Raw genomic sequence first — 115,343 nt, 5'->3', positions numbered from 1 at the left:
CGGTCGGTGAGGAAGGTGACCGGGGTGTCGGTGAGTCCCGCCTGCTGGAGGACGCCGTTGACGAGGCCGCGGTCGTCCAGCACCCATCCCCAGATCAGGGCGACGACGACGGCGGAGGCGATGACGGGGGTGTAGAAGGCGGTGCGGAAGAAGGTGATGCCGGGAACCTTGCGCTGGACGAGGAGGGCGAGCAGCAGCGGCAGGACCGTCAGGAGGGGGAGGCAGACCAGCATGAAGACGATGCTGTTGAGCAGGGCGTCGGCGAGCTGTTCGTCGTCGAGCAGGCGGCCGTAGTTCTCCAGGCCGGTGAACGTGCCGCCGCCCAGGGGCTTGGCGTTGGTGAAGGACAGGATCACCGTGTTGACGGCCGGCCACAGGTTGAAGACGGCCAGCCAGAGTATCGCGGGCCCGGCGAGCAGCCAGGGGGTGAACCAGCGCCGGTGGGTCATGCGGATGCCTTCCTGGGCCTGGGGTCGTGCGGCCGTTCCCGGGGGCGGCGGGGTGGGGGCACCCGCCGCCCGGCCGGTGCGGTCCCGGGATCAGCCCTTGAGCAGCTTGTCGCACTGCTGGACCGCGGAGTCGAGCGCCTGCTTGGAGCTCGCCTGGCCGCTGATCGCCAGGGCGATCTGCTGGTTGATGATCGTGCTCATCGCGTCGTCGATCACGACGGGCTGGATGAGCTTGGCCTTGGCGAGCGAGGTGAAGGCGATCACCTTGGCGTCGCCCGCGTTGGTGCCGTCGCCCTTGCTGAAGAACGGGTCGTCGGCGGAGGCCTTGGTGGACGGGAAGACGCTGGTCAGGTGCGCGAGGCCGGCCTGGTTCCCGGGGCTGGTGAGCCAGCGGGCCAGGGCGACCGCGGCGGCCGGGTTCCTGGTGCTCCTCGGGATGGACACGCCCTGGACGTACAGCGGCGGCGTGTCGAACGCGGCGGACGGGACGACCTTCGGCGCGAGCGTCGGGTTGTCGGTGGCGAGCGAGGTGATGTAGTTGGCGCCGGCGGTGGTCCAGGCCGCGGTGCCGGCGTTGAAGAGCTTGCTGTTGCCCGCGTAGGTGTTGGTGAGGACGTCGTTGGGCAGCAGGCCCTCCTTGAAGGCGTCGCGGTACTTGTCGAGCAGCGCGGCGGCCTCGGGGGTGTTGAAGGTGAAGGACTTGCCGTCGTCGGCCATGATCTTCACGCCGGCGTTGTAGAGGTCGCCGATGCCCGGCTTGCGGCTCATCAGGTAGGCCTTGCCGCCGGACTTGTCCTTCATGACGCGGGCCTGGGCGATGAGTTCGTCCAGGTTCGCAGGGAGCTTCTTCGGGTCCAGGCCGTACTGCGTGAGGAGGTCGGAACTCCAGTAGTTCACATCGGTGTTGAGGTACCACGGGTAGCCGTAGACGCCGTCCTGGCCGGCGAAGCGGTAGGCGTCGACGCCGCCGCTGACGTACTCGTCGGCGAGCTTCGGGTCGGCCTTGGAGACGTCGAGGAGGAGCCCCTTCTTCGCCAGGGGGAGGGCGAAGTCCGGGGGCAGGTTGACGACGTCGGGCAGGTCGCCGGCGGCGGCCTGGCTGAGCACCTTGTTGGAGTAGCCGTCGCCGGGCTGGTCGAGCCAGTCGACCTCGACGCCCGGGTACTTCTTCTTGAAGCCGTCGATCACGCCCTGCACGTAGTCGGTGAACTTCGGCTTGAGCGCCCAGGTCTGGAGCGAGACCTTGCCCTTGACCTCGCCGGTCGCGGCCGCGCTCGCCACGCTGTCGCCGTTCTTGCCGTCGCCGGAGCCGAGTCCGCAGCCGGTGAGCGCGGCGGCGGTGACCACCGTCGTCGTCAGTGCCGCCCGGATTCTTCGCATGGAGGGTCTCCCGGTCCAGGGGGTGGGTGGGATGGAGCTCAGGGATTGCGCGGGACTTCAGAACCTGACGTACTAAACCGGTCTAGCTATGGCAGGGACTATGCTCCCGCCTAAACGTGGATGTCAAGAGAAGGAGTCGGGTCCCGTGGGCAGACCGACGATCGCCGACATCGCCCGGCAGGCCGGTGTCTCCAAGGGCGCGGTGTCCTTCGCGCTCAACGGGCGACCCGGGGTGAGCGAGGCGACCAGGGCCCGGATCCTGCGGGTCGCCGAGGAGATGAACTGGCGCCCGCACAGCGCCGCCCGCGCCCTCGGCGGTGCCCGGGCCGACGCCGTCGGCCTCGTGATCGCCCGGCCCGCCCGCACCATCGGGGTCGAGCCGTTCTTCAGCCAGCTGCTCTCCGGCCTCCAGGCGGTGCTCTCGGCCAGCTCGGTCGCGCTGCACCTGATGGTCGTCGAGGACACCGCCGCCGAGATCGGCGTCTACCGGCGCTGGGCCTCCGAGCACCGCGTCGACGGCTTCATCGTCGTCGACCTGCAGACCCGCGACCCGCGGCTGCCCGTGCTGGACGAACTCGGGCTGCCCGCCGTCGTCCTGGGCGGGCCCGGCAAGGGTGGCGGTCAGGTGCGGATCTGGGCCGACGACCGGGAGGCGATGCTCTCCATCGTCGACTACCTGGCCGCCATCGGGCACCGCCGGATCGCCCACCTCGCCGGGCTGCCGCACTTCCAGCACACCCAGCGGCGGATCCGTGCGCTGCGCGACGCCTCGCGCCGGCTCGGCCTGGAGGAGGCGGTCTCGGTGCCGACCGACTTCAGCGACGCCGAGGGCGCCGCGGCCACCCGCACGCTGCTCTCGCGCGCCCGGCGGCCCACCGCGATCGTCTACGACAGCGACGTGATGGCGGTGGCCGGGCTGGGCGTCGCGGGGGAGATGGGGGTCGCCGTGCCCGGCGAGCTGTCGATCGTCTCCTTCGACGACTCGGTGCTCGCCCGGATCGTCCACCCGCCGCTCACCGCGCTCAGCCGCGACACCTTCGCGCTCGGGGAGCAGGTGGCGCGCAGCCTGCTGGAGACCCTGGAGGAGGCCGGGCCCGGGCGGGACCTGCAGATGCCGACGCCGCGGCTGACCGTCCGGGAGTCGACGGCGCCGCCTTCACCGGTTGGCGTGATTCCTGCGCGAGTCGTTGACAGCGGTTCTGAACCGGTTTAGCCTCGCTGCGCCGAGGGGGCCCGGCGCTGCCCGTTGATCGCGCACCGTCAGTGGATTGCCGGCACCTCCTCCGCTGCGCATCGTCACGCCCGCATGCACCCGGGCCCGCCGCGCCCGTGGGCCCGCCCCCACCCTTCTCCGCTCGATCGGAGTCAGCGCATGTCCAGACGTCTCCCCTTGCTGCTCAGCGCCGCGCTCGCCACCGCCGCGCTGGGCGGCGTCCCCGCCGCGCACGCCTCGCCCGCCGCACCCCCGCCCGTGCAGGCCGCCGCGACGGGCAACCAGCCCTACGCGTCGTCCTGGTACCCCAGCACCATGAGGAACTGGGACCCGGCCACCGACCCCGACGCCCGCTTCAACCGCTCCCGCGTGCCCCTCCAGCCGCGCACCAGCGATCCGTCCCTCGCGGCGAACCCCAACGCCCGTGCGGGCGAGGGGAAGATAGCCTCCCTGGTCTCCTTCGCGCCCACCTCGAACAACCCCTCCCAGGGCTCCTCCGACCCCAACTACTACGCCTTCGGCTACTGGCAGTACGTCGACACGCTCGTCTTCTGGGGCGGCTCGGCGAGCGAGGGCCTCATCCTCGCCCCCAACCCGACCGTCATCGACGCGGCCCACCGCAACGGCGTCAAGGTCTACGGCACCGTCTTCTTCCCGCCCGCGGCCTACGGCGGCCAGCTCCAGTGGGTGCGCGACTTCGTCCAGAAGTCCGGCGACCGCTACCCCGTCGCCGACAAGCTCGTCCAGGCCGCGCAGTACTACGGCTTCGACGGCTGGTTCATCAACCAGGAGACGGGCGGCGGGGATCCGGCCCTCGCCGGACAGGTGCGCGACCTCATGCAGTACACCAAGGCGCGGAGCAGCGGCACCGACTTCATGTGGTACGACGCCATGACCACCTCCGGCGCCGTCGACTGGCAGAACGCCCTCACCTCCGCGAACTCGCCCTTCCTGCAAGACGGTTCGAAGCGCACCTCGGACTCGATGTTCCTCAACTTCGGCTGGACCCCCTCGGGTCTGGACTCCTCCCGCACGCTGGCCCGGCAGCTCGGCCGCAGCGAGTACGAGCTCTACTCCGGCATCGACACCGAGGCCAACGGCTACAACACGGGCGTCGACTGGAACACGCTCTTCCCCTCCGGCCGGCCGCACACCACCTCGCTCGGCCTCTACCGGCCCGAGTGGACCTGGAAGTCCGCCACCGACCGCAACGACTTCTACGCCAAGGACTCCCGCTACTGGGTCGGTGCCGACGCCGACCCCTCCAACACCAACCTCTCCGACGGCTGGCCCGGCCTCGCCAGTTACGTCGCCGAGTCCTCGCCCGTCACGGCCAAGCCGTTCGTCACCAATTTCGACGCCGGGCAAGGGGACTTCTACAACGCCGGCGGCACCCGCGTGGCCACCGGAGGCTGGAACAACCTCTCGCTCCAGGACGTCCCGCCCACGTATCGCTGGGTCGTCGACTCCGACGGCAGCAAGCTCACCCCGTCCGTCGACTTCACCGACGCCTACCAGGGCGGCTCCTCGCTGCGCCTCACCGGCACGCTCGACTCCACTGACACCGTCCGGCTGTACCAGACGAGCCTGCCCGTCGCGGCGAACACACGGCTGTCGATGGTGGTCAAGACCCCGGCCGCCGGACCGACCAAGCTCAAGGCCGCAGTCTCCTTCACCGACGCGCCGGACAGCTTCACCACGCTCGACCTCGGCGACGACACCGGCACCGGCTGGGAGCGGCACACCCTCGACCTCTCGCCGTACGCGGGCCGCACGATCGCCCAGATCGGGCTGAGGGCCGAAGGATCGGACCCCTCGTACGACGTCCGGATCGGGCAACTCGCGGTGTTCGACGGTTCGGTGGAGTCGCCGGCCGCGCCCTCCGGGCTCACCGTCCTCGGCGCGAGCGACGTCGTGGCCGGCGCCAGCCAGTCCCTGCGGCTCTCCTGGACGGCGGCGCCCGGCGGTGACGTCCACCACTACGAGGTGTACCGGCGCAACGCGGACGGCACCCGGACGTTCCTCGGCGCCACGCCCAACGACGCTTATTTCGTCGGCAAGCTGGACCGGGCCGGCAGGGAGGACAGCACGGTCCTCGACGTCGAGGCCGTGTCGACGACGTACGGGCGCTCGTCGGCCGCGTCCACCACGGTGTCGTGGACGGCAGCGCCCGCCGGCGGGAACCTCGCGCTCAACCGGCCCGCCACGGCGTCCGGCCAGTGCAACGCCGACGAGGGCCCGGCGAAGGCCGTCAACGGCAGCGTGACCGGCGGCACGGGCGACAAGTGGTGCACCCTGACCTCCGCCAAGTGGCTCCAGGTGGACCTCGGTTCGGCGAAGCGGCTGTCGAGGTTCGTGGTCAAGCACGCGTCGGCGGGCGGCGAGAGCGCGACCTACAACACCCGGGACTTCTCGATCCAGGTGCGCTCCAGCGCCACCGACCCGTGGACGACGGTCGCGAACGTCACCGGCAACACGGCCGGCACGACCACCCACCCGGTGAGCACCACGGCCCGGTACGTCCGGCTGGTCGTGACGAAGCCGACCCAGAACTCCGATCCGGCCGCCCGCATCTACGAGTTCGAGGCCTGGGGCACGTAGCCCTCCCCCGCCCGCTGTCGAAAGGACCCTCCCCGTGCCGGTCACCATCACCGCCGTCGAGAACACCGACCTGTTCGTGGGCCCCGAGGACGCCCCGCGACAGTTGCTGCGCGTCACCGTCGACGGCCCCGCCGCCCGGATCGCCGTCAGCGGCCCCGGCGTGCGCGGCGAGGCGGCCGGCACGGGGACGGTCGACGTCCCGCTGGAGATCGCCGGCGCCGCCGTCGGGGCCCGGCTGCCGGTCAGCGTGACGGCGGGGGGCGCCGAGGCCGAGGCCGTCGTCGAGGTCGCCGAGCCCGGCTGGACGATGTTCCTCGTCCCGCACTTCCACTACGACCCGGTCTGGTGGAACACCCAGGCCGCCTACACCTCCCCCTGGGAACTGCTCTCGGCCGACGCCACCACCCGCCCGCTGTGGGAGCGCAACGGCTTCGCACTCGTCGACGCGCACCTGGACCTCGCCCTGCGCGACCCGGTCTACACGTTCGTCCTCGCCGAAGTCGACTACCTGAAGCCGTACTTCGACCAGCACCCCGAGCGGCGGGAGCAGCTTCGGACGCTGATGGCGCGCGGGCAGGTCGAGCTGGTCGGCGGCACCTACAACGAGCCGAACACCAACCTCACCGGCGCCGAGACGACCATCCGCAACATCGTGTACGGCATCGGCTATCAGCGCGACATCCTGGGCGGCGACCCCCGGACCGCCTGGCAGCTGGACGTGTTCGGGCACGACCCGCAGTTCCCCGGGCACCTCGCCGCGGCCGGCCTCACCGGCAGTGCCTGGGCGCGCGGGCCGTTCCACCAGTGGGGCCCGATCCAGAAGAACTTCCGCGAGGGCAAGGACGACGCCCGGGTCATGCAGTTCCCGAGCGAGTTCGAGTGGATCGCCCCGAGCGGGGACGGCGTCCTCACCCACTACATGCCCCACCACTATTCGGCCGGCTGGTGGATGGACTCCTCCCCGGACCTCGCCACCGCCGAACGCGCCGTCTACGACCTGTACCGCAAGCTCAAGCCCGTCGGCGCGACGCGGAACCTGCTGCTGCCCGTCGGGACGGACTACACCCCGCCCAACAAGTGGGTCACCGCGATCCACCGCTCCTGGGCCGCCAAGTACGTGTGGCCGCGCTTCGTGTGCGGCACGCCGCGCGACTTCCTCGACGCCGTCCGGGCCGAACTTGCCTCCACCGGGCGGCGATTGAGCCCGCAGACGCGCGACATGAACCCGGTGTACACCGGCAAGGACGTGTCGTACATCGACACCAAGCAGGCCCAGCGGGCGGGCGAGGTCGCCGCCGTGGACGCGGAGAAGCTCGCCGCGCTGGCGTCCGTCCACGGGCTCGGCCGCTACCCGTCGGCGGCGATGGACAAGGTGTGGCGCCACCTCGCGTACGGCGCCCACCACGACGCGATCACCGGCTCCGAGTCCGACCAGGTGTACCTCGACCTGCTCGGCGGGTGGCGGGAGGCGCACGACCTCGCGGCCGAGGTGCGGGACGCGTCGCTCGACGCGCTGGCCGCCCGGATCTCGGTGACGGGTGCGGGCTTGGGTGTCGTCGTGACGAACACGCTGTCCTTCGACCGCACGGATCTGCTCGCCGTGCGGCTGCCTCCGGAGGCTCGCTCGGTACGGGTGCTGGACTCCCTCGGTGCGGAGGTGCCGAGCGTCGTCGACCGCGGGACACTGCGGTTCCTGGCGGAGGACGTTCCCGCGCTGGGGTGGCGCACGTGGCGGCTGGTGCCGTCGGGCGAGTCGGCCGCCGCCTGGACGGCCGAGGACGGGTGGACGATCGCCAACGGGCGCTACCGGGTTCGGGCCGATCCCGACCGGGGCGGGGGGCTTTTCTCGGTCTACGACCTCGTGCACGAAAGGGAGTTGATCCGCGACGGTGCGATCGGGAACGAACTGCGCGTCTACGAGGAGTACCCGCAGCACCCGGACTTCGGCGAGGGCCCCTGGCACCTGCTGCCCAAGGGGCCGGTGGTCGGGTCGGGTGCGGGGGCGGCTGTCGTCCGGCGGGAGGTCGGGCCGCTCGGGGAGCGGCTGGTGATCGCGGGTGCCGTGGACGCCGTCCGCTACGAGCAGACGGTCACGCTGTGGCACGGGCTCGACCGGGTCGACTGCCGGACCCGCGTGGTCGACCACTCCGGCGCCGACCGCCTGCTGCGGCTGCGCTTCCCCGTCGACCTCCCCGGCGCGCTGCCGGTCAGCGAGGTCGCGGGGGCGGTCGTCGGGCGCGGCTTCGCGATGCCCGACGTCGATTCGGCGGAGGCGCCGTGGACGCTCGACAACCCGGCCAACACCTGGTTCGGCCTCGGCGCGACGGCCCGTGCGGTGCTCCGCGACCCGGCGGGGTCGGTCCTGGGCGAGCGGGCGTTGGGCGTGGCGGAGGTCGTCGTGCCATCGCTGGACGACGCGGCCGCCGCGCGCGAGTTGGTGGTCGCGCTGGCCCGGGTCGGCGTCACGGCGACGACCTCGGGCGCCGACTGGGCCCGGTACGGGTGGCTGGACGTGGACTCGAATCTGCCGGACTTCCGGGTCGTCGTGGGCGGGCCGGACGTCAACGCGGTGGCCCGGGAGTTGATTTCGCGGGCGGGGGAGTCGTTCGCGGCGGTGCTCAAGGAGTGCGGCGCGGTGTGGGTGCCGGCGCTCTCCCCGCTGGCGGAGGTGTGGCAGCCCGGCGCGGACCTGCGGGACGTGCGGGCGCTTCCCGCGCTCGTCGTCACGGACCCGGCGGTCCTTGTGGCCGACCTGGCGGACGCACGGATCGAGGCCGTGTGCCCGATCCGCGAGCCTGACGCCCAACTGGTCGACCACACCGTGGCGTTGCTGAGCCATGGTCTGCCCGGCTTCGCGGTGGACTCGACTGGCGCGCTGCACCTGTCCCTGATGCGCTCGTGCACCGGCTGGCCGTCCGGTGTCTGGATCGACCCGCCCCGGCGAACGGTGCCCGATGGCTCCTCGTTCCAACTCCAGCACTGGACGCACGAGTTCAGCTATGCGCTGGTCGGGGGAGCGGGCGACTGGCGGGCGCAGACCTTGCCGGCGCAGGGCCAGGAGTTCAACCATCCGCTGTACGGTCGCGTGATCCCGGCACAGGACGGGCCGCTGCCTTCTGTCCTGTCCTGGCTGAGGGTCGAGCCGCAGCGGGAGGTGCTGCTGAGCGCACTGAAGCCGGCCGGCAACCCGATCGCGCACGGCTCGACGGGGGAGGCGGGGCGTGAACTGACCGTCCGCCTGGTCGAGTCGACGGGCTTCGGACGGACGGTGACGCTCGGCGGGGCGCTGGGATTGGGCGAGCTGCGGCAGGCGGACCTGCTGGAACGGCCGCTCGGGCCGGCCGACCTCTGCCTCGCCGGTTCGCAGATCGTCACACTGCTCGCGGCCCCTGCCCTGTCCTCTCCTCCGGACGGCCCCGCCCTCGGCCCGGAGGCGGAGCCCGCCCAGCCCGTCCACGCCCGCTACTGGCTGCACAACCGGGGCCCGGCCCCGCTCGGCTACCTGCCTGTGTCGGTCGGCGTCTCGCCCGGCCTGCTGCGGACGGCGGGGGAGCCGGTGGCGGTCTCTGCGGTCCTCTCCTCGCACCTCCGCGACGCTGCGGTCGAGAGCACGGCCGTCGTGCTGCCGCCCGAGGGCTGGCGGACGAGCCTCGGCAGCCGCCCGTACCGCCTGGAGGCGGGCGGCCACGTGCGCTTCCCGGTGACGCTCACCCCGCCTGCGGACGTCTCACCGGGCCTGTACTTCGCCGCCGTGCGGTTGGAGCACGACGGCCAGCAGATCGAGGACGTGGTGACGATCGCCGTCGGCGACCTGCCCGACCTGCTGCCCGTGCCGGGAGAGGCCCCCGAGGAGTGGGTGGCAACCCAGGGCACGAAGGCGACGAGCGGGCGGCCCACGGGCCTGGACGTGGCGGTCTCCTCCGCAGCCCTCGCTGTCGCCCCCGGCGCCCGGACGAACCTCACCCTGACCCTCACGAACCGGACGCGGAGCGAGATCCGGGGCGAGCTGCAAGTGGTCTCGCCCTGGGGCACCTGGGAGGCGATCCCGGCGCCCGTCCGAGGCTTCAGCGTCCCGGCGGGGCAATCCTCCACCGTCACGTTCGACATCACCGCCCCCGAGGACGCCGACCCCGGCGCGTACTGGGCGCTGGCCAAGGTGATGTGGTTCGGCCGCTGCCAGTACAGCCCGACCGTAGCCCTGGAGGTCCGCCGGTGACTCTCGGCTTGCTCGACGGCCGCCCGATCCCGCGCACGGACCTCGACCGCCGCCTCGCCGCCCTGCGGGGTGGCCCGCGCTCCACGGCCCTCCCGCAGCCCGGAAGCCCGGAGGACCGCCAACTCACGCGGTGGGTCGCGCAGGTCCTCCTGACCGAGGCCCTGTGCGAGGCGGTCGCGGCGGAACGGAACCTCCCCGTGGACGCCGAGGCCCCTGTCCGACTCGACCAGCAGGTAGCCGTGGAACTCGGCTCGATCACGGCGGCGGCCTACGAGGGCAGCGCCGCCGTGCGTGCGGTCTACGAGTGGGTCACCGCCGACGTAGAGCCCTCGAAAGCCGAACGGGCCCACAACCGAACGATGACCGCCCGCCCGCCATCCGTGGTGTGGCACCTGGCTTTCCCCGACGGCAAGTGCGAGGCCGCCCCGGAGTCGCTCCCCCTGACCCTCGCCGAAGCCCTACGGAAGGCCCCGAGGGGCGAGGAAGTCACCGTCGGCCTCTGGACAGCCACCCTGCTGTTCGAGCGCACGACCACGCATGAGGGCACCACCATCGACGAGGCCTCCCGCCGGGTCGCCTTCACCCGCTGGCTCGACGCCGAACGCGCCGCCCGCCTCACCCTCGTGGAGGGCCTGGAACACCCCGGCGACCCCGCCCAGCCCGACAACCACCACCGCCACTGACCCGATGCCTGGGGGCTACCGGCGGTGGTCGGCCGGATGCCGGGCTGACCACCGCCGGATCAGCCGGCAGGCCAGTTGTGGTGGGTGACGCCCCCGGGCTGGTGGAGGACGCCGTGGAGGCCGGCGGCCGGGTAGGGGATCAGGTCGTCGGGCAGGTCGTCGGCGGCGAACCAGCGCAGGTCGAGGCACTTGTCGGGTTCGCGGTTCTCGGGCTCGCCCTTCCAGGTGGTGGTCTCGTAGAAGAAGCCGATGCGGTCCGGGGCGCCGCCGCCCTGGTGGTGGACGACAGTGTGTCGGTGGGCGAGCGCGGCAGGGTCGACCCGCAGGCCCGTCTCTTCTTCGAGCTCGCGGGCGGCGGCCGTGGTGAGGGTCTCGCCGGGTCGAGCTTGCCGCTGGGGGCGTGCCACTGGCCGTAGCCGTAGGGCCCACCGCGCTGGGAGAGAAGGATCTTGCCCTCGGGCGTGCGCACGATCACGTGCACGTCGATCACCGGCGCCTGCGGGGTATCTGTCGGGGGCGTACACCTTCCTCGGCGACACTGCAGATGCTCAACGTGCCCGGACGAGGCTCTCCTGCTGTACCCCGATCACACCGGTATCGACCTGGCTCTCCTGCATCTGGAGCAGGCCATGTGCCTGGTTCACGAGCACAGTGTGACCGAAGCCTGCCAGCTCGTCAGCCACACCTATCGCATGGTGCCAGAGGCGCACCGCACCGAGATTCTCGGCGTCCGCGCCCTTGAGATCATCAAGATAATGCCGGAACGCGTTCGTTCCTCCCGAGCCGTGCGATCTCGTCACCGTGGAGATCCATTGCAGGCGGTTCGGGTACGGGCTGGCCCACTACCGGGAGTTCGCCGATCGGTACGGGTTCGACGTCACCTCGCGGAGTGGCTATCCCTGGCTCCGAGACCTCCGCGAGCTTCGGATGATCACCACGAACGCCAAGCGCGCCGAGCCCGGAAGCGCAACGCTCCATGAAGTGCGTCGCCGCATCGAAGGACTTCGCAGGGGTCAGGAGCAGCTTCGGTGGAGCATTCTCTGAGCGTGACCGGCTTGTCGCTCGGCACGGCTCCGTCGGGGCGGGGTCGGAGAGTGGCCTGCCGCGTCGGGGGCCGGGGTGAAGAGGTCGGGGCGGTGTTCGACGTGCAGGGCGTGGACGTGGTCGTTGAGCTGCGCGAGGAGTGGGGCGTCGTCGGGGGTGGCGGTGCGGATCGTGGTCATGCGGTCATCGTGGTTGGCGCGGCTCGGCGTCGCCAGGGGATTGCGGGGTGGTCAGCCAGGCCTCGTACCAGTCGTGGAAGTCCGGGCCCGGCGTGAGGCCGCCCCAGTCGGGGTCGTCGTGCCACACCTGGCCCGCGTTCGGGCCCGTGACGACCAACCGCGAGAACATGCCGCAGCCGCCCTCGGCGATGACCAGGCTGCCGGCGACCGCGTGCTGGCCCTGCCCGGTGAACGGAGTGGCCAGGACGCCGTGGCGCAGGTCGCCCTCGCGGACGTCGTGCAGGGCCTCTTCCTCGTCGAGGACTTCCGTGAGGCCCACGATGCCGTAGTCCGGGCCGGCTCCGCCGTCGGCGACGTCCAGAAGAAACCGGCGATAGGAGGCGGGGAGCTGGACGCCGTGCCGGTGCTCGAAGGCCCGGATGACGTCCTCGGCGAGCGGCGGGCGGAGCCGGTAGCGGTGGTGGTCCGATCCGAAGCGGCGGCGTGCGGGGTCCGCGTCGGCCATGGCGGCGAGGCGGGTGCGCACCCTGGAGACGTCCCAGGTCACGTGCGCAGCACCGCCGGCGTCGGGCCGTCCGGGCGGACGGTGATGCTGTAGGCGGATCGGGCGGGGGTGGAGAGGAAGGACACATCGTAGGTGGGAAGCAGGAGTTCGAGCAGCGCCGTGGTCTCGCGGAGGGCGAACTGGGTGCCCAGGCAGGCGCGGGCGCCGAGGCCGAAGGGGTAGTAGGCGGCGAGGTGGGCGGGGCGGGTGCCGGTGCCGGTGAACCGGGTGGGGTCGAAGCGCTCCGGGTCGGGCCAGAGCGAAGGGTCCCGGTGGGTGAGGTACGGGCAGACGAGGACGTCCGTTCCCGCCGCGATGTGGTGGCCGGCGAGGACGTCGTCCTCGACGGCGTGCCGGGGGAGCATCCACGCGGACGGGTAGAGGCGGAGGGTCTCGCTGACGAGCGCCTGGGGGTCGGCCGTACGGGCCTCGGGGTGGCGGTCGAGGAGCAGGTACAGCCAGGTGAGGGTGGTGGCGGTGGTCTCGTGGCCGGCGACGATGAGGGTGACGAGCTCGTCGCGGATCAACTGGTCCGTGTACTCGGGATGTTGGGACGACGCTTCGAGGAGGTCGCGCAGGACGCCGGGGGAGTCGTGGGTGGTGCGCGCCGCGTTGATGGCGGCTTGCGCGATCGCGTCGATCCGGGCGAGGTCCTCGGCCACTGCGTCGCGGGCGTCGGCCGCGTTGGTGGGCAGGGTCGGCATCGCGGCCACCACCCGTTCCACCGAACGGAGTTCACGGTCGGTCGCGTCGTCCATCTCGTGCCCGGTGAGGGCCCGCCACACCGTGTCGAGGGCGAAGCGCCGCATCTCCTCACCGACGTCGAAGGTCTCCCCGGTGCGGGCGTATCCGGCCCACCGGTCGGCCGTGCGCTGCGCCGCCTCGGCGATCCGCTGCTCGTACCGACGCATGCCCGTCCCGGTGAACTGCGACTGCAGCAGCCGCCGTTGACGCCTCCAGGCGTCTCCGGTGGCGGACAGCACGCCGTCCCCGACGAGCATCCGCGCCCGGTGTGACCGCTTCACGTACCGGTCCGGGTGCCGCCCGAGCACGTGCTGCACGCCCACCGGATCCGTCACGAGTACCGTCGGCCCATCACCCCCGAGCGGGATCGCGGCGATCCCCCCGGCCTCCCGCTGCGCACGCGCCAGCAACTCGACGAGGTCACCCCCGCCGGCCTGCCACTGCCCGACGGCCGAGAGCGGAAGCTCGGGGACGGCACGCACATCCGTGCTCACGGGTGCTTCTCCTCGGTTCGACGTCCGGGCGGCCGGATCCGCCCCGCCCGACTGTACGCCAGACGGGTGCGTCCGGGTCGCGGCGCGGTTACTTCGGGTGAGCGCCGGTCCCTATGGCACCCGGGTGGCGGACAGTCAAGCCGTGTGTGAATGGGTACGGTTCGCCGAGGCCGATCGGCCGCCTTCCGCCGTCCCCGCTCCCGGAGGGGAGAGACTCATGCCCGGTGTTCCGCCTACAGGCCCACGCGCGAAGGCCCGAGCTGCCCGCTGGATCGCGGCGGTGCTGCTCCTGCCGGTTCTCGCGGCCTGCGACGGGCCCGGACCCACGCCCGGACCCAATACGGCTGCGCAGGGTGACGAGACGCGGACGACGGACGACGGTCATGACGGGTTTACGGGTGCCGGAGCGGGCAACACGCCGGGAGCCGCAGGAGAGCCGCCGAGTAACGTGTACGGCACATGGCCGACGTCAATCGAGATCGTCCCACCTCAGCCCGAGGGCGCGACAAAGGTGGTGATCAGTCATGTCATGGACTGCGACACGGGAGTCGTGGCCGTGCCCGAGCAGGTGACCGTCACGTTGACGGAGACTGAGAATCCCGCACCGGCCGAGTTCAGTTTCCCCGGGCAACCGGTCACCGGTAGCCACTACATCTGTATGACTGTCACGCTCGACGGCACGAGTACGCAGGTGAGAGGCGACAGACCGGTGAGCGCGCCGGGCAGCTCCGCCACCGGGAGTACCCCCTGAGCCCTGCCGGGGAGGAGCCCGAGGAGGACACGGCGAAGTCGGGACCATGGACCGATCGGATCATCAGGCTCGCCGCCTGGATCGCTCCGACCACCCTCGTCACCGCGCTGCTGTTCTTCTTCGGCTACTCCTACACCAGCTCCTTCTACCGCTACTTCGGCGTCGACGCCTCGACTATCGGCTTCGCGAACCAGGACCTGATGCTCCGCAGCGACCCCGCGCTCTACATCCCTGCCGGGGTCGTCCTTTTGGGGGCCCTGGTGGCCGCGCTCGTCTACTACCTCGTCGGCAGGGTGGCCAAGGCCGGTCCGGGCGGTGCCCGGTTCGTCCGTCGAGCCTGCCTAGCCGTCTCCGTGCTGGTCGTACCACTTCTGGTGCTCGGCTTCCTGGCCGGCTTCGAGGTGATCGACGGCGGTCCGCTGGGCACCCCGCTTCTGATCGGCGGCGGGCTGTTGCTCGGGGTCCTGGCGCGGCTGCTGTTCGTCCGCATCACCGGTGCCGGCCCTCCGCCGACCGGGGAGCGCGCGGCGCTGGCCATCGGCGTTGCGGTCATCGTGCTCTGCTCGTTCTGGGCGGTAGACGCCTACGCCCGACAGAAGGGCGTCTTCGATGCCGAAGCACTTGCCCGCCACCTCTACCGGCTTCCTGCGGTCACACTCGACACACCGGAACGCCTCCACCTGGACACCTTCGGGTGCGTCAAGCCGGACGACCCCGCATGCCGCCACCCAGCCTGGGCCGGCGTGAGGGAAGCCCCGCTGGCCGACGTCGCGCCCGGGGAGCGCTTCCGCTATCGGTACGTCGGCCTGCGCCTGCTCGCCCAGCCGGGCAAGCGGATGTTCCTCATCCCGCGGTACTGGACGTGGCAGGACGGAAACGTGTTGGTGCTCCCGGTCGACGACAACATTCGTATCGCCTTCCATCCCGGCTGAGCGAACCTGCACGCGCGGCTGCGCCGCGGTCCGTCCCCTTCGACGGGCCGCGGCGCAGCTCTCTTTCCCCTCTACGCGTCGGAGACGTCAGATGCGCTGCCAGAGGGCCGGGACGATGGGCGGTTCCCAGCCGACCTGGGCCGTGTGGCCCTGGATGCAGCGGTAGCTTGCGCCGTTGTACGTGACGACGTCGCCGGCCTGGTAGGTGGTGCCGGGGGTCCAGATGCCGCCGGGGGTGCTGCTTCCGATGGTGAGGGAGTAGGTGGTGGTGTGGGTGGCGGTGCCGGTGCCGGTCACCGTGATGGTGTAGGTGCCGGAGGCGGCCGAGGAGGAGGCCGTGACCGTCATGGTCGACGAGCCGCCGGACTGCACCGAGGCCGGGCTGAAGGTGACCGTCACGCCCGCCGGGGCGCCGGTGGCGGTCAGGTTGACGCTCTGGGCCGATCCCGACACCGTCGACGTGGAGACCGTCGCGGTGGCCGAACCGCCGGGCGTCACCGATCCGTTGGCCGGGGTGACGGACACCGAGAAGTCGTTGGACGGCGCGGTGCCGCCGACCGAGGTCTTCCAGATGGTGTACGCGACCCCGTTGGCGCTGCGCTTGAGGACCGTCGGGTCGATGTTGGAGCTGGTGTCGCACGACTGGTGGTAGCAGGAGTCGTACGAGCGGTTCGCGGTGCCGCCCCACTTGGCGGCCTGGGCCGAGGTCTTGACGGCGTCCGCGCCGGCCGCGTAGCCGGAGGTGGCGATGCCGGCCTGCTGGAAGGAGTAGTCGTCGGAGCGGCCCTGGCCCTCGACGTTCTCCTCGGGCTGGAGGTTGAGCGAGTCCCAGTACGCCTTCATGGGCGCGGCGGGCGCGCTGGTGATGTTGTTGATGAAGTAGCCGGCGTTGGGCGAGCCGACCATGTCGAAGTTGTAGTAGGCCTTGATCGCGGAGCGTTGGCTGGAGCTCAGCCGGCCGACGTAGTACTGGGAGCCCTGGAGGCCCTGCTCCTCGCCGGTCCACCAGGCGAAGCGGACGTGCCGGGTCATGGCCGGGTTCTGCTGGGCGAGGGCGAGCGCGTTCTCCAGCAGGGTGGCGGAGCCGGAGCCGTTGTCGTTGATGCCGGGGCCGGCCTGGACGCTGTCGAGGTGGGCGCCGAGCATGGTGACCTGGTCGGCGGGGCCGCCGGGCCAGTCGGCGATCAGGTTGCCGGACGGGTGGTCGCAGGAGCTGCAGGTCTGTTCGGTGACGGTGTAACCGGCGGCCTGGAGCTTGCCCTTGAGGTAGGCGACGGACTGGCTGTGGCCGGCGCTGCCGGCCCGGCGGTTGCCGCCGTTCTGGTCGGCGATGGCGTTGAGCTGGGCGAGGTCGGCCTGGATCTTCGCGACGTCGATGTCGGGCGCGGGCCCGCCGGGCGTGCCGCCGCCGACCGTCAGGGTGTACTGGGCGGTGTGGGTGGCCGCGCCGGCGGTGCCGGTGACGGTGATGACGTACGTCCCGGCCGGGGCGCCCGAGGAGGCGGACAGGGTCAGGGTCGCGGAGGAGCCGGTCTGCACGGAGGACGGCGAGACGGTGGCGGTGACGCCGGTCGGCGCGCCGGAGGCGGTCAGGCTGACGTTCTGCGCGGTGCCCGAGGTGACGGCGGTGCTGACCGTCGCGGTGGTCGAGGATCCGGGCTGGACGGAGCCGGACGCCGGGCCGAGGGCGAGCGAGAAGTCGTTGGTGCCGGACGGCGTGCAGGTCGGGTCGCCGCTCTGCGCGGGCACGCCGACCGCGTCCCAGGCCGCCTTGGTGCGGGTGTAGAAGCCGCAGGTGGGGTCGAGGTTCTTGGCGGCGGTCAGGGTGGTGGTGCGGTAGCGCTTGTACGTCATGCCGCTGGTCTTGAGCAGCATGCCGCCGTAGAAGACCTGCCCGGCCTGCTTGACGCCGATGCCGGTGACCGAGGAGCCGTTGCAGGTGGGGCTCGTGGGCTTGCCGCCGCCGGGGTCGGAGCCGAGGCTCAGCAGGTAGAACCAGTGGTTGAGCGGGCCGGCCGCCGCGTGTACCTCGGTGCTCGGGATCGAGGACGAGTAGCAGTCGGGGTCGTTGTTGACGAGGGAGGGCTGGTAGAGGCTGCGGATCGGGCCCTGGCCGAGCAGGTTGGCCTCCCGGCCGACCTGGTAGTCGGGGTAGTCGTAGGGCGCGGGCTGGTTGGCGTACTCCTTGGTGAGTGCGCCGAAGATGTCGCCGGTGCCCTCGCCGAGGCCGTTCTCGTTGTTGGCGCCGCCGGGGGTGTACTGGTCGATGCCGTGGCCGAACTCGTGGCCGACGACGTCCTGCGCGGCGATCCACTCGCCGCCCTGGTTGTGGCCGATGGAGACGGAGCTGCCGTCCCAGTAGGCGTTGACGTCGTTCAGGCCCATCTTGATCGGCCAGCTGCGGCCGTTGCCGTCGTGGCCGTTGCGCCCGAGCCAGTCGCGGAGCATGTTCCACTCGGTCTGGGCCGCCCACATGGCGTCGCCGCAGCCGGTCTCCTTGCTGGACGGGTCGCCGGTGCCCCAGGAGTCGGACGACTTGGTGAGCACCTGTCCGGTGTCGTAGTCGGAACAGGTGAGACCGGGCCGGTTGGGGTCGCGCAGGCTGTACGAGCCGCCGGAGTTGGTGGTGTTGATGGTGAGCGGGCCGGGACCGTTCCACTTGCTGGTGACGGTGCCGGCCCGGACGTCGTCGTAGCTGTCGATCACCTCGCCGGTGGCGGCGTCGACGAAGACGTGCAGCCTGCTGGGCGCGCTGTCGGTGCGGCCGGTGAGGACGGTCTCCCAGGCGAGCCGTCCGGCGCCGTCCTTGACCCGGACGACGAGTCGGCGGCTGTCCACCGAGTCGACGGTGGCGAGTGCGGTGCGGGCCGTCTTCTCCGCGTGGGCGGCGCTCACCTGCGGCGTCGTCGATCCGCCGACCGGGCCGGTGGCGGCGGACTGCAGGCCCTGGACGCGGCCCCGGCCGTCGGCCATCACGACCGCGTCGCCGCCGACCACGGGAAGCCCGCGGTAACTGCGCTCGTAGGCGACGGAGTAGAGGCCGTTGAGCCAGGGGGTGACGGCCCGCCGCTCGTACGTCTCGCCGGGGCCCTTGGCGAGGGCGTCCAGGCCGGCCGCCGCGGCGGCGTCGGCCGCGTCGACGGCGGCGGCCAGCGCACCGGGCGGGGCGGCGGAGGGACCCGGGTCCGCGGCGGCGGCTGGCCCGGCGCCGGTGGCGGCGATCAGGCCGGCCAGAACGGTCAGGGTGGTCGCCGTGGTGAGCAACCGGCCCGTGGTCAGTCTGCGTTGCATCGAGGCTCCTCGAACGTGGGGGTCCTCGACCGCGGACGGCGTGGGTGTCGCGTGGTGGTGCGTTCCGCGGGCCGCGTCGGGGGGACGGCCGCTCGCTGCGGGCCGTCCGCGCTCGGGTGCCGGAACCCTCACATGTCGTCATGGCCGGGTCAATGGGCGGTGCGCGGGTGCCCAAGGGTTGGCAAATTCCGTCAAGGTGCGGTGGGCCCGCCGCGTCCGCCCGGAAGCCCCGGATTGGTTGAGACCACGTCATGTACGGATCGCGTGCCATCGAGTACCGTCCTCATCGTCGGACGGTCCGTGAAAGTCCCGGGGGCCGGGGTTGGAGCGCTACCGCGGGAGGCAGTCGTGCACCGGAACCGGGTGGCCGCGCCGGAGCCGTCCGCACCCCGACCGGACTCGCCCTGGCGCGAGTTCGGCGCCCGGCTGCGCCACTGGCGGCGGCGGGCCGGACTCACCCAGGCCCAGCTCGGCGCCGGCATCGGCTACGACCACACCGCCGTCAGCAAGATCGAGCACGGCACCCGCCGGGTCACCCCGCGCGTCGCCGACCGGCTCGACGACCTCCTCGCCGCCGGGGGCGAACTGCGCGGCGCCCTCGCGCGGGCCGAGGAGGCCGAACTCGACGCCGCCATAACGCCGTTGGCCCCCGGCCTCACCCGCCCGCCGCTGCCCGGCGACCCCGACGAGCGCGGCCCGCAGGCCCCGTGGTGCGCGCCGCCGCGCCGCCTGCCCGACTACGGACTGCTCTGCCCCCTCCACGGCGCCGACGGCTGCGCCGTGCCCGCGCCTGCCGAACTCGTCGCCCTGCACGCCGGGTTCTGCGCCGCCGACCCCGCCGCCCCGCCGCCCCTGGACGCCGACACCGCGCACGCCCTCACCGGCCTGCTCGCCGCCCGGCTGCGCTCCGGCGAGGCCGCCGCCCACCCGGGCCTCGCCGCCGCCGTCGAGCGGACCCTGCGCGCCGTCCTCGCCCGCCTCGCCTCGGCGTGCGTCTCCGCCGAGCAGCGGCGCCCGCTGGCCCGCCTCGCCGCCGAGTACGCGCACGCGGCCGGCGCGCTGCGCATGCAGGGCGGGCGCAACGCCACCGCCATGGCCTGCTTCGACCGCGCGCTCACCTGGGCCGAACTCGCCGGTGACCAGGCCACCCAGGTCGCCGCGCTCAGCGACATGAGCACCCTGGCCCGGCTCGACGGCGACCCGGCGGCCGCCCTCGGCTACGCCCGCGAGACCGGCCGGATCGCGCCCGGGCGGCACTGGGCGGCGGCGATGGGCCAGATCGGGCAAGCCAGGGCGCACGCGCTGACGGGCGACGTCCGGGAGACCGCCCGGCACATCGGCCGCGCCCGGCTGCACCTCGACCACATCGGGCCGGGCGACGAGGCCGACGCGCCGTGGCTGTCCATCGCCTCCATGCGGATGCGGGTCGAGTCCGGCGCGGCGGCGGCCCTGCGGGACGTCGCGGCGGCGGTCGGCGACCCGGTGCTCGCCCGGCACGCGCTGGCCGCCGCGGAGAGCGCTTTGCAGCTCCTCGGCCCTGCTCAACTCCCGTCCACGCGGTTGCTGTTCACCGTCCGGGTCGCCGACTGCCACGCGTGTGCGCACGACCCGCAGACCGCCGTCGCGCTGCTCGGTCGCACGCTGGAGGAGGCGCCGGACGCGGCCCTGCCGGCGCTCGTCGGGCACGAGCTGCGGGGCCTGCGGGAGCGTCTGGCGGCGCACCGTCCGGCGCAGGCGCACCGGCTCGCGGAGCTGGCGGGGCCCTGAGCTCGGTCCTGAGCCGGGTCCTGAGCGGGCCCGTCGGGAGCTGGCGGGATCTTGGCGAAGAGGGGCGATCGCGACACTCGTCGGCGGGTCCCGGCGCGGGCCAGGATGGGCACATCACCCCGGATCACCACCCAGGAGCACCCCGATGACCAGCGCCGTCCTCTCCGTCCCCGCCGCCGACCCGGCCGTCGCCGCCGCCCACTTCCTCTCCCGCCTCACCTTCGAGGCCGACGTCTCGGACGTGCGCGCGGACCTCCTGGCCGGCGTCCCGGGCCTGGTCGTCGTCGACTCGCGCAACGAGGCCGCGTGGTCCCAGGGCCGCATCCCGGGCGCCCTGCACCTGCCCACCGCCCGCATCCCGGAGCTGGCCCCGCGGCTGGTCGACCGCGGCGCCACCGTCGTCACCTACTGCTGGGGCCCCGGCTGCAACGGCGCCACCCGGGCCGCCCTCGCCTTCGCCCGCCTCGGCTACCGGGTGAAGGAGATGCTCGGCGGCTTCGAGTACTGGGCCCGCGAGGGCTTCGCGTACGACACCGACAACGGCACCGAGCAGCGCCCGGTCGACGACCTGACGGCGCCGCGCTCGGGCGTCTCGTGCGCCTGCTGAGGCCCGGTCGGCCCGTGGGGATCACCACGTCACCGTGAGGCGACGCGGGCTGCGCGTGGAGAACACGCGGCGCCACTCGAGCGCCTCGAGCGGCTCGGCGAGCCGCAGCCCCGGCAGGCGGGTGGCGAGGCGGTGGAGGGCGAGGCGCATCTCCAGGCGGGCGAGCCAGGGGCCCAGGCAGTAGTGCGGCCCGGCGCCGAAGGCCAGGGTGGCGGCCTCCAAGGGGGCGAAGAGGCCGTCGGCGAGACCCGTGGTGAAGACCTCCGGGTCCCGCGCGGCGCTCGTCCGGTCGACGACCAGGATCGCGCCGGCCGGGATGCTCATTCCGCCGATCACCGTCTGCCGCACCGAGCGCCGCAGGGCGCCCAGCCCCTCGCCGAGCGGGATGGTGTGCAGGAGCCGGTCCGCGGCGGCCTGGGCGGCGGTCTCGTCGGTGAGCCGGGGCCAGGCGTCGGGACGTTCGCCGAGCAGGTAGACGAGGGCGTTGCCGAGCGTGGCGACGGTCGTCTCGTGGCCGCCCGCGATCAGGCCGCAGACGAGCTTGACGAGGCGTTCCTCGGTGACGCCGCCCTGCTGGTCCGCCGCCACCACCACCCGGCTGACCAGGTCGTCCCCCGGCTCGCGCCGCCGCCGGTCGAGGAGGGAGGCGGCGAAGGCGCAGAACTCGGCCAGCACCGCGCGGACTTCGTCGGCCGGTCGGCTGCGATCGGCGAAAAGGTGGTCCGTCCAGTGCCGCAACCGTTGCCGGTCGACGTCCTCGACGCCCATCAGGCGGCTGATCACGTCGACCGGCAGCGGCATAGTCAGCGCGGCGACGAGGTCGGCCGGCGGGCCCCCGGTGACGACGTCGTCGACGAGCCGCTCCACCACGGAGGCGAGCCACGGTGTCCAGGCCTCGACGGCCCGCCGGGTGAAGGCCTGCTGCATGAGGGCGCGCAGTTGCCGGTGCTCCGGGCCGTCGATGTTGGTGACGAATCCGGGGTCGCCCTCCAGGTTGGAGACGGAGCCGAGCGGCGGTGCGTCGGGGGCGAAGAGCGTCGCCCGGCCGAACGCCGGGTCGGTGAGGACGTGCCGGACGTCGTGGTAGCGGGTGACGAGCCAGGCGGGCGTGCCGCTGGGCAGCTCGATGAGCCGGGGAGGGCCGTGGTCGGCGGTCCCTACGCGATGCAGGGGCGGCAGTGCGAGATCCTCGACGGACATGGTTCCTCCAACGGCCCCGGAGCGCGCGGGGTTCGTGGCCAATGGGTCTTCCACAAGCTTTGCCGGGATGTGCACGATCGATCCAGAAGATCGTCAAGGACGCTCGCAATATTCCGCCGTTCGGGTAATCCGCACGTCGAATCAGCTTCGTAGTGGGCGGGTCCGGCTAGCATCACTGGCGTTTCCGTTCGCCCGCCACCGAAAAGCCTGGGAGAGCGTGCTGTTCGCCATCGCCCGTCGGGTCGGATGTCCGCTTCCGCCGCTCCCCGCCGGCTTATTCGAGGTGTCGGCAATCGCGCCGTGCTCGTCGGCGGCAGTGATCAGATCTTCTTAGGAATCGTATTTCCCCAGGACCATGTGTTCGCAGTCGAAACGAGTTTCTCCGTCCAGGTAATTCGTGAACGCGAACAGAGCCACCGGATTGGACCATGACCTCCTCGCCCCTCGACGTGCCCAGCGAACGGATCGCGATCACCGGGATCGGCTGCCGCCTGCCCGGCCACGCCAACGACCACCGGTCGTACTGGCGCAACCTGCTGGCGGGCCGGGACTGTCTCGTCCCGACGCCGGCCGACCGCTACGACGTCGCGTCGCTGGGCAGCCGGGACCGGGCCAAACCGGGGCGGCTGATCGGCGGGCGCGGCGGGTACATCGACGGCTTCGACACCTTCGACCCGGAGTTCTTCGGCATCAGCCCGCGCGAGGCCGCCTACATGGACCCGCAGCAGCGCAAGCTCCTGGAGGTCACCTGGGAGGCACTGGAGGACGCCGGTCAGCGGCCGTCGGAGCTCGCGGGCCGGGACGTCGGGGTGTACGTCGGCGCGTTCACGCTGGACTACAAGATCCTCCAGTTCGCCGACCTCGGCTTCGAGACGCTCGCCGCGCACACCGCCACCGGCACCATGATGACGATGGTGTCGAACCGGATCTCGCACTGCTTCGACTTCCGCGGCCCGAGCGTCTCGATCGACACCGCGTGCAGCTCCTCCCTCGTCGCGGTGCACCTGGCCTGCCAGAGCCTGCTCCGCGGCGAGACCGAACTCGCCCTGGCCGGCGGGACGTTGCTGCACATGGCGCCGCAGTACACGATCGGTGAGACGAAGGGCGGCTTCCTCTCGGCGGACGGCCGCTCGCGGGCCTTCGACGCCGCCGCCGACGGGTACGTCCGGGCCGAGGGTGTCGGGGTCGTGGTGCTCCGGCGACTGTCGGACGCGCTGCGCGACGGCGACCCGGTGCACGCGGTGATCATCGGCAGCGGCGTCAACCAGGACGGCCGCACCAACGGCATCACCGTGCCGCGGGCCGACGCGCAGGTGACGCTGATCGAGCGGGTGTGCGCCGAGGCCGGGGTCCGACCCGGCGGCCTGCAGTACGTCGAGGCGCACGGCACCTCGACCCCGGTCGGCGACCCGATCGAGGCCAACGCGCTCGGCCGGGTGCTCGCGGTAGGGCGGCGGCCGGGGGAGCGCTGCTACGTCGGCTCGGTCAAGACCAACATCGGTCACACCGAGTCGGCGGCCGGGGTGGCCGGGCTGATCAAGACGGCGCTGGCGCTCGAGCACCGCACGATCCCGCCGCACATCAACCTGGAGCGGCCGAACCCCGACATCGACCTCGACGCGCTGCCGTTCGAGATCCCGCGCACCGCCGTCGACTGGCCCGAGCACGAGGGGCCGGCGCGGGCGGGGGTCAACTCCTTCGGCTTCGGCGGCACCAACGCGCACGTCCTGCTGGAGGAGCCGCCGCCGCGCGAGCCCGTCGTCCCCACGGCCGCCCCGCTGCCCGCGCCGCCGTGCACGGTGCTGCCGCTGAGCGCCCGCGACGCGGCCGCGCTGCCCGAGCTGGCCGCCGGCATCCGCCGCGAACTCGCGGGCGGCACGGGCCTCGTGGACCTCGGGCACACCCTCGCGCACCGGCGCGAGCACCTGCCCGAGCGGCTCGCCGTCGCGTACGCGGACCGGGAGTCGCTGGACGAGGCGCTGGCCGCGTGCGAGCGCGGCGAGCCGCACCCCAGGGTGGTCCAGGGGCGCGCCCGCGAGAGCCGGCAGCGGCGGCTGGCCTGGGTGTTCACCGGCATGGGACCGCAGTGGTGGGCGATGGGCCGCGGGCTGTACGCGAGTGAGCCGGTCTACCGCGAGGCCGTCGACGCGTGCGACCGGGAGATCCGCGCGCAGGCCGGGTGGTCGCTGCTGGAGGAACTCGCCCGCGGCGAGGACGAGTCGCGGATGGCCGAGACCTGGCTCGCGCAGACCGCCAACTTCGCGCTCCAACTGGGCCTCGCGGCGCTGTGGCGCAGCCGCGGCGTGCGGCCGGACGCGGTCGTCGGGCACAGCACGGGGGAGGTCGCGGCCTTCCACGAGGCCGGGGTGTACGACCTGGCCGACGCCGTCACCGTGGTGCTGCACCGCAGCCGCCTCCAGCACCGCCTCGCCGGGACGGGCACCATGCTCGCCGTGGGCCTGCCGGAGGCCGACGCGGAGCGCCGGATCCGCCCGCACCGCGAGCGGGTGTCGCTGGCGGCCGTGAACGGGCCGAGCGCGGTGACCCTCGCGGGCGACGCCGACGCGCTCGCCGCCCTCGCCGAGGAACTGCGCCAGGAGCGGGTGTTCGCGAAGTTCCTGGACGTCGAAGTCCCGTACCACAGCGTGCGGATGGACCCGATCCGCGACGAGCTGCTGACGGCGCTCGCGGGCATCAAGCCGCGCGCGGCGCAGGTGCCGCTCTACCTGACCGCCGACGAGGGCCGTGCCCTCGGGCCCGAGCTGGACGCCGCGTACTGGTGGCGCAACGTCCGCCGGCCGGTGCGCTTCAAGGCCGCCGTCGAGCGGATGGCCGAGGACGGGTACGGGCTGTTCCTCGAGGTCGGCCCGCACCCGGTGCTCGGCCACGCGATCCGCGAGTGCCTGGCGGACCGTGACCCGGACGTGCGCGCCCTCCCGTCCGTGCGCCGCCGCGAGGACGAGCCCGAGCGCGTCGCCCGGACCCTCGCCGAACTGCACACCCTCGGCATCGAACCGTCCTGGGCGGCCCTCCACCCCGCCGGCCGCCCGGTGCCGCTGCCCTGCTACCCGTGGCGCCGTGACCGGTACTGGGCCGAGCCGAAGCCGGTCGAGCAGGTCAGGCGCGGCGAGTGCGACCACCCGCTGCTCGGCCGCCGCACCGCCGCCGCCCGGCCGACCTGGGAGAACGCGCTCGACGTCGAGAAGCTGCCGTACCTGTGCGACCACCGCATCGAGGGCAGCGCGGTGTTCCCGGCGGCGGGGTACCTGGAGATGGCCGCGCAGGCCGTCCGGACGCTCACCGGCGGGACGGACGTGCTGCTCGCCGACGTCGACCTCGCGCGGGCGCTGGTGCTGTCCGACACGGAGCCGACCAGGGCGCAGTTCTCGTTCGACCCGGACGACGGCCGGTTCACCGTCGCCTCGCTGCCCGCGAGCGGTGACCCGGTGGTGCACACGAGCGGCCGGATCCGCACCGGCCAGCGCCGCGCCCACGGGCCCGCGCTCGACGCCGACGCCGTCCGCGCGCGCGGCACCCGTCATGAAAAGGGCTACTGCTACCGGGAGTTGGACGCTCGTGGCTACCACTACGGCCCGGCGTTCCAGGCCATTGAGGAGGTGTGGACGGCACCCGGCGAGGCGCTCGCCCGGATCGGCCCCACGGTCGAGGACGCCGCCGGCCACCACATGCACCCGGTGCTGCTCGACGCGTGCTTCCAGACGCTCCTCGCCGCCCGGGTGCTCCAAGGCGACGGCACCGGCGTGCGGCTGCCGGTGGCGATCGGGGAGGTGCGCCTCGGCGCGGTCGGCGACCGGCCGGTGTGGGCCCACGCCACCGTCACCCGCGACACCGGGGACGAACTCCTCGGGGACCTCGCCCTGTACGCCGAGGACGGCGCGCCGCTCGGCCGGATCGCCGGCTTCCGGGTCGCCGACGTCGCCCGCGCCGCCTCCTCCGTCGGCCTCGCCACCATCGACGGCTGGCTGACCGAACTCACCTGGGTGGAGGCGCAGGAGCCCGAGGAGGCCGACGCCGGAGGCCTCGTCCTGCTCGCCGACGCGGGCGGCCTCGCCGAGCGCCTGGCCGCACGGGCGGGGGAGCGCGGCATCCGCAGCCACCTCGTGCGGCCCGGCGACGGCTACCGGCACGCCCCCGACGGCTCCACCGTCCGCCCCGACTCCGCCGAGGACTTCACCCGCCTGCTCGCCGACCTCGACCCCGCCTTCCGCACCGTCGCCCACCTCTGGAACCTCGACCAGCCCCGCCTGGCCGACACCGGCCGCGCCGACCTCGACCGCCTCGCCGGCCTCGGCGCCTACTCGCTCGTCGCCCTCGCCCAGGCCCTGCCCGGCGCGAGAGCGGACGGACGGCTGCACATCGTCACGCGCGGCACCCAGGCCACCGGGCCGGACGACCGCGTCGAACCGCTCGGCGCCCCCGCCTGGGGCCTCGGCCGGGTGCTCTGGCAACAGGAGCTCGTCGCCCAGCGCGGCACGTTGATCGACCTCGACGGCGCCGCCGGGCCAGGGACGCCCGCCGGCCTCGACGCCTCCACGGACCTGCTCGACGAGGTCGACGCGCTGCTGCGCGAGCTGACCGCGCACGGCGAGCAGGAGATCGCCCTGCGCGGCGGGCGCCGCCTCACCAGCCGGCTGCGCCCCGCCGAGGGCCTCACCAAGCCGCTGCCGCTGAGCCTTCGGCCCGACGGCAGCTACCTCGTCACCGGGGCCTTCGGCGCCCTCGGCCGGCTGCTGTGCCGCACCCTCGTGCGGCGCGGAGCCCGGCGGCTGGTCCTGCTCGGCCGCACCGCGCTGCCCGAGCGCGACCGGTGGCGGCACACCGACCCCGACAGCCCGGCCGGTGCGCGGATCGCCTTCCTGCGCGAACTGGAGGCGCTCGGCGCCGACGCCCTCGTGGCACCGGTGGACGTCACCGACGAGGCCGCCCTCGCCGCCTGGCTCGCCGACTACCGCGACCGCCAACTCCCGCCGATCCGAGGTGCGTTCCACCTCGCCGGCCAGGTCCGCGACACCCTGCTCCCGCAGATGGACCGCGCGGCCTTCGACGCCGGGTACACCCCGAAGGTCGTCGGCGGCCACCTGCTGCACCGCCTCCTGCGCGACGAACCGCTCGACCACTTCGTGCTGTTCGCCTCCGTCGCCTCCCTGCTCACCACCGCCGGGCAGGCCAACTACGCGGCGGGCAACGCCTTCCTCGACGCGCTCGCCCACCACCGCCGCGCCGACGGCCTGCCCGCGATCAGCCTCGACTGGGGCCCGTGGGCCACCGGGATGATCGAGGAGCTCGGCCTCGTCGCCCACTACCGGGACGCCCGCGGCATGAGCTCGCTGCCGCCCGAGGCCGGCACCGCCGTCCTGGAACGGGTGATCGGGCAGGACCGGGCCCAGCTGCTCGTCGCGACCGTCGTCGACTGGCCGGTCTTCCTCGCCTGGTACCCCGCGCCGCCGCCGCTCGTCGCCGACCTCGCGGCCGGCGCCGCCGAACCCGCCCAGGCCGAGACCGGCGGGCTCCTGGCCGCCTTCCGCGCCGCCGACCCGGCCGGCCGCCGGGCACTGGTCGCCGAGCGCTTCGCCGCCGCCGTCGCCGCCGTGCTGCGGATCGGCGCCGAGCGGATCGACGAGGACACCCGACTCGGCGCGCACGGCCTGGACTCGCTGCTCGCCATGGAGCTGCGCGCCCGCGTGCTCGGCGAACTCGGCGTCGCGCTGCCGGTGGTGGCCCTGCTGAGCAACGGCCCGGTCGGCGGACTGCTGGACCTCCTGCACGACGGCCTCGACGCCCTGGCCGCCGACGACGGCACGGCCGCGCGCGCCGCCGTCGACCTGCACACCGACGAGCGGTGCTACCCGCTCACCCACAACCAGAAGGCGCTCTGGTTCCTCAAGCAGCTCCATCCCGACGGCTTCGCCTACAACATCGGCGGCGCCGTCGAGGTCCGCACCGCGATCGACCCCGGGCTGTTCGCCGAGGCCTTCCGCGCCGTCGTCGCCCGCCACCCCGCGCTGCGCGCCGCGTTCACGGCGGAGGAGGGCCGCCCGGTGCAGCGGATCCGGGAGGAGGCCGTCGTCGACACGGCGCTGGTCGACGTGGAGGGCCGGCCCTGGGCGGAGGTCCAGGACCTGATCGTCGCGGAGTACCGCAAGCCGTACGACCTGGAGCGCGACCCGCTGGTGCGGCTGCGGATGTTCCGGCGCGGGCCGGAGCACTGGGTGCTGATGAAGGCCGTCCACCACATCGTGTCGGACGCGATCTCGACGTTCACCTTCATCGAGGAGCTGTTCGAGGTCTACGAGGCGCTGACGGCGGGCCGCACGCCCGAGTTGCCGCCGGTGCCCGCCCGCTACCTCGACTTCCTCAATCACCAGAACCGATTCCTGGCCGGCCCCGAGGCCCGCCGGATGCTCGACTACTGGCGCGGCCACCTGCCCGCCGAGGTGCCGATCCTCAGCCTGCCCACCGACCGCCCCCGGCCGGCCGTGCAGACGCACAACGGCGCGTCCGTCTTCTTCCGGCTGGACGCCGAGCTGAGCGCCCGGGTGCACGAGCTGGCCCGCGCGCACAACGCCACGCCGTTCATGGTGCTGCTGAGCGCGTACTACCTGCTGCTGAACCGCTGGTCCGGACAGGAGGACATCATCGTCGGCAGCCCGGTGACCGGGCGCACGCACGAGGAATTCGCCTCCGTCTACGGCTATTTCGTCAACCCGCTGCCGCTGCACGTGAGCCTCGCCGGGGAGCCGACGGTGGCCGAACTGCTCGGGCGGGTCCGGGAGACGGTGCTCGGCGGGCTGGACAACCAGGAGTACCCGTTCGTGCTGCTGGTGGAGCAGCTGGGGCTGCAGCACGACCCGAGCCGCTCGGCGGTGTTCCAGGCGATGTTCATCCTGCTCACCCACAAGGTCGCCGTCGAGCGCGCGGGCTACCGTCTCGACTACATCGAACTCCCGGAGGAGGAGGGTCAGTTCGACCTGACGCTCTCCGCCTACGAGGAGGCCGCGGACGGCTGCTTCCACTGCGTGTTCAAGTACAACTCCGACCTCTTCGACGCTTCGACCGTCGAGCGGATGACCGGGCACTACCGCAACCTCGTGGACGCCATGACGCGCGCCGCGGCCGACCGGCCCACCGGACGGCTGCCGATGCTCGGCTCGGACGAACGGCGGCTCGTTCTCACCGAGTTCAGCGGCGCGGGCCGCGTCCTGGACCACGACGTGCCACTGCCCGAGCTGTTCGCCAAGGCCGCCGCCGAGCACCCCGAGGCCGTCGCCGTGGTGGACCCCGGCCCCGCGGGGCCCGCCGGGGCGCGGCGGATCACCTACGCGGAACTCGACCACCGCTCCCAGCGGGCGGCCCTTCGACTGCGCGAACTCGGCGTGCGGGAGGGCTCGGTGGTGGGAGTCTGCCTGGCCAAGTCGCCCGAGCTGATCACCACGCTGATCGCGGTCTGGCGGGCCGGCGCCGCCTACCTGCCGCTCGACCCCGGGCACCCGGCCGACCGCCTCGCCTACCAGGCCGCCGACGCGGGCGCCGTCCTCGTCGTCGTCGACCAGGGGCTCCCGGCCCCGGCCGGGCTGCCCGCCCCGCTGGTGACCCTGGAGGACCTGGCGGTGCCGGCGGCCGAGGACGCCCCGCTGCCCGCCACCGACCCGGGCCGGCCCGCCTACGTGATCCACACCTCGGGCTCGACCGGCCGCCCGAAGGCCGTCCGGGTGGCCCACCGCAGCCTCGCCGCGGTGGCCGCGGGCTGGCGGTCCGAGTACCGGCTGGACACCGACGTCCGGGTGCACCTGCAGATGGCCGGAGTCTCCTTCGACGTGTTCACCGGCGATCTCGCGCGCGCGCTCGGCTCCGGCGGTGCGCTCGTCCTGGTCGATCGGGAGCTGCTGTTCGACCCCGCCAGGCTGTACCGGACGATGTGCGAAGAGGCCGTCGACGGCGGCGAGTTCGTTCCGGCGGTGGCCCGCGCCCTGCTCGCCCACTGCGAGCACGAGGGCCTGCGGCTGGACTTCCTGCGGCTGCTTGTCGTCGGCTCCGACCTCTGGAAGGCCGGCGAGCACGCCCGGCTGCGCGCCCTGTGCGGCCCGGACACCCGTGTGGTCAACTCCTACGGCCTGACCGAGGCGACCGTCGACAGCACCTACTTCGAGGGGCCGGTGGACGCCCTGGAGCCGGGCCGGATGGTGCCCATCGGGCGGCCGTTCCCCAACAGCGCGCTCTACATCCTCGACCGCCACGGCGAGCCGGTGCCGCCCGGCGTGCCCGGTGAGCTGTGGATCGGCGGCGCGGGCGTGGCCGACGGCTACCCGAACGACCCCGGACAGAGCGCCGAGCGCTTCACGACCCTCGACCTGGACGGCCCCGTCCGGCTCTACCGCACCGGCGACCTCGGCCACTGGGACGCCGGGGGCACCGCGCACCTGCTCGGCCGGATCGACACCCAGGTGAAGGTGCGCGGGCACCGGATCGAACTCGGCGAGGTCGAGGCCCGGTTGTCCGATCGCCCGGAGCTCGCGCAGGTCTGTGTGACGGTTCGTCAGGACATCGGTGGCGAGGCCGTCCTGTGCGCGTACTGCGTCCCGGTGACGGGCGCCCGGCTGGACCGCGGCGAGCTGCGGCGCCACCTGTCCGAGCGGCTGCCCACCTTCATGATCCCGTCCTGGTTCACCGAACTGCCCGCCCTGCCGCTGACGTCGAGCGGCAAGGTCGACCTCGCCGCGCTGCCGGAGCCGCGCGCCGAGGCCGGCGGGGAGCGGCACGAGCCGCCGGTCACGCTCTACGAGACCCGGATGGCCGCCCACTGGCAGGCGCTGCTCGGGGTGGACGGGGTCGGCCTGCAGGACGACTTCTTCGAACTCGGCGGCAGCTCCGTCCGCTTGATCGAGCTCATCCACCACCTGCGGACCGAGTTCAACATCGGCATCCCGGTCGGGCGGCTCTTCGCGGTCACCACGCTGCACGGCATGGCGCGTGCCGTCGAGCAGATCATCACCGGCGAGGTGGCGGGCGCCGAGCCCCACCTGTGGTTCAACCGGGCCGCGCCGCCGGAGCGGACGGTGTTCTGCTTCCCGCCCGCCGGGGGACACGGCCTGGTCTACCGCCAGCTGGCCGCCCACCTGCCCGGCCACCGGATCGCCGCGTTCAACTACCTCTCCGGGGAGGACAAGGCGGCCCGGTACGCGGACCTCGTCGAGGCGCTGCACGGGGACGGCCCGTACGCCCTGCTCGGCTACTCGCTCGGCGGCAACCTCGCCTTCGAGGTGGCCAAGGAGCTGGAGCGGCGCGGACGCGCGGTGGGCGCCGTCGTCGTCCTGGACTCCTACCGGATCACGGAGGCCTACGCACTCGGCGAGGAGCACCTCGCCGCGTTCGAGCGCGAGCTCCGCGAACACCTGCACCGGCACACCGGATCGACGACCGTCGCCCAGGAGACCATCGAACAGGCCCGGGAGTACCTGGAGTTCTGCAGCCGCACGCCCAACACCGGCACCGTCGCCGCGCCGCTCACCGTGATCTGCGACCGAGAGCAGGTCGTGCTCCACACGGGCGGCTCGGGCGGCTCCTGGCAGGGCGCCTCCACCGCGGGCACCGCGGTGTTCGGCGGCCACGGCACCCACGCCGAGATGATGGACGGCGAATTCGCCGCCCGCAACGCCGAGTTGGCCGGCCGGATCCTGGCCGGAGGCGGCCCCGATGGCCACGCCTGACCGCGGCCCGGACTGGACCGCCCGGGAGCGCCCTCCCGGCGGTCCGCCCCGGGTGATCATCATCGGCGCCGGCATCGCGGGCCTCGCCACCGGCTGCTACGCGCAGATGAGCGGCATGGAGACGCGCATCTTCGAGAAGCACGTGCTGCCGGGCGGCTGCTGCACGGCGTGGTCACGCGACGGGTACCTGTTCGACTACTGCATCGACTGGCTGATCGGCACCGCACCGGGCGAAGGCGGCCACCAGGTGTGGCGCGAACTCGGCGCGCTGGACGGCAAGTCCGTCACCGAGTTCGACGTCTTCAACCGCGTCGTCGACGAGCACGGCCGCGCCGTCACCTTCTACACCGACCCCGACCGGCTCGAACGGCACCTGCTGGAGACCTCCCCGGCCGACGCGCCGCTCATCCGATCCTTCTGCAAGGACTTCCGCCGCTTCGCCGCGCTCGACCTGCCGTGGGAGGTCACGCCCCCGCCGCTGCGGACGGCGGCCCAGCGGCTGCGCACCGCGTGCGCCGTCCTGCCCGCCTTCCGGCTGTTCTGGCGCACCGCGACCACCCCGATGCGGGGCTTCGCCGACCGCTTCCAGGACCCGCTGCTCCGGCGGGCCCTGCCCAACATGTTCCTCCAGGAGCCGGCCGGCTTCCCGCTGCTGCCGTACCTGTACACGCTGGCCGCCGCGCACAACGGCAACGCCGGTTTCCCGCAGGGCGGTTCGCTCGGGCTGGCCAGGTCGGTGGAGGAGCGTTACACCTCGCTCGGCGGGGTGGTCGGCTACCGACGCCGGGTCGAGCGGATCCTGGTCGAGGACGGCCGGGCGGTCGGGGTGCGGCTGCGGGACGGCAGCACGCACTACGCCGACCACGTGGTGTCCGCGTGCGACGGCCCGACCACCGTCGACCGCCTGCTGGAGGGCCGCTGGACGAGCCCGACGGCGGACCGGCTCTACCACGAACTCCTGGACAGACCGGGCAACGTGTACCCGGCCGCCGTCTCGGTCTTCGTCGGCGTCGACGGCCCGCTCCCGCCCGGTGAGGCGCACAGCACGACGTACCTGCTCACTCCCGAGGAGGGCGCGCGGCTGCCCGGCGCGCTGCAGGACAGCCTCGTGGTGCAGCTGCGGTCGCGGTACGGCGACGGGTTCGCGCCGGCGGGCAAGTCGATCCTGCACTGCATGTACTTCAGCGACCACGCCTCGTGGAAGGCCCTGCGCGCCGCCGACCGCCGCGCCTACCGCGCCAGGAAGCAGGAAGTGGCGGACTTCGTACGGGAGTTCCTGGAGCGGACGCATCCGGGACTCGCCGGCCGGATCGACCTGCTGACCGTGGCCTCGCCCGTCACCACCGAGCGGTTCACCGGCAACACCTACGGCAGCATCCTCGCCTGGCAGGCGTTCTCCGACGCCGAGGACGCCGCCAACCGGCTGGTCGCCAAGGACCGCATGCGGCTGCCGGGGCTGCGCTGCTTCTCGATGGCGGGCCAGTGGGTCGGCATGGGCGGCCTGATCCGGGCGGCCACCAGCGGGCGGTTCGCCGTCCAGTACCTCTGCCGGGAGCTCGGCCTGGAGTTCCGGGCCTGGCCCAGCGACAACCAGGAGCCCTGGCACCCCGGCAAGTGGGGCCGGGTGCCGCGGCTCGACCGGGTGGACCCCGGGGCCGTGCAGACGACCGTGGGAGCGACGGAGTGACCGATACGACCAGGCCGAACATGGTGATCGTGGGCGGCGGCCTCAGCGGCCTGTCCGCCGGCTGCTACGGCCAGATGAACGGCTACCGCACCAAGGTGCTGGAGATGCACGAGATCCCCGGCGGGTGCTGCACCGGCTGGGAGCGCGGGGACTTCACGTTCGACCCCACCGTGAGCTGGCTGCTCGGCAGCGGTCCGGGCAACGAGATGCACCAGATCTGGCTGGAGCTGGGCGCCCTCCAGGGCAAGCGGATGCGCAATTTCGACGCCTTCAACGTCGTGCGCGGGCGGGACGGCCGGGCGGTCTACTTCTACTCCGACCCGGACCGGCTGGAGGCGCACCTGCTCGGGCTCTCGCCGGCCGACGCCCGTCCGATCCGGCAGTTCTGCGGCGACCTGCGGCGGTTCCGCCGCTGCCTCACGCTCTACCCGTTCCTCAGTCCGGTCGGGCTGATGAGCCGCTGGGCGCGGTACCGGATGCTGGCGTCGTTCATCCCGTACTTCAACCTCATCCGCCGCTCGCTCGGCATCCTGATGACCGACTACTCGCAGCGGTTCCAGGATCCCTTGCTGCGCGAGGCGTTCAACTTCATCCTCTACGAGAAGCACCCCAACTTCCCGGTGCTGCCGTTCTACTTCCAGCTGGCGGCCCACGAGGGCCTGTCGGCCGGGGTGCCGGAGGGCGGCTCGCTCGGTCTGGCCCGCTCGATCGAGGACCGCTACAAGCGGCTCGGCGGCGAACTCCGGTGCAACACCAAGGTGGTGGAGATCCTCGTCGAGGACGACCGCGCGGTGGGGGTGCGGCTGAGCGACGGCACCGAGATCCCGGCGGACGTCGTGGTGTCGGCCTGCGACGGCCGGGCGACGGTGATGGACCTGCTCAAGGGCCGCTACCTGAACGACACGTACCGCCGCCTCTACACCGAGTGCATCGACCAGCGGGACCAGGTGTTCCCCGGCTACGTCGCCGTCTTCCTGGGCCTGCGCGAGCCGTTCCCGGTCGGCGACCCGTGCACGACGTACCTGCTCGACGAGGACCTCGCCGGGCGGCTCACCGGGATCCGGCACCCGAGCATCAACATCCAGTTCCGCAGCCGTCATTACCCCGAACTGTCGCCCCCGGGCACCGGCGTCGTGTTCGCGAGCTACTTCAGCGACATCGCCCCCTGGCGGGCGCTGAGCACCGGCCCCGAGCAGGCCGCCCGGGTGCGCCGGGGCGAGGAGCTGCACACCCTGCCGGTCGGGCGCGGGCGGGAGTACCAGCGGGAGAAGCGGCGGGTGCGCGACGCGGTCATCGAGCTGCTCGAGCGCCACCACCCCGGCATCCGGTCCGCGATCACCGTCAAGGACGTGTCGACCCCGCTGACCCAGCTGCGCTACACCGGCAACCACGATGGTTCGGTGCTGGGTTGGCAACCCTTCGTGGAGAGCGGCGAGACGATGGAGGAGGAGATCAAGCGCAACGGTCCGGTGCTGCCCGGTCTGCGCGACTTCTACCTCTCCGGGGTCTGGGCCACCACCGGCGGCCTGATCCGGGCCGCCGCGTCCGGCCGGCACGTCATGCAGTTCATCTGCCACGACGAGGGCCGCCCGTTCACCGCGACCGTGGATGACATCGCCCCGCCGCCCACCCATCTCGTTGACCGGGTAGGACAGTTCTGAGGAGTACAGCTGTGGTTCGGATCGAGAAGTGGATCGTCCGCGAGCACGTCGAGGGCGTGCCGGACGTCGAGCGGATGTACGAGAAGGTGGTCGAGGACGTCGAGGTCCGGCTCGCCCCGGACGAGATGCTGTTCCGCACCCGGTACGTCTCGGTGGACCCGTACCTCCAGGGGATCACCCTGGACACGCCCATCGGCGACCACGCGGGCGGCGACTCCGTGATGGAGGTGATCGAGGCGGGGCCGCGGGCGCGGTTCGCCGTGGGCGACCTCGTGCACGGCTTCGGCGGCTGGCGCAGCCACGTGATCGGGACGGGTGCCGCGACGCCGTGGCAGACCGGGACGTTCCCGATGGTCTTCCCCGAGTACCGGCTGCTCGACCCGGCGCACTACGACGAGGTGCTGCCGCTGTCGACGGTGCTCGGCGTCCTGGGTGGCTCGGGCATGACGGCGTGGGCGACGGTGACGAAGTTCCTGGACGTCCGGCCCGGGGACACCGTCGTGGTCGGCGGCGCCTCCGGCTCGGTCGGCTCGCTGGTCGGCCAGCTGGCGCGGTTGCGCGGCGCCCGGGTGGTCGGCACGACCGGCTCGCCCGCCAAGGCGGCCCGGCTGACCGAGCTCGGCTTCGACGCGGTCGTGCTGTACCGCGACGGGGACGACCCCGAGCGGCTGCGCGAGGACCTGGGCAAGGCGGCGCCGGCCGGCGTCGACCGGTACTTCGACAACCTCGGCGGGACGCTGACCGACGTCGTGTTCACGATGCTGAACATCGAGAGCCGGGTCGCGGTGTGCTGGCAGTGGGCGAGCCAGGTGGGCGGGGACTGGACCGGGCCCCGGCTGCTGCCGATGATCATGTTCCCGCGCACGACGATCCGCGGGATCTTCGCCCCCGAGTGGTTCACCGACGAGAACTGGGCGGCCCTGCGGGAGGAGGTGGGCGGCCTGGTGCGGCGCGGGGAGATCGCCTACGAGCAGACCGTGCACCGGGGCTTCGACAGCATCCCCGCCGCCTACCGCAGCCTGTACACCGACCGGGCGGCCAGCCGGGGCAAGGTGCTCGTCGAGTTGTAGGGCCCACGGCCTCCAGACGTACGGGCCGGTGGGCAGCAGGGCGTCGAACGAGCGCAGCCGGACCTCGGTCGCCGCTGCGGTGTCGGCACGGCGGATCACGAGCTGGTCGGCCGTCATGGCCGGGATGCTGCCCCCGCTCCGTCGAACGCGAACGGGATTTCCGGGGAAGGCGTTGGCGGATCCGGGGACGTGCGGCTATGCTCCCCGGCGATGACGACTCACTCCTCTCTCAGGATGGAGGTCCCGTCCGCGCAAGGTGAGTGCTGATGGCCACTCACTCCGCGAACCGGGATCCCCGTCTCCTCCGCTGGCTGCGCGTGCGCGAGTTCGCCGTGCCGCCCACCATGATCGAGTCCGCGACCGCCCGCCGCCGCACCGGCGACTGGGCCGGGGCGTGCGCCGCCGCACGGCTCGACGTCGACCTCGACCTCAAGGCCGCCGCCCGGGCCCACGGCCGGGCGCTCGTCGAACAACTCCGCGCCGAACTCCGCAGGTTGGCACCCGACCTGCTGCGCTGGCACCTGCCCAGGACCGCCCCGGACGGGCTGCTGCGGCCCGGCCTGACCGTCCCGCTCGCCCGTTACGACGGCATCGGGCGCGACGTGCGGAGCCCCGTCCACCTGGTGGTCCGCACCCCGCCCGCGTGGGCGGACGGCGGCCAGCGGATCAGCATCGCGCTGTGGTCCGACGGCGCGGACGCGGGCCGGCACCCGCATCCGCGGCCGAGCCGCCGCTACCGGCTGGACCTGCACCGGCACCTCTGGGACGCCGACCGCGCAGGAGAGTTGGGCGCGCGCGGCGGTGAGGGCGCGGCGCATCCGGCGGTGCCGCCGGGTCTGCCGTGCGCCGTCGACCGCTGGGCGGCGGAGGCGCGCGTCCTGCTGGCAGCCGACGGACTGCCCGAGGGGCCCGTCGCCGTCCGGCTCGGGGGCCGCCACCGGCTCGTCCTCGGCGCCGACGGCACGCCCGCGCCCGGGGTGACGGACGGGCTGCCCGTGCTGCCCGACGCGGCGACGTGGATCCCGCCGGACGTGGAACTGCTGCGCGCCGGGCTCATCGAGCCCGACCGGCTCCACCCTCTGGTGGCCGCCGCCCTCGCACCCGGTCGTGTGCCGGCGGCCCGGGTCCGGCCCCCGGACGGCCCCAGGTTCGTCGACTGCCGAGGGTCCCGGCACCGAATCGGCCTGGTGGACGGGGTGTTGGCCGCGCTCGACCACGGCCCCGAGGAGCTGCGCCGCGAGGAACTGCTCGTCGCCCTCGGCGGCCCGCCCCTGCCCTGCCTGCGGGCGATCGACCTCACCCACAAGCGGCCGACCGCGCTCGGCGGCGTCCGCGAACTCCTGGACCACGGCGACACCGCCGGGGCCCTCGCCGTCGTGGAGGAACTGCTCGGCCCGGCCGCCGTGCTGCGCGACGGACCGCTGCGCGACGAACTGGAGGCCGCGGCACAGCGCCGGATCGCGTACGGCCTCTACCGCGCCGGCCTGGTCGGTGCGCACTTCCCGACTCCGTGCTCCCGTGACCGCCGTCCGCGTGCGCGGCGCACCTTCTGACCTTCTTCCCTCCCCCTGCACGAGGTGATCTCCATGTCTCTTTCCGTCCTGCCCGAAAACGCCGAACTCGCCGTCGCGGCCGATCTGTTGGCGCTCCTCGCCGACACCACCACCGAACTCCGCCCGGACGACCGGCTGGAGGCCCTGACCCTCGCCGTGGCCGCCGACCTCCCCGTGCTCCTCTGGGGCGAGCCCGGCATCGGCAAGACCGCCGCCCTCAACCAGCTCGCGGCCTCCCTCGACCTCCCGCTCACCACCGTGATCGCCAGCGTCCACGAGCCCTCCGATTTCTCCGGGTTGCCGATCGTCGGCGACGATCCCGCCGAGCAGGGCGTCCCGCTGGCCCCGCCGGACTGGGCCGTGCGCCTCGTCCGGGCCGGGCGGGGGCTGCTGTTCCTCGACGAGCTGTCCACCGCGCCGCCCGCCGTCCAGGCCGCGCTGCTCCGGCTGGTCCTGGAGCGCCGCATCGGATCCCTCCGGCTGCCGCCCGGCGTCAGGATCGTGGCCGCCGCCAACCCGCGCTCCTCGGCCGCCGACGGCTGGGAGCTGAGCCCGCCGCTCGCCAACCGCTTCGTCCACCTCCAGTGGGTCCACGACCACGAGGTGGTCGTCCGCGGTCTCGGCGGCACCTGGCCGCGCGCCACCCTGCCGAGCCTCGACCCGGCCGCCCTCCCCGAGGCGGTGGCCTTCGCCCGGCGCGCCGTCTGCGGGCTGCTCGCCGCCCGCCCCAAGCTCGTCCACCAGCTGCCGAGCAGCGAGGCCCGCCGCGGTGGCGCCTGGCCTTCGCCGCGCAGCTGGGACATGGCGCTGCGGCTGACCGCCTTCGCCACGGCGGCCGGCTCCTCGCGGGACGTCCTGTCGCTGCTCGTGCGCGGCACCGTCGGGGACGGGCCCGGCCTGGAACTCCTGGCGAGCATCGACCGGATGGACCTGCCGGACCCGGAGGACCTCCTCGCCGACCCGGCCGCCGCCGCCCTGCCGGAGCGCGGCGACCTGCGCCAGGCCGTCCTCGACGGCGTCGTGGCCGCCGTGCGCAACCGGCCGACGCGCGAGCGCTGGGACGCGGCCTGGGCGCTGCTCGTCCGCGCGACGGAGAGCGGCGCCCCGGACGTCGTGGTCGTCCCCGCCACCACGCTCGCCTCGCTGCGCCGCGACGACTGGGACGTGCCGGCCGCGATCGACCGGCTCGCGGGGGCGGTGGCGCTCTCCCGGCGGGCGGACGCGGCGGCGGGCCGGGTGGCGGACCGGGTCGCGGCGCTCGCGGGCAAGGGCGGCCGGTGACCGCGGCCGTTCGCGACCTCGACGTCGACAAGCTCCTCGCCGCCCGCCTGATGGCCGCCCGGGCCCGCCCCTACCTGGCGACGGCGCTGTTCGCGCTGCACGTGGTCGAGTCACGGGACGTGCCGACGATGGCGGTGGACGCCCACTGGCGCTGCTACGTCTCCCCGGGTTTCGTCGTCCGGACGCCGGTCGAGGACCTCGCCGGGGTGTGGGTGCACGAGGTCTCGCACCTCCTGCGCGACCACCACGGGCGCAGCGCGCGCTACGCGAAGCGGCACGGGCTGACCGGCCCGGCCGAACAGCTGCGGATGAACATCGCCGCCGACTGCGAGATCAACGACGACGTCTACGGCGACGGCCTCGTGCGCCCCGAGGGGGCCGTCCTCCCGGCCGACCTGGGGCTGCCGGAGGGCGAGCTGATGGAGGACTACCTCGGGCGGTTCCGGCTCGGGCAGCTCACCGAGCACCTGGCCTGGCTGGACTGCGGCAGCGGCGCCGACGGCCGTGCGCGCCCGTGGGACCTCGGCGCGGACGGCGCCCACGGGCTCAGCCGGCAGGAGCGGGACGCGGTGCGGTTCCGGGTGGCCGAGGGCATCGCGGGCCGGCCGGGGGACGCCCCGGACGGCTGGAAGCGCTGGGCGAAGGAGGCGTTCCACCCGCCGCAGCCGTGGCGGGAGCTGCTCGGTGCGGCGGTCCGCTCGGCGGCCTCGGGCGGCGGCGTGGGCCAGGACTACACGTACGGCCGCCCCGCCCGGCGCTCGGTGAGCCTGCCCGGGATCGTCCTGCCGAGCCTTCGCCGCCGGCCGCCCCGGGTGGCGGTGGTGGTGGACACCTCGGGGTCGGTCAGTGACGCCGAGCTGGGCAGTGCGCTGCTGGAGGTCGCGGCGATCGCCCGCGCGGTGGGCGGGCGGCGGGACCTGGTGACGGTGCTGTCGTGCGACGCGGCGGTGGGCACGGTGCACCCGCTGTGCAAGGCCGAGGGCATCCCGCTGATCGGCGGGGGAGGCACGGACCTGCGGGAGGGCTTCACGGCGGCGCTGCGCACGCGGCCGGACGTCGTCGTGGCGCTGACGGACGGCCAGACGCCGTGGCCGTCGGCCAAGCCGCCGTGCCGCACGGTCGTCGGGCTCTTTCCCCGGGGCACCCCGACGTGGGCCGAGCACGACCCGGGCTACGAGCCCGCGCCGGGGCCTCCGGCCTGGGCGCGGGTGGTCACGATCGGGTGAGCGTCCTCCGAGGGGCCCGCAGGGGTGTCACTCCGTCTCCGGTCACTCCGTCTCGGCCAGGTGCGCCGCCGGCCCGCAGCCGACGGCGAGCAGGAGCACCCACCGGCCGGCCACCCGTCGCCCCCGGTTCGTGATCCGCATCCGGACGGACAACCGCGCCGGCCGCCCCGCCGCACGGCGACGCGCCGATGGCCGCGATGCGCTCGCGCTCCGCCTCAGGACACCAGCGGCTCCTCCTCCACCTCCGTCAGGCGGACGGTGCACAGACCGCCGCGCTCGGCCTTCACCTCCGTCACCTTCAGCTGCGTGCCCGGCAGGAGGATGAACTCCTCCTCTCCGGTGAAGGACGAGAAGTCGCGGATGCCCACCGCCCGGGACGGAACCACCTCGAAGAGCGTCCGCTTGCCGCGGCTGCCGAGGAACGACCGTGCCACGCCGAGCTCGGAGGTGCACGAGGAGACGCCCCACCAGGTCACCGTCCGTCCGAGCGGGTACTGCGCCCGGAGGTCCAGCGGCACCCCGCGCCACAGCGGCGCGGTGCGCGCCGGCAGGCCGGAGACCGCCGCGAACAGCAGGCGCAGGTAGGGGAGGTAGGGCACGACCTTCGTCCGGTCGGGGGAGCGCAGGACGGCGTTGATCTCGCGGTAGAACGCCGACTCGCACGTGTAGAGGTACAGCGCGGCGATCGCGTCGGCGGACAGCCCGCGGCCCGCGTCGGCGTCCGCCCGTCGCTTGCCGAACTCGTGCGAGCGCTCGACGTGCCCGCCCAGGCCGCGCAGCAGCTCGGCGACCGGGCCGACGGCGTCCCGGAAGTCCATCAGCGGGGTGTCGAACACCCCGGTGATGGCCGGGAGTTCGAGGCCCTCGTCCTTCACGCTCGCGAGGCGCTCGAGGTACAGCTGGTGCAGCTCCATCGTGGACGCGATGAACGCGCCCATGCGCTCGGCGACGCCGTCGTCCGCCGCGCCGCCCTCCGCCGCCCGCTCGTTCCAGCCCTTGCTCGGCAGCCAGTCGACCTCGTCGAGGCCGAGCGAGGCGAGGGCGGCGTTCACCGTGCCGAAGTGCTCGTCGTCGCAGAAGATGTCGCCCTGCGCCGCCGGGTTGGCGTGGTCGATGTGCCGGACCTCGACGCCGGGGTACTTCTTCTCCAGCCGTTGCACGACCCGCTTCAGGCTGCGCGCGTGCGCGCCCCACCACGCGAACACGACGGCGCGGTCCTCCTCGGCGGCCTCCTGCTTCGCGCTGAGGATCTCCTCGACGATCCGCTCCGCCACCGGCCGCCAGAACGCGGTGTGCCGGTCGGGGCCCGTCGTGCCGTCGCTGCTCGCCGTCATGGCCGCGTTGAGCAGCAGCACGCCCTGGGTGAGCATCGCCTGGAACCACTCCGGCGGCTGGACGGTGTCGCGCTCCCTCAGCAGCGCGCGTATGTCGGCGATCGGCGTCTTCTTGGGGATGCCGTACTTCCACATCGCCGCGGCCTTGATGATGCAGCGGATGCTGACGACCCGGCCGAACTGGCTGTCCTTCCAGTCGTGGAAGGTGTTGTCGAACATCGCGATGCCGGTGGCGCTCTCCGGCCGCGGGTACGGGTTCTGGCCGAAGACCACCACCTTCCACTTGTGCGGCGCGTTGGGCTTGAGCGCCTGGAACGTCAGCTCGCGGACCGGCACGACCTCGGGGGCGCGGTTCGGACCGATGAAGGACGCCGCGTCCGGCTGGGCCTCGATGACGGGCCCCAGCACCGGCAGCCAGGGCTCCCCGCCGCCCTTGAAGAGGTCGGCGAGGGCGAGCGGGTCGGTGGGGTCGGGCTGGGGGGTGGCTTCGGTCATGGCGGCACAACTCCTGGGTTCTCACGCGGCGCTGACGTCGGGAAGACGCTGCCGACAGTACGAGGACCCACCGACAACGGCGCGGGCCGGGTTTGTCAGTGCCGAGCGCTAGCTTCGAGTCCGTTGGAAGAACGCGACGACGAACCCGTCGACGAACGCGATCCCGAACGGAGCACGCCCATGGACCGCACGCCGCCGCCGCTCAGGGTGGTACTGACCGACCTCAACACCACCGTGGTGCGGGCATGGCGGGCCGCCTTCGCCGGCACCCCGGGGATCGAGATCCGCACCGGCTCGATCCTGGAGGAGAAGGTCGACGCCTGGGTCAGCCCCACCAACTCCCGCGGCCGGATGGACGGCGGCACCGATGCCGCCATCAAGCGCCACCTCGGTGCCGGCATCCAGCTGCGCGTCCAGCGCGCGATACGCAGCGGCTTCGCGGGCCACCTCCCGGTGGGCGCCGCGGTGTGCGTGCCGTCCGGGGCGGACAACCCGAAGTTCCTGATCTCCGCCCCGACGATGGAGGAGTCCTCGCAGAACGTGAGCGAGACGCTCAACGTCGCCCTCGCGTGCGCCGCCGCGTTCCAGGCGGTCCACCAGCAGAACCGCAAGGCCCCGGGCAGCATCGCCTCGGTCGCCCTGGTCGGCATGGGTGCGCAGACCGGCCGCGTCCCCGCCCGGGTGTGCGCCAACCTGATGTGGACGGGCCACAGCCTCTTCCAGGACCACGACTTCGAGGACTACGCCGACCTGCGCACCACGGTCCTCGCCCAGCTCGACGCCCTGGAGAGCGCCCCGGCCGACCGGCCCGTCCGCCTCACCCCGCCGGCGACCACCAGGCGCCGCACCCGCTGAGGGCGTCGGGCCTCCGGCTTCAGAACGGCCTTGCCCCGGCGGCGGAGAATCCCCGGGCTTCGGCCGAGAGCCGGCCGTGACCCGAGGGTTCTGGGGGCCGCATGACCAGTGAGACGACAGGCGCAGCGACGGGTGTGGAGACGCTGCCGGACGTCCCGATGACGCGGACCGCCCGTCCCACCCGCCGGCCGGCTACGTGCGGCTGAGAGAGACCGGACCGGTGGCCCGGGTCCGGCTCTTCGACGGGCGGACGGCGTGGGCGGAAACCGGGTACGTCGACGCCATGTTGGCGAAGGAGCGGCGGCGGGCGGACCTCGTGCAGGAGTTCACGCTGCCGGTGCCGTCCACCGTGATCCGCGAGCTGCTCGGTGTTCCGTACGCCGACCACGAGTTCTTCGAGGAGCAGACCCGCCGGACCATCACCACCAAGCCCTCCGGGTACCTGCTGCGGCTGGACGGCACTCAGTACGACGTGGCCGAATTCCAGACGGCGGTGCGCAGCGGTCGGACCTGGCAGCACGCAGGCGAGTACGAGGCGGCGCTCCGGAGAGGAACCTGAGCAGTTCCTCCACCGCCCCCGCGGCGGCGCCCTCGTCGGCCCGGAGCAGCGCGAGCTGCTCCCGGTGCACCAGCAGCGCCCCCACGAGCAGGGCGGCCAGGGTCTGCTCCATCGTCGGCGCGCTCATGGAATGGCTCGTAGGAGAGCCCTCGTTTCTCCCGCCCCAACTCTTCGATCGACACGCGTGTGCGCACATCGGGGAAACCGTGTAGGTAGGTCGAATGGCCGATGGTCGACGCCCCCGGCCTGCCTCGTCGGCGGATCACGGCCGTAGTCCGCCGCGTCTTCCCTCCTCCCGCACCCGGCTTGCACCGTCGTCCTCGCTGGACGATTCATCCTCGCCACAGGCTCGGTGCCGCTCCAGCAGGAAGATGTCTTGTATATTGGCAGCTCGGTTTCTATAGTCACCTCATGGCTCCTGAGAGGACTCCCACGTGACCCGCAGAACCGTTCCGCTGGTGGCAGGCATCTGCTGCATCGGCACCTCCGAGCTGCTGCCCGGCGGGATGCTGTCCCAAGTCGGGACCGCGTTGCGCGTCGACGTGACGACGGCGGGGCTGCTGGTGACCGTCTACGCCGCGACCGTCGCGATCGCCGGGCCGGTCGTCGCCGCGCTCACGGCCGGGGTCTCCAAGGTGCGGCTGGCCACCTGGCTGCTGGCGGTGTTCGTCCTCGGCAACGTCGTCATCGCGACCGCCGCCGACTTCCCCCTGGTGCTGCTCGGGCGCGTGGTGACCGCGAGCGTGCACGGCGCGTACCTCGCCACCGCGATCGTCCTGACACAGCGCCTGCTACCGGTGGAGCGCTCCAGCAAGGCCGTCACGGCCATCCAGTTCGGGGTGAACCTGGCCACCGTGCTCGGCATTCCGGCCGGGGCCGCACTGGCCCAACTGGGCGGCTGGCGGACCCCGTTCGCGGTCATCTCGGTGGTGGCCGCGGTCGCCACCTGGGGCGTGCACCGGGCCACCGCCCACCTGGACATCGGCACCCCGGAACCGGACGCGCGGCAGGAGATCAAGGCGCTGCTGAACCTCGACGTCGCGCTGACCGTCGGTGCCACCGCCCTGTTCTCGGCGGCGATGTTCACGATCATCACCTACTTCGAGCCCAGCGCCGTCGCCGCCGGCTACGCCGAGGCGGCCGTCCCCGTGCTGCTGGTGGCCTACGGCGTCGCGAGCATCGCCGGAAACTCGATCGGCGGCCGGCTCGCCGGCCGGGGCCGCGGGCCCGCGCTGCTCACGGCGGCCGCGTTCGTCGCCGGGTGCGCGGTCTTCCAGCCGCTCCAGCGCGGCACGCTCACCTTCGCGGTCGGCGCGGTGCTCTTCGCCCTCGCCACGTTCTCGCTCATCCCGATCCTGCAGAGCGACGTCCTGGACCTCGCCGCGTCGGCCCCGAGCCTGTCCCTGGCGACCAACATGTCGGCCTTCGGGGTCGGCGCGGCCCTGGGCTCGTTCGCGGGCGGCCGGGTCCTCACCCACTTCCACGACGTGCACGACGTACCACTGGCCGCCGTCGGCCTGGCCGTGGGCGGCTTCGTCCTCTACGGGCTGCGGCACGCGCGACCGGCCCCTTCCCCAGTCGACCGCATCAAGGAGGCGTCCCATTTCCAGGCCTAGCTACGACCACCGCGCCCCGCTGCCGTCCCTGACGGGTCTGCGCTTCATAGCGGCTGCGCCCGTGTTCTTCTTCCACCTCTCGCTCACGTTCATCCCGATGAACCCGTTCAGAGACCAGAACTGGGCCGAGACCTACAAAACGATCTTCTGGAAGGCCGGCTGGGTCGGCGTGTCCTTCTTCTTCGTCCTCAGCGGGTTCCTGCTGATGTGGCGCAACTCCGACAGCCGCGGCTACCTGCACTTCTTCCGCAAGCGTGTGGTCAAGCTGTTCCCGTCCCACGTCGTGACCTGGGCCCTGGCCATGGTCCTGTTCGCCGGGGCGGCCGCGACCAGCCCCTGGGACTACCTGCCGAACCTGTTCCTGGTGAACTCCTGGTTCCCGGTCCACAACATCTTCCTCGCCGTCAACGTGCCCAGCTGGTCGCTCTGCTGCGAGCTGATGTTCTACGCGCTGTTCCCGCTGATCGCGCCGCTGGTGCGCCGCATCCCCCGGGAGCGGCTGACGCTCGCCCTGGCCGGCTGCGTCGCCTGGACCTTCCTGATCGCCGCCGTCGCCACCGTGCTGCCCGACTCCCCGCACACCGACGGCATGCCGATCTCCACCGTCCAGTTCTGGTTCGGCTACAACTTCCCGCTGCCCCGGCTCGCCGAGTTCATGGCCGGCATGCTGCTGGCCCGGGTGATCGCCGAGGGCCGGCTGCCGGTGATCCGGCCGTCCGTCGCCTGGGGCGCGCTGCTCGTCGGCTACGTCGTCGCCGAACTGGTGCCGTTCACCTTCTCGTTCATCCCGTTCACGTTCGTGCCGCTGCTGCTGCTCGTCGCCGCCGCCGTCCGCCGCGACCTCGACGGGCGGCGCACCTGGACGGCCTCGCGCACGATGGTGTGGCTGGGCGAGGTGTCGTTCGGCTTCTACATGACGCAGCACGTGCTGATGTACACCTTGCGCACCAAGATCCAGCACGGCGCCCACTACGCCCCGCTGCCCGCGATCGCCCTGATCCTCGGGACCTTCGCGGCGACGATCCTCGCCGGCTGGCTGCTGTACCGGCTGGTCGAGCTGCCGACGATGAAGCACTGGGCCACGGCCCGGCCGAAGGCCGCGGTCGCCACGGAGCCCGCGCCGGTGGCCGCGTCCGTGCCGGCGCAGCGGGCCGAGGTCGAGGCCGAGGCGGGGGTGTCCTCGTGAGCACCGCCGCCCAGCCGGTCGGAACGCGCCGCGGTGGCAACCTGCCGGGTCTGTCGCTGGCCCGGCTGCCCGCCTCCTTCTTCATCCTCACCTCGCACGTCGTGGGCGTGGGCCTCTTCGCCGACCAGGTGCTCCAGTCGCACGTGTACGGGGCCCTGAGCAAGATCGGCTACACCTCGGTGTCGTTCTTCATCGTGCTCAGCGGCTTCGTGCTGACCTGGACCTCGCGCGGCACGTCCCTGGACTGGCGGCGGTTCATGTCCCGGCGGGTGGTCAAGGTGATCCCCGTCCACCTGGTCGCCTGGGTGATCTGCGTGGCGCTGTTCGCCGCGACGGCGTTCCCGCTCGGCACCGTCCTGGCCAACCTGTTCCTCGTGCAGGCGTGGGTGCCGGACCACACCGTGTACTTCGCGGTGAACAACCCGGCCTGGACGCTGTCCGTGGAGATCTGCTTCTACGTGGTCTTCCCGTTCCTGTACCGGGGGCTGGTCCAGCGCTCCACCAGGACCCTGCGCACCCTGACGGTGGTGCTGACCGCGGTGGTCGTGGCGCTGCCCTTCGTGCTGTCGCTGCTCCCCGACGGCGCCACCTTCCAGAGCCCGGGGATGAACTACCACGGCGTGCCCGAGGACATCTCGGAGTGGAAGTTCTGGCTGGTCTACGTCTGCCCGGCCGCACGCATGGTGGAGTCCGTCCTCGGCATGCTGATCGCCCTGCTGCTCAAGCGCGGCGCCTGGCCCGGGATCCCGCGCCGGGCCGCCCTCGTGGTCCTCGCGCCGGAGGTCTACGTGGCGACCGAGCACGCGCACTTCATCGTCGCCACCAGCGCGGCGACCATCACCGGCATCGTGCTGCTGATCGGCGCCGTCGGCGCCGGGGACCTCCGCCGCCCGGCGGACCGGCCCGCGCCCGCGGTCTCCCGCTTCGGCCGTTTCACCTTCGGCGTCTACATGTACCAGTGGCCGCTGCTGTGGATGTGGTACCTGCACCGCTCGGGCCACGGCTACAGCGGGGTCGAGGCACCGATCGTGTACGCGGGGATCGTGGCGCTGACCGTCGTCGCCACCTACCTGTCGTACCAGCTCGTCGAGAAGCCCCTCGACCAGCGCTGGCGCCGCCGCAACGCGAGCCCGCGCCGGGCCCCCGTCGGCGTGCCCGCCTCCACCGGTGCCGACACGACCCCCACCGGTGCCGACGCGGCGGCCGCCGAACCCGTGCACGCGCGCTGAGCGCCGTGCCCCCGATCGTCCCGCCATCCCCCGGCGGGACGCGGCCGGCCACCGGACCCGCCCCGAGGGCACGGTGGCCGGCCACCACGACCGCACCTCACCCCGCACCACCCGCACCAACTGGAGGATGTTCATGTCGCAGGAATCGACCGCCGTGGTCCTCGGCGGCGGCGGACTCGCCGGCATCGGCTGGACCATCGGCGTCCTGGCCGCGCTGGAGGAGGCCGGTGCGCTCCGGCTCGACGCCGTCGGCCACGTGGTCGGCACCTCGGCCGGCGCCGCCGTGGCCGCCGCCGTGCTGCACTCCGGCGCCGCCGCCGAGTTCGACCGCACGGTCCGCAAGTCCCGTCGCAACGCCGAGCTCGCCCCGGCCGTCTCGCTCGCCGAGATCCTGCCGGACGTCCTCGCCGTCCACGGTGCCGACGAGTCCCTCGCCGTCAAGACCGAACGGCTCGCCGCGCTGTCCCGCGAGCGCTCCGGCACCGACCCGGCCCGCCGCCGCGCCGCGATCGCCGGTCGCCTCCAGCGGGACGCCTGGCCCGAGGCCCGGCTCTCGGTCACCGCCGTGCGCGCCGACGGCGAGCCCGCCGTCTTCACCGCGGACTCGGGCGTCGGCCTGGTGGACGCGCTCACCGCCAGCTGCGCCGTGCCGGGCCTGTGGCCGGTGGCCACCATCGACGGCGCGGACTACGTCGACGGCGGCACCTACTCCCTCACCAACGCCGAACTCGCCGCCCACGCCGATCGCGTGCTCGTGCTGCGCCCCCAGCCGGAGCTGCCGGGCTACGTGACGCCCGAGCGGCAGGAGGTGCTGGACCGGGCCGTCGTGCTGGAGCCGTCCGAGCGGGCCCGGGCCGGGTTCGGCGCCGACCCGTTCGACCCCGACGTGCGCGGCGTGGCCGCCGTGCTCGGGTACGAGGACGGCCTCGCGGCGGTGGCGGCCGTGTCGGCCCTGACCTCCCCGGCCGGGGAATGAGCACGGTGAGCAGCGCCGGCAGAGTGGCGCCGGCGCCGGCGGCGGTCCCCGCACCCAGCGGGCCGCCGCCGGCGGCGGCCGGGCGGCGCAGCCGCCTGGACTCGCTGACCGGGCTGCGCTTCTTCGCCGCGCTGTCGGTCTTCGTGTGCCACTCCTCGTACCTGGCGCTGCCGACCTTCGCCGACCACCACACCAACGTCGTCTTCCACGAGGTCTCCAACCAGTTCGGCGGCCTCGGCGTGGCGTTCTTCTTCGTGCTCAGCGGCTTCGTGCTCACCTGGTCGTCCCGCACGGGCGACCGCCTCGGGGCCTTCTACCGTCGCCGGTTCGTCAAGATCCTTCCGCTGTACTACGCGGCCGGGGCCGCGGCGGTGGCGGTGTTCTGGGGCACCGGCACGCAACTCTCCGACGTGTTGCGCTACCTGACGCTCACTCAGGTATGGGTGCCGAACCCGAAGCACAACTTCACCGTCCTGCCCCCGGGCTGGTCGCTCGCGGTGGAGGCGGTGTTCTACCTGGTCTTCCCGTTCGTGATCGCCCGGTTCCGCACCGTCCGCTCCCGCACCTCCTGGGCCGGGCTGGCCGTGTGCGTGGGCGGCGCCTTCCTGATGCCGGTCCTCGCGTACACGCTGCCGTCGGGACACATCAAGCTGATCAGCGAGCCGAGCGTGACGGGCTTCCAGCTGTGGTTCGCCTACGTGTTCCCGCTGGGGCGCCTCTTCGACTTCTTCGCGGGCATGTTCGCCGCCCAGCTGGTGGCCTCCGGCCGGTTCCCGAGGATCAGCCTGCCGTGGGTCCTGGTGTCGTTCGTCCCGGCCTACGCCGTCGCCACCTACAGCCCGGTGCTGTTCGGCTGGCGGGCGCCGCTGATCGTCTCGTGCGTCCTGCTCATCGTGGCGGCCGCCCAGCGGGACGTCGCCGGCCGCCCCGGCGTCCTGGCCTCCCGGCCCCTGCTGGCCCTCGGCAATGCGTCGTTCGCCTTCTACCTGTGCCACTACCTGGTGCTCTACACACTCAACATCAAGGTGCTGCACGGGCCGTTCGGATCGGCGGCGATGGTCGCCGTCTACCTGGCGTCGGCGCTCGCGATCTCGCTCGTGATCGCCGGGCTGTTGTACCGGTACGTCGAGATGCCGCTGGTGCGGCGGTTCAGCCAGGGGAAGGGCACGAGGTGACGGACCTCCTACCGCCGGTGTCGAGCGCGCTGCTCGGCACCGGCCGCACCGAGTACCTGAGCGCCGGGACGGGCACCGGGCTCGCCCTCGCCCACGGGGCCGGCGGCGACGTCGAGTTGAACTTCGGGCCGCTGATCCGGCGCCTCGCGGGGAGCCGGCGGCTGGTCGGCACCCGCTACCCGGGCACCGGCGCCTCGGACCCGGCCGGCGACCTGGACGTGTTCGCGCTGGCGGACTCCCTGGTCGCCGCCCTGGTCCGCGAGGGCCACGAGCGGTTCCCCGTGGTCGGCTCGTCCTTCGGCAGCGCCGTCGCCCTCGCCGCCGCGCTGCGCCACCCGGAGCGGGTCACCGGCCTGGTGCTCACGGTCGGCTTCAGCGAGCCGGACGCGCAGCTGCGCACGGTCGCCGCGGTCTGGGAGGCCCTGGCCGCGGCCGAGGACCCGGCCGTGCTGGGCGCCTACCTGATCAGCATGCTGACGCACCCCCGGCTCCTCGCCGAGCTGGGCGCGGAGGAGCACGGCGCGCAGGCCGCCGCCGTCGGCGCGGGGCTGCCCGTCGGCGGGCTCCTCCAGATCACCGCCGCCACCCGGGTCGACCTGACCGGCCGGCTGGGCGAGATCGCCGTGCCCACGCTCGTCGTCGTCGCGGGCGCCGACCGCGTCGTCCTCCCGGCCACCACCCGGCTGCTGGGGGAGCGGATCGCCGGGGCCGAGGTCGTCGAGTACCCGGGCGCGGGCCACGCCTTCACCGAGGACGAGGGTCGGCTGTGGGCCCTGGACGTCGAGCGGTTCCTCGACGGGCACGGCATCTGAGCGGCCGACGGCACGACGACGGGCGCGGCATGCGAGCGGCCGACGGTACGGCGGAAGCGGCCCGGTCACCGAACGGACGGTGACCGGGCCGCAGTCCCCCGGGCAGCGGCCTGCGTGGGTGGGCCCGGGAGATCGGTACACCACTGGTGTACCGGCGGTGTGCGATCGCGTATGGCTGATGCGACGATCAAGGTGTCCCCTGAGACACGTGACCGCCTTGCCGCTCTCGCGGCGGCCCGCGGCCCACGCGATCGCCACGTGCCTGCCCACCCCGGTGCGCCCGCTGCAGCACCTGATCCTGACGGCCCGTCACGAGCTGCATCCGTCCGGGATCTCCACCGTCGACATCGACGACCGCCGCCTGGAGCCGTAGGCGGCGGGACCGTCGGACGACGCGCTCGATCCGGGCGAGAGCGGGCGCATCCTCGCCGAGAACGTCCTGCCCGCCCTGCCGCACGGAGCCGGGCCGCAGGAGCACCCGGTGGCGGTGCTACCGCCCGGCCGCCTCCGGGATCGGGCGGCGGAGCACCACGGCGAGTAGGACGGCCGTGGCGAGGGCCGTGGAGACGGCGGGCAGCCAGGCGGGGGAGCCGTCGAGCAGGGCCGCGCCGAGGGCCGAGCCGCTCGCGATGCCGATCTGGAAGCCGGTCACGTAGATCGAGGACGCGCGGTCGGCGTCGTCGCCCGCCAAGTGCATGATCCCGGTCTGGAACACCGGCCCGGCGGCGGCGAACGCCCCGCCCCACAGGGCGACGGCGACCGCGGCCAGCCCGGTGGCGACGGTCCCCGGCAGCGGGGCGGAAGCGAGCAGCAGCAGGCCGACGCCCGCCACGAAGGCCGCCGTCGTCACGGTGGCGGTCCGGCGCGGGGCGGTGTCGTTGTGGCGGCCGACGAGGAAGGTGCCCGCCGCGCCGGCCAGCCCGAAGACCGTCAGCAGGATGACCACGGACCCGGCCGAGCCGGTGACGCCGCCGACGAGCACGGAGAAGTACGTGTAGCTGAGGAAGTGCGCGGTGACGAGCACGAGCGCCACCCCGCACAGCGTCAGCACGGCGCGCCGGTCCATGCCGACGCGCCCGGCGGCAGCCGTCTCCTCCCGCGCGGGCGCATCGGTGGGCGCGCCGTCCGGCCGCCGGCGCAGCGCGCAGGCCAGGGTGCCCGTCACGACCGCCGTGGCGAGCGCGAGCAGCAGCGCCGTGGCGCGCCAGCCGATCAACTGCCCGACCAGGGTGGTCCCGGGGCTGCCCACGATGGAGGCCAGGGTGGCGCCCCCGAAGACGGCCGCGGTCGCCGTGCCCACCCGCTCGCGCGGCACCAGGGCGGCCGCCGCCGGAGCGATCAGCGACCACAGCACCCCGTGCGTGAGTGCGGCGGCGACCCGGCTGGCGACCATCGTCGGGTAGTCGTGCGCGAACGCGGCCATGAGTTCGGCGGCGAGCAGGACGAGCAGGCAGACGAGCAGGGCGGTGCGGCGGGAGACCCGGGCGGCGAGTGCGACCGTCGGCATCGTGACCACGGCCGCGACGACGGCGTAGCCGCTGAGCAGCAGCCCGATCCGCCCGGCCGGGACGCGGAGGTCGTCGGCCATGTCCTGGAGCAGGCCGACGGGGAAGACCTCGAAGGTGACGTAGACGAAGGCGGCGGCGGCCAGCGTGGCCAGCCGCGCCGCCGTGCGCGGGTCGATCCGGGCGTCGGTCCGGGCGTCGGCGCGGGCGTCGGTCCGGGCGGGGCCGTCGGCCCGGAGTTCCGTGCCGGTCATCACCGCACCGACGCCGCTGCGGTCACGGCGGCCCGCTCCGGCTGCGGCGCCCCGACGCGCACCAGCACCTTGGGCCGCCCGCGGTCCGGGGACGCGAGCTGGGCGAACGCGGCATCGAGCGAGTCCAGCGCGAACACCTGCTCCACGAGCGGGTCGAGGTCGACCGCGCCCGACTCGACGAGCTCCACCAGCCGGTCCCAGTACCCGACCCCGGACAGCACGGCGTGCAGCGTGACGTCCTTGATCACCAGCGCGGCGGCGTCGAAGCCGTCGACGGGGTGGTGGGGCGTGCCGAGCTGGGCGATCCGGCCGCCCGCGGCGACCAGGCCGACGGCCGCCCGGACGGCGGCGCCGCTGCCGGAGGCCTCCACCACGGCGCCGTACGCCCCCTGGTCCTGCTCGTCCGGGGCCGCCAGGGCGGGCAGGCCGAGGGCGGCGGCGAGGCCGCGGGCCGCGGGGTGCGGGTCGAGGACGACGGTGTCGGCGCCGAGCGCCCGCGCCACCTGGGCGGCGGCGAGCCCGAGGGTGCCGCCGCCGAGCACGGCGACCCGGTCGTGCGGGCCGACCGCGATCCGGTCCACCGCGTGCACGGCCGCCGCCGTGGGTTCCAGGAGCGCCGCGGCGGTGTCGGACAGGGCGTCGGGGATCCGGGTGAGGGTGTCCACCGGGGCGGTCAGCAGTTCGCTCCCGGCGCCGGGGCGGGGCCCCAGCACGCCGATCTCGCTGCGGTCGGGGCAGTACCGGATCCGGCCCGCCCGGCAGGCCGGGCAGTGGCCGCAGGCACGGAAGTTGTGCCCGGAGACCCGCCGTCCGCCCCAGCCGGGGTCGACGCCGGGGCCCGTCCCGCACACCGTGCCGACCCACTCGTGGCCGGGGACGAACGGGTAGCTCTTGAGGCCGTCCCGCAGGTAGTTGCTGGTGCCGTCGTAGAAGCCGAGGTCGGTGCCGCACAGCCCGAGCAGGCCGACCCGGACGAGCACCTCGCCGGGGCCCGGCACGGGCGGGTCGACCTCGGCGATCGTCACCGTGCGCGCGGCGGTGAGCAGGATGGCTTTCACGGGGAGTCCTCCCTGGGGGTGGGGTGAAGGGTGTGCGGGGCCGCCGCGCGGCACGCGGTGACGTCGGTGCGCAGGCGGTCGGGCTCCTGCCGGTAGTCGTTCTCGACGAGCACCGTGCGGGTGCCGGAGAGCCGCAGCAGGGCCGGCAGTTCGGCCCGGATGCCGCGCCAAGTCGTCGGCGGGGAAGGGTCCTTGACGTGCAGATCGGGCAGGAGCAGCCCGGCCGCCGCGACGGCGCGGGCGAAGTCGGCGGGCGGGGCGCCGGCGTCGAGCAGGTTGCCGGTGTCCAGGACGAGCCGCAGGGCCGGGTGGCCGACCGCGCGGGCGAGGGCGAGGCTGTCCTCGGCGGCGAGCGGTGACTCGTAGGCGAGTGCCGGCCCGGCCGCGTCGATGTCGTCGCCCAGGGCTTGCAGCAGCCGGACCGTGCCGGCGCGGAGTCGGGGTGTGCTGGGCCGGCTGCGCCGGAAGCCCGGGACGTGCAGGACCCGGGCGCCGAGGTACCGGGCGCAGGCCAGGGCCCGTCGCAGCAGGTCGAGGGCGGCGGGGTTGGCCGTGCCGTCGGGGAGGGCCAGGCCGAGGTCGTTGACGTGGTTCACCGCCAGGACCGGGACCGGCACGGTCCGGACGATCCTTTCGGCGGCGGCGAGTTCGGCGGGGTCGTCGAGGAACGGGCCCCGGTGCGCGCCGCCGAAGTCCAGGTGGAGCGCGTCCGCCCCGGCCGCGAGCGCGGCCCGGGCGGCGGCGGTCCGGTCGTCGGCGATCCGCCACTGCGGTGCGGCCACCGTGAGGGGTGTCACCGTGAGGGGGGTCACCGGCTTCCCCCGGCGCCGAACGTCCGCTCCCGCGGGGGTGCCACCCGGATCGCGGCCTTGAGGACCCGGCGGCCGTCAGCGACCCGCCGCCGCGTGGTCAGGACGGTGTTGACGAGCTCGGCGGCCGCGTGGAGCCCGACCTCGTGCGTGAGGACGTCACGGCCGAGCGCCTCGCGCGGGGCGGTGAGGTGGGCGACGGCCTCGCGCAGGTGGTCGCCGGACACGCCCCGGTGGCCGTGCAGGAGCAGCGGGCCGGTGGGCCGGGCGAGGTCGGTGGCCCGTGGCGGCCACGGCGCGCCACCGCAGTGCTCGGCGCGCACCGCCGTCACGTCGACGGCCCCGGCGGTCAACTCGACCGGGCCGGCGGGCAGTCCGGCGTGCACGTCCACGACCAGCGTGCCCGGCACGTGGCGGTCCACGGCCCGCAGGGCGTCCGGGGTGGCGGTGCGCGGGGTGGCGATCACCACGGCGACCGGTCCGGGCAGGGCGGCCAGGAGGCCAGGCAGTGCGGGGTCGTCCGGGTGGACGGCGCCTTCGCCGTGGCCGGTCAACAGGACGCGCAGGCCCGGCAGTTCGCGGGGCCACAGCTCGGTGGCGAGGCGGCCGACGATGCCGTCCCCCCACACGACCAGCGAGGCCGGGCGCACCAGTCGGAGCGTGCTGCGCAGCCCGTACAGGACGGAGGCGAGCGGTTCGGCCAGCGAGGCGACCCGGGGGCGCACGGCGCTGTCCGGCACCGGGACGACCAGGCCCGCGCGTACCGCCGACGCCGGGATCCGGGTGAGCTCCGCCCACAGGCCGGGCAGGTTGTGCCCGAGCAGGAACGACGGGTCGTCCGGGTGCGTGGGGTTCACGGTGACGGGCGTGCCCGGGGCGAGCCCGGTGTCGCCCGGCTCGACGACGTACGCGACGCCCTCGTGGCCCAGCACCGGGGTGGGGTCGTCGCGCAGGCCGCGCAGGATCTGCCAGTCGGTGCCGCAGATGCCGGCCACGGCGGGGGCGAGCAGCGCGTCGCCGGGCCGTAGCGCGGGAGTGGGCACCTCGGCGACGTCGACGAGGGTGCGGCCGTGGCGGTCGGGGGCGCGGCGCACCAGCGCCTTGTACGCGGCGGCGCTCACCGGGCCGTCCTCGGCGGCCAGTTGCCGATGCACTCGGCGCCGCGCAGCGCGTCCACGTCGCCGGGCCCGCACACCACCAGGCGGTCGTCGAGCCAGGCCCGGCTGTAGCCGCGGGCGGCGTACGAGGTGGAGGCGGCCAGGCGGCGGCGCAGTTCGGCGGCGTAGCGAGCGCCGAGGCCCTCGACGACGCCGCCACCGAGGCCGAGCAGGTCGAGGTGCGGGTCGAGGCACCACAGGGTGCGGATCAGCTGGGCGATCGGCTCCACGCACAGGCCGAGCAGCCGCCGGGCGTCCGGGTCGCCGGCGTCGAGGGCGCCCGGCAGCCAGTCGGCCACCCGGGCGGCGTCCGGCAGGCCCAGCCGCTCGGCGACCCGGACGAGGCCGGGGCCCGAGGACAGCGAGGCGAGGTGGCCGGGCCCGCCGCACTCGCAGAGCAGCCCGGCCAGCTCCGGCGGGCAGGCGGCGGTCAGGTGTCCGACCTCGCCCTGAAGTCCCCACTCGTCGACGGGGATGACCGTCCGCTCCAGGTCGGCGGTGCGCAGCGCGATGCCGCTGCTGACGGTCAGGTAGGCGACGCGCCGGGTGCCGGGGCGGGTGTGGTGGACGGAGAAGTCGGCGAGGGCGGCGGTGACGTCGTTGACGAGGGTCCAGGTGACGTCCGGCCGGTGTTCCCGCAGGGCGGTCAGGAGGTCGTACGGTTCGTCCGCCGCGCCCCACAGCGGGGCCGAGCCGTGGACGACGCCGGTGAGGTGGTCGATGGCCGCGCCGAAGGAGACCGCGGCCCTGGCGCCGGGCGGGGCGGCGGAGCCGAGCAGTTCGACCATGTCGCGCCGGAGGTCCGCGACCGCCCGTTCCGGGTGGCGCAGCCGACTGGGCGCGGGCACCCGCTCGACCGGGCTCCCCGGGCCGCCCGCGCGCCAGCGCACCCAGGTGCCGCCGACGTCGGCGGCGAGCGTGGCCGTGGCCACGGCCGTCCGCCCGGTCATCGCCGCACCGGCCGTCCGCCGGCGACGGGCTCCGGCACGGTGAGCGTCACGCCGGGGCGGGACGGGTCGGCCGGGGCCACGGAGAAGCCGCGGAAGTCGGGGTGCCGCTGCGCCTCGTGGTCGTGGTCGGCGCAGGCGCCGATGACCACCGTGCGCGCGCCGGAGGCCAGTGCGGCGCGGATGCCGGCGGGGGAGTCCTCGAAGACGACGGTCTCCCGCGCCTCCCGGCCGAGCCGCTCCGCGGCCAGCAGGTAGCCCTGCGGGTCGGGCTTGCCGCGGGTGACGTCGTCGGCGCTGACCAGCAGTTCCGGCACGGGCAGCCCGGCCGCGCCGAGCCGCACCTCGGCCAGCCGCCGGCTCGCGGAGGTGACGACCGCCCAGGAGCCGGGCCCCAGCGCGGCGAGGAGCGCGGCGGCGCCCGGGACCGCCGTGATGCCGGTGGTCTCCGACTCCTCGTGCGCGACCAGCCGGCGCGTCTCGGCCGCCGCGAGCGGCGCGTCGGCGACGAAGCGGTGCACGGTCTCGCGGGTGGGGCGGCCGTGGGCGAAGGCGAGGACCTCGGCGAGGTCCAGCCCGTGCCGCCCGCAGAAGTCCGCCCAGGTGGACTCGACCAGGGCGGTCGAGTCCACCAGCGTTCCGTCCATGTCGAACAGCAGTGTGTGCGCCTGGAGCAGTGGCACGGGTTCTCCTCAACGTGGTGCTCGGGGCAGTGAGTGGGGTGCGATCAGGCGCGCTGTGAGGCCGGCGGACGGGACTGGGACGCCGGGAGGGCGTCCCGGACCGGTGTCCAGCTGCGGTCCTCGTGCACGACCAGCGCCTCGCCCGCGTACGGCACCCCGCGCGTGCGGGCGAGTTCGGCCGCGAGCGGCCCGAAGTGCGCGGGCGTCATGTAGTCGCCGTAGTCGAAGCCGGCCGGGCGCCGGGCGCGGATGCCGGGGGTGTCGACCATCCCGGCGGGCAGCGCCTGGACGAAGGTCACCTCGGCCGGATCGGTCTCCTGGGCGACGGAGCGGACCAGCGAGTCGGCGGCGGCCTTGGTCGCGGCGTAGCCGGACCGGTTCGGGCCGGCGTTGTAGACCACCTCGGACGAGATGTGCAGGAACAGTCCGGGGCCGGCCGCTCGCAGGGCGGGCAGCGTCTCCTTCAGGGTCCACGCCAGCCCGTGCACGTTGACGGCGAACTGGTCCAGCCAGTCGCCCTCGCGGACGTCCGCGAAGGGCTCGCGGCGGTCGGTGAAGTAGACGGCCGAGTAGCAGACGAGGTCGACCCGGGGCGGGATCGCGGAGCGCAGGGCGGCCCGCGCCGCGTCGCCGTCGCGCAGGTCGAGCGAGTGCCAGGCGAGCAGGTCGGCGCCGGGCCCGGCGGGGCGGGAGCGGCTGAGGACGTGGGTCTCGACGCCCTGGGCGGCCCACGCGTCGGCGATGCCGCGGCCGATGCCGGTGGACCCGCCGACCACGACGGCGGTGACGGGCCGGGCCGCGGGGGCGCTCACGCGCTCACCCGCGCGTAGCCGGCCGGGGTGTGTCCGGCTATCGCGGCCTTGCGCCGCAACAGGTCGGTGGCGGCCCGGAGTTCGGCCGGAGTGACGTCGTTGACGAAGTGGTGCCGGCCGATCCCGACGGGCAGTGGCAGCCGCTGGTGGCCGTCGCGGTGGCGGACGGTGTCGAGCAGGGCGGCCTCCAGGAGGGCGGGGTCTTCCAGGACGTCGTTCCACACGGGCAGGCCGAGCGCGCCGGCCACGCGGTGGATGCGGTCGGCGTCCGCCTCGCAGAGGTCGCCGCGCAGGGTGGCCAGCGCGGTGGTGAGGGCCATGTCGATCATGACGGCCTCGCCGTGCAGGAGTTCGGGCAGCGCGTGCATCTCGACGGTCGGGCTGAAGGTGTGCCCGTAGTCCACGCACCGCTCCAGATGGGACTCCCACAGGTTGGGCTGGAGCTCTTCGAGCATGAGGTGGATGGCCTCGGCGACGATGGCGTCCGACGCGGCGGCCAGCTCCCCGGTGGAGCCCTGGAGCCGGTCCGCGTGCACGGCGGCGCCCCAGGACTCCAGCAGCGCGAACAGCTCCTCGGAGCGGATGAGCGCCATCTTCATGATCTCGGCGAGGCCGTTGCTGATGTGCCGTGGTGCGAGGCTGCGCAGGAAGGTGCGGTCCAGGAAGGTGGCCGTCGCCGGGGCGTAGGTGCCCAGGCGGTTCTTGCCGAGGCCGTAGTTGACGCCGGTCTTGACGCCGACCCCGGCGTCGACCAGGCCGATCAGCGTGGTGGGGATGCGGATGTACGGGGTCCCGCGCCGGTAGAGGCTGGCGGCGAAGCCGACGATGTCGGTGAGCACGCCGCCGCCGATGGCGAGGACCGGCTCGCGGCGGCGGTCGATGCCGAAGTCGTTCATGGCGTCGACCACGCGCAGGACGGACTCCCACTCCTTGACGGGTTCGTCCGCCCGCAGCGCCACCATCGTCACCGCGATGCGGTGGTACGCGAAGTAGTCGCGGATCCGGCCGCCGTAGAGCTTGTCGACGTTCTCGTCGATGACGACGAGCCGGCGGTCCCCGGCGCGCAGCGGCGCGTCCGGGCAGCCGTCGAGGAGGGCCGTGTTGTCGAGCGCGAACAGGTGGTCGGAGCTGACGACGTGGTAGCGCACCTGGCGGACGGCCTCCACCGTCCACGCCGGGCCGCCGGCCCGGTTGTCGTCGACGCTGTGCCGCAGGCCCTGGCTGAAAGACGTACCGCTGCGCATGTCTCCTCCGGATTCGGAAGGGGTTCGGGCGGTCCTGCGCCCCGGGTTCCCGGGGCCCCCGCGCCCCGGGTGGCCGGGGCGACGCAGGACCTTCCCACAGGACGATTGTCTCTGTGGCGATCGCAAACGCCAGTATATTAGCACTAGCTGCCACTATATTGGCAGGTGTGTTGATGAGGTGGCGCTGGTGTTAGACTTCGAGAACCTCGGCGACTTCACAGGCGAAGCGCTCGCGTCTACCCTGCCGTCACCGAACGTCGCGCCGAGTCGTCCCGACCCGAGGCGCCGGAGCTCAGGGAGAGGGACATGGCCACGTTGGCGGAACGCCTCAACGCGTGGTTCGCGGATGCAGCCACCACGGACACCGTGGGACGCCGCCGGGAACCCTCCACGTCCGAGGTCGCCCAGGCGATCTCCGAGGACCCGTCCCACGACGTCACCATCTCCAGGAGTTACCTGGCCGCGCTGCGCAACGGCTCGCAGACCAACCCCACGATCAGCGTGCTCGCCGCGATCGTGCAGTACTTCCGCGCCCGCCCGATGACCCTCCCGGTCTCGGTGGGCGCGCTCATCAACGAGGAGACGGCCGCCGACGCGGCCGACGACCCGGCCTGGGCCTCCGTCCTCGCCGACCGGCAGGTGCGCTCGATCGCGATGCGGGCCGGCGGGATGACCCCGGAGGTCCGCGAGCAGCTTCTGTCGATCATGGACGCGCTGGACGCCCCGAGGGCTCCGGCGCCGAGTCCCGGGGAGGACACCGCACGATGAAGGCCGTGGGGATCACGCGCACCGGAGGCCCGGAGGTACTCGGCCTCCTCGACCTGCCCGAACCGGACGGGGACGGACTCGTCATCCGGGTGGCGGCCGCCGCCGTCAACCCCGTCGATCTCGCCACCCGTTCGGGCCTGATCCCCACCGCCCTCCCGGCCGTCCTCGGCTGGGACCTCGCCGGCACCGTCGCCCACGCGCCCGCCGGCTGCGGCTACGCCGCCGGCGACCGCGTCATGGCGATGACCGCCCAACTGGGCACCGGCGTCGGCAGCATGGCGGAGTACGTCCGCTTCGATCCCGAGTACGTCGTCCGCGTGCCGAGCGCCCTGGATCTCGTCGACGCGGCCGCCCTGCCGCTGGCCGGCGTCACCGCCGTCCAGGCGCTGCGCCGCACCCCCGTCCGGGCCGGCCGCCGGGTGCTGCTGGTCGGCGCCCGGGGCAGCCTCGGCGGACAGCTCGCCGCCCGGCTGCTCGACGAGCCGGACACCACCACCGACCTCCTCGTCCGCCCCGGCGACGCCGAGGCCTGCCAAGCGCTGCGCCTGGGCCGCCCGGGCGGGGGAGCGGTGCTGACCGATCCGGCGCGCGTCGAGGCGAAGGCCTACGACATCGTGGTGGACGCCGGCGGCGCCCCGGACCTCATCGAGGCGGTGTGCCCGGGCGGCACCTTCCTCACCCTCGTCCCGTTCGACGCGCCCGACCCGGCCCGGCGCCCGGACGTGGAGTTCGTGCTCCACGGCGTGGAGCTCAACCGCGCGGACCTGGCCGAGGTGGCCGAGCGCGCCGCCCTCGACGCCGGAGTGCGGCCGCGGACCACCGTCCTCCCGTTCGCCGACGCGCACGAGGCGCACCGGCGGTTGGAGGCCGGCGGATTCCGGGGCAAGTTCGTCCTGGTCCCGTAGGGCCTGCCGCGGGCCGGTGCGCCGGGCGGCGCACCGGCCCCGGCGGCTACGCGGCGCCCGCGCGCTGGGCCCGCAGCGCCCGCAGTTCGCGGGAGATCTCGATCAGGCCGACGAGGTCGCTCTCGTAGTCGTCGGAGGCCTCGCGGGGTCCGGGGATGAACAGCGCGTTCGTCTTCGGCGCCGCCTCGCCCAGCGACTGGGCCCCGTACAGGAGCAGCGCGCGGTCGATGATCCGGGCCGCCGCCCGCGGGTCCTTCGGCAGGCCGTCCCCGCCGTCCGCCAACTCGTCGGCGGCGAGCCGGAGGTAGGGGCCGAGTCGGGTCAGGCCGTCCCGGCACTCGACGTAACGCCGGTACGTGGCCGAGGCGTAGTCCGCGACGGGCCCCAACTGCCGCCCGACGAAGCTCCGCTGGTCGAGGACCAGCTCGGGGTAGAAAGCCGCCACCCGCTGCCACAGCGCCTCCAGGCCGTGGTACTGCGCGCGGTGGTCGCGCCGGTCCCGCCGCAGCTGGAACAGGCCCACGAAGAACGGCAGGCTCAGCCCCGCGCACACCACGATCGTGGCGGCGATGCCGAAGCCGAAGTCCTCGTCGTACGTCACCGGCGTCCCGGGGGCGCGCATCCCCGGCAGATTGACCCACAGCACGCGGAAGACGCAGCTCAGGTCCAGCCCGATCAGGCCGGCGGCGATGACCGCCAGGGACCACCTGCGCAGCGGGTGCCCGGCACGCGAGTGCCGCAGGGCGAGCAGCGCGCAGGCGGCGTACCCGGAGAACAGGAAGGCGTTGCCGAGGTCGTAGAACACCCGCACCCGCCAGTCCACCAGGTAGTGGCTGGTGAGGGTGTGGTTGCGCAGCGGCTGCGGCAGCAGGACGGTCATCGTGACCATGCCCGCCAGGCAGGCCGCGCACAGCAGCACCTCCCACGAACGCCCGGCCGTACGACGGTTGATCGGGCGCTCGCGCAGGAACGAGACCATGAGGCAGAGCCCGACCAGGACCAGCGCGTTGTAGCTGCACTTCGCGACACCGGCGGTCGTGCGCCGGTCCACCAGGGCGATCAGGCGCGGCTGCGCCAGCAGGTTGCCCAGCCCCATGAACAGCAGTGACAGGCTCAGGTGCAGCCGCATGGGATCGCGGAAGCGGCGGCGGACGAGCGCGGGCAGCGTCCAGAGGGTACCGGCGAGCAGCGTGACGATGGCGACGCAGTCGAACGCCCTCACGTCAGCCCGTCGGTCAGGACCAGGCTGTTGTACACCGACGGCTGCCAGGGCTCGTCGATGCCGTAGCGCTGCGCCCGGCGGCCCAGCGTGATGGCGTGCCGCATGATCGTGGAGGCGATGACCTCGGCGTCCCGCTCGTCCCGGTCGGAGTAACACCCGTGCGGCCCCGCCTCGGTGGGCCGTCCGCCGGCGAGGTCGTACGCGACGATGTGGCCGACCTCGTGCAGGATGATGTGCGCCTGGTGGGCCTTGGTGGTGTGGGACTGGTAGACGATGGCGTCCTCGTGCGGGCGCGAGATCAGCATCCCGAACGGCCCGTCGACCGGCAGCTCCCACGGCATCAGCCGGATCGGCGTGCCCCGGTCCTCGCCGAGCCGCTCGCACAGCTCCGCCGGGTCGAGCGGCACCGGCAGCTCCAGCCGTCGCATCAACCGGCGGCTGTGGGCCTGCAGCTGGGCGTCCCGGCTCCGGCCCTGGCGCGAGTCCCTCAATCGCCGATAGGAGTTCCGTACACGCCTGCTGAGCATTGCTTTCCCCCGCGTTGATCTCTTTAGGCCGTGCCCAACCTACGTCAGCAAGTGGGTCGCACCCAGGTTTCCCGGTCGAACGTAACGAAAACGTAACGCCATGTAATGTGCAGAGCAACCCGATTCGCCCTCCGCTGTGGTGTGCATCCGCACCACGCCCGTCGAGCAGGGGTTTTGGCCGCAGCCGAGAGGAAGACCGGTGCCCCGGCCACGCGTTCGTGGCCGGGGCACCGGCGTCACGGAGTACCGGCGTGCCGGGGTACCGGCTCAGCGGGCGGCGCCGGCCAGGCCGGTGAGCCGCTGCGCCACCTCCGCCGGACCGGGCATCGCCGCGATCTCGGCGCTGACCTCCCGCGCCGCCCGGCGCAGCCCCTCGTCGGTGAGCAGCCGCTCCAGCAGCGCGGGGCCGATCTCCTCGGCACCCGCCCGCAGCCCCGCGCCACGGGCGTGCACGGCGTCCGCGGTGATGAAGCGGTCGGAGCCGTCGGGCAGCACGAGCTGCGGCACGCCCGCGTCCAGCGCGCCGAGCGCGCTGGCGCTGCCGCCGTGGTGGATCGCCGCCGCGCAGGTGTCCAGCAGCGCCCGCCACGGCACCCAGCCGTACGCGTGGACGTTGTCCGGCAGCGTGCCGAGGGTGGTCAGGTCGAGTTCGCCGGTGGCCAGCACGAAGTCCGCGTCGAGGCCGGCCGCCGCCGCGATCACCCGCTCGACCCTGGTCAGGCCGTCGGTCTTGGGCGGCACGGTGCCGAGGGTCACCGCGACGCGCGGGCGGCCGGCGGGTGCGGCCAGCGGCGCGGGCACACCGCCCTCGCCGTTGTACGAGACGGGCCGCATCGAGCAGCCGTACAGGTCGCCGCCCGTCGTGCTGGGCGGCGCGAGGTCGATGGTCTCGGCCGGCTCGGGCAGCCGGTCGATCCCGTGCCGCGCGAACGTGTCCGCCATCTCGGCGAGCATGAGCGCGCGCAGCTTCGGGGTGCGGACGAAGCCCAGGTCGTGCTGGACGGCGGGCACGCCCAGGCGGGCCGCCGCGAGCAGGGCCACCGGGAACTGGTACTCATACACGACGAGGTCCGGGCGCCACCGTGCGGCGAGCTCGACCGTCTCGTCGGCCACCCGGCTGTTGACGTGGGCGGCGAGCGGGACGAACGCCTCGCGGTCGGCCGAGTTGGTCGCGATCACCCGCTCCATCAGGTCGGGCCGCCGGGTGCGGCCGGCCTCCCTGATCTCCTTGCGCCAGTCGACGCCCGGGGCGATCGGCAGGTACGGCAGCCCGGACGCGGCGACCGGCTCGCCACCGTCCATCGAGGCCACCGCGACCTCGTGGCCGAGCTCGCGCATCGCCCTGGCCAGCGGGACCAGCGGGAAGAGGTGGCCGAAGCCGGGGGCGCCGGCGAACAGTACGCGCATCGGGGGTACCTCGGTCGTCGGGACGGGCGGGATCATGCGCCGGCCCGGTTCAGGGCGGCTTCCAGGCCGTTCAGCACGGCGTTGCAGTCGCGCTGCAGGGTGGCGGCGTCGACGGCCGTCAGCAGGTAGACGCCGAGCCAGTTGCGCGACCCCGCGGCCGGGTCGAAGGCCGGGACGGGCTCGCCCTCGGGCAGGGTGAAGGCGGGCACGGCCTCGATGGTGCTGCCCGGCGACAGCAGGGCCTGCCAGTCCACGGCCCGCGGGTTCCAGACCGGCCTGCTCCGCCAGGGCGTCCCGGCCGCGTCGGCCGCAACGACGGCCACCGACGCGGCGGCCCTGACCCCGTGGGTCGGCATGGCCGCGGGGTAGTCGACGCACTCGCCGAGCAGCTGCCGCACCAGCATGCCGATCGGGTCCAGCCCGAAGACCTCGTGGACCTGGCGGGTCGTCAGCAGCCCGCCGAACCTCGCGGCGGTCTCGATGACCACCAGCCCGCCGTCCGCCATCAGCTTCAGCTCGGTGTGCGTGCCGCAGTTCTCCAGCCCGAGCGCGTCGACGGCCTGCCGCGAGACCTCCTCGATCCGGCGTTGCAGCGGCACCGGGAGCACGGTGGGGGAGGTGCTGGCCACCTCGACGAAGGACGGCACGGTCGGCAGCTTGGCGGTGATCGCGAGCGGGTGGTAGACGCCGTCCGCGACGATCCCCTCGACGCTCACGTAGTCGCCGTAGCCGGGCTCCTCGTACCAGCCCCCGGTGGAGCCCTGCGCGATCTCCTCGACCAGCCGGTCCCGGTCGGTGTCCGCGGCGTAGAGCTCGTTCATGCCGACCCGGCTCCCGGCCCGAAGCCCGCGCTCGATCTCCTCCCATGCCGGTGCGGCGTCCTCGGGCGCCTCCAGCACGATCTGGGCGACCGACCCGGCGCCCCAGGCCGGCTTGAGCAGCAGCGGAGGCGTGAAGGCGGCCAGCGCGGCCTCCAGGTCCGCGAGGCTGTCGACCCGGCGGAACGCGGGTATCGGCACGCCGGCCGCGGCCCACGCCTCCCGCATCAGCCGCTTGTCCCGGGCGCGGAGGATCCCCTCGCCGGCGCCGGCCAGCCCGAGCCGGCCCGCCGCGTGCGCGACGGCCAGCACCGCGAACTCCGAGAGGGTCAGCACCGCGTCGGCACCGACGGCCTTCGCGTGCTCCACGATCAGGTCGACGAGCTCGTCGCCGCGCGGCGCGTCCGGCACGAGCTCGATGCTCGTACAGCTGGGGCGCCACACCTCCTCGGCGGTCGTGGGCAGCGGGGCCAGCGCGAGGACGTGCAGCTCACCGCAGGCGGCGATGCGCGGGAAGGCGTACTCGAGCGGGGCTCCGCCCTTGACGTAGACGTACAGGATCTTGTTCAACTTCTCTTCTCCAGAGGAAAGTTCATGCGACATGTGGCGTGTCTGCGGCCTGCGGGCATGCGGGAGCCGCCTCGCGCGGGCCTGCGCGGGGTGTCGGACGGGGGAGGCGTCAGCCGGCGGCGTGGAAGGGGCGCACCTGCAACAGGCTGATCCGGTCGCCCTCGACCGCCCACTCGACGTCGACCGGGGCGCCGTACGCCTCGTCGGGCGAGAAGTGCGACTGCAGCAGTCGGCTGATCAGGGCCAGCCGGCCCAGGACGTCCTTGGTCGCGGCGTCCAGGTCGGCGGTGGCCGAGCCCAGCGAGACCGTGCGGCTGCCGCCCTCCATCGTGTTGCACAGGTACTGGATCGGGGCGCACCGGCCGGAGACGACGTCGGTCACCGAACGCGGCGAGATGTTGAGGAGGACGTTGCGGAAGTCCCGCGGGCTCAGCGGGTTGCAGCTGACCAGCACGCCGCCGACGGTGGCGCCCACCTGCTCCTGGACGATCACGCCCATGCGGCAGCGCTCCGGCGGGATGCCGGCCTGGCTGCGCAGCAGCACCGCGCGCGGCGACAGCAGCGACGCCCACACCTCGCGGACCGCGTCGAGGACGGCGCCGCCCGTGCCGTCGACGTTCGCCACCGACTCGTACAGTCCGGCGGCCGAGAAGCCGTGCAGGTCCTCGGCGTTGGAGGAGCTGCGGACGACCACGACGGGCGCGCCGTACAGGTGCCGGTCCACCGCCCGGTCGATCTCGGCGCGGACCGGCCCGGGCACCGGGACGGTGCGGATCAGCCGCTGCGCCTCCAGGCAGAGCTCCTCGACCCCGCCGGCCGAAGTCCCGTCCGACAGCGCCGAATCGAGCGCCGCGAGGGCGCCCCGGAGCTCCGCCGAGGAGTCGAGGAAGCGCTGGTGGAGGGAGAAGGGCAGCACGATCCCGCGCGGCACCTGGGCGTACTCCTTCACCAACTGATGCGCCGCTGCGTCGAGTTCGAACTCGTCCGCGTCCTCGGGGAGGTCGAGCTGCCGGGCCAGGTAGCGCAGCAGGTTGTCCCGCGGCGGCCGGGGCACGCGGTAGAAGCCGAGCCAGCGCGGCGAGCCGTGCTGCAGCAGGTGGGTGAGCTCACCGAGGCCCGCGGCCTTGGTGCCGAACCGGACGTGGTCGTCGGCGCGCAGGTCGGACAGCGGCGCGATCGGCGTGGGCGCGAGGTCGGGCACGTCCACGACGACGCGGTCCTGCGCTTCGGCGGGCCGCGCTTCCCCGGCGCCGCCCGGCCGCGCGGCCTCCAGCAGGAAGTCCTCGCCGTCCGCGTCGACCCGGTAGTGCACCCACCGCCCGGCCAGTGCGGCGCGCTCGATCCGCTCGACGGCGCCGACGCCGACGGCGTTGGGGATCCGCCAGCCGGCGGCCATCACGTTGATGTGGGAGAGCGGCGTGGTGTGCTCGGTGTGGATGATGCCGGACACCCGGGGTATGTCCTCGGGCACCCGCGGCATCACCACGATGTCGTGCCACGCCAGCGGCTCGGGATCGTTCCGGTACTCCTCCTCCGACCGGAACACCCGCAGCCGCCCGTGCGCGGCCCCGGCGGTGAGCGGCACGAACGCGGCCGTGGAGTAGAGCTCGTGGGACAGCACGCGCGGCATCTCGCTCTCCGGGATGCGGGCGACGTAGCCCTCCTGCCGGTGGTTGGCCGGCTTGAGGACCAGCGGCAGCGCCGGGTCGACGTGCGCCCGCACCCGCTGGAAGAAGAACCGCAGCATCTCCTGGGACATGGTGTCGACGTCGACGGTTTCCAGGGACAGGAAATCGCCGGGGAGCGCGTGGTGGGTGTGGTTCGTGTGGTGTGCGAGGGTGCCGAGATAGAAGCGGCGATCGGGATTCCGGTAAACGTCGTCGTTGAACGCGTCGAGTCCGCGGGCCAGTTCGTCGACCGGCATTCCGAGGATCTCGCCCGCGATGTACCGGACGTGCAGGGTGGCGTCGGCGCTGTCGATGAAGTGGAGCACCGACTCCTGACGGTCGAGCACCACCTTCACGTAGGGGTAGCCCCCGACCTGCCCGGCGAGCCGGGAGAACTCCCGGAGCGTGAGCTGTCCATCTGGAAGGCAGGGCCGCGTGGTCGCTTCGTTGCGATCCGAACGGGGAATGCGCACAGTTCAGCCATTCGTCATCGTGTACACGATCATGTGTAGTTGGTGCAGAAGGGTGGTACGGCTACGTACACAGTGCCATCGAATATGAAGGTTTGACGAATGATCAAGTGACATCAGGCCAACGCGGATCGTTTCGGCCAGATTTCGGCCGCCGAAAAATGATGTGACCCTCGCCGCTGTGGCAAGGGTCACATCGGTGATGCGCGATCAAACGCATCCGAAATTATTGATTTCCACACGATTCGCTGATGCGTGGCGCCGTCGCGGGCGGGTCAGCCCTCCACGTCGTACGCCACGGTGACCGGCGCGTGGTCCGACCACCGCTCGGCGTGGGTGTCGGCCCGCTCCACCCGGGCGTCGGTGGCCCGGGCGGCCAGAGCGGGCGTGGCGACCTGGAGGTCGATGCGCCAGCCGGAGTCGTTGTCGAAGGCGCGGCCGCGGTAGGACCACCAGGAGTAGGGGCCGGTGCGGTCGGGGTGCAGGGCGCGGACGACGTCGACGTAGCCGGCCTCGTCGTAGACGCGGGAGAGCCAGGCGCGCTCCTCGGGGAGGAAGCCCGCGGACTTCTGGTTGGCCTTCCAGTTCTTGAGGTCCTCGGCGCGGTGCGCGATGTTCCAGTCGCCGCAGACGACGACCTCGCGGCCGTCGGCGGCGGCGCGGGCGCGCAGGGCGGTGAGGTGGACGAGGAACTCCGCCATGAAGCGTTCCTTTTCGTCCTGGCGCTCGGTGCCGACCTCGCCGGAAGGGAGGTAGAGGCTGGCGACGGTGAGACCCGGGAGGTCGATTTCCAGGTACCTGCCCGAATCGTCGAATTCCTCCGACCCGAATCCGATCGCCGTCCGCTGCGGCTCCGTGCGGGACAGGACGGCGACGCCGGCCCGGCCCTTGGCGACCGACGGGGCCCAGACCGCGTGCCAGCCGTCCAGGTCGCGCAGTTCGACGGGCAGCTGGCCGGGCTCGGAGCGCACCTCCTGCAGGCAGATGACGTCCGCCTCGGTGGCGGCCAGCCACTCGATGAAGCCCTTCTTGGCGGCGGCCCGGATTCCGTTCACGTTCACACTCGTCACCACGATCACCCGGGCAGCCTACCGAGCGGACGCGCACGGCCCGCGCCGTGACGCGCTCCGGCACGCAATGACGTGAACGCGGCATGAAGTCCCGCGACGGTCGCACCAAGCCGTGCCATTGGTCTTGACCATCTCCGCGAGATGCCCCTAGGGTCGCTTACTGCAAGGACCTTTAATAAAGAAGGACGGATAAAGGCCCGCTCTCCCACCTGCCGCAACAGCGGACAGCGGGCCCGCGATCCGCCCCTCTTCTCAGCCCGCCACCGTGGCCGGGCGGACTCGACAGGGTGGAGGACACGGTGGGGACGACAGGGCAGCTCACGTCGGTACCGGAACCGAAGTACTGGCACCTGCGCACGGTGCTGCTCCGCGCCATCGACTCGGAGTTCTCCACCGGCCAGGTACTGCCCAACGAGCGCGAGCTCGCCGCCCGCTTCGGCGTCGCCCGCGCGACGCTGCGCCAGGCGCTCGACCAGCTGGAGCTGGAGGGCCGCCTGGTCCGCCGTCGCGGCATCGGCACCCTGATCGCCGCCCCGCGCGTCGGCGTGCCGGTCAACCGGCAGGAGGAGGGCTGGCCCGGTGTCGGGCGCAGCCAGGCCTGGCGCACGGTGGACTGCACCACCGCCCCGGCCTCCCCGCGGCTCGCGAAGCACCTGGGCATCGCCGAGGGCGCCACCGTGCACACCGTGCGCCGGGTCCGGCTGGTCGAGGGCCGGGCGGTGGCCACCGAGTCGCTCCACGTGCCCGCCTCCGCGCTGCCGCACCTGCCCGGCTTCCGCGCCGAGAGCGACCGCGCCCGTTCGGTGCTGCGCCAGCTGGAGCGACTGGAGGTCGACGGCGAGTCCCGCGCGGTCGAGCTGGGCGTCGCCGAGGCCGACGAGGCCGTCCTGCTGGAGCGCCCGCCCGGTTCACCGGTGCTGGTGATGACCACCCAGTACGCCTCGGCGGGCCGCCTGGTGGCGCTGGCCGTCGCGACCTACCGGGCCGACACCTGCAAGCTCACCTTCGGCGAGGCCGGCCTCGTCGAGGTCACCCCGGTCGCCGCCGCCCCCTCCTCCGGGGTGCGCACCGCCTCCTGAGCCGCCGCGGCCCCTGAAGTGCGGCGGCTCCCGGAACCACATCGCACTCACCCTCAGACCGAGGCCCGGACGCCCCACAGGCGTCCGGGCCTCGGTCGTCGGTCGTCGGGCCGGCCGGAGGCGTCAGACCCGGGGCGGGTCGACGGCGAAGAGCTGCTCCTCGACGTGGTCCAGGGCGACGCGCAGGGCGCCCATCGCGACGACCTCCGAGCCGAGCGCGGCCAGGGCCACCTCGGGCGCGCGGAGGGTGAACTCGGCCAGCCGCTCGCGCAGCGGCTCCAGGACGCCGTCGAGCCCGGCGGCCCACCCGCCGACCACCACGAGCCGCGGGTCGATCGCGAGGACGAGGGCGGCGACGGACTGCACGAGGCGGGTCAGGAAGCGGTCCATGGCGACCTTGGCCACCTCGTCGCCCTCGCGCGCGAGCCGCAGGACGCGGGCGACGGCCGCCTCGTCGAGCGGGTTGAGGGGCTTGCCGGTGGTGGACAGGAGCCGCTCGGGGGTGACCTCCTGGCCCAGCAGGTGCAGCGCGCCGATCTCGCCGGCCGCGCCGCCGTACCCGCGGTGCAGGCGGCCGTTGATGAGCGAGCCGGCGCCGGGGCTGAGACCGGCCATGACGAAGACGACGTCGTCGGCGCCGACCGCCGCGCCCTGCCAGTGCTCGGCGATCGCGGCGAGGTTGGCGTCGTTCTCGATCAGCACGGGGCAGCGGAAGGAGCGGCGCAGCCGCACGCCGAGGTCGAGGCCGGTCCAGCCGGGCATCGCGGTGCCGAGCCGGATGGTCCCCTCGCGGTCGACGATGCCGGGCGTGCCGATGCCGACGGCCCACAGGTTGTCGCGCGAGATGCCGGCCTTGCGCAGTACCTCGGCGACGGCGGTGCGGACGGCGGCGAGCCGGTCCTCGGCCTCCAGCGTCTCGTCGACGGGCTTGAAGTGACTGCCCACCACCTCGCCGGTGAGGTCGGCGAGGATGACGCGGACGTCGTGCACGCCGATCTCGACGCCGAGGATGTGCCCGGCCTCGGCACGGAAGCGGAACCAGCGGGCGGGGCGGCCGCGGCGGCCGGGGCCCGGCTGGCCGTCCTCCTTGGGCTGGTCGACCTCGGCGACGAGCCCGGTGTCGACGAGTCCCTCGATGACGCCCTCGACGGTGGGCCGGGAGAGCCCGGTCTCGCCGACGAGCTGAGTGAGGGTCACGGCATGGCCGGCCCGCAACGCCCGGAGCGTGACCGCCGCGTTGATCCGCCGCAGCAGTGAGGAGTCCCCGCCGGTGAGCCGATCCGCCAACACGATGCCCTTCGCCGTTCGCGCGACTGCCCTGGCGCGCGGTGTCGAGTCCGCGGGGACCGCCATCGCCCCGCGAGGTTGTGCCGCCCGGGTCCGAGGCCGCCGACGGCGGGAAAGCCGCCTGCAGCACGGCCGGGAGGCAAGCCGGATGCTACCCGCGCCCGGTGCCGGCGGGCGAGGATCCCCGCAGCTCATCCCCGCTTCGGTATCGAAATGGTACGCATCGGGTGGCGGTGCGTGATCCGGGCTTCACCGCTCGGCCACGAAACGCTCACCGTGGGGCCGCCGGGGCCGCCGGTGCCCGTGGGCCCACCCGGCTCGGTCGTGGGCGCGGCCGAGGGAGCCGACGCTTCGCCGGGCGCCGATGGACAGCGCGGACAGCGCGGAGCCGATCGAGCCGACGGAGGCGAACGAGCCGATGGAGCCCACGGACCCGAACGAGCCGATCGAACCGACGGACCCGAACGAGCCGATCGAACCGACGGACAGGAAGGAGCCCACCGAGCCGATCGACAGGATCGACCCGACCGAGCCGATCGAGAGCAGTGAACCGAGCGACGCGAGCGAGGCGATCGACGCGAGCGGGTCCGCATGCCGGGAGGACTGGGCCATGGCCTTGATCGTAGCGGTGACGACGGCGGCGGCTCGGGGCGCGCGGGGCCCAGGGTGAGTGGGCCCCCGGGCGCGCGGGCTCAGGGCACGCGGGCGACGAACAGCTGCTGGCCGAGAAGGCCCATCGGGTGCCCGTCCTCGGGCAGCGCGAGGACGGTGGCGCAGCCCGCCGCCGTCAGCGCCGCGCGCCACTCCTCGGCGGGTGCGGGTGCGGTTGCCGGCGCTGCGGCGGCGAGGGCGTCGGGTTCGGCGGTGACGAGGACGTCGAGCTGCTCGTCGATCGCCGCGACGAGCAGCAACCGGCCGCCGGGCGCCAGCAGGCGGACGAGCTCGGCGACGGTGGCGTCCGGGTCGCCGGCGCCGGTGGCGACGACGACGTCGAAGCGGCTGCCGTCGGGCAGCGGGTGGTGGTCGACGACCTGGCGGGGGCGGGCGGACAGGGCGCGGGCGATCGCGGTGTCGGTGCCGTCGCCGTCGCCGAGCTCCAGGACCCGCAGCGGCGCGGGCCCTTGGTGCGCCTCGGCCATGCCGCGGACGAGCGAGCCGAGCGCCGCGCCGAAGTAGCCGCGGGCGGCGGACCAGCGCAGCGGGGGGACGGCCGGGCGGGGCGGCTCCTGGCCGGTGACCTGCCGGGGCAGGCGCAGGGTGGCGCGCCGGACCCGGTCGAGGGCCGCGGCCTGGCCGAGCCCGTCGGCCCAGGCGTCGGCGGCCGGGCGCCAGCTCTCGCGGACCTCGGCGGCGGCGAGCGGCGGCGCGCCGAAGTAGCGGCCGTCGTGGCGGGCTATCAGGCCGTGCCGGGCGAGGGCGTCGAGCCAGCGCAGGACCTGGGGGCGGTAGACGGGGGTGGCGACGACGGAGTCGAGGACCTCGGCCTCGGTGTGCCCGGTGGCGGGGTCGGTGAGGACGCCGTACTGCTGGAGGGTCAGCAGGAGCGAGCTGAGAACGGCGTGGTCGAGGTGCGCGCCGAAGTCGCGGACCTGCTCGGCGGTGATGCCGATGGCGTGCTTCCAGGCGGCGGTCGCGGCGGTGTCGGCGGCGGCGCGCAGCCGGTGCTCGGCGGCCTCGGCGTCGCTGTGCGGCTCGCGCAGGTGGGCGACGACGGCGCCGAGCGCGTCGACGGCGGCGTAGACGTCGTCCTGGCGGGGCTCGGGGCCGACGTGCAGGACGAGGCGCAGCGCGGAGAGGTCGTGGGCGGCGAGGCCGGGCGCGCGGGTGAGGCGCCAGAGCAGGTCGGAGGGCAGCGTGAGGTGGGTGGTGCCGGTGGCGGCGAGGGCCCTGAGCTGCTCCTCGGGGCACTGGTCGGGGTCGGCGCAGTGGACGGTGCCGCCGGCCAGCAGGGTGGCGAGGGCGAGTTCGACGGCGAGGTCGGTGGCCGGGTGGAGCAGGGTGTGGCGGATGGGTGCCGGGCCGAGGACGCCCGCCCAGTGCCGCAGCCGCTGCTCGGTGGCGCGGGCGGTGTTCGCGGGCATCGCGGAGTGTGAGCCGACCGCGGCGGCGACGGCTGCGGGCAGTCCGCCGGGCGGGGAGACGCCGAGCAGCAGGCCGATGCCGCTGATCGAGCGGCCGCCGGCGACGACGGCGGGCCGGTCGCCGAGTTCGCGCAGCGCGCTGACCAGGGCGGTGGACGTGGGCAAGGTGATCACTCCGGGGGGCAGGGGAAGCCGGACTACTGAACCATGCGGGGGAGCCGGCCGAGGGCCGCTCCGGGTAAAAATTCGTAATGATTGTCATATCGGCTCGTCGCCTACGCCGCGGGGATCCCGTCGCGAACGGGTCGGAGCGGCGCGATCCGGATGGACCCTCCGGAGTCGATCCGATGCCTTGACAGCCGCCGCGCGTCCTGGATTACTGACCCTGGGGCCGCCCGGCCGAACGATCGGTCGGGGCGGCCACGGGGGCCGGCCGACCCGCGAAGGAGCGACGATGACCAGCAGCGCGTCCGAACCAGCCGGGGCCGCCGCGCCGAAGCGCCTCGGCGAGCCCGTCCCGCCCGGACGGTTGGACGCCGGCGAGCGGATGACGGTCGCCGAACTGCGCGCCCACCAGCTCGACCGCCTCCGGGCCACCCTGCGGCACGCGTACGACAACGTGGAGCTGTACCGCCGCAAGTTCGACGCCGCCGGGGTCGGGCCCGGGGACTGCCGCAGCCTCGCGGACCTCGCCCGCTTCCCGTTCACCACCAAGGCCGACCTGCGCGAGGGCTACCCGTTCGGCCTGTTCGCCGTCCCGATGGAGCGGGTCCGCCGGATCCACGCCTCCAGCGGCACCACCGGGCGCCCGACCGTCGTCGGCTACACCGAGAACGACCTGTCGATGTGGGCGGACGTCGTCGCCCGCTCGATCCGCGCGGCCGGCGGCCGGGCCGGGCACAAGGTGCACATCGCGTACGGCTACGGGCTGTTCACCGGCGGCCTCGGCGCGCACTACGGCGCCGAGCGGGCGGGCTGCACGGTGATCCCGGCCTCCGGCGGCATGACGGCGCGGCAGGTGCAGATCATCCAGGACTTCCGGCCCGAGATCATCATGGTCACGCCGTCCTACATGCTCACGCTGCTGGACGAGTTCGAGAAGCAGGGGATCGACCCGCGCGGCACGTCGCTGCGGATCGGGATCTTCGGGGCGGAGCCGTGGACGGAGGAGATGCGGCGCGAGATCGAGGACCGGCTCGACCTGCACGCCGTCGACATCTACGGGCTCTCCGAGGTGGTCGGGCCCGGCATCGCGCAGGAGTGCGTGGAGACCAAGGACGGCCTGCACGTCTGGGAGGACCACTTCTATCCGGAGATCGTCGACCCGCTGGCCGATCAGCCGGGGGCGGACGCGGTACTGGGCGAGGGTGAGGGTGGCGAGCTGGTGTTCACCTCGCTCACCAAGGAGGCGCTGCCCGTCATCCGCTACCGCACGCGCGACCTCAGCCGACTGCTGCCGGGCACCGCACGGCCGGCGTTCCGGCGGATGGAGAAGGTCACCGGGCGCAGTGACGACATGATCATCCTGCGCGGGGTGAACCTCTTCCCGACCCAGATCGAGGAGATCCTGCTGCGCACCCCGGGCGTCGCGCCGCACTTCCAGCTACGGCTGGGCCGGCAGGGGCGGCTGGACGTCATGGCGGTGCGGGTCGAGGCGCGGCCGGACGCGCCCGCCGAGGTGCGCGCGGCGGCGCAGGCGGCGATCGTCCGGGCGGTGAAGGACGGGGTCGGTGTGACGGTCACGGCGGAGGTGGTCGAGCCGTACACACTGGAGCGCTCGGTCGGGAAGATCAGGCGGATCGTCGACGAGCGCGGTTGAGGACCGCGGCGACGGGGCAGGGCGCGGCGGAGGCGGACGGCAGTCCGGGGGGTGTGCCGTACGCCTCCGCGGCGTCTACAGCAATGTAGACGTCAGTCGGCGGACCGTCCAGCCCCGGCCCGGCGCGTCCGGGCCCGGGCCGCGCCGGCGGACAGGGCGAGGGCCACCGCCATGGCGACGGCCAGCCCCGCGCTCACCCGGCCGGTGCCGAGGTCCAGGCCGCCCCGCTGGTGGCTCACGCCGGCCCAGTCCGCGAACGAGGCGCCGAGCGGGCGGGTGAGCACGTAGGCCCACCAGAAGCCCGCCACCGGGCCCACCCAGCGGGCCTTCGCGGCGACCGCCGGGACGGCGATCAGCACGGCGAAGCCGACGCCCGCGACCAGGTAGCCGAGCTCCAGCGTGGCCGCCGTCAGGTCGCCCACGGCGGTGCCCAGGGCGAAGGTCAGCAGCACGGCCGCCCAGTAGAAGAGCTCCCGGCGCAGCCCGGTGACCCGGTCGATCGCCAGGGAGCCCTCCACCCGGTGCCACACCACGAACAGGGCCGCCAGCGCCACCGCCAGCGAGCCCGCCGACAGGGCGTACGGCACACCGAGCGCGACGTGCGCCACGTCGGCGACCATCGTGCCGAAGACGCTCACCATGACGACGACGGCCCAGTACACGCCGGGCACGCAGCGGCGCAGCCGCAGCTGGACCGCGATGGCGGCCACGAACAGCAGGCCGGCGCCGCCCACCGCGGGGACCGGCCCGGCGACGCGGGCGAGGAAGTCGGAGAGCACCTCGCCCAGGCCGGTGGTGAGGACCTTGATCAGCCAGAACCAGCCGTCCACCGGCGGGACCTTGTTCGCCCGCGCGGGCCGGCCGGTGCGTTCGTCCGGCCGGGTCAGCGTCGAGTGCTGGGCCACGTCAGCGTCCCGGGGCGGCGACGACCGTGTTGCCGGTCAGCTCGCCGCTCGCGCCGTCCACCGTCACCCGGTGCCGGACGCCGTCCTGGCCGAGGACGACGACGGACCACGCGGCGCCGCCGTCCTGCGCGGTGACCCGCCGCAGCGACTCGGCCCGGCCACCGGGGACGGCGCCCTGCGCCTTCTCCAGTGCGGCGGACGCGGCGACGGACGGGAGCGGGGCGGGGGCGCCGCCGGTCTGGCCCTCGCCGCCCCGGCCCTCGCCGCCCCGGCCGTCCTGACCGCCCTGGCCGTCGAAGCCCTGACGGCCGCCGTGGTTGCGGTGGCCCCGGCCGCCGTGGCCGCCCTCGCGGTCCCCGGTGCCGTGCCCGCCCCGGCCGCCGAGCTCGCCGGAGCCGTCCTCGGACCAGTTCATCGCCTGCCCGTGGTCGCCGCCGTGCCCGCCGTGCCCCTCGTTCAGGGCCGCCAGCGCAACCCCGCCCGCGGCGCCGACCAGCGCGACCGCGGCCACGCCGGCGGCTATCCGGCGCTCCTGCCCGGCCGCCCAGGCGCGCACCCGGGCCGTCCGGCGCCGCTTGGGCGCCGGCGGCACCTCCTCGGCGCCGGGGAGCGGGCCGGCCCCGGGGCCGAACTTCGAGGGCGCGGGGCCGAGCTCGGGGTCGGAGTCCGGGCCCTGCGGGAACGGGGTGCTGGACGACGGGGAGTCGGTCATCGGGGCTCTCCTTGCGTGGCGTGCTCCGCGCGCCCGGTACCGCCCGGGCCGCGCGGGGCGATCATGGCGGACCGTTCCTGAACCTGCGCTTAAGGTCGCCGAAGATCGCCACGGACCACCTGGCACCCTGAACGGATGCACATTCTCGTCGTCGAGGACGAACAGCGGATGGCCACGGCGCTGCGCCGCGGCCTGGAGGCGGACGGCCACACCGTCGACACCGCCCACAACGGGCCCGAAGGCCTCGCCCTCGCCGGCCGCCACCCCTACGACGTGATCCTGCTCGACATCATGCTGCCCGGCCTCAACGGCTACCGGGTCTGCGCGCGCCTGCGCGCCGACGGCTGCCGCGCCGGGATCCTCGTGCTCACCGCCAAGGACGGCGAGTGGGACGAGGCCGAGGCCCTCGACACCGGCGCCGACGACTACCTGGCCAAGCCCTTCTCCTTCGTCGTGCTGCTCGCCCGCCTGCGCGCCCTGCACCGGCGCGTCGACCCGCAGCGGCCCCGCCTGCACACCCTCGGCGACCTCGTCGTCGACGCCAACGCCCGCACCTGCACCCGGGCCGGCACCCCCACCCACCTCACCGCGCGCGAGTTCGCCATCCTGGAGCACCTCGCCGCCCGCGCCGGGACGGTCGTCTCCAAGCGCGAGATCCTCGACCACGTCTGGGACGCCGACCACGACGCCGATCCCAGCGTCGTCGAGGTCCACATCCACGCGCTGCGCCGCAAGATCGACGCCCCCTTCGGCCGGGCCGCCCTGCAGACCATGCGCGGAGCCGGCTACCGCCTCGACCCGGCCGGCGGCTGACGTGCCCCACCGCGAACCCTTCGTCCCGCGCTCCGCCCGCCGGCTCCTCCCGCGCACCGTCCGCGCCCGGGCCACCGCCGCGGCCGGCACGGTGCTCGGCGCGGCCCTCGCCCTCTCCAGCGCCGGGCTGCTCGCCGTCCTGCACGCCGACCTCGTCGCCTCCGCCGCCTCGGCCACCCGCCAGCAGGCCGAGACCGTCGCCCAGCTCGCCGCGCAGGGCCGCCTCACCCCCGTCCTGCACACCGGCCACGGCACCGACTTCCTCCAGGTCGTCGACGCCCGCGGCACCGTCCTCGCCGCCAGCCCCAACCTGGCCGGGCACCCCGCGATCACCCCCGACGGGCGCACCGGCTCGCACACCACCGACGACGTCGACCCGCTCCTCGACCACCATCGCCAGCGCGTCACCGCCGTCACCGGCGACACCCCCGCCGGGCCCGTCACCGTCTACGCCGGCGCCTCGCTGCGCGCCGCCGACGAGGCGCTCGACATCACCCGGGCCGGGCTCGCCGTAGCCTGCCCGCTGCTGCTGCTCACCGGCGTCGTCGTCACCTGGAAGGTCACCGGGAACGCGCTGCGCCCGGTCGAGGCGATCCGCGCCGAGGTCGATGCCATCACCGGGCAGGACCTGCACCGCCGGGTGCCCGAACCCGGCACCGCCGACGAGATCGCCCGGCTCGCCGCCACCATGAACGCGATGCTCGACCGGCTGGAGGCCTCCGGACGGCGCCAGCGCCAGTTCATCGCCGACGCCTCGCACGAACTGCGCAGCCCCCTCGCCGTGCTGCGCACCCAGCTGGAGGTCGCCGACACCCACCCCGACCCGGCGGTGCGGGCCGAGCTGGTGCACGGCGCGCTCCAGGACACCGACCGGCTGCAGAGCCTCGCCACCGACCTGCTGCTCCTCGCCCGCCTCGACGCCGGCGGCGCCGAGGAGCGGCCGCGCCGGCGCGTCGACCTCACCGCGCTGGTCGCCGACACCGTGCTCGGCCGCTCGCCCGGCCGGCACCGGCGCACCACCGACCTCGCCCCGGGCGTCGCCGTGGACGGCATCCCGCTGTGGCTCGGCCGGCTGCTCACCAACCTGCTCGACAACGCCGAGCGGCACGCGGGCGGCGTCGTCCACGTGCGCCTGGCCGCGGACCGCGCCCGGGGCGTGGCCGTGCTGGACGTCGAGGACGACGGCCCGGGCATCCCGCCCGCCGACCACGAGCGGGTCTTCGAGCGCTTCACCCGCCTCGACGACGCCCGCAGCCGCGACGAGGGCGGCAGCGGCCTCGGCCTGCCGATCGCCCGCGACATCGCCCGCCACCACGGCGGCACGCTGGCCGTCGCCCCGACGGCCGCGGGCACCCGCCTCACGGCGCAGCTGCCGCTGGCCGGCGAGCCGCAGTGGTTTTCGACGCCGGATACCCATTCGGCGCACTTGCGGTCGTGGGAGCGGCCCGCGTTTCCCAGACTCGGAGAACAGGGGGTGGACTCAACCGGAGAGGCAACCCCATGAGCATCAGGCTTCGCCGCGTCCTCGCGGTGACCGCAGTGGTATCCCTCGGCCTCGGCGCGGCGTCCTGCGGCAGCGCCAAGCAGTCGTCGTCCGGCGGCGGTTCCTCCGGCGGCGCCAGCGCGAGCGGCTCCGCGGCGGTCGGCGCGGTGAAGATCGGCCTGCTGCTGCCGGAGAGCAAGACCACCCGCTACGAGCAGTTCGACCGCCCCCTGATCGAGTCGAAGATCAAGCAGTTGGCGCCGGACGCCCAGATCGACTACTACAACGCCAACCAGGACGCGACGCTCCAGCAGACCCAGGTGGACACCGCCCTCACCAAGGGCGACAAGGTGCTGATCCTGGACGCGGTGGACGCCAAGTCGATCCAGTCCTCCGTCCAGAAGGCCCACGACGCCGGCGTCAAGGTGCTCGCGTACGACCGCCTGGCCCAGGGGCCCGTCGACGCGTACGTGTCGTTCGACAACCACAAGGTCGGTCAACTCCAGGGCCAGGCCCTGGTGGCGGCGGTGGGCGGCAAGGCGAGCGCCGGCTCGATCATCATGATCAACGGCTCGCCCACCGACCCCAACGCCGCCGACTTCAAGGCGGGCGCGCACAGCGCGATCGACGGCAAGCTGAAGATCGGCAAGGAGTACGACACGCCCCAGTGGGACCCGGCCACCGCCAACCAGGAGGCGGCCGCCGGGATCACCGCGATCGGCGCCAACAACGTCGTCGGCGTCTACTCCGCCAACGACGGCATGGCCGCCGGCATCGCGACCGCACTGAAGGCGGCCGGCCTGAGCGTCCCGCTCACCGGGCAGGACGCCCAGCTCGACGCCATCCAGCGGATCCTGATCGGCACCCAGACCATGACGATCTACAAGCCGTTCAAGCCGGAGACCGACATCGCCGGCGAGATGGCGGTCGCGCTCGCCGGCGGCGGGACGCCGGCGCCCAGTGTCGCGCCGACCACCGCCACCAACGGCAGCGGCCACAAGACGCTGGCCAACCTGATCACTCCGGTCGTGGTCACCAAGGACAACGTCAAGACCACAGTCGTCCAGGACGGCCTCTACACCGTCGCCCAGATCTGCACGCCGGACTACGCCGCCGCCTGCCAGTCGGCCGGCCTGCAGTAGCACCGGCTCCCAGCGGAGCGGTCCCGACACGAATACGCCCCGCCCCCACTCCGGGGGCGGGGCAAGGGAGTTGGTCACTGTGGCAGGTGAGACCGTACTCGCCCTGCGCGGGGTCTCCAAGCGGTTCGGCGCCGTCCAGGCGCTCACCGACATCGAACTGGAGGTGCACGCCGGGGAAGTGCTCGCACTGGTCGGCGACAACGGCGCCGGCAAGTCCACCCTGGTGAAGTCGATCGCGGGGGTCCACCAGCCGGACGAAGGCGCGATCGAGTGGAAGGGCCGGCCGGTGACCATCCACCGCCCGCAGGACGCCCAGCAGTTGGGCATCGCGACGGTCTACCAGGACCTCGCACTGTGCGACAACCTCGACGTGGTCGGCAACCTCTTCCTCGGCCGCGAGATCCGGCGCTTCGGCATCCTCGACGAGGTCGCGATGGAGAAGCGCTCGCGCGAGCTGCTCGACACGCTCTCCATCCGCATCCCCAGCGTGCGGATCCCGGTCGCCTCCCTCTCCGGCGGCCAGCGCCAGGTGGTCGCGATCGCCCGCGCGCTGATCGGTTCGCCCAAGGTCGTCATGCTCGACGAACCCACCGCCGCCCTCGGCGTCGAGCAGACCGCGCAGGTCCTCGACCTGGTCGAGCGACTGCGCGACCAGGACCACGGCGTGATCCTCATCAGCCACAACATGGCGGACGTGATGGCGGTGGCGGACACCGTCGCGGTGCTGCGCCTGGGCCGCAACAACGGCGTCTTCGACAAGCGCTACACCAACCAGGAACAGATCATCTCGGCCATCACCGGTGCCACGGACAACGCCGTGACCCGCCGGAAGGCCCGCGGCGAGGAGGGTTCCCAGTGAGCGAGCACATTCCCGGGAGCCCGCAGGGCGGCGAGCCCGAACGCCACCACGTCCCGCTGCCCGAGGACAGCATGCCCAGGGGCGGCGTCAACGCGCCGGTCCCGGTCGCCCCCGAGGCGATCCCCGCGGTCGACCCGCGGCTGATCGTGCGCCAGGAGGGCATCAAGGGCTACCTCGGCGAGTTCCGCCGACGGCTCAGCAGCGGCGAACTCGGCTCGCTGCCCGTGGTGCTCGCCCTGATCGTGATCTGGGCGGTGTTCGGCAGCCTCGACAGCAGCTTCCTGTCGGCGCAGAACCTCTCCAACCTGTCCCAGCAGATCGTCGGCACCGGCATGATCGCGATCGGCGTCGTGTTCGTGCTGCTGCTCGGCGAGATCGACCTGTCGGTCGGCTCGGTCAGTGGTCTGTGTGCGGCGTTGTACGCCGTCCTCGAAGTCACCCACGGGGTCAACCAGTGGGTCGCGCTCCTGGTCGCCCTCGTGGGCGGCGCGGTCGTCGGCCTCATCCAGGGCGTGTTCTTCGCCAAGGTCGGCGTCCCGGCGTTCGTCGTCACCCTGGCCGGTAACCTCGGCTGGAACGGCCTGATGCTCCAGGTGCTCGGTGCCACCGGCACCGTCAACCTGTCCGGCACGGACATCGTCTCCCGGCTCTACAGCACGATCTACGGCCAGGAGATCGCCGCGTACGGCACGGCCGCCATCGGCGTCGCGCTGTTCGTGGTCGCCTCGCTGGTCGACACGCGCCGGCGCCGCGCGGCAGGGGTCCCGTACCGGCCGACGACCGACCTCGTGCTGCGGACCGTCCTGCTCGCGATCGTCGCCTTCCTCGCCGCCTACACGCTCAACCAGTACAAGGGCCTGCCGCTCGCGCTGCTGATCTTCCTGATCTTCATCGTGGTGCTGGACTTCGTGCTGCGCCGCACCAGCTACGGCCGGCAGGTGTTCGCACTCGGCGGCAACATCGAGGGCGCCCGGCGCGCGGGCATCAACGTGTCGTGGATCCGGATCAGCGTCTTCAGCATCTGCTCCACCATGGCGGCCGTCGGCGGCCTCTTCCTGGCCGCGCAGATCCAGTCCGCCAGCCAGACCTCCGGCGGCGGCAACCTGCTGATGAACGCGATCGCGGCGGCCGTCATCGGCGGCACCAGCCTCTTCGGCGGGCGCGGCAAGACCTGGTCGGCCCTGCTGGGTGCACTGGTGATCGGCTCGATCCAGTCCGGGATGAACATCGAGGGCCTCAGCAACGCGATCCAGTTCATGATCACCGGCGCGGTGCTGCTCGCCGCCGTCGTCGTCGACTCGCTCGCCCGGCGCACCCAGAAGGCCGCCGGACGCGCATGACCACGGGCCCCGCGGCTCTATGCTGCGGGGCATGCCGAGTGAGCTGCGCCTCCACCAGCCGACCAGCCGTCCTTGTTCCGGCGATCTCGCCTTCATCCTCCGCGAGACCGCGCTGACGCCCGTCCCGTTCGTCCCCGAGATCCGCCTGCACATGGCGGACGACGCGATCGCCCTCTGGGAGACCACCGAGAAGGCGCGCGGCGAGGCCGGGATGCCGCCGCCGTTCTGGGCGTTCGCCTGGGCCGGCGGCGTCGCCGTCACCCGGTACGTGCTGGACCACCCCGAACTCGTCGCCGGGCGCGGGGTGCTGGACGTCGCCGCCGGGTCGGGCGTGGTGGGCGTGGCCGCCGCGCTGAGCGGCGCCGCGTGGGTGCGGGCCGCCGAGATCGACGCCTACGCGGTGGCGGCGATCGAGCTCAACGCGGAGGCCAACGGCGTCCGGGTGGAGGGCGCCCTGGTGGACCTGGTCGACGGCGACGGCGCCCCGGCGGACGTCGTCCTCGCCGGCGACGTGTTCTACGAACGGGCCATGGCCGCCCGGTTCCTGCCCTTCCTCGAACGGGCCGCCGCCCGCGGCGCCACCGTCATCGTCGGGGACCCCGGCCGCGCCTACCTGCCCCGCGAGCGGTTCACCGCCGTGGCCGCGTACGAGGTGCCGGTGGTCGCCGACCTGGAGGACGCCTCCGTCAAGACGACGACGGTGTGGCGGCTCGGGGCGTAGCGCCCGGCAGGTGGAATTCCCGGTGGCGGGGCGATCGGGCCTGCTAGACACGGGTCATGACCGACGACATCGCCCTGCGCACCGCCACCCCCGACGAGATACCCGCGCTGCTCGCGCTCTGGGCCGCCGCGGCCAAGGGCACCAGCATCTCCGACGACGAGGCCGGCGTGGCCGCCCTGCTCGCGCGCGACCCGCACTGCCTCATCGTCGCCACCCCGGCCGGCGACCCGGGCACCCTGCTCGGCACCGTCATCGCCGGCTGGGACGGCTGGCGCGCCCACCTGTACCGCCTCGCCGTCGACCCCGCCCACCGCCGCCGGGGCATCGGCGCCGCCCTGCTCGCCGCCGCCGAGGAGCGCCTGGCCGCGCTCGGCGCCCGCCGGATCGACGCGATGGTCCTGGACGGGAACGAACTCGGCCACCGCACCTGGAAGGCCGCCGGCTACGCCCCGGAACCGCAGTGGAGCCGCTGGGTCAAGCCACTGGCCGGCTGAACCCCCGCCCGCCCGGTGTCCGGTCGGGGTGCGTTCATGATCAGCGCCTGAGGGGCGGGAGCCGTTCCCCGGCCGGCCGGTGCCGCTGCTCCGAGGACCGGTCAGGCGCGCAGGGCGGCGAGCCAGGCCTCGACGGCGCCGGCCTCGCGGGGGAGGGCGGCGGAGAGGTTCTCGTTGCCGTCCTCGGTGACGAGGATGTCGTCCTCGATGCGCACGCCGATGCCGCGGTACTCCTCGGGGACGGTCAGGTCGTCCTCCTGGAAGTAGATGCCCGGCTCGACGGTGAGCACCATGCCCGGCCTGAGCGGACCGTCGACGTGGTCCTCGGTGCGGGAGTGGGCGCAGTCGTGGACGTCGATGCCGAGCATGTGGCCGGTGCCGGCCAGGGTGAAGCGGCGGTGCAAGCCGAGCTCGTAGACCTTCTCGGCGCTGAGGTCGCCGAACAGGCCCCAGGAGGTGAGGTGTTCGGCGAGCACCCGCTGGGCGGCGTGGTGGAAGTCGCGGAACGCACCGCCGGGCCGCACCGCGGCGATGCCGGCCTCCTGCGCCGCGTAGACGGCGTCGTAGACCTTGCGCTGGAGCGGGTCGAAGCGCCCGCTGACGGGGAGGGTGCGGGTGATGTCGGCGGTGTAGAGCTCGTTGGTCTCCACGCCCGCGTCGAGGAGCAGGAGTTCGCCGGGCTTCGCGCGGCCGTCGTTGCGCACCCAGTGCATGGTGGTGGCGTGCGGGCCGGCCGCGGCGATGGTGCCGTAGCCGACGTCGTTGCCCTCGACCCGGGCGCGGACGAAGAACGTGCCCTCGATCAGGCGCTCGGCGGTCTCGGTGTCGGTGCCGAGCACCCGGACGACGTCCTCGAAGCCGCGGGCGGTGGCCGCGCACGCGAAGCGCAGCTCGGCGATCTCGAACTCGTCCTTCACCAGGCGCAGTCCGGACAGGAAGACCTTGAACTCCTCGTCGCGCTCCGCCGTGACACCGTCGCCGAGCGCCTCCTCCACCCCGGCGTCGTGGCCGCGCAGGACACGGACGGGGCCGGTGACGGCGCGCAGGTCGGCCCGCACCGCGCGGACGTCGCGGCAGGGCAGGCCCAGCAGGCGCTCGTTCTCGGTGAGGCTGTTGCGGCGGCCGTCCCACAGCTCGCCGTGGTTGTCGAGCCAGAACTCGCCGTTGCCGCGGTCGGAGCGGTCGCGGACGTAGAGGGTGGCGCCGCCGGCGGGGGAGAGGACGAGCACGCCGTCCTGGGACCGGTCGCCGGTGAGGTAGACGTAGTCGGAGGACGGGCGGAACGGGTAGTCCGTGTCGTTGGCGCGGACCTTGGGGTTGCCGGCCGGGACGACGAGCGTCTCGCCCGGGAAGGCGGCGGCGAGTTCGGCGCGGCGGCGGGCGGTGTGCGCGGCCTGCGGGATCGGCGTGAGGTCGCCGCGCTCGGTGTCGGCCCAGCCGTGGCGCATGTTCTCGGCGAGTTCGTCGGTGACGCCGCGGGTGAGGCCGTTCTTGCGGTACGTGATGGTGTCGGCCGGCCGGGACTCGGTGGGCTGGGTGGGCTCGGTCACTGCCGCCTCCTGGGTCGGGGTGGGGTCGGAACACGCCGGACCGGCGCGCACTGCTGCGACCGGCGCCTCGCGTCCCGTACGGTATACCGAACGAAGGTCGGAGAGAAGGGGATACGAGTGGCCGACTCCGAGGGATCCGTCCGGGGCGTGCTCGCCGCCAACCTGAAGCGCGTGCGGGCCGCGCGCGGCCTCTCCCTGTCCGAGCTGTCGAGGCGGGCCGGGATCGGCAAGGCGACGCTCTCCCAGCTGGAGTCCGGCGCCGGGAACCCGACCCTGGAGACGGTGTTCGGGCTGGCCCGGGTGCTCGGCGTGCCGATCTCCGACCTGGTCGAGGGCGCGCCCGGCGGCGGCGTCACGGTGGTCCGCGCGGCCGATGTCGAGCCGCTCAGCGGGGTCGGCGTCGACCTGCGGCCGCTGCGCCGGATCGAGGCCGGGGACTCGGTGGTCGAGGTGTACGACCAGCGGGTCAGGCCCGGCGGCACGCAGGACTCGGCCGGCCACGCGGGCACCGAGCACACCGTCGTCCAGGCGGGCCGGCTCGGGGTGCGGGTCAACGGGTGCGAGGTCGAGCTGGAGCCGGGTGACTACGTCGGCTTCGACGCCTCGCTGCCGCACGCGTACACCGCGCTGGACGGGGAGGCGGTGCGCTCGGTGCTGCTCCTGCACTTCCGGGCGGAGCAGCGCCTGCACGTGGCGGACGCGCTGGAGCACTGAGCCCGGACCGTTCGCTCAAGCGAACGCCCGGGCCGGTAGCGCGGCCGGGCGGCGGGAAGCCTCTCGGGCTCCCCGCCGCCCGGCCGCGCTCAGGAGCGGTCCGCCGTCCGGGCCTCGGCGCCGACCGGTGCCGCCGGAGCGGTGGTCGGCGCCGGGGCCCGGCTGCTCCGGTTGAACAGGACGATCGAGGCCACGATGACCGCGAACCCGATGACCTCGGAGAGGGTCGGCCGCTGGTCCAGCATCGGCCAGGCGATCAGTCCCGCGGCGATCGGCACCCCGTAGAAGTACGACGCCACCCGGTCCGCGCTCTCCGACCGCATCAGCACGAACAGCAGGCTGAGCGCGCCGATCGAGACGCCGACCGACATCCACAGCTCCGACAGGACGAGGTCCCTGGTCCAGTGGACGACACCGGTCTCGAAGACCAGGGCGCCGGCCAGCATGACGACGGCCGACGAGCCGGACTGGAGGAAGCCGTTGATCAGCGGATGCGTACCGGGGTTCTTCATCTGGTAGTAGAACTGCCCGGTGGACAGCCCGATCAGCCCGAGGAAGTCGAAGGCGACGTTGGTCAGGGTGAGCCCCGACGACGACGCCAGTCCCTGATACACGGTCAGGGCCACTCCGGCCAGTCCTCCGGCGAGCGCCAGCACCGACAGTGGGCGGACCTTCCGGGCGGTCGCGACGGAGACCATCAGCCAGACCAGGATCGGCTGGAGCGCGATGATCAGCGCGGACACCGCAGGGGTCATGCCGTAGTACAGCGCGTAGAACACCCCGGTGGAGAACACGCCTTGCAGCAGGATGCCGCTCAGGACGAGGTGGACGTAGGCCGAGCGCGTGCGCGGCCACGGGATTCTCAGGCAGACGACCAGGGCGAACAAGACGACCGCGGTGCCGCCGAACCGGATGGCCAGATAGGCGAAGGGCTCCGCGTAGGGGAGGCCGAACCGGCCGCCCACGAAACCCGATCCGTAGATGGTGACGAACACCAGCGCGATCAGCGAGACCTTGAGGCTCTTGTTCTTCCCGGACACTAGCGCATGCCTGCCTTGGAGCCGGCCGTGAGCACGGCGGTCTGCGGGTGGACGACGTCCGGCGCCTCGTCGGTGCCGGTGGGCCGCTCGGTCAGCCGGTCGGTCAACTCGTACTCGTTGACCAGGGCGAGGATCTCGTTCTTCAGCACCGCGACGGCCCTCGGGTAGTCGGCGTCGGCCACCGCGAGCCGCTCGCTCGGCGCGGCCGAGCGCGAGGCCTTCTCCAGGGCGCCGATCCCGTACATCCGGGACAGGATGCGGCCCAGGATCACGATCTTGTCCTGGGACGGCGCGGCGGTGATGTGGTTGAAGTTGATGTCGGTCAGGTGGAAGAACGCGTCCTCCAGGTACCCGAACCGGCCGACGAACTCCAGCGGGGAGCGCAGCCCGGAGTCCCGGAACTCGCGCAGGAACAGGTTGGCCAGGTGCTGGCACAGCAGGTCGTTGGTGCCGTCGAAGATGGTGTAGACCCGCGCGTCCAGCAGGGCGTACGCGGCGATGTTGTCCGGCGCGCCCATGCGGTAGCCCTCGCCGCCGCACAGCTGCTGGTAGTCGAGGGCCGACTCCAGCATGAGCTCGGAGGAGAGCACCTTGGTGGCCAGGGAGGCGAACATGCTGCCCTCCATGTCCGTCCGGTAGTCCTCGTCGAGCATCAGGTGCCGGTACAGCGCGTTGCACACGACGGAGTTCTGCTTGATCCGGCCGACCTTGTACTTCACGTAGTCGATGTCGTGCAGCGTGCCGTCGCCGATCTGCCGGCCGTCGACGTGGCGCAGCGTCTCGGCGGTCAGCCGGCGCAGGAAGCCGCTGGACATGGCGGCCTTGCTGAACCGCGACGCGCAGAGGATCTCGGCGGCGTCGCCGAGGCCCGGCCGGGTCTTGGTGAGCCGGTAGTGGCCGGGCACCCGGATGTCGAGGGTGTTCAGCCCGTAGCCCAGGTTCTTCAGGCCGAGGCTGTCGTAGACCTCGGTGGTCTCGAAGCCGCCGTCGGAGCGCTTGTGGGCGAAGTAGGCGAACTCCTTGCGCCGGGGGTGCTTGGCGCAGACGATCCACCAGTCGGCCTGCTCGCTGAAGGCCTGCCAGTGCTTGACCCCGGTGATGCGGTAGCCGTCGCCGTCGGGCTCGTAGGTGGTCCGCATGCGGGCGAGGTTCGACCCGCTGGTCGGCTCGGTGAAGGCGAGGCCGCCGATGACCGGGTTGTTGGCGAAGTCCTCGAAGACCTCCTTCTTGAGCGCCTCGTCGCCGCTGGAGGCGACGTTGCGCAGGAAGAGGACCGTGACGATCATCGTGTACATGCCCATGGGCAGGTTGCGCTCGGACATGATCTCGATGATCTCGCACATCTCCCGGTGGCTCTCCCGGCCGCCGTACGCGCGGGGGATGGCCGGCAGGTAGATGCCGAGCTCGATCAGTTCCCGGAGCCGGTCCTTGGACAGCGGCTCCTGTGGCAGGACGGCGCTGTCGAAGGCGCCGATCCCGCGCTGGAAATTGTCGAGGAAAGCGGCGGAGTCGAGCTCGGTTAACTGGTTCCGTGAAATGCTCAAGGTGGTTTCCCCGTTTCGTCGGTAGCCGTGCTGGTGCGGCTCGTCAGAGCGCCGCGAGTTCTTCGCGGACGTGGTCCGGAATGCGCGCGGTGGCATTGGCCTGGTAATCGAAGTGGATCATCACGGTCGTCCCGCGGGCCACCTCGGCGCCGTTCTGCCGGGCGACCTGCTCGATGGTGATCGACGTGGTGCCGATCTTCGCGACCTTCGTCTCGATGACGACGTCGGCGGAGGCCAGGATCTGCTTGGTGAAGTCGATCTCGTAGCGGCGGAGGATGAGCGCGAGGTCGCGCATGTTCTCCTCCTTGCTGAACAGCCGGAAGATCGGCATGCGGCCGTGCTCGAACCACACCGGAACGGCCGAGTTGGTCACGTGGCCGAGGACGTCCACCTCGGAGAAGCGCGGCGAGATTGCGACGTTCACATTCAACTCCTAGGACGTCCGACTGTTCGGTGGTCAACAGTCTGCCACTGCTGATCTTCCGTCAATCGGCGTACCGGTGCGCGAGTTGATGTGAACTCGACCACAAATGCCGGTCCTGACCGGCCACTTGGGCCGGTCCTTCCGGATTGGTCCGGTGTTGTCCGGCCTTGGGCTCTCTCAGTAGTAGTGGCGCAGCCGGGGCCAGAGTTCGGACCAGGGGGCGACCGTGCCGGTGCACAGGACGACGGGGGCGTGCTGCTCGCCGTTGGCGAGGCCGTGGCCGTTGTCGACGCGGGCCACCTCGTGGCAGCCGGTGAAGGCGCGTTCCACCTCGGGGTAGGGGGCGGGGTGGAGCAGGAGGACGGGGCCGTCGGCGGAGTCCGGGGGCGGGCCCCAGTCGGCGAAGGACATGTGGCCGGAGTGGGGCGCGGGCAGGCCGTAGCGGGCGCCGTAGCGGGCGAGGGCGCCGGCCTCGCCGTAGTTGCTCGTGAAGACGACGGCCCGGGAGCGGAGTTCGGGCGGGACGGCGGACCAGCCGGTGCCCGCGGCGGCGGCGAGTTCGGGCCAGCCGACCTGCTCGGCCTGCTCGGGGTAGATCCAGCTCACCAGCGGCAGCTGCCGGGCGGGCAGCACGGGCAGGGTGATCACCACGTTCACCAGGGCGCCCAGGGCCAGCCACGCAGCGAACTTCACCGGCCGGCCGGAGCCCTGACGCCGTACCGCCGGTTCGCAACCGGCGGCGGTCAGGACGAGGAGCAGCGGCATCGCGTAGTAGGGCTTGCCACCGCTGAGCAGGACGACGAGGCACAGGGCGGGGTAGGCCACCGCGAAGGGCTTCGCCCAGGCGAGGGCGGCGTCGTGCCACAGGCGGCGGAAGCCGGCGACCCAGACGGGGACGAGCACGGGGGAGAGGTACAGCAGCTGCATCGGCACGAACGTGAGCCGGTTGGCCAGGCCGTCCTTGTCGCTGATGCCGCCCGCTACGGTCAGCTGCGGCCAGCCGTGGGCGGCCTGCCACCACAGGTCGGGCAGGGCGACGGCCATCGCGAGCAGCGCGCCCGCCGGGGCCCATCGGCCGCGCAGCACCCGGCGGGGGCCGCACCACCGGATGGCCGGGAGCAGGACGGCGGCGAGGAGCAGCACGAGGTCCTTGTTGAGCAGCGCTATGCCGGTGGCGGCGCCGATGGCGAGCCACCAGCGGCGGTCCCCGGTGCGCAGCAGCCGCAGCGTGAGCAGGCTGACGGCCAGCCAGGCGGCGAGGTCGAAGGTGACGGTGGAGAGCATGTGCCCGACGCCGAGCACGACCGCGGAGCAGGCCGCCGCGCACGCGGCGAGGAGCTGGGCGGGCCGGCCGCCGCCCAGTTCCCGGGCGATCAGGGCCACCAGGACGACGGTGGCGGCGCACAGCAGCACCGCGACGGCCCGCAGGCCGGTCGGGCTGTCGCCGAAGAGGGCCGTCGAGGCGCGGCCCAGCAGCGGGGTGAGCGGCGGCTGGTCGGTGTAGCCCCAGGCGGGGTGGCGTCCGGCGACGAGGAAGTAGAGCTCGTCGCGGTGGAAGCCGTAGCGCCCGGAAAGCAGGAGCTGGAGCGCGCCGACCACGCCCGCGACGGCGAGCACCGGTCGGGCGGCGAAGCGCGGCAGTGCCGGCGCGTGCGTGTCGTCGTCCCCGGCCGTCCGGCCCGGGACATCCCCCCGAATGTCCACCTCGTGAGTGTCGCAGGTGGGGCGCGGCGCGGGAAGGGGGTGGCCGGCGTCCCCCGGGGCGGCCCCCGGGGGACGGGCGGTGCCTCAGAGGCGCTCGGGGACGGGGTTGCCGACCTCTTCGATGGCGCGGCGCACGGGGACCTTCACGAGTACGACGAAGCCGATCACGAAGAAGATCAGCAGCGAGATGATGGCCAGCCGGTAGCTGCCGGTGACCTGGTAGGCGAGGCCGAAGACCAGCGGGCCCATCCAGCTGGTGCCGCGGTCGCTGACCTTGTAGACGCTGAAGTACTCGGCCTCCCGGCCGGCCGGGATCATGTGCGAGAACAGCGAGCGGGACAGTGCCTGGCTGCCGCCGAGCACGAGGCCGATCATGCACGCGAGGGCGTAGAACCAGGCGGGCTGGTGGGCCGGCATGAAGTAGCCGAGGGCGAGGGTGACGACCCAGCCGACCAGCGAGCCGAGGACGGTCTTCTTGGCGCCGTACCGGCGGGCGATCCGGCCGAGCAGCAGCGCGCCGCCGATCGCGACGACCTGGACCATCAGGACGGCGGCGACCAGCGAGGTCTGGTCCATGCCCAGCTCCTCGCTGCCGTACAGCGAGGCCTGCGAGACGACGGTCTGGATGCCGTCGTTGTAGCAGAGGAACGCCCCGAGGAAGAGCAGGGTCTTGGGGTAGCGGCGCATGCCGCGCAGGGTGTTCGCGAGCTCGCGCAGGCTGCCGGCGGTGGGCTTGCCGTCGGCCCCGGCGCCGGTGCGCGCGGGGGCGACGCCGGCCCGGGAGGGCAGCCGGAACAGCGGGACGAGGGTGAACAGGGCCCACCAGAGCCCGGCCGAGGCCAGGCAGATCCGCACGGCGGTGCCCTCGGACAGGCCCAGCGCCTCGTGGCCCTCGAACAGCGCGAGGTTGGCGATCAGCAGGAGGCCGCCGCCCGCGTAGCCGTACGCCCACCCCTTGGACGAGACGGCGTCCCGCTCGTCGGGCTTGGCGAGGCCCGGCAGGTAGGCGTAGGAGAGGGCGACCGACACCGCGTACGCGATGTTGGCCACCACCAGCAGCCCGCCGCCGAGGAGGTAGCGGTCGCCGTCGAGGAAGAACATGCCCATGGTGGCGAGCGCGCCGAGGTAGGCGAAGCCGCACATGAGCTCCTTGTGTCGCCCGGTGCGGTCGGCGACGGTGCCGGCCAGCAGCATCGCCGCGACCGAGATCAGCACCGAGAAGGAGACGGTGTACGGGAAGAAGGAGCCCGCGCGGACGGTGAGGCCCAGCGGGTGGACGTCACCGTGGGCGTCGGCGGCCTTGTTGGCGACCGTCGTCAGGTACGGACCGAGGAACACCGTCAGGACGGTCGCCGAGAAGGCCGCGTTGGCCCAGTCGTTGATGTACCAGCCGAAGCGCACGCGGTTCAGCGCACGGTCGTCGGTGGCCGTGGCCGGGGTGTCCGGCGCCGGGTGGTCCGGCAGGTCGGTCGCGGTGTTCATGGGTTCCAATCACCGTGCTCGGGCCGCGCCGCCGTCCATCCAGCAGCCGCGTTCGCTGAGGACGTCCCGCAGGACGTCGATGCGATCCGCCATGATGCCATCCACACCCAGGTCGAGTAGAGCCCTGATCCGTGTGGGATCGTCCACAGTCCAGACGTGAACGTGCAGGCCGAGGCGGTGCGCGGCCCGCACGAAGGCCCGGTCGACGAGCCGGACGCCGCGGTGGCGCTCGGGCACCTGGGCGCAGATCCCGGCGTACGGCGCCCCGCGTCCGGGCAGCAGCGGGCCGGCCAGCGAGCGCAGCCGCAGCCGCGCGACCTCGCGCGGGCCGAGCGAGGTGGCCAGGCGCGGGCCGGCGGCGGCGCGGACGGCGTCGAGGCGGGCGTCGGAGAAGCCGCCGACGCAGACCCGGTCCCAGGCGCCGGTGCGGCGGACCGCCTCGACCAGCGGCGCGACGGCCGGGGCGGCCTTGACGTCGATGTTGAAGCGGGCGTCGGGGAAGGCGCCGAGCAGGTCCTCCAGCAGCGGGATCGGCTCGGTGCCGCCGATCCGGGCCTGCCGCACGGCGCTCCAGGGCTGGTCGGCGACGGCGCCGGTGCGGTCGGTGACGCGGTCGAGCCGACTGTCGTGGAAGGCGACCAGGACGCCGTCGGAGGTCGCGTGGACGTCCGTCTCCAGGTAGCGGTAGCCGAGCGCGACGGCGGCCTCGAACGCGGCGAGCGAGTTCTCCGGGCGGCCGAGGTCGCCGCCGCGGTGCGCGAAGGCGAGGGGTCCCCGCTGGTCGAGGAAGGGGTGCAACGCGGCCTCCGGTGTCGTTCTGCTGGTCGCGCGTTACAGTATTACGCATCCTGTCAAGCAGTAATGGGGGCTCGGGTCCTCGGTAGGGCGGGGCGGGAAACGCCGCAGGGGCCGTCCCGACGGCGGTCGGGACGGCCCCTGCGGGGGACACGTCGGTCGGGCGGCCCGGACTCAGTCGTCCAGGACCATCGCCTCGGCGCAGGCGGCGATGGTCAGGATCAGGGCGTCGTCCTGGCCGGGGACGATCTTGACGGAGTAGTGCTCGCTCAGCAGCGACCACTCGCGCGAGATGTGCGCGATCTCCTGCTCGCCGTACGTGATGGCGTACTGGTGGTCGGTGATGTTGCCGGTGACGTGGATCTCCGCGCCGTTCTCGAAGGTCACCGTGAACTTGTAGACCAGCGGCGAGAAGAGCGCCTTCTTCACCGTCGCGACGGTCTGCTCGCCGCGCTTGATGTAGCGGATGTCGCGGAGCGTCATGATCTTCTCGGAGATCCGGTAGAGCTCGTTGCCCTCGGAGTCCTGCAGCGCGATCGCGCCGCTGAAGCTGAACAGCTTCTCGTCGACCTGGAAGACGCGCTCGCCGCCGCGCTTGATCCAGAAGTCGTGGGTGGGCGAGAAGAACTTCTCGTCGATGTCGTAGACGACGCCCTCGGGCACCGGCTGGTGGCCGTTCATGAGCTTCTGGCCGAGGTCCATCAGGAAGTCGTCGTGGTGCTCGCCCTGGCCCTGGCGCTGCTCGTCGCCGAACAGCTCCTGCGCGATGCCGAGCAGGCCGCCGAACTCGTTGCTCATGTTCTTTCGTCCCCATCTGATGGTGCGTTGGCGGGCACGATCCTAGGGACGGGAGCGGGCCGCGAGACAGCTTTCCGGGCCTCTGTTGCACAATCCGCACAGAACGGCCGGTTGGCTGTTGCGGAGGCGAAATCCCTGGTCAGAGGGGGTGTGTGCGAACGGCCCTTGGTGTGGCGTCAGGCAGTGGGGAGGTCCGCCGCAAGGGCCTGCGGGAAGGTCTCCGGGAGGGTCGGCAGCTCGGCGGCGCTGGCCAGGACACGGGCGTGCGGGTGGCCGGCGAAGGCGGCGCGCGGGAGCTCGCCGGTGAGGACCCCGACGACGACCCCGGCCCCGGCGTTGGTGCCCGCCTCGACGTCGACGATGGTGTCGCCGGCGGCCAGGACGCGGCGGGTGTCGATGACGCCGGTCTTCTCCATCGCCCGGTGGATCATGTGCGGCGCCGGGCGGCCGCGCGGGACCTCGTCCGAGGTGACGACGGCGTCCAGGTTCCCGCCCTCCCCGGTGGACCAGCCGAGCGACTCCAGCAGCGGGTGGGCGACGTCGGCGCTGAAGCCGGTGGTGAGGGCGACCTTGATGCCGCGGCGGCGCAGCTCGGCCAGCGCGTCTTCGACGCCCTCGATCGCCTGCGGCGGCCTGGCCCGGTAGGCCTCGCGCAGGAAGGCGGCGAAGGCCTCGTAACCGTCCTCGACGAGCTCCGGGGTGGGGGTGCCGCCGCCGAGGCGGACGAGGGCGGCGATGGCCTCGCGCTTGTCGGTGCCCATCCAGGTCTGCAGGTCCTCGTCGGAGACCGGCACGCCGGTGCGCTCGACGGCGGTGCGCAGCGCCCGGTAGACGGCGCCCGACTCGTTGACGGTGGTGCCGGCCATGTCCAGGGCGGCGAGCTCGATCACGGTGAATCAGTCCTCTTCGGTGCGGTAGCGGCCGATGGTGGTGCGGCCTTCGACGGTGTTCTCGATGGTGAACGTGGCCATGGCGGGGAGGTACCGGTCGTCGGCGTCCTCCAGCGGTACGCCCCGGCTCGACGTGGTCAGCCGGCGCACGCGCAGCAGCGGGTCGCCGATGCCGATGTCCAGGTGCTCGGCGTCCTCGGGGGAGGCGGCGACGGCGTCGATGGTGTGCCGGGCGTGGTGCAGGTCGACCTCGCGGCGCAGCAGTTCCTCGTAGATGGAGCCGGTGTCCGGGTCGAAGTCGAACAGGGCGCGACCGACCTCGTGGACGAAGGTCGAGCGCTCCAGCATGGCCGGGGCGCCGTCCAGCAGCCGCAGCCGGACGAGTTCGACCACCGGCTCGCCCTCGGCGATGCCGAGCCGGGCCGCCGAGTCGGGGGAGGCCCGGCGGCGGGCCACCTCGATCGTCGACTGCCCGGGCTCGCGGCCGATGCCGCGGGCCCACTGGGTGAACGACAGGAAGGTGGCGAACGGCTGGGAGGGCGCCGCGCGGCGGGCGACCGGCGGCTTGCCGCGGCCGCCGACGAGGCTGCCCTCGCGGCGCAGCAGGGCCAGGGCCTGGCGGACCGGGCCCCGGGAGGTGCCGAACTCGGCGCAGAGCTGGGACTCGCTGGGCACCGGGCGGCCCTCGGGCCACTCCCCGGAGTCGATGCGGCGCTGGAACTCGACGCCGAGCCGCTGGTGCAGCGGGACGTCCTCGGGAGCGCGGTCCAGCGGACGGTCACTTGTCTTCACAAGCTGACTATGGCACCTCGGGGTGTGACTTCTCAAGGCGGTGCCACCTGGCGATCTCCCGGAAAGGCCAGGTGTTTTCGGTGATCGTCGGGCAGGTGAACAGGCGGTGACTTGTACAGACATCTCTTGACGATCGCCTGGACGAACCCGGAACCTGGAGCCATGAGCAGCCCTGCATCCGCCCCCGCCCCCGCCGTCACCCGATCGCCCGCCGCGTCGCGCAGCGACCTCGTGATCGTCGGCGCCGGCATCGTCGGCCTCGCCCACGCCTTCGAGGCGCTCGCCAACGGGCTCTCCGTCACCGTCGTCGAGCGCGACCGGGAGCCCGTCGGGGCGTCGGTCCGCAACTTCGGCCACTGCTGCGTCACCGCCCAGGAGGGCGACCTGCTCGGCCTCGCCCGGCGCTCCCGGGCCGGCTGGCTGCGCGCCGCGCGGGCCGCCGGGTTCTGGGCCGCCGAGGCCGGCGCCCTCGTGGTCGCCCGCTCGGCCACCGAGGCGGCCGTCCTGGAGGAACTGCACGCCGAGCGCGGGGGCCGGGCCGTCGTGCTGCGCACCGCCGCCGGGACGGCGCAGGCGCTCGGGCGGGCGCCCGGCGCGGCCGGGGACCTCGTGGGCGGCGCGTTCCTGCCCGACGACCTGCGGGTCGACCCGCGCGAGGCGACGCCCGCGCTCGCCCGCTGGACCGAGCGGCAGCCGGGCGCGCGCATCCTGTGGGGCACCGCCGTCACCGGCGTCGAGTCCGGCACGGTGCACACCACGCGCGGCCCGGTCCACGGCGAGCGGATCCTGGTGTGCGTCGGCCACGACGTGGACTACCTGTTCCCCGACCTCGCCGAGGAGCACGAGGTCCGGCGCTGCCGGCTGACGATGGCACGGGCCGTCGCCCCGGAGGGGTTCCGCACCGACTCGGCGGTGCTGACCGCCACCTCGATGCTGCGCTATGACGCCTTCACCGCGCAGCCGTCCGCGGCCCGGCTGCGCGAGGAGGTCGTCGGGCACAGCCCGGAGCTGCTGGGGATCGGCGCCAACGTGATGTTCACGCGGCTGCCCGACGGCTCGGTGCTCGTCGGCGACTCGCACCACTACGACGCCACCACGCCGCCGTTCATCGACGAGCGCACCTTCGAGCTGCTGACCGGCGCGGTCGCCGACGTCCTCGGGGTCGAGCGGCTGCGGGTCCTGGAGCGCTGGCAGGGCGTCTACGCCAGCAGCGACCGCGGCCCGCTGCTGGTGCGCGACCTCGCGCCGGGCGTGCGGGTGCTGTCCGTCACCTCGGGCATCGGCATGACGCTCTCCTTCGGCCTCGCCGCCGCGACCTTCGACGGCACGCTCGCCGCCACGGGCTGACGCGGCACCCGGGCCGGGCGTTCCGGGCGTGCGCCGCAGGACCTGTCGAGTCAGGTCCTGCGGCGCCTTTCGGTGCTGCCCGGCCCCTGGTGCGGCCCGCGGGGCGGCGTCACAATGCGGGCATGCGGAGATGGCTCGCGGTCGTGGTGGTCGAACTGGCGGGGCTGGCCGCGGTGGTGGCGTGCGGCGGGCCGGGCGCGGCACCGGCGCCGCCCCCGACCCGCGCGTCGACGGTTCCGCCCGGCGGCGCCCTGGAGGACTGCGTCCTGAGCATCGCGCCCTGGCTCCAGATGGCCGTCGACGGGGGCAAGGACCTGGGCGACTACCAGGAGATGGGGCTGTCCAACGCCCAGGGCAGCGCGCTCCGGGAGCTCCAGCGGCAGGCGGCCGCGCTGAAGGCGCAGGGACCGCTGCCGTCCGGCTGGGTCGCGACGGAGGTCCGGCGCTCCTGCGAGTCGATCGTCGCGGCGAAGGCCGCCGAGACGTCGCGTCCGCCCGGTTGGCCGTGACGTGCGCGGGTGCGGGGCCCGGCGGCGCGGGCCCCGCACTGCTTGCGTCGTGGCGTCCAGTCGTGGCGTCAGTTGTGGCGTCCAGTCGTGGCGTCGGTGAGCGCTGGGGCGGGGCTCCCGGTGGCTCGCCCCACTTGTCTCGACGAGTTTCCTGACCGGCTCGTGAACAGTTGGCCACCGGATCCCGCCGCCGTCCGGGTGGCCGTGGCCCCGTTCAGCGGGCGGGGCGCCAGGTGGCGTCGAGTCGCGTCGGCCCGTCGACGGTGGCGGCGGGGTGCCACTGGGCGCGCAGCGCGGCCCGGCGCGCCGACGCCGGCTCCTTGCCCATGGCCTGGAGGACGGTGCTGTCGAGCGGGCTCGCGGCCAGGCGCTCGACCGCCGCGCGGAACGCGGCGCGCAGCCCGCGTCCCCGTCGGCCGGCGGCGGGGACCGCGGAGTGGAACGCAGCGATGACGGACATGCGGATCACCTCCGGAACGACCTGCGGACCTGCAGGTACGGGACAGCCTGCACCGCCGCGGCGGCCCGCAGTCGGTGCTTGACGCCTTGCTGGCGCGGCCCTGACGCGTTGCTGACGCGGGGTCGGCGGTGGCCGGCCGCGGGGTGTCGGGCCGTACCCACCGTGCGTGCGCCGGGGAGGGTGCGTCGGGTGGTGCGCGCGTTCCGCGCTCCCGTTCGCTTCGGTGCGGCCGGATTCCGCCGTGGATCAGGGGCCGCGACCGGGAACGGGGCAGGAGCGGGTCCACCGTCCGTGCACGGAGACCCGTCAGCGGCGGGGCGGATGGGACCCGGGGAATAGACCGGTGGCACGTGCGGTCACACCGGCCCCTCCGCGGAATCGCTTCCCTGGAACCGGACGGCTACCTACCGTGACCACATTTCGGTCGAAGGGGTCGGAACCGGTTGCCCGCGGCAGAGTCGGGCCGGAAGAGTGGGCACCGCCGGCAAGCACTCCCGTCCAAGTCCCCGTGAAGTTGAACGAGAGGAAACCGTCATGACCGACGTCTACGAGACCCCGATGCTGATCGAGCTCGGCGAGTTCGCCGCCCTCACCCAGGGCTTCCTGATCGGCGACCTCTTCGACGGCCACGGCTTCTTCCTCATCTGAGGGGCCGTCCAGTGAGCGGTCACCGGCGGACCTGGTTCGTGGTCCTGCCGGACAACGAAGCCGCGTCCGCGGTGGCCGCGGGGCAGGGCACGGCCGAGCGCCGTGCCCTGCGCCACCCCGGCGGACGCCCCTGGATCGTCGGTGCGTGGCCGGCCGACGAGGAGCCGGTGGTCGTGCAGGCCGGGCCGGTGGCCCTCGCCGTGTTCGGCACCGCGGACACCGACGCGGACCGGCTGCTCCGCAGCGCCGGGCGGATCCGCGACCCCTACGACGTGCTCGCCCTCGCCCGGGAACTCCCGGGCAGCTTCCACCTCGTCGCCACCGTGCGCGGCACCGTCGTCGCCCGAGGCTCGCTCTCCGGGCTGCGCCGGCTGCACCTCGCCGAGCTCGACGGCGTGCCCGTCCTGGCCGACCGGGCCGACACCCTCGCGGCGCTCACCCGCCGCACGCCCTCCCTCGACCGGCTCGCCCTGCGGCTCGCCCACCCCCTGCCGCACCCCCTCGACCGCTTGCCGCTGTGGCCCGGCATCACCCCCGTGCCCCCGCACCACGCGGCCCTGCTCGCGCCCGACCGCCCGGCCCGCACGCTCGCCCACTGGCAGCCGCCCGCCCCCGACCGGCCGCGGGCCGAAGCCGCGACCGCGCTCGGCGACGCGCTGCGCCGGGCCGTCGACGCCCGCACGCACACCGGCGGCCTCGTCGCCGCCGACCTGTCCGGCGGCCTCGACTCCACCCCGCTGTGCTTCCTCGCCGCCCGCGGACCCGCCGAGCTGCTCACCGTCACCCTCGGCTCGTCCGACCCGCACCACGACGACGCCGCGTGGGCCGACCGCGCCGCCCGGCACCTGCCCGGCGAACGGCTCGTCCTGCCGCCCGACGCCCTGCCCGCGATGTTCGCCGCCGTCGACACCCCCGGACCCCAGGGCGACGAGCCGTTCGCCTGGACCCGCACCAGGGCCCGTGACGAGGCCGTCGCCCGGCTGCTCGCGGCACGCGGCGCCCGGACCCGGATCAGCGGCGAGGGCGGCGACGAGGTCCTCCAGGTGCTGCCCTCCTACCTGCGCCTCCTCGCCGCCCGCCGGCCCGCCACCGCCGCGCGCCACTTGCGCGGCCACCGGGCCCGGCTGCGCTGGGGCCTGTCGGCGGCGCTGCGCGCCCTCGCCGACGCCCGCCCGTACCCGGCCTGGCTCGCCCACGCCGCCGACCGGCTCACCCACCCCGGGCCGCCGACCACCCAACTCCTCGGCTGGGGGCCGGAAGTGCGGCTCGCGCCCTGGATCACGCCGCAGGCCGCCGACCTCGTCCGCGAGCAGCTGCGGGCCGTCCCCGCCGCCGCCGCCGTCCCGCTCGCACCCGAACACGCCCAGCACCAGGTGCTGTCCATGGTCCGCCACAGCGCCGGCGCCATGCGGCAGCTGATCGAGGCCACCGCGGCCGAGGGCACGCCCTACACCGTGCCGTTCCTGGACGACCACGTGATCGACGCCTGCCTGGCCGCCGAACCCGACCTGCGCGGAACGCCGTTCGAGTACAAGCCGCTGCTCACCGCAGCCGTCGCCCCGGACGTCCCCGAGGAGCTCCTGCGCCGCACCGGCAAGGGCGACTTCAGCCCCGACGCCCACCAGGGCCTGGCCCGCCACCGCCCCGAACTCGCCGCCCTCGCCGAGGACAGTGCGCTCGCCCGGGCCGGCCTCGTCGACCCGCAGGCCCTGCGTCGGGTGTGCCTCGGGCTCTACCCGCCCGGCACGTCGTACGCGGCGCTGGACGCCACACTCGCGTGCGAGCACTGGCTGCGCGCGCACGAGTCGGCACACGTCTCCGTTTCCTGACGTTCCACCGGATCTCTCAAGGAGTCAGCATGGCCGTGGAGTTGCGCCCCGATGTGACCCTCACCGCGACCGGGAGCGGCGCCGTCGTGCTGGACGAGCGCTCCGGCCGCTACTTCCAGCTGAACCGCACCGGACTGCACATCCTGCGCTCCCTGCTCGACGGGCGGACGGCGGAGGAGATCGCCGCCGAGCTCAGCGAGCGCTACCCCGTCACCACCGCCCAGGTCCACACCGACATCGACGCGCTGCGGGACAGCCTGCGCACGGCCGGGTTGGTGAGCGGATGAGCCTGCACACACATGCCTCGCGGGCCGGCCGGCCGCCGTGGCACCGGCGGCCGGCCGCGCTCGCGGCGATCGGGGCGGCCCGGCTGATCGAGCGGATGCCGCCGGCCCGGATCCGCCGCCTCCTGCTGCGCCTGCGCGGTGGCGCCCGCCCGGCAACCGCCGACGAGGCGCTGGCCGCCCGGCAGGCCGTGGTGGCGCTCAGCATGCGCTGCGCGGGCCAAGGCTGCCTCCAACGGTCCATCGCCGCGGCCCTGTTGTGCCGCTCCCGGGGCACCTGGCCGACCTGGCGCACGGGCGTGCGCACCGAGCCGTTCCGCGCACACGCGTGGATCGAGGCCGACGGCGCACCGGTGGACGAGCCCGCCGAACTCGCCCACTTCCACCCGCTGATGACCGTGGCGCCGCGACACTGACCGCGGCGACACCGCGCGGTTCCGGCTCACCATGCACCCGACGAGGCGCGTGGTGCGCACCTGGGTCTCCGAGCGCACCAGCGACCTGAGCACCCGCAGCGTGCGGGCCCACCGGGTCGAGACCGGGCCCTTCGAGTACACGAAGATCTTCTGGGAGTACCGGCAGACCCCGGAGGGCGTGCACATGCGCTGGGTGCAGGACTTCCACGTGCGGGACGAACTCCCCTTCGGGGACGAGGAGATGGCCGAGCACCTGACCGCCGACACGCTCGCCCAGATGCGGGCCGTCAAGGAACGGATCGAGGCCGCCGCCGGAGCGTGACCCGGGCCTCAGGCCGCGCCCGCACCGGCACCCGGGCCGGTGCGGGCGCGCAGGCGGCGCAGCATGCGGGCGTCCTGGAAGCCGACCGCGCGGGCGGCCGTCTCGGTGGTCGCGCCGTGGGCGATGAGGTGTTCGGCGCGCTCGACGCGCAGCTCCTGCTGGTAGCGCAGCGGGGTGCGGCCGGTGGCCTCGGTGAAGTGCCGGGTCAGGGTGCGCTCGCTGACGCCGGAGGCGGCGGCGAGGTCGGCGAGGCCGAGCCGGGTGTCGAAGCGGGCGTCGATGAGGTCCTGGGCGCGGTGGACGGCGTCGACGAGGTGGCCGCGGTGCCGGAGCATCGCGCTGGCCTGCTGCTCGTCGCCGTTGCGCCGGGCGTAGACGACCATCTCGCGGGCGATCCGGGCGGCCGCCGCCGGGCCGTCGCGCACGGCCACGAGGTGCAGCGCGAGGTCGATGCCGCTGGCGATGCCCGCCGACGTGACGACCCGGTCGTCGACGACGTAGAGCACGTCGCGCACGACGCTCGCCCGCCGGTAACGCCGGGCGAGCTCCTCCTGGAGGTCGTGGTGGGTGGTGCAGCGCCGGCCGTCCAGCAGCCCGGCGCGGCCGAGCGCGTCGGCGCCGGCGCACACGCTGGCGACCGTCCCGCCGGCGGCGTGGTGAGCGGCCAGCCGCTCCAGCGCGGCCGCGCTCGGCGCGCCGTCGTGCCGCAGCGTGACCGAGCGCCAGCCGGGGACCAGCAGGAGGTCCGCGGGTGACAGCTCCGGCCACGTCGTGGCGGCCCTCAGCGCGATGCCCTGCGCCGTGGGGACGTCCTCCTGCTCGGCGACGTACGCGCTCTCGTAGCCGAGGCCGTGGTCGGCCGCGGTGGAGAACACCTGGGCCGGCCCGGCGAGGTCCAGCAGGTGCACGTGCGGGACGAGCAGGAAGACGACGCGGGTCACGATCCGGTCAGCTCCTTCACGGTGGTGACGGTGGCGAAGCGGCCGGCCAGAGCGTACTCGGTGCGGGCGATGATGTCGTCCGTGGAGAGGGTGCGCGGGTCGGCGAGGACCTCGGCGAGGCTGCGCCCGGCGGGGGCGTCGCGGTGCTCGATCGGGTGGGTGGCGGTGGCGTCGGTGACGAAGACGACCTCGTAGCCGAGGTCGCTGGCGACCCGGGTCGTGGTCTCGCAGCACTGCTCGGTGCGGATGCCGCTGACGACGACGCCGCCCACGCCGTGCTGGGTGAGCAGCTGCTGGAGGTTGGTCGTGGTGAACGCGTTGTGCGAGGTCTTGGTGACGACGGGCTCGCCCTCGGCGGGCGTCAGGCCGTCGATGAGGTGGACGAAGCCGCGGGCCGGGTCGAAGACCGTGCCGGTGCCGGGCTCGGAGTGCAGGACCCAGACGACGAGGTCGCCGCGGCCGCGGGTGTGCTCGACGAGCTCGTTCACCCGCTCGACGATCGCGGGGTTGGACACGGCGGCCCAGTTCTCGCGCCGGCGGAAGGATTCCTGGACGTCGATGACGAGGAGTGCGTTCTTCATGTCTCGATCATGGTGCCCGGCGGGGGCCCGGGAGTAGGCACCATCGGGCCCCGGTGCGGAACGATCCGGTCACGCGCCGCGGGCCCGCTCCGGGCGGGTCAGGCGCCAGAACAGGTCCACGCCGGTCTCGGACGGGGCGACGCGCTCGGCGGGCAGGCGGCGGTGCTCGGTGAAGCCGAGCCGGGCCGGGACCGCGCCGCTGGCGAGGTTGGCCGGGTCGTGGCAGACCTCGACGTACTCGACGCCGGGCAGCCGGAACGCCTGGTCGACCAGGGCGCGGGTGGCCCGGGTGGCGAGGCCGCGGCCGGTCGCCGCGGGGTGCAGCCAGTAGCCGATCTCGCGGCCCTCGTCCGGGCCGCCCTCGCGCCGGTACAGCGAGCAGGCGCCGACGATGGCGCCGTCCTGCACGATCGCGTAGACGTGGTTGGCGTGGTTCGCCCACTGGTCCTCGCGCCGGGCCAGGAACTCGGCGGTGTACTCCGGGCTGTGCCCGGCCACCCACGGCATGAACGGCCGCAGGTGCTCCAGCGACTCTTCGATGACGCGCAACAGCTCGGGGAGGTCCGCCTGGCCGCGGAAGGCGCGCAGCGTCAGGCCGTCGGCCAGGTCGATCACGGGTTCGGGCAGGTCCATCTCCGGAGGATGCCACGGCCCTCCCGGGCCGCGCACCCCGAATTCGGGGCGTGGGGCGGGGCCGGGAGGGCCGTGGTGAGGAGCCGGGGGCGGCGTCAGCCGTGCGTCACGCACGTGTTGGCGCTGTTCGACCACAGGCCCTGGAGGTCGAAGGTGCCGGTGCTCAGCGTCACGTACGCGTCGAGCTGGACGCAGGCGTCGCCGATCTCGCCGCCGCCGCCGTTCCAGCCGATGCTGGGCCAGAAGTCGGTGACGGTCTCCGCGTACTCGTGGGTCTCGGTGGACTCGATGCCCGAGAGCAGGCGGCCGTCGGTGAAGGTGGTGCAGGCGCCGGCGCCGTTGTCCGGGATGTACGGCAGGTTGGTGTAGGCGAGCTTGCCGTACGACGTCGAGGTGAAGTCGTGCCAGGCGCAGAAGCCGGAGTTGGGGAAGCCGTCCGGGTGCGTCCCGGTGGGGGAGAGCACGACGTACTGGGCGTTGAGGTTCGGCGCCTGGGTGGTGTTGCCGAAGTGCGCGGCGGCCTTGCCGGCCTCGGCGGCGATCTGCGCCGCGGTCGCGTTGGCCGGCGCGGCGGCCGACTTGTCGAACCAGACCCCGGCCAACGGCGAGGTGGCCGGGTGGTTGACGTGGACGCCCTTGGTGCCGCAGGTCACCGTGCCCTTGGGGACGCCCTCGCAGTACTGGTCGAGGATGGTGCCCCAGGTGTCCTGGGCGCCGTAGAGGCCCTTGAACATGTTCTGCATGTCGGTCGCCACCCCGGCCGGGTCGGACGACCACTGGGTGCCCCAGAAGACCAGGTACACCTTGGGAGTGGGGGAGACCACGCCCTGGCTCGCGCTGGACCCGACCTTCAGCGTGTCGGACGTGGCCGCGGCCGCCCGCTGCGAGGCGGCCGCGGCGGGGTCGAGCGGCTTGACGCCGAAGTGGGCGGCCGCGGTGGCGGGTTGCGCCGCCTGGGCGCCGGTGGCCAGCGAGGTGGTCCCGAAGGCCGCCAGAGCCAGCGCCGCGAGGGTGTGGGCGGCGGCCTTGAACGATGTGCGCATGCGTCTGCTCCCGGTTGTGAGGGTGTGGGGAGGGGCGAACTGCCTGCGTGTGGACGGGCGTTCGGATGGAGCCCCGACACCTCACCAGTTCCGGCGGCGCCCGTCCAGACGTGCGGACGCGGCGGCGCGAAGGCTTTGCCGTGCCTATGCCAAACTCTCGTGCGATTCTGGCGGTCGGTCGGGTTTGGGCGACGCGCGGTCGGACCGCCTGCGCCGCACGGACGGTGACGGACGGTCATCGCCGCGTGGGCCAGCCGTCGTCCGGCCACCCGGGGACCGTACGATCAAGCAATGTCTGACATCACGGAAACCACGCCGGGCTGGCTCGCGCCCGAGGAACTCGAGACGACCCGGGCACAGATGCCGATCCTGTACGTCGAGGCCGTGCCCGTGCGGGTCGACGAGTCCGGGGAGGTCACCCAGGTCGGGCTGCTGCTGCGGATCGGTCCGGACGGGACGGTCAGCCGCACCCTGGTCTCCGGGCGCGTGCTGCACCACGAGCGGATCCGCGACGCGCTGCTGCGGCACCTGGAGAAGGACCTCGGTCCGGTGGCGCTGCCGCGGATCCCGGCCTCGCTGCAGCCGTTCACCGTCGCCGAGTACTTCCCGACGCTCGGCATCACCGAGTTCCACGACCCCCGCCAGCACGCGGTGTCGCTCGCCTACGTCGTGCCCGTCTCCGGCGACTGCCGGCCGCGCCAGGACGCGCTCGACCTGGTCTGGTTCAGCCCCGCCGAGGCCGCGTCGCCGCTGGTGCAGCAGGACATGCCGGGCGGCCAGGGGGTGCTCCTCAAGCGGGCGCTGGCGCACGTCGGCTGCCTGGGCTGACGGCGGCGGCGGGCTCCGTACGGAACCGGACGCGGGCCAGGTCCTGCCGGCCGGACTCGACCGGCAGGACCAGCTCGGTCGGTAACTCGACGTCCGCGGACAGGCCGACCAAGTCGGCTTCGGCACGACGACGGTGGGCGTGCGCGCGGCCACCGGACTCGACCGGCCGGAGCCGGTGGTCCGGAGGAGGACCCGGTTCAGCCGACCGTCGGCACCTTGACCTGGTTGAACGCGTAGTAGACGGCGAGCAGCCCGTGGACGGCGAGGGCCGCGGGGGCGGAGAGGAACGCCAGGCCGACGGTGAGCGGGTAGACCACCATGCCCACCTCGAACCGCCACCGGGTGGCGCGCGCCGCCGCGAGGTCGACCCGCGCGTCGAAGCAGCGGCCGGTGCGCGTCGCGTGGTTCCAGAACAGCGAGAACAGCACGGCGTGCCCGACCATCACCCCGCCGTACACGGCCGCGGCGACGTTCGCGGCCGAGCCGTTGCGCAGGTTCTGCGCGACCAGCGCGGTCGGGAACGGCAGCGCCGAGACCAGCATGAGCAGGAGCAGGTTGACGAACAGCAGCGTGCGGTCCACCCGGGCCAGGTGCGCGAACAGGGTGTGGTGGTTGACCCAGATGACCCCGATCACCAGGAAGCTCACCGCGTACGCGAAGTAGGACGGCCACTGCGCGCCGAGCGCCCGCCACAGTTCGGCCGCGTCGTGGCCCTGCGGGACCTTGATCTCCAGGATCAGCAGCGTGATCGCGATCGCGAACACCCCGTCGCTGAACGCCTCGACCCGGCCCGTGTCCGTCGTCGCCACCGGCCGCGCCGGCTCCACCGTCTCCACCGGCCGAGGATCCCAGCCGGGGGCGGGCACCCGGCGGCGCAACGCCGTGGCCCCGCCGGAGCGCAGCGGCGGTCCGAATGACCCGCTCACCATACTTTTCCTGTCGCGGTGGTCACGGTGAGTCACATCTGATAGAGATCGCACACCCGACCTACGTCGGTGCCTGACCGTGCCCCGCGCCACAGGAGGACGAGCCATGCACCTGGAGATCACCCCGATCGACGCGCTGCGCCGCGCGGCCGCCCGCCCCCTCGCCGGCCCGGCCCTGCACTACGAGGAATCCGCCATCGGGTACCCGGAGCTCCTGGACCGCGCGGGCCGCCTCGCCGAGGTGCTCGCCGCGGGCGGGGTGACGGCCGGTCGGCAGGTCGCCTACCTGGGGCTCAACAGCCCGACGCTGCTCACCGCGTACCTCGCCTGCGGGTGGCTGGGCGCCGTCTTCGTCCCGGTGGACCACCGGCTCGGCGCGGCGGAGACCGGGGAGGTGCTGCGGGACTGCGAGGTGCACACCGTCGTCGCCGAGCCGGGGCACGCGGCACTCGTCGGCCCGGTGCCGGGCATTCGCCTGCTGCTCGTCGACGACGACCCCGCCGCACCCGTCACGGACGCGCCCGGCCCGCACTGGACGCCGCTCGCCGCCGCGCTCGCCGCCGCCCCCCAGCCGCCGCGCGAACCGGCCCCGCTGGACGCCGACGACCTCGCCGTCCTGCTCCACACCCCGGGCACCACGGGCCCCCCGAAGGCCGTCCGGCTCACGCACGGCAACCTCTGGTGGAGCGGCGCCAACGTCGACGCGGCGATGGTCACGCGCGAGGAGGACGTCAACCTGGTCGTCACCCCGCTGTCCCACGTCGGCGGGCTCGCCGGCTTCACGCTGCGCGGCCTCGGCCACGGCGGCACCACCGTCGTCCGCCGCGGCTTCGACCCGGAGCGGACGCTGCGCGACCTCGTCGAGCTGGGGGTCAACACGTTCTTCGCCACCCCGTCGGTCTTCGCGGCCCTCGCCCGGCTGCCCGGCTTCGCCGCCGCCGACCTGTCCGCGCTGCGCGGCGCCGTCGTGGCGGGCGCCCCGGTGCCGGCGCGGCTGGTGCGCGACTACGCGGCGCGCGGGGTGATGCTGCAACAGGCGTGGGCGCTCACGGAGACGGCGTGCTTCGCCGCGTACCTGCCGCCGGAGCTGGCCGTCGCGAAGGCGGGCTCGGCCGGCCGGCCGATGCCGTTCACCCGGCTGCGGATCGTCGACCCGGACTCGGGCGCGGACGTGTCCGGGCCGGACGAGCCCGGCGAGGTGTGGGTGAGCGGGAAGCACCTCTCGCCGGGCTACTGGCGCGGGGAGGAGGCCCTGCGGGACGGCGACGGGTGGTTCCGCACGGGGGACCTCGGCCGGCTGGACGCCGACGGCTGCCTGTACCTGGTCGACCGGCTGGCGCACGCGGTCGTCCGGGACGGCGGGACCGTCCACCCGGCCGAGGTCGAGCGCGCGCTCGCCGGCTGCCCCGGCCTGCGGGAGCTCGCCGTCGTCGGGGCGCCGCACGACGAGGGCGGCGAGGCCGTCGCGGCGGTGGCCGTCGCGGAGCCGGGCAGCGCCCCGACACTCGACGCGCTGCGGGAGTTCGGCGCCGCGCGGCTCGCTCCGCACGCGCTCCCCGTGCGGCTGCACCTCGTCGACGCGATCCCGCGCAACAGCGCCGGCACGGCGGACCCGGCCGCCCTGCGCCGCCTGCTGGCGGACGCGCCCCCGCCCCTCCTGCGACCGGCGGGCGTCTCGTCCGGGTCGGGCGGGACGAACGCGCGGTCCCGCGCGGCAGGCGAGTTGAACGGGTTCGCCCCGCTCGTCGTGTCCGCGCGGACCCCCGGAGCGCTGGCGTCGCAGGCCCGGCGGCTGGCCGACGCGCTGGACGGTGGCCTGCGCCCGCAGGACGCGGCACTCTCGGCACTCGACGGTCGGGCCCCGTTCGAGCACCGGGCCGTCGTGGCGGCGGCCTGCCCGGACGCCGTCCGCACGGCGCTGCGGGCGCTGGCCACGGGCGACCAGGCGCCCGGTCTCGTCACCGGCGCCGCGCCGGCGGACCGGCCGGACGGCGGCGTGGTCTTCGTCTTCCCCGGCCAGGGCAGCCAATGGGCGGGAATGGGGAGGGAGTTGTGGCATGACGAGCCGGTGTTCGCGGAGCGGATGGCGCAGTGCGGGCGGGCACTGGCCCCGCACGTGGGCTGGTCGCTGGTGGACGTCGTGCACGGCGTCGGCGGCGCCCCGCCGGTGCAGCGGGCGGACGTCGCCCAACCGGTGACGTTTGCGGTGATGGTCTCGCTCGCGGCCCTGTGGGAGGCGTACGGTGTCCGCCCGGCGGCCGTGCTGGGCCACTCGCAGGGCGAGATCGCGGCGGCCTGCGTCGCGGGCGCGCTGTCCCTGGAGGACGCCGCTCGGACGGTCGCGCTGCGCAGCCGCGCCATCGCCGACCGGCTGGTGGGCCGGGGCGGCATGGTGTCCGTGCCGCTGCCCGAGGGCCGGGTGCGGGACTGGATCCGCGCGTGCGGGGACGGTGTCGAGGTCAGTGCGGTGAACGGGCCGGAGCGCACGGTGGTGGGCGGGGAGAGCGCGGCGCTCGGCGCCTTCCACGCCGAGCTGGTGGGGCGCGGCATCGACGTGCGGATGGTCCCGGTCGACTACGCGTCGCACACCGCGCAGGTCGCGGGGGTCGAGCGCGACCTCTTCGAACTCATCGGCGACGTCCGGGCGTCGGCGCCGACGGTGCCGTGGTTCTCGACCGTCGACGGGGCGTGGGTGACCGGCCCGGTCGACGCCGGGTACTGGTACCGCAACCTGCGCGAACCGGTGCTGCTGGACCCGGCGGTGCGGGCGCTGGCGGGCCAGGGGTTCACCGACTTCGTGGAGGTCAGCGCGCACCCGGTGATGACGACGGCGATCGGGGCGACGCTGGCCGACGCGGGTGTGGCCGCCGGAGTCCCCGTGGTGTGCGGCACGCTGGCGCGGGGCGAGGGCGGCCGGGAGCGGTTCGCCCGCTCGCTCGCGGAGGCGTTCGTCCGGGGCGCCCCGGTGGACTGGACGCCGATGCTCCCGGGCATCCGGTCGGCGGAGCCCGGCGATCGGGCCGAGGCCGTCCTTGGGAGCGGTGACGGTCCACAGCCCTGACGCCGCGTCGTTCTCGACGGACAGCGGGACGGCGTCGTTGATCATCGGCCTTCCCCTCGAAGCGCTTCGCACCTGACGGTCGAGTATCGGGACCGTTCGGATGCGGGCACGGCTCAGCCCCCGTTGTAGTCGGTGGCCGCGAGGACGGCGAGGCGGGTGCGGTCGGGGGAGAGGGCGGCGAGGCCGAGGTCCCACAGGTCGCAGTTGAACCAGTCCGTCCAGGCCCGGAAGCCGTACCAGGAGCAGGCGGCGACCCGTCGTTCGACCTCGGCGGGCGTCGCGTCGCCGGGGGCGCCGGCCAGGGCGGCCAGCGACCGCCAGGCGGCGAGGCGGCCGTGGGCGCCGTACCACCACTCGTTCTGGTGGCCGCCGCCGCTGGAGGCCGCGGCGAAGAGCTGGCGCCACGCCTCGGCGGGGGTGGTCGCGACGACGGCGAGGTTCCTGGCACCGGTCAGGCCGTCGAGGCAGTCCAGCGGCAGCGACGCCAGCATCGGATGGAGGGCGTCGGGGTCGACGGGGGCATCGGTGACGTGGACCTGGGCCTCGACCCGGCCGTTGTAGCGCCCGGACCAGCGGTCGACAGCGGTGGTCAGGGCGAAGTCGAGGTCGTTGGCGCGCACCGCCGGGACGGGCGCGGGGCCGTTCGGCAGTTCGTGGCCTTCGGGCAGGCCGTACGCGATGCCGCTCCCCCCGCCGCCCAGCCAGTAGCGGGGCAGCCGAGGCGTGCCCTCCAGCGGGGAGAGCGACCAGGGCAGCCGTGCGAGCGGATGGGCCTGCCAGAACGGCGAGTCCGCCGCCCATGCGGCGGCCTCCGACGGGGGCGTGGCGCCGCGGAGCACGAGCTCGTGGACGAGGCAGGCCCGCAGCTCGTCGGGGGCGTTCCCGTACGCGGCCTCGCCCGGGACGAACACCTGGGCGAGGTCGCGCGGGGACTGGTGGGCGGCGAGCACGGCGGCGGCCCTGCGGTCGGGCCGCTCGGTGGGCGACAGGTCGGCGAAGCCCAGGCGCAGGGCGTGGGCGATGGCGTCGCGCCGGTGGGTGGTGGCGAGTCTCCACAGGAGCAGGGCGAAGAGGCTGTGGTGCTCGGAGCCCTTGTCGCGTGCGCGGAAGCGCGCGTGGACTGCTGTGCCGAGCTCCGCGACGAAGTCCGCGTCGCCCCGCCGGAGGTGCTCGTCGGCCAGGTCGAGGACGTCCCCGATGAGTTCGCGGCCGGCGAGGCCGTCGACCAGCTGTTCGATCGTGTTCCGCACGCGGGCGAGCGTACCGCCCTGGTGGGAGCGGTCGCGGTGCGGGTCACGTCGCTCCGGCCGTACCCGTACGAGCTCGAGCCCGAGGGTCGGTGCGGCCGCTGCACCACGTGCGGCTCGGCGGGCTCGGCGGGCTTGACGCGCTCGGCGGGATTGAGTCGCACGGGCCCGTCGGGACGTATGGGTCAGTGGCGGGGCGGGAGTGCCAGGGGAGGGGGAAGGTGAGTCCGGTGGTCAGCTCGGAAGTGGTGGAGTTCCGCGTCGGGGACCGCGTGTGGGTGTACCGGGACTCGGCGTTCGGGGCGGTCGAGGGGGCCGTGGTCGTCGAGGTCCGGCCGGACGGGCGGCTGCGGGTGGAGTTCACCGACGGGCACCGCGCCGTCCCCCGGGACGGGCACGTCGAGCTGCGGGCGTCGGCCGTCGGGTGACGGCCGACGCCGGGACGGTGCGGGGGCGGAGGCGGGGGAGAGGAGCCAGCACAGGGTGACGCCCCACAGTGGGCCGCCACCCGTGGTCACGCGGTGACCTTGGCGACGAACGCGGCGAGGTTCGCCACTGTGCGCTGGATCTTCTCCTCCACGGTGAGCGACTCGTGCAGCTTGGTGCCGACGTCCCGCTTGCCGCGCACGTAGAGCGAGCACGCGAGGTCGCTGCACATGTACGCGCCCACCGAGTTCCCCTCCTTGCCCGCCCTGCCGGCGCGCGGGGCGACCAGCAGTGAGACGCCGCCCGTGTGCGTCGTCACGCACAGCGAGCAGATGCTGCGCCTGGCCTGCCAGGCGGCCCCGGAGGACGAGCGCAGCGCGACGGCCACCGGGCGGTCGCCGAAGCCGGGGAGCTCGGCGACGAGGTAGGAGCGGTCGGGGGCCTGGGGATCCCGCCAGCCCAGGAAGTCCAAGTCCTCCCAGGGCTGTTCGGCCAAGTCCCGCGGGACGTTCAGGCGCGAGGCCTCGCCCTTGGTGGTGTTGACGAAGGCGGCACGGATCTGTTGTTCGGTCAGCGGCTTCATGGGGATCAACGTAAATTACCTAGGAGCATTAGGCAAATGTATTATTGCTCCAGGAGACCGTGCGAAGCAGGACAGGAAGGGAGCCGCATGGCGCGCGTAGGACTGACCGCCGAACGCCTCACCCGGGCGGGGGCGGAACTCGCCGACGAGGTCGGTTTCGACAAGGTGACCGTCTCGGCGCTCGCACGGCGCTTCGGCGTCAAGGACGCGAGCCTGTACTCGCACGTCAAGAACTCGCAGGACCTCAAGACGCGGATCGCCCTGCTCGCCCTGGAGGAGCTCGCCGACCGGGTGTCCGCCGCCGTCGCCGGGCGGGCCGGCAGGGACGCGCTCACCGCCTTCGCCGACGCCTACCGCGACTACGCCCGCGAGCACCCCGGCCGCTACACCGCCGCCCGGCTCCGGCTGGACCCGGAGACCGCACGCGCCAGCGCCGCCGTCCGGCACTCGCAGATGACGCGCGCGATCCTGCGCGGCTACGACTTCGTGGAGCCGGACGAGACGGACGCCGTCCGGCTCCTGGGCAGCACCTTCCACGGCTACGTCACGCTGGAGACCGGCGGCAGCTTCGCGCACACCCCGCGGGACACCCAGGACACCTGGGCGGCGATCCTCGACGCCCTCGACGCGCTGCTGCGGAACTGGCCGAAGTCCCCCACCGGCGGTTAGCGGGCCGGGACTGCGTCGGGTCGGCGAGGACGAGCTCGTCGAGGTCCCGGCGCACGGCCCATGGGTTTAGGGTCGGGGCAACGGCGGTCGGGGGAGGTGGGGCGGCGGTGCGGATCGGCGAGATGGCGCAGCCGATCGAGGAGTCGACCGCGGTGGCCCGCGGCCTGCCCGCCTTCGAGATCGGCGGGCCCCGGCTCCGGACGCGGCTCACGCCGATCGTCCGGGACGGCGTCGTCGAGCGCGCCGGGCAGGTATCGGACTGGCTGAAGGGAACCCCATGACGGAGCGGACCGGGCGCACGGCGGACGGCAGCGCGGGCGACGCGGACTACGGCGCGATCGGCGGCTCGTACGCCGCCTACCGGCGTCCCGAACCGCGGATCGCCGTCCTGATCGAGCGGGCCCTGGGCGGGGCCCGCACGGTGGTCAACGTCGGCGCCGGGGCCGGTTCGTACGAGTCGGAGGCGTTCGAGGTGACGCCCGTCGAGCCGTCGGCCTCGATGCGCGCGCAGCGGCCCGCGCACCTGCCGGAGGCGGTCGACGCGGTCGCGGAGAGCCTGCCCTTCCCGGACGACGCGTTCGACGGCGCGATGACGACGTTCAGCGTCCACCAGTGGAGCGACGTGAAGGCCGGCCTGCGCGAGCTGCGCCGGGTCACGCGCGGCCCGGTCGTCGTCCTGACCTGCGACCCGGAGCTCGTGCGGGAGTTCTGGCTGTACGAGTACGCGCCGCTGGTGCTGGACACCGAGGCGCGGCGCTACCCGTCCGTCGCCGACATCACCGCGGCCCTGGGCGGCGAGGCCGAGGTCACCGCGGTGCCCATCCCGGCCGACTGCGTCGACGGCTTCAACGAGGCCTACTACGCGCGCCCCGAGATGCTGCTGGACCCGGCCGCCCGGCAGTCCTGCTCGGCGTGGAGCTTCGTCCCGGCGGAGCTGGCCCGCGAGTACACCGACCGCCTGCAGCGGGACCTGGCCTCGGGCGCGTGGGACGCGCGGTACGGCCACCTCCGGCAGCAGCCGGCGCTGGAGGGCTCGCTGGTCCTGATCCGCGCGGTCTGACGCCCCGGGGCCGTTGCCGCTCACTTCCCGGTGGGTGGCAACGGCCCTTGCGCGGCACCGCGGTGGAACGACCGGCGCCGCCGGAGACCCTCCACGGGTGCCGGTGCGGCACGTGACGCCGATCCATCACGCGGCGCCGACCCGTCAAACCTGGTCCGCCGAGCACATGGTGCCGGTCCGTCACATGGTGCCGGAGAACAGCAGGCCGACCAGATTGCCGTCGTCGTCCCGGCCTTCGAGGCAGAGGGCGGACTCGTCGCAGACGCGGAAGGCCAGCACGTTGGCGCCTGTCTTCTCGTTGACCACGACGTCGACCCACGCGGGGACGCGGCCGGCCGCGTCGGCGGCGTCGAGCTCGGCCTCGACGCGCTCCACGAAGGCGCCCAGCTCCTCGACGGACTCCGGCCGGAGGGACCGGTCGCGGAACGCGTCCATGGCGGTCGAGTCCCACAGGAAGCCGACGTCCGGCCCGAGCGGCTGCCAGTCCTCGATGGCGTCCTCCCACTCGGCCCCGGCGATCTCCGCCACGCCGGCCAGCGGGACGAACACCATCTCCACGAGGCTTTCCTCCCGGCCGGTCTCGTGGTCCCGGAAGCGCCGGACGCCGACGTACACGGGGTGCGAACCCGGCGGCACGTCGCCGCAGACGCTCCACTCGGGCGGTGCCGGGCAGCTGAACACCACGCCCTCGACGACCTTCAGGTCACCGATGCGGTGGAACTCGGTGGGCTCGCCCTGGACGTACTCGTCGGCGAGGTTCCGCAGCAGTTCGTTGATCTCCATGGCCGCACATCCTGGCGCACCCCACCGACAGTCAGGTCGGCGGGGCGGGCGTCACAGCCGGTCGTAGACGGCCGACAGCCGCTGGAGCACCTCGGCGGCGCGGTCGAGGGCGTCCGCGTCGTAGTCGGACAGGTCGGCGTGCAGGGCGTCGGCGAGCGCCTGCTGGCGCTGACGGTGCCGCTCGCGGCCGGCCTCGGTGAGGGCGACCACGACGGAGCGCTTGTCCTCGGGCGGCCGGGTCCGGGTCACGTACCCGGCCGCGACCAGGCCGTTGACCAGTTGGGTCGTGGCGGCGCCGGTGGTCTCGGTGCCGGCTGCGAGCCCGCTGATCGTCAGCGGGCCCTGGTCGGCGAGCGTGCGCAGGGCGCGGGCGTGGGTGAGGGAGAGGGCGCCCGGGGTGCGGGTGGCGCGGCCGCGCAGGCGTGCGTCGGCGGCGCTGAGGCGGTAGGCGGCCCGGGCGAGGCGGTCGAGGGCGTCGGCACGCTCGGGGGTGGGCTTCCGGGTCGGCTCGGTCATGTGCGGGTCTCCTCGGCGGGGTCGGCTTGACAGGAGCCTAGCCTAAGTACTTAATGACTAAGTACTTACTTGCTAAGTACTTAGTCAATCGGATCCCCGGATCCGGAGGAGGAGACCGTCATGACCACCCGTTCCACCGGCCAGACCTGGGCCCTCGACGCCGCGCTCGCCCAGGGCGGCTTCGACGCGCTGCACCCCGAGGCCGTCGGCACCATGGAGCAGCTCGGCCACGACCACACCGACTTCGCGAAGGTCTTCGCGCTGGTCAGGAGTGGTGCGATGCTGCCCAAGGCGTGGGCGACCATCGCCGCCCAGGCGGAGGAGCGCGCCGCGCACCACGAGCGCGGCGGCTTCGCCCGGACCGCCGCCGACCTCTACGGCCGGGCCGCGGTGATGTGGGGCCGCGCCCAGTACTCGATCTTCGACGCCGCCGACCCGCGCAAGGCCGCGATGCGCGTGCGCGCCGACCACTGCGTCGAGCGCCTGGGCGCCCTGCGCGACGGCCGGGTGCGGCGCGTCGTCCTCGACTTCGAGGGCGGGCAGATCCACGCGCTGCTGCACCTTCCGGCCGGGCCGGTGGAGAACGCGCCGGCCGTCGTCCTCGGCCCGGGGATGGACATGATCAAGGAGGACTACATCTGGGCGGCCGAGCGCTACTACACCTCGCGCGGAATCGTCGCGCTGTCCATCGAGGGCCCGGGCCAGGGCGAGACGCGCGCCGGCGGCCTCACCGTCGACCTCACCAACTACGAGCGCGCGATCGGCCGTTACCTCGACCACCTGGCCGCGCTGCCGGAGGTCGACGCGGCCCGGATCGGCATGTTCGGCATCTCGATGAGCGGATACTGGGGCTCGCGCGCCGCCGCCACCGACGGCCGTCTGGCCGCGCTCGCCGCGTTCGAGGCCGTCACGGGCGACTTCGCGACCATCTTCGAGCGGGCCCAGCCGACCTTCAAGAGCAACTACATGTACATGGCCGGGTACACCGACGAGGAGGCCTTCGACCGCGAGCTCGTCCGCCACCTGCCGCTCGGTGACCTGGTGGCCCGGATCACCTGCCCGGTGCTCTACGGCATCGGCGAGTTCGACGAGCTGACCGACCTCGGGCAGGCGCTGGAGAGCTTCGAGAAGGTCCGGGCGCCCAAGGAACTGCGGGTCTACGAGGACGAGTTCCACCCGCTCGGCGGTGTGGCGGCCGAGGTCTTCCGGTTCGGCGCCGAGTGGCTGGAGCGGGCGTTGGCGGGCGAGTTCGCGACGCCAGGGCGGGACGTGCGGCACTACGTCCGCCGCGACGGCAGCACGGTGGACGGCAGCGCCGACCCGACGTGGTGGCTC

The 115,343-nt window shown here is 73.8% G+C and carries 98 protein-coding genes (2 of these 98 only partly in view); 49 read left to right on the top strand and 49 right to left on the bottom strand.

Going from position 1 to position 115,343, the window contains the following annotated elements; all coding sequences use genetic code 11:
• Positions 1-449 carry the 5' portion of a carbohydrate ABC transporter permease gene (locus PUR71_RS25720; RefSeq protein WP_329929481.1) on the bottom strand. Its footprint begins 424 nt before the window's first position, so 449 of the gene's 873 nt are visible here — the first part of the coding sequence; its start codon is at positions 447-449; its stop codon lies beyond the left edge, outside the window.
• Positions 450-539: 90 nt separating this feature from the next.
• Positions 540-1,829, bottom strand: a complete 1,290-nt coding sequence (locus PUR71_RS25715; RefSeq protein ID WP_329929480.1) for an ABC transporter substrate-binding protein — start codon at positions 1,827-1,829, stop codon at positions 540-542.
• A gap of 145 nt (positions 1,830-1,974) precedes the next feature.
• Between PUR71_RS25715 and PUR71_RS25710 the strand changes: the two genes are divergently transcribed.
• The 4 genes from PUR71_RS25710 (at position 1,975) to PUR71_RS25695 (ending at position 10,542) form a co-directional block, all read left to right on the top strand.
• Entirely contained in the window at positions 1,975-3,042 is a 1,068-nt protein-coding gene (locus PUR71_RS25710; RefSeq protein ID WP_329929479.1) for a LacI family DNA-binding transcriptional regulator, read from the top strand.
• 159 nt (positions 3,043-3,201) lie between these two features.
• Positions 3,202-5,643: an endo-beta-N-acetylglucosaminidase gene (locus PUR71_RS25705; RefSeq protein ID WP_329929478.1), complete on the top strand. Its 2,442-nt coding sequence runs from the start codon at positions 3,202-3,204 to the stop codon at positions 5,641-5,643.
• A gap of 34 nt (positions 5,644-5,677) precedes the next feature.
• On the top strand, positions 5,678-9,859 hold the full coding sequence (locus PUR71_RS25700) for an NEW3 domain-containing protein (RefSeq protein WP_329929477.1): 4,182 nt from the start codon (positions 5,678-5,680) through the stop codon (positions 9,857-9,859).
• Complete coding sequence (locus tag PUR71_RS25695) at positions 9,856-10,542, top strand: DUF7158 domain-containing protein (RefSeq protein ID WP_329929476.1); 687 nt, start codon at positions 9,856-9,858, stop codon at positions 10,540-10,542. Before PUR71_RS25700 ends, PUR71_RS25695 begins: the two co-directional genes overlap by 4 nt.
• Before the next feature lie 59 nt (positions 10,543-10,601).
• Here PUR71_RS25695 and PUR71_RS25690 read toward each other — a convergent pair whose 3' ends face one another.
• The 5 genes from PUR71_RS25690 to PUR71_RS25670 all read right to left on the bottom strand — a co-directional run bounded on the left by PUR71_RS25690 (position 10,602) and on the right by PUR71_RS25670 (position 13,547).
• Positions 10,602-10,949 (bottom strand): NUDIX domain-containing protein, encoded by a 348-nt coding sequence (locus PUR71_RS25690; RefSeq protein WP_329929475.1) that lies wholly within the window; start codon positions 10,947-10,949, stop codon positions 10,602-10,604.
• Between the two features lie 141 nt (positions 10,950-11,090).
• Positions 11,091-11,342 carry a hypothetical protein gene (locus PUR71_RS25685; RefSeq protein ID WP_329929474.1) on the bottom strand — a complete coding sequence of 84 codons (252 nt, stop codon included), beginning with the start codon at positions 11,340-11,342 and terminating at the stop codon, positions 11,091-11,093.
• Positions 11,343-11,555: 213 nt separating this feature from the next.
• Complete coding sequence (locus tag PUR71_RS25680) at positions 11,556-11,765, bottom strand: hypothetical protein (RefSeq protein WP_329929473.1); 210 nt, start codon at positions 11,763-11,765, stop codon at positions 11,556-11,558.
• Positions 11,766-11,769: 4 nt separating this feature from the next.
• Positions 11,770-12,312, bottom strand: coding sequence for an SMI1/KNR4 family protein (locus PUR71_RS25675; protein WP_329929472.1), 543 nt, complete (start codon positions 12,310-12,312; stop codon positions 11,770-11,772).
• Positions 12,309-13,547: a cytochrome P450 gene (locus tag PUR71_RS25670; RefSeq protein ID WP_329929471.1), complete on the bottom strand. Its 1,239-nt coding sequence runs from the start codon at positions 13,545-13,547 to the stop codon at positions 12,309-12,311. Before PUR71_RS25670 ends, PUR71_RS25675 begins: the two co-directional genes overlap by 4 nt.
• A 951-nt stretch (positions 13,548-14,498) precedes the next feature.
• Between PUR71_RS25670 and PUR71_RS25665 the strand changes: the two genes are divergently transcribed.
• On the top strand, positions 14,499-15,230 hold the full coding sequence (locus PUR71_RS25665) for a hypothetical protein (protein ID WP_329929470.1): 732 nt from the start codon (positions 14,499-14,501) through the stop codon (positions 15,228-15,230).
• A gap of 87 nt (positions 15,231-15,317) precedes the next feature.
• Here the strand turns inward: PUR71_RS25665 and PUR71_RS25660 are convergent, their stop codons facing one another.
• Positions 15,318-18,521 carry a M28 family peptidase gene (locus PUR71_RS25660; RefSeq protein WP_329929469.1) on the bottom strand — a complete coding sequence of 1,068 codons (3,204 nt, stop codon included), beginning with the start codon at positions 18,519-18,521 and terminating at the stop codon, positions 15,318-15,320.
• 348 nt (positions 18,522-18,869) lie between these two features.
• Here PUR71_RS25660 and PUR71_RS25655 point away from each other — a divergent pair, with 348 nt between their 5' ends.
• Together PUR71_RS25655 and PUR71_RS25650 are read left to right on the top strand one after the other, a co-directional pair.
• Positions 18,870-20,288, top strand: coding sequence for a helix-turn-helix transcriptional regulator (locus PUR71_RS25655; protein WP_329929468.1), 1,419 nt, complete (start codon positions 18,870-18,872; stop codon positions 20,286-20,288).
• Positions 20,289-20,433: 145 nt separating this feature from the next.
• Entirely contained in the window at positions 20,434-20,895 is a 462-nt protein-coding gene (locus PUR71_RS25650) for a rhodanese-like domain-containing protein (protein WP_329929467.1), read from the top strand.
• Between the two features lie 21 nt (positions 20,896-20,916).
• On the opposite strand, the gene PUR71_RS25645 is transcribed toward PUR71_RS25650, so the two are convergent.
• Positions 20,917-22,095 (bottom strand): cytochrome P450, encoded by a 1,179-nt coding sequence (locus PUR71_RS25645; RefSeq protein ID WP_329929466.1) that lies wholly within the window; start codon positions 22,093-22,095, stop codon positions 20,917-20,919.
• A gap of 428 nt (positions 22,096-22,523) precedes the next feature.
• Here PUR71_RS25645 and PUR71_RS25640 point away from each other — a divergent pair, with 428 nt between their 5' ends.
• The 7 genes from PUR71_RS25640 to PUR71_RS25610 all read left to right on the top strand — a co-directional run bounded on the left by PUR71_RS25640 (position 22,524) and on the right by PUR71_RS25610 (position 40,298).
• On the top strand, positions 22,524-31,820 hold the full coding sequence (locus tag PUR71_RS25640; RefSeq protein ID WP_329929465.1) for a non-ribosomal peptide synthetase/type I polyketide synthase: 9,297 nt from the start codon (positions 22,524-22,526) through the stop codon (positions 31,818-31,820).
• Entirely contained in the window at positions 31,807-33,507 is a 1,701-nt protein-coding gene (locus PUR71_RS25635; protein ID WP_329929464.1) for a phytoene desaturase family protein, read from the top strand. Before PUR71_RS25640 ends, PUR71_RS25635 begins: the two co-directional genes overlap by 14 nt.
• Before the next feature lie 20 nt (positions 33,508-33,527).
• Positions 33,528-35,168, top strand: coding sequence for a phytoene desaturase family protein (locus tag PUR71_RS25630; protein ID WP_329929663.1), 1,641 nt, complete (start codon positions 33,528-33,530; stop codon positions 35,166-35,168).
• An 11-nt stretch (positions 35,169-35,179) separates the two neighbouring features.
• On the top strand, positions 35,180-36,238 hold the full coding sequence (locus PUR71_RS25625) for an MDR family NADP-dependent oxidoreductase (protein WP_443077564.1): 1,059 nt from the start codon (positions 35,180-35,182) through the stop codon (positions 36,236-36,238).
• A gap of 266 nt (positions 36,239-36,504) precedes the next feature.
• Complete coding sequence (locus PUR71_RS25620; protein WP_329929463.1) at positions 36,505-37,791, top strand: hypothetical protein; 1,287 nt, start codon at positions 36,505-36,507, stop codon at positions 37,789-37,791.
• A gap of 33 nt (positions 37,792-37,824) precedes the next feature.
• On the top strand, positions 37,825-39,072 hold the full coding sequence (locus PUR71_RS25615; RefSeq protein WP_329929462.1) for an AAA family ATPase: 1,248 nt from the start codon (positions 37,825-37,827) through the stop codon (positions 39,070-39,072).
• Positions 39,069-40,298 carry a vWA domain-containing protein gene (locus PUR71_RS25610; protein WP_329929461.1) on the top strand — a complete coding sequence of 410 codons (1,230 nt, stop codon included), beginning with the start codon at positions 39,069-39,071 and terminating at the stop codon, positions 40,296-40,298. The genes PUR71_RS25615 and PUR71_RS25610 overlap by 4 nt, the downstream gene beginning before the upstream one ends.
• 215 nt (positions 40,299-40,513) lie before the next feature.
• Here the strand turns inward: PUR71_RS25610 and PUR71_RS25605 are convergent, their stop codons facing one another.
• The gene (locus PUR71_RS25605) at positions 40,514-42,127 is read right to left on the bottom strand and encodes an ADP-ribosyltransferase domain-containing protein (protein WP_329929460.1); all 1,614 of its coding nucleotides are present in this window, start codon (positions 42,125-42,127) and stop codon (positions 40,514-40,516) included.
• 180 nt (positions 42,128-42,307) lie between these two features.
• Here PUR71_RS25605 and PUR71_RS25600 point away from each other — a divergent pair, with 180 nt between their 5' ends.
• From PUR71_RS25600 to PUR71_RS25560, 9 genes are all read left to right on the top strand, one after another.
• Positions 42,308-42,982, top strand: a complete 675-nt coding sequence (locus PUR71_RS25600) for a macro domain-containing protein (RefSeq protein ID WP_329929459.1) — start codon at positions 42,308-42,310, stop codon at positions 42,980-42,982.
• Positions 42,983-43,202: 220 nt separating this feature from the next.
• Positions 43,203-43,541, top strand: coding sequence for a hypothetical protein (locus tag PUR71_RS41345; protein ID WP_443077563.1), 339 nt, complete (start codon positions 43,203-43,205; stop codon positions 43,539-43,541).
• 434 nt (positions 43,542-43,975) lie between these two features.
• Positions 43,976-45,157, top strand: a complete 1,182-nt coding sequence (locus PUR71_RS25590; RefSeq protein WP_329929458.1) for an MFS transporter — start codon at positions 43,976-43,978, stop codon at positions 45,155-45,157.
• Positions 45,144-46,343 carry an acyltransferase family protein gene (locus tag PUR71_RS25585; RefSeq protein ID WP_329929661.1) on the top strand — a complete coding sequence of 400 codons (1,200 nt, stop codon included), beginning with the start codon at positions 45,144-45,146 and terminating at the stop codon, positions 46,341-46,343. The genes PUR71_RS25590 and PUR71_RS25585 overlap by 14 nt, the downstream gene beginning before the upstream one ends.
• Positions 46,340-47,572: an acyltransferase family protein gene (locus PUR71_RS25580; protein ID WP_329929457.1), complete on the top strand. Its 1,233-nt coding sequence runs from the start codon at positions 46,340-46,342 to the stop codon at positions 47,570-47,572. Before PUR71_RS25585 ends, PUR71_RS25580 begins: the two co-directional genes overlap by 4 nt.
• Positions 47,573-47,705: 133 nt before the next feature.
• The gene (locus PUR71_RS25575; RefSeq protein ID WP_329929456.1) at positions 47,706-48,548 is read left to right on the top strand and encodes a patatin-like phospholipase family protein; all 843 of its coding nucleotides are present in this window, start codon (positions 47,706-47,708) and stop codon (positions 48,546-48,548) included.
• A 5-nt stretch (positions 48,549-48,553) separates the two neighbouring features.
• Positions 48,554-49,723: an acyltransferase family protein gene (locus PUR71_RS25570; RefSeq protein WP_329929455.1), complete on the top strand. Its 1,170-nt coding sequence runs from the start codon at positions 48,554-48,556 to the stop codon at positions 49,721-49,723.
• Entirely contained in the window at positions 49,720-50,535 is an 816-nt protein-coding gene (locus tag PUR71_RS25565; RefSeq protein WP_329929454.1) for an alpha/beta fold hydrolase, read from the top strand. Before PUR71_RS25570 ends, PUR71_RS25565 begins: the two co-directional genes overlap by 4 nt.
• 208 nt (positions 50,536-50,743) lie before the next feature.
• Positions 50,744-50,908, top strand: a complete 165-nt coding sequence (locus tag PUR71_RS25560; RefSeq protein ID WP_329929453.1) for a hypothetical protein — start codon at positions 50,744-50,746, stop codon at positions 50,906-50,908.
• A gap of 117 nt (positions 50,909-51,025) precedes the next feature.
• Here PUR71_RS25560 and PUR71_RS25555 read toward each other — a convergent pair whose 3' ends face one another.
• Genes PUR71_RS25555 through PUR71_RS25520 form a run of 8 tightly spaced genes read right to left on the bottom strand, consistent with a single transcriptional unit; the run spans position 51,026 to position 59,004 of the window.
• Positions 51,026-52,294 carry an MFS transporter gene (locus tag PUR71_RS25555; RefSeq protein WP_329929452.1) on the bottom strand — a complete coding sequence of 423 codons (1,269 nt, stop codon included), beginning with the start codon at positions 52,292-52,294 and terminating at the stop codon, positions 51,026-51,028.
• Entirely contained in the window at positions 52,294-53,352 is a 1,059-nt protein-coding gene (locus PUR71_RS25550; RefSeq protein ID WP_329929451.1) for a zinc-dependent alcohol dehydrogenase, read from the bottom strand. Before PUR71_RS25550 ends, PUR71_RS25555 begins: the two co-directional genes overlap by 1 nt.
• A complete protein-coding gene (locus PUR71_RS25545; protein WP_329929450.1) occupies positions 53,349-54,149 on the bottom strand; it encodes a sugar phosphate isomerase/epimerase family protein in 801 nt (266 codons plus the stop codon). The genes PUR71_RS25550 and PUR71_RS25545 overlap by 4 nt, the downstream gene beginning before the upstream one ends.
• 11 nt (positions 54,150-54,160) lie before the next feature.
• The gene (locus PUR71_RS25540; protein ID WP_329929449.1) at positions 54,161-55,282 is read right to left on the bottom strand and encodes an alcohol dehydrogenase catalytic domain-containing protein; all 1,122 of its coding nucleotides are present in this window, start codon (positions 55,280-55,282) and stop codon (positions 54,161-54,163) included.
• The gene (locus tag PUR71_RS25535) at positions 55,279-56,268 is read right to left on the bottom strand and encodes an ROK family protein (protein ID WP_329929448.1); all 990 of its coding nucleotides are present in this window, start codon (positions 56,266-56,268) and stop codon (positions 55,279-55,281) included. The genes PUR71_RS25540 and PUR71_RS25535 overlap by 4 nt, the downstream gene beginning before the upstream one ends.
• The gene (locus PUR71_RS25530) at positions 56,265-56,948 is read right to left on the bottom strand and encodes an HAD-IA family hydrolase (protein WP_329929447.1); all 684 of its coding nucleotides are present in this window, start codon (positions 56,946-56,948) and stop codon (positions 56,265-56,267) included. The genes PUR71_RS25535 and PUR71_RS25530 overlap by 4 nt, the downstream gene beginning before the upstream one ends.
• A gap of 44 nt (positions 56,949-56,992) precedes the next feature.
• The gene (locus PUR71_RS25525) at positions 56,993-57,760 is read right to left on the bottom strand and encodes an SDR family NAD(P)-dependent oxidoreductase (RefSeq protein WP_329929446.1); all 768 of its coding nucleotides are present in this window, start codon (positions 57,758-57,760) and stop codon (positions 56,993-56,995) included.
• Complete coding sequence (locus tag PUR71_RS25520) at positions 57,757-59,004, bottom strand: sedoheptulose 7-phosphate cyclase (protein WP_329929445.1); 1,248 nt, start codon at positions 59,002-59,004, stop codon at positions 57,757-57,759. The genes PUR71_RS25525 and PUR71_RS25520 overlap by 4 nt, the downstream gene beginning before the upstream one ends.
• A 306-nt stretch (positions 59,005-59,310) precedes the next feature.
• Here PUR71_RS25520 and PUR71_RS25515 point away from each other — a divergent pair, with 306 nt between their 5' ends.
• Both PUR71_RS25515 and PUR71_RS25510 read left to right on the top strand, forming a co-directional pair.
• Entirely contained in the window at positions 59,311-59,772 is a 462-nt protein-coding gene (locus tag PUR71_RS25515) for a hypothetical protein (protein WP_329929444.1), read from the top strand.
• A gap of 5 nt (positions 59,773-59,777) precedes the next feature.
• A complete protein-coding gene (locus PUR71_RS25510; RefSeq protein WP_329929443.1) occupies positions 59,778-60,677 on the top strand; it encodes an alcohol dehydrogenase catalytic domain-containing protein in 900 nt (299 codons plus the stop codon).
• A 46-nt stretch (positions 60,678-60,723) separates the two neighbouring features.
• On the opposite strand, the gene PUR71_RS25505 is transcribed toward PUR71_RS25510, so the two are convergent.
• From PUR71_RS25505 to PUR71_RS25480, 6 genes are all read right to left on the bottom strand, one after another.
• Positions 60,724-61,899 carry an MAB_1171c family putative transporter gene (locus PUR71_RS25505; protein WP_329929442.1) on the bottom strand — a complete coding sequence of 392 codons (1,176 nt, stop codon included), beginning with the start codon at positions 61,897-61,899 and terminating at the stop codon, positions 60,724-60,726.
• Positions 61,896-62,390 (bottom strand): hypothetical protein, encoded by a 495-nt coding sequence (locus PUR71_RS25500; protein ID WP_329929441.1) that lies wholly within the window; start codon positions 62,388-62,390, stop codon positions 61,896-61,898. The genes PUR71_RS25505 and PUR71_RS25500 overlap by 4 nt, the downstream gene beginning before the upstream one ends.
• A 303-nt stretch (positions 62,391-62,693) precedes the next feature.
• Positions 62,694-63,833, bottom strand: a complete 1,140-nt coding sequence (locus PUR71_RS25495) for a nucleotide disphospho-sugar-binding domain-containing protein (protein ID WP_329929440.1) — start codon at positions 63,831-63,833, stop codon at positions 62,694-62,696.
• Between the two features lie 32 nt (positions 63,834-63,865).
• A complete protein-coding gene (locus tag PUR71_RS25490) occupies positions 63,866-65,221 on the bottom strand; it encodes an ATP-grasp domain-containing protein (protein ID WP_329929439.1) in 1,356 nt (451 codons plus the stop codon).
• A gap of 109 nt (positions 65,222-65,330) precedes the next feature.
• Positions 65,331-67,235, bottom strand: coding sequence for a PEP/pyruvate-binding domain-containing protein (locus PUR71_RS25485; protein WP_329929438.1), 1,905 nt, complete (start codon positions 67,233-67,235; stop codon positions 65,331-65,333).
• Positions 67,236-67,633: 398 nt separating this feature from the next.
• Positions 67,634-68,437 carry an exodeoxyribonuclease III gene (locus PUR71_RS25480; RefSeq protein WP_329929437.1) on the bottom strand — a complete coding sequence of 268 codons (804 nt, stop codon included), beginning with the start codon at positions 68,435-68,437 and terminating at the stop codon, positions 67,634-67,636.
• A gap of 290 nt (positions 68,438-68,727) precedes the next feature.
• On the opposite strand from PUR71_RS25480, the gene PUR71_RS25475 reads away from it, so the two are divergent.
• Positions 68,728-69,507 carry a GntR family transcriptional regulator gene (locus PUR71_RS25475; protein ID WP_329929436.1) on the top strand — a complete coding sequence of 260 codons (780 nt, stop codon included), beginning with the start codon at positions 68,728-68,730 and terminating at the stop codon, positions 69,505-69,507.
• Positions 69,508-69,630: 123 nt separating this feature from the next.
• Here the strand turns inward: PUR71_RS25475 and PUR71_RS25470 are convergent, their stop codons facing one another.
• The 3 genes from PUR71_RS25470 to PUR71_RS25460 form a co-directional block, all read right to left on the bottom strand.
• Positions 69,631-70,797 carry an ROK family protein gene (locus PUR71_RS25470; protein ID WP_329929435.1) on the bottom strand — a complete coding sequence of 389 codons (1,167 nt, stop codon included), beginning with the start codon at positions 70,795-70,797 and terminating at the stop codon, positions 69,631-69,633.
• 246 nt (positions 70,798-71,043) lie between these two features.
• Positions 71,044-71,406 carry a hypothetical protein gene (locus tag PUR71_RS25465; protein ID WP_329929434.1) on the bottom strand — a complete coding sequence of 121 codons (363 nt, stop codon included), beginning with the start codon at positions 71,404-71,406 and terminating at the stop codon, positions 71,044-71,046.
• An 80-nt stretch (positions 71,407-71,486) separates the two neighbouring features.
• Positions 71,487-73,040, bottom strand: a complete 1,554-nt coding sequence (locus tag PUR71_RS25460; protein ID WP_329929433.1) for a hypothetical protein — start codon at positions 73,038-73,040, stop codon at positions 71,487-71,489.
• 289 nt (positions 73,041-73,329) lie between these two features.
• Here PUR71_RS25460 and paaK point away from each other — a divergent pair, with 289 nt between their 5' ends.
• Complete coding sequence (gene paaK, locus PUR71_RS25455) at positions 73,330-74,694, top strand: phenylacetate--CoA ligase PaaK (protein WP_329929432.1); 1,365 nt, start codon at positions 73,330-73,332, stop codon at positions 74,692-74,694.
• 92 nt (positions 74,695-74,786) lie between these two features.
• Here paaK and PUR71_RS25450 read toward each other — a convergent pair whose 3' ends face one another.
• Both PUR71_RS25450 and PUR71_RS25445 read right to left on the bottom strand, forming a co-directional pair.
• A complete protein-coding gene (locus PUR71_RS25450; protein WP_329929431.1) occupies positions 74,787-75,599 on the bottom strand; it encodes a COG4705 family protein in 813 nt (270 codons plus the stop codon).
• 1 nt (position 75,600) lies between these two features.
• Positions 75,601-76,311: a PepSY domain-containing protein gene (locus PUR71_RS25445; RefSeq protein ID WP_329929430.1), complete on the bottom strand. Its 711-nt coding sequence runs from the start codon at positions 76,309-76,311 to the stop codon at positions 75,601-75,603.
• Positions 76,312-76,446: 135 nt separating this feature from the next.
• Between PUR71_RS25445 and PUR71_RS25440 the strand changes: the two genes are divergently transcribed.
• From PUR71_RS25440 to PUR71_RS25410, 7 genes are all read left to right on the top strand, one after another.
• On the top strand, positions 76,447-77,124 hold the full coding sequence (locus tag PUR71_RS25440) for a response regulator transcription factor (protein ID WP_329929429.1): 678 nt from the start codon (positions 76,447-76,449) through the stop codon (positions 77,122-77,124).
• 1 nt (position 77,125) lies between these two features.
• Positions 77,126-78,628, top strand: coding sequence for a sensor histidine kinase (locus PUR71_RS25435; protein WP_329929428.1), 1,503 nt, complete (start codon positions 77,126-77,128; stop codon positions 78,626-78,628).
• Positions 78,625-79,749 carry a sugar ABC transporter substrate-binding protein gene (locus PUR71_RS25430; RefSeq protein ID WP_329929427.1) on the top strand — a complete coding sequence of 375 codons (1,125 nt, stop codon included), beginning with the start codon at positions 78,625-78,627 and terminating at the stop codon, positions 79,747-79,749. The genes PUR71_RS25435 and PUR71_RS25430 overlap by 4 nt, the downstream gene beginning before the upstream one ends.
• 79 nt (positions 79,750-79,828) lie before the next feature.
• Complete coding sequence (locus PUR71_RS25425) at positions 79,829-80,608, top strand: ATP-binding cassette domain-containing protein (protein WP_443077559.1); 780 nt, start codon at positions 79,829-79,831, stop codon at positions 80,606-80,608.
• A 71-nt stretch (positions 80,609-80,679) separates the two neighbouring features.
• Complete coding sequence (locus PUR71_RS25420) at positions 80,680-81,948, top strand: sugar ABC transporter permease (RefSeq protein ID WP_329929660.1); 1,269 nt, start codon at positions 80,680-80,682, stop codon at positions 81,946-81,948.
• 31 nt (positions 81,949-81,979) lie between these two features.
• The gene (locus PUR71_RS25415) at positions 81,980-82,669 is read left to right on the top strand and encodes a class I SAM-dependent methyltransferase (protein WP_329929425.1); all 690 of its coding nucleotides are present in this window, start codon (positions 81,980-81,982) and stop codon (positions 82,667-82,669) included.
• Between the two features lie 56 nt (positions 82,670-82,725).
• Positions 82,726-83,163 carry a GNAT family N-acetyltransferase gene (locus PUR71_RS25410; protein WP_329929424.1) on the top strand — a complete coding sequence of 146 codons (438 nt, stop codon included), beginning with the start codon at positions 82,726-82,728 and terminating at the stop codon, positions 83,161-83,163.
• 101 nt (positions 83,164-83,264) lie between these two features.
• On the opposite strand, the gene PUR71_RS25405 is transcribed toward PUR71_RS25410, so the two are convergent.
• The gene (locus tag PUR71_RS25405; RefSeq protein WP_329929423.1) at positions 83,265-84,713 is read right to left on the bottom strand and encodes an aminopeptidase P family protein; all 1,449 of its coding nucleotides are present in this window, start codon (positions 84,711-84,713) and stop codon (positions 83,265-83,267) included.
• Positions 84,714-84,830: 117 nt separating this feature from the next.
• On the opposite strand from PUR71_RS25405, the gene PUR71_RS25400 reads away from it, so the two are divergent.
• Positions 84,831-85,427 carry a helix-turn-helix domain-containing protein gene (locus PUR71_RS25400; protein ID WP_329929422.1) on the top strand — a complete coding sequence of 199 codons (597 nt, stop codon included), beginning with the start codon at positions 84,831-84,833 and terminating at the stop codon, positions 85,425-85,427.
• Positions 85,428-85,516: 89 nt separating this feature from the next.
• Here the strand turns inward: PUR71_RS25400 and PUR71_RS25395 are convergent, their stop codons facing one another.
• From PUR71_RS25395 to PUR71_RS25355, 9 genes are all read right to left on the bottom strand, one after another.
• Positions 85,517-86,467 (bottom strand): DMT family transporter, encoded by a 951-nt coding sequence (locus PUR71_RS25395; protein ID WP_329929421.1) that lies wholly within the window; start codon positions 86,465-86,467, stop codon positions 85,517-85,519.
• Positions 86,467-88,011 (bottom strand): acyl-CoA dehydrogenase family protein, encoded by a 1,545-nt coding sequence (locus PUR71_RS25390; protein WP_329929420.1) that lies wholly within the window; start codon positions 88,009-88,011, stop codon positions 86,467-86,469. The genes PUR71_RS25395 and PUR71_RS25390 overlap by 1 nt, the downstream gene beginning before the upstream one ends.
• A 43-nt stretch (positions 88,012-88,054) precedes the next feature.
• Positions 88,055-88,435, bottom strand: coding sequence for an acyl-CoA thioesterase (locus tag PUR71_RS25385; RefSeq protein WP_329929419.1), 381 nt, complete (start codon positions 88,433-88,435; stop codon positions 88,055-88,057).
• A gap of 177 nt (positions 88,436-88,612) precedes the next feature.
• The gene (locus tag PUR71_RS25380; RefSeq protein WP_329929418.1) at positions 88,613-90,139 is read right to left on the bottom strand and encodes an ArnT family glycosyltransferase; all 1,527 of its coding nucleotides are present in this window, start codon (positions 90,137-90,139) and stop codon (positions 88,613-88,615) included.
• Between the two features lie 84 nt (positions 90,140-90,223).
• On the bottom strand, positions 90,224-91,621 hold the full coding sequence (locus PUR71_RS25375; protein ID WP_329929417.1) for an MFS transporter: 1,398 nt from the start codon (positions 91,619-91,621) through the stop codon (positions 90,224-90,226).
• Positions 91,622-91,630: 9 nt separating this feature from the next.
• On the bottom strand, positions 91,631-92,419 hold the full coding sequence (locus tag PUR71_RS25370) for a glycerophosphodiester phosphodiesterase (protein WP_329929416.1): 789 nt from the start codon (positions 92,417-92,419) through the stop codon (positions 91,631-91,633).
• Between the two features lie 171 nt (positions 92,420-92,590).
• The gene (locus PUR71_RS25365; protein ID WP_329929415.1) at positions 92,591-93,214 is read right to left on the bottom strand and encodes an LURP-one-related/scramblase family protein; all 624 of its coding nucleotides are present in this window, start codon (positions 93,212-93,214) and stop codon (positions 92,591-92,593) included.
• A gap of 176 nt (positions 93,215-93,390) precedes the next feature.
• Entirely contained in the window at positions 93,391-94,104 is a 714-nt protein-coding gene (locus PUR71_RS25360) for a phosphonatase-like hydrolase (protein WP_329929414.1), read from the bottom strand.
• 6 nt (positions 94,105-94,110) lie between these two features.
• Positions 94,111-94,896: a GntR family transcriptional regulator gene (locus PUR71_RS25355; RefSeq protein ID WP_329929413.1), complete on the bottom strand. Its 786-nt coding sequence runs from the start codon at positions 94,894-94,896 to the stop codon at positions 94,111-94,113.
• Positions 94,897-95,058: 162 nt separating this feature from the next.
• Here PUR71_RS25355 and PUR71_RS25350 point away from each other — a divergent pair, with 162 nt between their 5' ends.
• Both PUR71_RS25350 and PUR71_RS25345 read left to right on the top strand, forming a co-directional pair.
• Complete coding sequence (locus PUR71_RS25350) at positions 95,059-96,243, top strand: TIGR03364 family FAD-dependent oxidoreductase (RefSeq protein WP_329929412.1); 1,185 nt, start codon at positions 95,059-95,061, stop codon at positions 96,241-96,243.
• A gap of 122 nt (positions 96,244-96,365) precedes the next feature.
• Positions 96,366-96,752, top strand: coding sequence for a hypothetical protein (locus PUR71_RS25345; RefSeq protein ID WP_329929411.1), 387 nt, complete (start codon positions 96,366-96,368; stop codon positions 96,750-96,752).
• A 214-nt stretch (positions 96,753-96,966) separates the two neighbouring features.
• On the opposite strand, the gene PUR71_RS25340 is transcribed toward PUR71_RS25345, so the two are convergent.
• Entirely contained in the window at positions 96,967-97,212 is a 246-nt protein-coding gene (locus PUR71_RS25340) for a hypothetical protein (RefSeq protein WP_329929410.1), read from the bottom strand.
• A 534-nt stretch (positions 97,213-97,746) separates the two neighbouring features.
• On the opposite strand from PUR71_RS25340, the gene PUR71_RS25335 reads away from it, so the two are divergent.
• Genes PUR71_RS25335 through PUR71_RS25315 form a run of 5 tightly spaced genes read left to right on the top strand, consistent with a single transcriptional unit; the run spans position 97,747 to position 100,711 of the window.
• Positions 97,747-97,860: a lasso RiPP family leader peptide-containing protein gene (locus tag PUR71_RS25335; protein ID WP_329929409.1), complete on the top strand. Its 114-nt coding sequence runs from the start codon at positions 97,747-97,749 to the stop codon at positions 97,858-97,860.
• Positions 97,861-97,871: 11 nt separating this feature from the next.
• Positions 97,872-99,689 carry an asparagine synthase-related protein gene (locus PUR71_RS25330; protein ID WP_329929408.1) on the top strand — a complete coding sequence of 606 codons (1,818 nt, stop codon included), beginning with the start codon at positions 97,872-97,874 and terminating at the stop codon, positions 99,687-99,689.
• Between the two features lie 29 nt (positions 99,690-99,718).
• Complete coding sequence (locus tag PUR71_RS25325) at positions 99,719-99,976, top strand: lasso peptide biosynthesis PqqD family chaperone (RefSeq protein ID WP_329929407.1); 258 nt, start codon at positions 99,719-99,721, stop codon at positions 99,974-99,976.
• Positions 99,973-100,389, top strand: a complete 417-nt coding sequence (locus PUR71_RS25320) for a lasso peptide biosynthesis B2 protein (RefSeq protein WP_329929406.1) — start codon at positions 99,973-99,975, stop codon at positions 100,387-100,389. Before PUR71_RS25325 ends, PUR71_RS25320 begins: the two co-directional genes overlap by 4 nt.
• 31 nt (positions 100,390-100,420) lie before the next feature.
• Entirely contained in the window at positions 100,421-100,711 is a 291-nt protein-coding gene (locus PUR71_RS25315) for a hypothetical protein (RefSeq protein ID WP_329929405.1), read from the top strand.
• Positions 100,712-100,719: 8 nt separating this feature from the next.
• Here PUR71_RS25315 and PUR71_RS25310 read toward each other — a convergent pair whose 3' ends face one another.
• The 4 genes from PUR71_RS25310 to PUR71_RS25295 form a co-directional block, all read right to left on the bottom strand.
• Positions 100,720-101,652 carry a GlxA family transcriptional regulator gene (locus PUR71_RS25310; protein WP_329929404.1) on the bottom strand — a complete coding sequence of 311 codons (933 nt, stop codon included), beginning with the start codon at positions 101,650-101,652 and terminating at the stop codon, positions 100,720-100,722.
• Positions 101,649-102,233 carry a cysteine hydrolase family protein gene (locus PUR71_RS25305; RefSeq protein WP_329929403.1) on the bottom strand — a complete coding sequence of 195 codons (585 nt, stop codon included), beginning with the start codon at positions 102,231-102,233 and terminating at the stop codon, positions 101,649-101,651. Before PUR71_RS25305 ends, PUR71_RS25310 begins: the two co-directional genes overlap by 4 nt.
• 69 nt (positions 102,234-102,302) lie before the next feature.
• Positions 102,303-102,866 carry a GNAT family N-acetyltransferase gene (locus tag PUR71_RS25300; RefSeq protein ID WP_329929402.1) on the bottom strand — a complete coding sequence of 188 codons (564 nt, stop codon included), beginning with the start codon at positions 102,864-102,866 and terminating at the stop codon, positions 102,303-102,305.
• A gap of 95 nt (positions 102,867-102,961) precedes the next feature.
• Positions 102,962-103,909, bottom strand: coding sequence for a hypothetical protein (locus tag PUR71_RS25295; RefSeq protein WP_329929401.1), 948 nt, complete (start codon positions 103,907-103,909; stop codon positions 102,962-102,964).
• Between the two features lie 291 nt (positions 103,910-104,200).
• On the opposite strand from PUR71_RS25295, the gene PUR71_RS25290 reads away from it, so the two are divergent.
• Entirely contained in the window at positions 104,201-104,737 is a 537-nt protein-coding gene (locus PUR71_RS25290) for an NUDIX hydrolase family protein (RefSeq protein ID WP_329929400.1), read from the top strand.
• A 197-nt stretch (positions 104,738-104,934) separates the two neighbouring features.
• On the opposite strand, the gene PUR71_RS25285 is transcribed toward PUR71_RS25290, so the two are convergent.
• Positions 104,935-105,663, bottom strand: a complete 729-nt coding sequence (locus PUR71_RS25285) for a TMEM175 family protein (protein ID WP_329929399.1) — start codon at positions 105,661-105,663, stop codon at positions 104,935-104,937.
• A 106-nt stretch (positions 105,664-105,769) separates the two neighbouring features.
• Between PUR71_RS25285 and PUR71_RS25280 the strand changes: the two genes are divergently transcribed.
• Positions 105,770-108,724 carry an acyltransferase domain-containing protein gene (locus tag PUR71_RS25280; protein WP_329929398.1) on the top strand — a complete coding sequence of 985 codons (2,955 nt, stop codon included), beginning with the start codon at positions 105,770-105,772 and terminating at the stop codon, positions 108,722-108,724.
• A 113-nt stretch (positions 108,725-108,837) separates the two neighbouring features.
• Here the strand turns inward: PUR71_RS25280 and PUR71_RS25275 are convergent, their stop codons facing one another.
• On the bottom strand, positions 108,838-109,974 hold the full coding sequence (locus PUR71_RS25275) for a DUF6183 family protein (protein WP_329929397.1): 1,137 nt from the start codon (positions 109,972-109,974) through the stop codon (positions 108,838-108,840).
• Between the two features lie 227 nt (positions 109,975-110,201).
• On the opposite strand from PUR71_RS25275, the gene PUR71_RS25270 reads away from it, so the two are divergent.
• The gene (locus tag PUR71_RS25270) at positions 110,202-110,399 is read left to right on the top strand and encodes a hypothetical protein (protein ID WP_329929396.1); all 198 of its coding nucleotides are present in this window, start codon (positions 110,202-110,204) and stop codon (positions 110,397-110,399) included.
• 86 nt (positions 110,400-110,485) lie between these two features.
• Here PUR71_RS25270 and PUR71_RS25265 read toward each other — a convergent pair whose 3' ends face one another.
• Positions 110,486-110,980: an FBP domain-containing protein gene (locus PUR71_RS25265; RefSeq protein WP_329929395.1), complete on the bottom strand. Its 495-nt coding sequence runs from the start codon at positions 110,978-110,980 to the stop codon at positions 110,486-110,488.
• A gap of 87 nt (positions 110,981-111,067) precedes the next feature.
• On the opposite strand from PUR71_RS25265, the gene PUR71_RS25260 reads away from it, so the two are divergent.
• The 3 genes from PUR71_RS25260 (at position 111,068) to PUR71_RS25250 (ending at position 112,709) form a co-directional block, all read left to right on the top strand.
• Entirely contained in the window at positions 111,068-111,649 is a 582-nt protein-coding gene (locus PUR71_RS25260; RefSeq protein WP_329929394.1) for a TetR/AcrR family transcriptional regulator, read from the top strand.
• 107 nt (positions 111,650-111,756) lie between these two features.
• Entirely contained in the window at positions 111,757-111,930 is a 174-nt protein-coding gene (locus tag PUR71_RS25255) for a hypothetical protein (protein ID WP_329929393.1), read from the top strand.
• The gene (locus tag PUR71_RS25250; protein WP_329929392.1) at positions 111,927-112,709 is read left to right on the top strand and encodes a class I SAM-dependent methyltransferase; all 783 of its coding nucleotides are present in this window, start codon (positions 111,927-111,929) and stop codon (positions 112,707-112,709) included. Before PUR71_RS25255 ends, PUR71_RS25250 begins: the two co-directional genes overlap by 4 nt.
• A 180-nt stretch (positions 112,710-112,889) precedes the next feature.
• Here the strand turns inward: PUR71_RS25250 and PUR71_RS25245 are convergent, their stop codons facing one another.
• Both PUR71_RS25245 and PUR71_RS25240 read right to left on the bottom strand, forming a co-directional pair.
• Positions 112,890-113,492: a hypothetical protein gene (locus tag PUR71_RS25245; RefSeq protein ID WP_329929391.1), complete on the bottom strand. Its 603-nt coding sequence runs from the start codon at positions 113,490-113,492 to the stop codon at positions 112,890-112,892.
• A gap of 51 nt (positions 113,493-113,543) precedes the next feature.
• Positions 113,544-114,008, bottom strand: coding sequence for a MarR family winged helix-turn-helix transcriptional regulator (locus PUR71_RS25240; protein ID WP_329929390.1), 465 nt, complete (start codon positions 114,006-114,008; stop codon positions 113,544-113,546).
• Positions 114,009-114,128: 120 nt separating this feature from the next.
• Between PUR71_RS25240 and PUR71_RS25235 the strand changes: the two genes are divergently transcribed.
• A protein-coding gene (locus tag PUR71_RS25235; protein ID WP_329929389.1) for an alpha/beta hydrolase crosses the window boundary here: on the top strand, positions 114,129-115,343 show its 5' portion. 42 nt of this gene lie beyond the right edge of the window; only the first 1,215 of its 1,257 coding nucleotides appear in the window; the start codon lies at positions 114,129-114,131; its stop codon lies beyond the right edge, outside the window.

Origin of the sequence: Streptomyces sp. SP17BM10 (assembly GCF_036322405.1) — a bacterium.
Lineage (GTDB): Bacteria > Actinomycetota > Actinomycetes > Streptomycetales > Streptomycetaceae > Kitasatospora.
The sequence above is the reverse complement of the archived record's forward strand: the minus strand, read 5'-3'. Positions and strand labels throughout refer to the sequence as shown.

What these genes read in the sequence shown, in the direction of transcription:
- PUR71_RS25715 (WP_329929480.1), bottom strand. Translation starts at nt 1,829, where the DNA reads ATGCGAAGAATCCGGGCGGCACTGACGACGACGGTGGTCACCGCCGCC.
- PUR71_RS25705 (WP_329929478.1), top strand. Translation starts at nt 3,202, where the DNA reads ATGTCCAGACGTCTCCCCTTGCTGCTCAGCGCCGCGCTCGCCACCGCC.
- PUR71_RS25680 (WP_329929473.1), bottom strand. Translation starts at nt 11,765, where the DNA reads ATGACCACGATCCGCACCGCCACCCCCGACGACGCCCCACTCCTCGCG.
- PUR71_RS25665 (WP_329929470.1), top strand. Translation starts at nt 14,499, where the DNA reads ATGCTCCGCAGCGACCCCGCGCTCTACATCCCTGCCGGGGTCGTCCTT.
- PUR71_RS25660 (WP_329929469.1), bottom strand. Translation starts at nt 18,521, where the DNA reads ATGCAACGCAGACTGACCACGGGCCGGTTGCTCACCACGGCGACCACC.
- PUR71_RS25650 (WP_329929467.1), top strand. Translation starts at nt 20,434, where the DNA reads ATGACCAGCGCCGTCCTCTCCGTCCCCGCCGCCGACCCGGCCGTCGCC.
- PUR71_RS25645 (WP_329929466.1), bottom strand. Translation starts at nt 22,095, where the DNA reads ATGTCCGTCGAGGATCTCGCACTGCCGCCCCTGCATCGCGTAGGGACC.
- PUR71_RS25640 (WP_329929465.1), top strand. Translation starts at nt 22,524, where the DNA reads ATGACCTCCTCGCCCCTCGACGTGCCCAGCGAACGGATCGCGATCACC.
- PUR71_RS25635 (WP_329929464.1), top strand. Translation starts at nt 31,807, where the DNA reads ATGGCCACGCCTGACCGCGGCCCGGACTGGACCGCCCGGGAGCGCCCT.
- PUR71_RS25630 (WP_329929663.1), top strand. Translation starts at nt 33,528, where the DNA reads ATGGTGATCGTGGGCGGCGGCCTCAGCGGCCTGTCCGCCGGCTGCTAC.
- PUR71_RS25620 (WP_329929463.1), top strand. Translation starts at nt 36,505, where the DNA reads ATGGCCACTCACTCCGCGAACCGGGATCCCCGTCTCCTCCGCTGGCTG.
- PUR71_RS25615 (WP_329929462.1), top strand. Translation starts at nt 37,825, where the DNA reads ATGTCTCTTTCCGTCCTGCCCGAAAACGCCGAACTCGCCGTCGCGGCC.
- PUR71_RS25605 (WP_329929460.1), bottom strand. Translation starts at nt 42,127, where the DNA reads ATGACCGAAGCCACCCCCCAGCCCGACCCCACCGACCCGCTCGCCCTC.
- PUR71_RS25600 (WP_329929459.1), top strand. Translation starts at nt 42,308, where the DNA reads ATGGACCGCACGCCGCCGCCGCTCAGGGTGGTACTGACCGACCTCAAC.
- PUR71_RS25575 (WP_329929456.1), top strand. Translation starts at nt 47,706, where the DNA reads ATGTCGCAGGAATCGACCGCCGTGGTCCTCGGCGGCGGCGGACTCGCC.
- PUR71_RS25555 (WP_329929452.1), bottom strand. Translation starts at nt 52,294, where the DNA reads ATGACCGGCACGGAACTCCGGGCCGACGGCCCCGCCCGGACCGACGCC.
- PUR71_RS25535 (WP_329929448.1), bottom strand. Translation starts at nt 56,268, where the DNA reads ATGACCGGGCGGACGGCCGTGGCCACGGCCACGCTCGCCGCCGACGTC.
- PUR71_RS25520 (WP_329929445.1), bottom strand. Translation starts at nt 59,004, where the DNA reads ATGCGCAGCGGTACGTCTTTCAGCCAGGGCCTGCGGCACAGCGTCGAC.
- PUR71_RS25515 (WP_329929444.1), top strand. Translation starts at nt 59,311, where the DNA reads ATGGCCACGTTGGCGGAACGCCTCAACGCGTGGTTCGCGGATGCAGCC.
- PUR71_RS25495 (WP_329929440.1), bottom strand. Translation starts at nt 63,833, where the DNA reads ATGCGCGTACTGTTCGCCGGCGCCCCCGGCTTCGGCCACCTCTTCCCG.
- PUR71_RS25465 (WP_329929434.1), bottom strand. Translation starts at nt 71,406, where the DNA reads ATGGCCCAGTCCTCCCGGCATGCGGACCCGCTCGCGTCGATCGCCTCG.
- paaK (WP_329929432.1), top strand. Translation starts at nt 73,330, where the DNA reads ATGACCAGCAGCGCGTCCGAACCAGCCGGGGCCGCCGCGCCGAAGCGC.
- PUR71_RS25445 (WP_329929430.1), bottom strand. Translation starts at nt 76,311, where the DNA reads ATGACCGACTCCCCGTCGTCCAGCACCCCGTTCCCGCAGGGCCCGGAC.
- PUR71_RS25440 (WP_329929429.1), top strand. Translation starts at nt 76,447, where the DNA reads ATGCACATTCTCGTCGTCGAGGACGAACAGCGGATGGCCACGGCGCTG.
- PUR71_RS25430 (WP_329929427.1), top strand. Translation starts at nt 78,625, where the DNA reads ATGAGCATCAGGCTTCGCCGCGTCCTCGCGGTGACCGCAGTGGTATCC.
- PUR71_RS25420 (WP_329929660.1), top strand. Translation starts at nt 80,680, where the DNA reads ATGCCCAGGGGCGGCGTCAACGCGCCGGTCCCGGTCGCCCCCGAGGCG.
- PUR71_RS25415 (WP_329929425.1), top strand. Translation starts at nt 81,980, where the DNA reads ATGCCGAGTGAGCTGCGCCTCCACCAGCCGACCAGCCGTCCTTGTTCC.
- PUR71_RS25410 (WP_329929424.1), top strand. Translation starts at nt 82,726, where the DNA reads ATGACCGACGACATCGCCCTGCGCACCGCCACCCCCGACGAGATACCC.
- PUR71_RS25375 (WP_329929417.1), bottom strand. Translation starts at nt 91,621, where the DNA reads ATGAACACCGCGACCGACCTGCCGGACCACCCGGCGCCGGACACCCCG.
- PUR71_RS25365 (WP_329929415.1), bottom strand. Translation starts at nt 93,214, where the DNA reads ATGAGCAACGAGTTCGGCGGCCTGCTCGGCATCGCGCAGGAGCTGTTC.
- PUR71_RS25350 (WP_329929412.1), top strand. Translation starts at nt 95,059, where the DNA reads ATGAGCAGCCCTGCATCCGCCCCCGCCCCCGCCGTCACCCGATCGCCC.
- PUR71_RS25345 (WP_329929411.1), top strand. Translation starts at nt 96,366, where the DNA reads ATGCGGAGATGGCTCGCGGTCGTGGTGGTCGAACTGGCGGGGCTGGCC.
- PUR71_RS25340 (WP_329929410.1), bottom strand. Translation starts at nt 97,212, where the DNA reads ATGTCCGTCATCGCTGCGTTCCACTCCGCGGTCCCCGCCGCCGGCCGA.
- PUR71_RS25335 (WP_329929409.1), top strand. Translation starts at nt 97,747, where the DNA reads ATGACCGACGTCTACGAGACCCCGATGCTGATCGAGCTCGGCGAGTTC.
- PUR71_RS25325 (WP_329929407.1), top strand. Translation starts at nt 99,719, where the DNA reads ATGGCCGTGGAGTTGCGCCCCGATGTGACCCTCACCGCGACCGGGAGC.
- PUR71_RS25320 (WP_329929406.1), top strand. Translation starts at nt 99,973, where the DNA reads ATGAGCCTGCACACACATGCCTCGCGGGCCGGCCGGCCGCCGTGGCAC.
- PUR71_RS25315 (WP_329929405.1), top strand. Translation starts at nt 100,421, where the DNA reads ATGCACCCGACGAGGCGCGTGGTGCGCACCTGGGTCTCCGAGCGCACC.
- PUR71_RS25305 (WP_329929403.1), bottom strand. Translation starts at nt 102,233, where the DNA reads ATGAAGAACGCACTCCTCGTCATCGACGTCCAGGAATCCTTCCGCCGG.
- PUR71_RS25300 (WP_329929402.1), bottom strand. Translation starts at nt 102,866, where the DNA reads ATGGACCTGCCCGAACCCGTGATCGACCTGGCCGACGGCCTGACGCTG.
- PUR71_RS25295 (WP_329929401.1), bottom strand. Translation starts at nt 103,909, where the DNA reads ATGCGCACATCGTTCAAGGCCGCCGCCCACACCCTCGCGGCGCTGGCT.
- PUR71_RS25290 (WP_329929400.1), top strand. Translation starts at nt 104,201, where the DNA reads ATGTCTGACATCACGGAAACCACGCCGGGCTGGCTCGCGCCCGAGGAA.
- PUR71_RS25280 (WP_329929398.1), top strand. Translation starts at nt 105,770, where the DNA reads ATGCACCTGGAGATCACCCCGATCGACGCGCTGCGCCGCGCGGCCGCC.
- PUR71_RS25265 (WP_329929395.1), bottom strand. Translation starts at nt 110,980, where the DNA reads ATGAAGCCGCTGACCGAACAACAGATCCGTGCCGCCTTCGTCAACACC.
- PUR71_RS25260 (WP_329929394.1), top strand. Translation starts at nt 111,068, where the DNA reads ATGGCGCGCGTAGGACTGACCGCCGAACGCCTCACCCGGGCGGGGGCG.
- PUR71_RS25250 (WP_329929392.1), top strand. Translation starts at nt 111,927, where the DNA reads ATGACGGAGCGGACCGGGCGCACGGCGGACGGCAGCGCGGGCGACGCG.
- PUR71_RS25245 (WP_329929391.1), bottom strand. Translation starts at nt 113,492, where the DNA reads ATGGAGATCAACGAACTGCTGCGGAACCTCGCCGACGAGTACGTCCAG.
- PUR71_RS25240 (WP_329929390.1), bottom strand. Translation starts at nt 114,008, where the DNA reads ATGACCGAGCCGACCCGGAAGCCCACCCCCGAGCGTGCCGACGCCCTC.